Origin of the sequence: Acinetobacter sp. 826659 (assembly GCF_000588515.1) — a bacterium.
GTDB classification, from domain to species: Bacteria; Pseudomonadota; Gammaproteobacteria; order Pseudomonadales; family Moraxellaceae; genus Acinetobacter; species Acinetobacter pittii.
Genome location: NZ_JFYD01000005.1, coordinates 288357 through 403699, shown reverse-complemented (window position 1 = coordinate 403699; position 115343 = coordinate 288357). Strand labels below are relative to the sequence as shown.

The 115343-nt window shown below is 37.2% G+C and carries 107 protein-coding genes (2 of these 107 cut by a window edge); 57 read left to right on the top strand and 50 right to left on the bottom strand.

Features of this window, described 5'->3' with window-relative positions; all coding sequences use genetic code 11:
• Positions 1 to 400, top strand: partial view of an amino acid permease gene (locus J663_RS12925; RefSeq protein WP_033850146.1) — the end only. Its footprint begins 992 nt before the window's first position; only the last 400 of its 1392 coding nucleotides appear in the window; its start codon lies off the left edge, out of view; the stop codon is at positions 398 to 400.
• A 58-nt stretch (positions 401 to 458) separates the two neighbouring features.
• On the opposite strand, the gene J663_RS12920 is transcribed toward J663_RS12925, so the two are convergent.
• Entirely contained in the window at positions 459 to 1544 is a 1086-nt protein-coding gene (locus J663_RS12920) for an HlyD family secretion protein (protein WP_033850144.1), read from the bottom strand.
• Positions 1541 to 3118, bottom strand: coding sequence for an MFS transporter (locus J663_RS12915; RefSeq protein WP_033850142.1), 1578 nt, complete (start codon positions 3116 to 3118; stop codon positions 1541 to 1543). Before J663_RS12915 ends, J663_RS12920 begins: the two co-directional genes overlap by 4 nt.
• Before the next feature lie 166 nt (positions 3119 to 3284).
• Between J663_RS12915 and J663_RS12910 the strand changes: the two genes are divergently transcribed.
• On the top strand, positions 3285 to 3905 hold the full coding sequence (locus tag J663_RS12910) for a TetR/AcrR family transcriptional regulator (protein ID WP_033850140.1): 621 nt from the start codon (positions 3285 to 3287) through the stop codon (positions 3903 to 3905).
• A gap of 81 nt (positions 3906 to 3986) precedes the next feature.
• Here J663_RS12910 and J663_RS12905 read toward each other — a convergent pair whose 3' ends face one another.
• The 3 genes from J663_RS12905 to J663_RS12895 form a co-directional block, all read right to left on the bottom strand.
• Complete coding sequence (locus J663_RS12905; RefSeq protein ID WP_033850137.1) at positions 3987 to 5564, bottom strand: aldehyde dehydrogenase (NADP(+)); 1578 nt, start codon at positions 5562 to 5564, stop codon at positions 3987 to 3989.
• Positions 5565 to 5579: 15 nt separating this feature from the next.
• The gene (locus J663_RS12900; RefSeq protein WP_033850135.1) at positions 5580 to 7367 is read right to left on the bottom strand and encodes an IlvD/Edd family dehydratase; all 1788 of its coding nucleotides are present in this window, start codon (positions 7365 to 7367) and stop codon (positions 5580 to 5582) included.
• An 87-nt stretch (positions 7368 to 7454) separates the two neighbouring features.
• On the bottom strand, positions 7455 to 8630 hold the full coding sequence (locus J663_RS12895) for a fumarylacetoacetate hydrolase family protein (protein ID WP_033850133.1): 1176 nt from the start codon (positions 8628 to 8630) through the stop codon (positions 7455 to 7457).
• 111 nt (positions 8631 to 8741) lie between these two features.
• On the opposite strand from J663_RS12895, the gene J663_RS19325 reads away from it, so the two are divergent.
• The 4 genes from J663_RS19325 to J663_RS12875 all read left to right on the top strand — a co-directional run bounded on the left by J663_RS19325 (position 8742) and on the right by J663_RS12875 (position 13146).
• A complete protein-coding gene (locus tag J663_RS19325; protein WP_032006223.1) occupies positions 8742 to 9677 on the top strand; it encodes a LysR family transcriptional regulator in 936 nt (311 codons plus the stop codon).
• A 215-nt stretch (positions 9678 to 9892) separates the two neighbouring features.
• Positions 9893 to 10864 carry a D-erythronate dehydrogenase gene (denD, locus tag J663_RS12885; protein WP_032006222.1) on the top strand — a complete coding sequence of 324 codons (972 nt, stop codon included), beginning with the start codon at positions 9893 to 9895 and terminating at the stop codon, positions 10862 to 10864.
• Between the two features lie 33 nt (positions 10865 to 10897).
• Positions 10898 to 12274: an MFS transporter gene (locus J663_RS12880; protein WP_033850130.1), complete on the top strand. Its 1377-nt coding sequence runs from the start codon at positions 10898 to 10900 to the stop codon at positions 12272 to 12274.
• Positions 12274 to 13146 carry an NAD(P)-dependent oxidoreductase gene (locus J663_RS12875; protein ID WP_032006220.1) on the top strand — a complete coding sequence of 291 codons (873 nt, stop codon included), beginning with the start codon at positions 12274 to 12276 and terminating at the stop codon, positions 13144 to 13146. The genes J663_RS12880 and J663_RS12875 overlap by 1 nt, the downstream gene beginning before the upstream one ends.
• Positions 13147 to 13262: 116 nt before the next feature.
• Here the strand turns inward: J663_RS12875 and J663_RS12870 are convergent, their stop codons facing one another.
• Positions 13263 to 14606 (bottom strand): PepSY-associated TM helix domain-containing protein, encoded by a 1344-nt coding sequence (locus tag J663_RS12870; protein ID WP_033850128.1) that lies wholly within the window; start codon positions 14604 to 14606, stop codon positions 13263 to 13265.
• A 323-nt stretch (positions 14607 to 14929) separates the two neighbouring features.
• Between J663_RS12870 and J663_RS12865 the strand changes: the two genes are divergently transcribed.
• From J663_RS12865 to J663_RS12850, 4 genes are read left to right on the top strand one after another with little or no spacing between them, the layout of a single operon-like run.
• Positions 14930 to 15949: an ABC transporter substrate-binding protein gene (locus tag J663_RS12865; RefSeq protein WP_033850125.1), complete on the top strand. Its 1020-nt coding sequence runs from the start codon at positions 14930 to 14932 to the stop codon at positions 15947 to 15949.
• A gap of 2 nt (positions 15950 to 15951) precedes the next feature.
• The gene (locus tag J663_RS12860; protein WP_080973424.1) at positions 15952 to 16962 is read left to right on the top strand and encodes a FecCD family ABC transporter permease; all 1011 of its coding nucleotides are present in this window, start codon (positions 15952 to 15954) and stop codon (positions 16960 to 16962) included.
• On the top strand, positions 16959 to 17723 hold the full coding sequence (locus J663_RS12855; RefSeq protein ID WP_031983229.1) for an ABC transporter ATP-binding protein: 765 nt from the start codon (positions 16959 to 16961) through the stop codon (positions 17721 to 17723). Before J663_RS12860 ends, J663_RS12855 begins: the two co-directional genes overlap by 4 nt.
• Positions 17720 to 18211 carry a GNAT family N-acetyltransferase gene (locus J663_RS12850; protein WP_033850123.1) on the top strand — a complete coding sequence of 164 codons (492 nt, stop codon included), beginning with the start codon at positions 17720 to 17722 and terminating at the stop codon, positions 18209 to 18211. Before J663_RS12855 ends, J663_RS12850 begins: the two co-directional genes overlap by 4 nt.
• Here the strand turns inward: J663_RS12850 and J663_RS12845 are convergent.
• The gene (locus J663_RS12845) at positions 18206 to 18994 is read right to left on the bottom strand and encodes an AraC family transcriptional regulator (protein WP_016685105.1); all 789 of its coding nucleotides are present in this window, start codon (positions 18992 to 18994) and stop codon (positions 18206 to 18208) included. The two genes, J663_RS12850 and J663_RS12845, sit on opposite strands and share 6 nt — an antisense overlap.
• Positions 18995 to 19092: 98 nt before the next feature.
• On the opposite strand from J663_RS12845, the gene J663_RS12840 reads away from it, so the two are divergent.
• The 17 genes from J663_RS12840 (at position 19093) to J663_RS12765 (ending at position 37999) form a co-directional block, all read left to right on the top strand.
• Positions 19093 to 19896, top strand: a complete 804-nt coding sequence (locus J663_RS12840) for a sulfite exporter TauE/SafE family protein (RefSeq protein WP_033850121.1) — start codon at positions 19093 to 19095, stop codon at positions 19894 to 19896.
• Between the two features lie 181 nt (positions 19897 to 20077).
• Entirely contained in the window at positions 20078 to 20962 is an 885-nt protein-coding gene (locus J663_RS12835) for a phosphoribosyltransferase family protein (protein WP_033850118.1), read from the top strand.
• Between the two features lie 11 nt (positions 20963 to 20973).
• Complete coding sequence (locus J663_RS12830; protein ID WP_033850117.1) at positions 20974 to 22467, top strand: nicotinate phosphoribosyltransferase; 1494 nt, start codon at positions 20974 to 20976, stop codon at positions 22465 to 22467.
• Positions 22468 to 22527: 60 nt separating this feature from the next.
• Entirely contained in the window at positions 22528 to 23295 is a 768-nt protein-coding gene (locus J663_RS12825; protein ID WP_033850115.1) for an NUDIX hydrolase, read from the top strand.
• Between the two features lie 72 nt (positions 23296 to 23367).
• The gene (locus tag J663_RS12820; RefSeq protein WP_033850114.1) at positions 23368 to 24762 is read left to right on the top strand and encodes a methylenetetrahydrofolate reductase C-terminal domain-containing protein; all 1395 of its coding nucleotides are present in this window, start codon (positions 23368 to 23370) and stop codon (positions 24760 to 24762) included.
• Positions 24763 to 24930: 168 nt separating this feature from the next.
• A complete protein-coding gene (locus J663_RS19695) occupies positions 24931 to 25053 on the top strand; it encodes a hypothetical protein (RefSeq protein ID WP_000737387.1) in 123 nt (40 codons plus the stop codon).
• A 375-nt stretch (positions 25054 to 25428) separates the two neighbouring features.
• Entirely contained in the window at positions 25429 to 25890 is a 462-nt protein-coding gene (locus tag J663_RS12815; RefSeq protein ID WP_032062979.1) for a hypothetical protein, read from the top strand.
• Positions 25891 to 26012: 122 nt separating this feature from the next.
• Positions 26013 to 26207, top strand: a complete 195-nt coding sequence (locus J663_RS12810) for a hypothetical protein (protein WP_033850110.1) — start codon at positions 26013 to 26015, stop codon at positions 26205 to 26207.
• A gap of 92 nt (positions 26208 to 26299) precedes the next feature.
• A complete protein-coding gene (gene iaaH / locus J663_RS12805) occupies positions 26300 to 27760 on the top strand; it encodes an indoleacetamide hydrolase (RefSeq protein ID WP_033850109.1) in 1461 nt (486 codons plus the stop codon).
• Positions 27761 to 28454: 694 nt separating this feature from the next.
• Entirely contained in the window at positions 28455 to 29516 is a 1062-nt protein-coding gene (locus tag J663_RS12800) for an HlyD family secretion protein (protein ID WP_033850107.1), read from the top strand.
• A gap of 24 nt (positions 29517 to 29540) precedes the next feature.
• On the top strand, positions 29541 to 31088 hold the full coding sequence (locus J663_RS12795; RefSeq protein ID WP_033850105.1) for a DHA2 family efflux MFS transporter permease subunit: 1548 nt from the start codon (positions 29541 to 29543) through the stop codon (positions 31086 to 31088).
• 189 nt (positions 31089 to 31277) lie between these two features.
• Entirely contained in the window at positions 31278 to 32066 is a 789-nt protein-coding gene (locus J663_RS12790) for a hypothetical protein (protein WP_170248859.1), read from the top strand.
• Positions 32063 to 33649 carry a GH3 family domain-containing protein gene (locus J663_RS12785; RefSeq protein WP_033850103.1) on the top strand — a complete coding sequence of 529 codons (1587 nt, stop codon included), beginning with the start codon at positions 32063 to 32065 and terminating at the stop codon, positions 33647 to 33649. The genes J663_RS12790 and J663_RS12785 overlap by 4 nt, the downstream gene beginning before the upstream one ends.
• The gene (locus J663_RS12780) at positions 33646 to 34974 is read left to right on the top strand and encodes a TolC family protein (protein ID WP_033850101.1); all 1329 of its coding nucleotides are present in this window, start codon (positions 33646 to 33648) and stop codon (positions 34972 to 34974) included. Before J663_RS12785 ends, J663_RS12780 begins: the two co-directional genes overlap by 4 nt.
• A complete protein-coding gene (locus tag J663_RS12775; protein ID WP_033850099.1) occupies positions 34967 to 36130 on the top strand; it encodes a hypothetical protein in 1164 nt (387 codons plus the stop codon). The genes J663_RS12780 and J663_RS12775 overlap by 8 nt, the downstream gene beginning before the upstream one ends.
• Before the next feature lie 240 nt (positions 36131 to 36370).
• Positions 36371 to 37342, top strand: a complete 972-nt coding sequence (gene surE, locus J663_RS12770) for a 5'/3'-nucleotidase SurE (RefSeq protein WP_081404732.1) — start codon at positions 36371 to 36373, stop codon at positions 37340 to 37342.
• 12 nt (positions 37343 to 37354) lie between these two features.
• Entirely contained in the window at positions 37355 to 37999 is a 645-nt protein-coding gene (locus tag J663_RS12765) for a hypothetical protein (protein ID WP_033850097.1), read from the top strand.
• Positions 38000 to 38034: 35 nt separating this feature from the next.
• Here J663_RS12765 and J663_RS12760 read toward each other — a convergent pair whose 3' ends face one another.
• Positions 38035 to 38475, bottom strand: coding sequence for an HD domain-containing protein (locus tag J663_RS12760; protein WP_033850096.1), 441 nt, complete (start codon positions 38473 to 38475; stop codon positions 38035 to 38037).
• A 795-nt stretch (positions 38476 to 39270) separates the two neighbouring features.
• Between J663_RS12760 and J663_RS12755 the strand changes: the two genes are divergently transcribed.
• From J663_RS12755 to J663_RS12735, 5 genes are all read left to right on the top strand, one after another.
• A complete protein-coding gene (locus tag J663_RS12755) occupies positions 39271 to 39819 on the top strand; it encodes a TetR/AcrR family transcriptional regulator (protein WP_033850095.1) in 549 nt (182 codons plus the stop codon).
• Positions 39820 to 40045: 226 nt separating this feature from the next.
• On the top strand, positions 40046 to 41407 hold the full coding sequence (locus tag J663_RS12750) for a DUF262 domain-containing protein (protein WP_068972720.1): 1362 nt from the start codon (positions 40046 to 40048) through the stop codon (positions 41405 to 41407).
• A gap of 1 nt (position 41408) precedes the next feature.
• Positions 41409 to 42500, top strand: coding sequence for an AAA family ATPase (locus J663_RS18610; RefSeq protein WP_033850094.1), 1092 nt, complete (start codon positions 41409 to 41411; stop codon positions 42498 to 42500).
• 5 nt (positions 42501 to 42505) lie between these two features.
• Positions 42506 to 43459 (top strand): hypothetical protein, encoded by a 954-nt coding sequence (locus J663_RS12740; RefSeq protein ID WP_155762406.1) that lies wholly within the window; start codon positions 42506 to 42508, stop codon positions 43457 to 43459.
• 119 nt (positions 43460 to 43578) lie between these two features.
• A complete protein-coding gene (locus J663_RS12735; RefSeq protein WP_050598817.1) occupies positions 43579 to 44073 on the top strand; it encodes a GNAT family N-acetyltransferase in 495 nt (164 codons plus the stop codon).
• A 62-nt stretch (positions 44074 to 44135) separates the two neighbouring features.
• Here J663_RS12735 and J663_RS12730 read toward each other — a convergent pair whose 3' ends face one another.
• On the bottom strand, positions 44136 to 45059 hold the full coding sequence (locus J663_RS12730) for an alpha/beta hydrolase (protein WP_171073666.1): 924 nt from the start codon (positions 45057 to 45059) through the stop codon (positions 44136 to 44138).
• Positions 45060 to 45169: 110 nt separating this feature from the next.
• Here J663_RS12730 and J663_RS12725 point away from each other — a divergent pair, with 110 nt between their 5' ends.
• A complete protein-coding gene (locus J663_RS12725; RefSeq protein WP_033850090.1) occupies positions 45170 to 46069 on the top strand; it encodes a LysR family transcriptional regulator in 900 nt (299 codons plus the stop codon).
• 87 nt (positions 46070 to 46156) lie between these two features.
• On the opposite strand, the gene adeT1 is transcribed toward J663_RS12725, so the two are convergent.
• Positions 46157 to 47152, bottom strand: coding sequence for a putative multidrug efflux protein AdeT1 (gene adeT1, locus J663_RS12720; protein ID WP_033850088.1), 996 nt, complete (start codon positions 47150 to 47152; stop codon positions 46157 to 46159).
• Positions 47153 to 48612: 1460 nt separating this feature from the next.
• Here adeT1 and J663_RS12715 point away from each other — a divergent pair.
• From J663_RS12715 to J663_RS12690, 6 genes are all read left to right on the top strand, one after another.
• Positions 48613 to 48903, top strand: a complete 291-nt coding sequence (locus J663_RS12715) for a hypothetical protein (RefSeq protein ID WP_005069200.1) — start codon at positions 48613 to 48615, stop codon at positions 48901 to 48903.
• A gap of 477 nt (positions 48904 to 49380) precedes the next feature.
• Positions 49381 to 49914, top strand: coding sequence for a fimbrial protein (locus J663_RS12710; protein ID WP_002113678.1), 534 nt, complete (start codon positions 49381 to 49383; stop codon positions 49912 to 49914).
• An 87-nt stretch (positions 49915 to 50001) separates the two neighbouring features.
• The gene (locus J663_RS12705) at positions 50002 to 50736 is read left to right on the top strand and encodes a molecular chaperone (protein ID WP_017398844.1); all 735 of its coding nucleotides are present in this window, start codon (positions 50002 to 50004) and stop codon (positions 50734 to 50736) included.
• A gap of 55 nt (positions 50737 to 50791) precedes the next feature.
• Positions 50792 to 53353: a fimbria/pilus outer membrane usher protein gene (locus J663_RS12700; protein WP_033850086.1), complete on the top strand. Its 2562-nt coding sequence runs from the start codon at positions 50792 to 50794 to the stop codon at positions 53351 to 53353.
• On the top strand, positions 53350 to 54363 hold the full coding sequence (locus tag J663_RS12695; RefSeq protein ID WP_033850084.1) for a fimbrial protein: 1014 nt from the start codon (positions 53350 to 53352) through the stop codon (positions 54361 to 54363). Before J663_RS12700 ends, J663_RS12695 begins: the two co-directional genes overlap by 4 nt.
• 104 nt (positions 54364 to 54467) lie before the next feature.
• Positions 54468 to 55445, top strand: a complete 978-nt coding sequence (locus tag J663_RS12690) for a DUF4882 family protein (RefSeq protein WP_033850081.1) — start codon at positions 54468 to 54470, stop codon at positions 55443 to 55445.
• A gap of 57 nt (positions 55446 to 55502) precedes the next feature.
• Here the strand turns inward: J663_RS12690 and J663_RS12685 are convergent, their stop codons facing one another.
• Positions 55503 to 56612 (bottom strand): S-(hydroxymethyl)glutathione dehydrogenase/class III alcohol dehydrogenase, encoded by a 1110-nt coding sequence (locus tag J663_RS12685; RefSeq protein WP_033850079.1) that lies wholly within the window; start codon positions 56610 to 56612, stop codon positions 55503 to 55505.
• A 228-nt stretch (positions 56613 to 56840) separates the two neighbouring features.
• Positions 56841 to 58712, bottom strand: a complete 1872-nt coding sequence (locus J663_RS12680; protein ID WP_033850078.1) for a hypothetical protein — start codon at positions 58710 to 58712, stop codon at positions 56841 to 56843.
• Positions 58713 to 58895: 183 nt separating this feature from the next.
• Here J663_RS12680 and J663_RS12675 point away from each other — a divergent pair, with 183 nt between their 5' ends.
• Positions 58896 to 60053, top strand: coding sequence for a catalase family protein (locus J663_RS12675; RefSeq protein WP_033850077.1), 1158 nt, complete (start codon positions 58896 to 58898; stop codon positions 60051 to 60053).
• Between the two features lie 65 nt (positions 60054 to 60118).
• Here J663_RS12675 and J663_RS12670 read toward each other — a convergent pair whose 3' ends face one another.
• The 3 genes from J663_RS12670 to J663_RS12660 form a co-directional block, all read right to left on the bottom strand.
• Complete coding sequence (locus tag J663_RS12670) at positions 60119 to 60424, bottom strand: hypothetical protein (protein ID WP_033850075.1); 306 nt, start codon at positions 60422 to 60424, stop codon at positions 60119 to 60121.
• Between the two features lie 832 nt (positions 60425 to 61256).
• On the bottom strand, positions 61257 to 61712 hold the full coding sequence (locus tag J663_RS12665; RefSeq protein ID WP_002113876.1) for a hypothetical protein: 456 nt from the start codon (positions 61710 to 61712) through the stop codon (positions 61257 to 61259).
• 188 nt (positions 61713 to 61900) lie between these two features.
• Complete coding sequence (locus J663_RS12660) at positions 61901 to 62335, bottom strand: GFA family protein (RefSeq protein ID WP_081404730.1); 435 nt, start codon at positions 62333 to 62335, stop codon at positions 61901 to 61903.
• Between the two features lie 200 nt (positions 62336 to 62535).
• Between J663_RS12660 and J663_RS12655 the strand changes: the two genes are divergently transcribed.
• Complete coding sequence (locus tag J663_RS12655) at positions 62536 to 64125, top strand: phospholipase D family protein (protein ID WP_081404745.1); 1590 nt, start codon at positions 62536 to 62538, stop codon at positions 64123 to 64125.
• Positions 64126 to 64142: 17 nt separating this feature from the next.
• On the opposite strand, the gene J663_RS12650 is transcribed toward J663_RS12655, so the two are convergent.
• The 3 genes from J663_RS12650 to adeR all read right to left on the bottom strand — a co-directional run bounded on the left by J663_RS12650 (position 64143) and on the right by adeR (position 66635).
• The gene (locus J663_RS12650; protein WP_033850071.1) at positions 64143 to 64730 is read right to left on the bottom strand and encodes a uracil-DNA glycosylase family protein; all 588 of its coding nucleotides are present in this window, start codon (positions 64728 to 64730) and stop codon (positions 64143 to 64145) included.
• A gap of 119 nt (positions 64731 to 64849) precedes the next feature.
• Positions 64850 to 65914 (bottom strand): two-component sensor histidine kinase AdeS, encoded by a 1065-nt coding sequence (gene adeS / locus J663_RS12645; RefSeq protein WP_033850069.1) that lies wholly within the window; start codon positions 65912 to 65914, stop codon positions 64850 to 64852.
• Positions 65904 to 66635 (bottom strand): efflux system response regulator transcription factor AdeR, encoded by a 732-nt coding sequence (gene adeR / locus J663_RS12640; RefSeq protein ID WP_033850067.1) that lies wholly within the window; start codon positions 66633 to 66635, stop codon positions 65904 to 65906. Before adeR ends, adeS begins: the two co-directional genes overlap by 11 nt.
• A 143-nt stretch (positions 66636 to 66778) precedes the next feature.
• Between adeR and J663_RS12635 the strand changes: the two genes are divergently transcribed.
• Together J663_RS12635 and J663_RS12630 are read left to right on the top strand one after the other, a co-directional pair.
• Complete coding sequence (locus J663_RS12635; RefSeq protein ID WP_033850065.1) at positions 66779 to 67945, top strand: efflux RND transporter periplasmic adaptor subunit; 1167 nt, start codon at positions 66779 to 66781, stop codon at positions 67943 to 67945.
• A complete protein-coding gene (locus J663_RS12630) occupies positions 67942 to 71049 on the top strand; it encodes an efflux RND transporter permease subunit (protein WP_033850062.1) in 3108 nt (1035 codons plus the stop codon). The genes J663_RS12635 and J663_RS12630 overlap by 4 nt, the downstream gene beginning before the upstream one ends.
• Before the next feature lie 80 nt (positions 71050 to 71129).
• Here the strand turns inward: J663_RS12630 and J663_RS12625 are convergent, their stop codons facing one another.
• The 8 genes from J663_RS12625 to pqqA all read right to left on the bottom strand — a co-directional run bounded on the left by J663_RS12625 (position 71130) and on the right by pqqA (position 76705).
• A complete protein-coding gene (locus J663_RS12625) occupies positions 71130 to 71366 on the bottom strand; it encodes a hypothetical protein (protein ID WP_016806236.1) in 237 nt (78 codons plus the stop codon).
• 252 nt (positions 71367 to 71618) lie between these two features.
• Positions 71619 to 71795, bottom strand: coding sequence for a hypothetical protein (locus J663_RS18995; protein WP_002113575.1), 177 nt, complete (start codon positions 71793 to 71795; stop codon positions 71619 to 71621).
• Positions 71796 to 72374: 579 nt separating this feature from the next.
• Positions 72375 to 73427, bottom strand: a complete 1053-nt coding sequence (locus J663_RS12615; protein WP_033850060.1) for a dipeptidase — start codon at positions 73425 to 73427, stop codon at positions 72375 to 72377.
• 18 nt (positions 73428 to 73445) lie between these two features.
• The gene (gene pqqE, locus J663_RS12610; RefSeq protein ID WP_033850058.1) at positions 73446 to 74600 is read right to left on the bottom strand and encodes a pyrroloquinoline quinone biosynthesis protein PqqE; all 1155 of its coding nucleotides are present in this window, start codon (positions 74598 to 74600) and stop codon (positions 73446 to 73448) included.
• Positions 74597 to 74881 (bottom strand): pyrroloquinoline quinone biosynthesis peptide chaperone PqqD, encoded by a 285-nt coding sequence (gene pqqD / locus J663_RS12605; protein WP_004792407.1) that lies wholly within the window; start codon positions 74879 to 74881, stop codon positions 74597 to 74599. The genes pqqE and pqqD overlap by 4 nt, the downstream gene beginning before the upstream one ends.
• Positions 74878 to 75636: a pyrroloquinoline-quinone synthase PqqC gene (pqqC, locus tag J663_RS12600; RefSeq protein ID WP_002113690.1), complete on the bottom strand. Its 759-nt coding sequence runs from the start codon at positions 75634 to 75636 to the stop codon at positions 74878 to 74880. Before pqqC ends, pqqD begins: the two co-directional genes overlap by 4 nt.
• Before the next feature lie 8 nt (positions 75637 to 75644).
• Positions 75645 to 76556 carry a pyrroloquinoline quinone biosynthesis protein PqqB gene (gene pqqB / locus J663_RS12595; protein WP_033850055.1) on the bottom strand — a complete coding sequence of 304 codons (912 nt, stop codon included), beginning with the start codon at positions 76554 to 76556 and terminating at the stop codon, positions 75645 to 75647.
• 74 nt (positions 76557 to 76630) lie between these two features.
• On the bottom strand, positions 76631 to 76705 hold the full coding sequence (gene pqqA / locus J663_RS18990; protein WP_001982218.1) for a pyrroloquinoline quinone precursor peptide PqqA: 75 nt from the start codon (positions 76703 to 76705) through the stop codon (positions 76631 to 76633).
• Between the two features lie 249 nt (positions 76706 to 76954).
• Here pqqA and J663_RS12590 point away from each other — a divergent pair, with 249 nt between their 5' ends.
• Entirely contained in the window at positions 76955 to 78745 is a 1791-nt protein-coding gene (locus J663_RS12590; protein WP_033850053.1) for a bifunctional metallophosphatase/5'-nucleotidase, read from the top strand.
• Between the two features lie 66 nt (positions 78746 to 78811).
• On the opposite strand, the gene J663_RS12585 is transcribed toward J663_RS12590, so the two are convergent.
• The 7 genes from J663_RS12585 to J663_RS12555 all read right to left on the bottom strand — a co-directional run bounded on the left by J663_RS12585 (position 78812) and on the right by J663_RS12555 (position 84213).
• A complete protein-coding gene (locus tag J663_RS12585; protein ID WP_005069251.1) occupies positions 78812 to 79213 on the bottom strand; it encodes a transcriptional repressor in 402 nt (133 codons plus the stop codon).
• Positions 79214 to 79716: 503 nt separating this feature from the next.
• Positions 79717 to 80379: an isochorismatase family protein gene (locus J663_RS12580; RefSeq protein ID WP_033850051.1), complete on the bottom strand. Its 663-nt coding sequence runs from the start codon at positions 80377 to 80379 to the stop codon at positions 79717 to 79719.
• 67 nt (positions 80380 to 80446) lie between these two features.
• Complete coding sequence (locus J663_RS12575; RefSeq protein ID WP_033850050.1) at positions 80447 to 81217, bottom strand: SDR family oxidoreductase; 771 nt, start codon at positions 81215 to 81217, stop codon at positions 80447 to 80449.
• Between the two features lie 358 nt (positions 81218 to 81575).
• Positions 81576 to 82196 carry an ATP-binding cassette domain-containing protein gene (locus J663_RS12570; RefSeq protein WP_002113565.1) on the bottom strand — a complete coding sequence of 207 codons (621 nt, stop codon included), beginning with the start codon at positions 82194 to 82196 and terminating at the stop codon, positions 81576 to 81578.
• A gap of 4 nt (positions 82197 to 82200) precedes the next feature.
• Positions 82201 to 82893: a molybdate ABC transporter permease subunit gene (gene modB / locus J663_RS12565; protein WP_033850048.1), complete on the bottom strand. Its 693-nt coding sequence runs from the start codon at positions 82891 to 82893 to the stop codon at positions 82201 to 82203.
• Complete coding sequence (gene modA / locus J663_RS12560) at positions 82890 to 83675, bottom strand: molybdate ABC transporter substrate-binding protein (RefSeq protein WP_033850046.1); 786 nt, start codon at positions 83673 to 83675, stop codon at positions 82890 to 82892. The genes modB and modA overlap by 4 nt, the downstream gene beginning before the upstream one ends.
• 187 nt (positions 83676 to 83862) lie before the next feature.
• On the bottom strand, positions 83863 to 84213 hold the full coding sequence (locus J663_RS12555; RefSeq protein WP_000664122.1) for a winged helix-turn-helix domain-containing protein: 351 nt from the start codon (positions 84211 to 84213) through the stop codon (positions 83863 to 83865).
• Positions 84214 to 84433: 220 nt separating this feature from the next.
• Here J663_RS12555 and antA point away from each other — a divergent pair, with 220 nt between their 5' ends.
• The 4 genes from antA (at position 84434) to J663_RS12535 (ending at position 88888) form a co-directional block, all read left to right on the top strand.
• On the top strand, positions 84434 to 85849 hold the full coding sequence (antA, locus tag J663_RS12550; RefSeq protein WP_033850044.1) for an anthranilate 1,2-dioxygenase large subunit: 1416 nt from the start codon (positions 84434 to 84436) through the stop codon (positions 85847 to 85849).
• Between the two features lie 2 nt (positions 85850 to 85851).
• Positions 85852 to 86343, top strand: a complete 492-nt coding sequence (gene antB, locus J663_RS12545; RefSeq protein ID WP_033850042.1) for an anthranilate 1,2-dioxygenase small subunit — start codon at positions 85852 to 85854, stop codon at positions 86341 to 86343.
• A gap of 5 nt (positions 86344 to 86348) precedes the next feature.
• Entirely contained in the window at positions 86349 to 87383 is a 1035-nt protein-coding gene (gene antC, locus J663_RS12540; RefSeq protein ID WP_078225326.1) for an anthranilate 1,2-dioxygenase electron transfer component AntC, read from the top strand.
• A 446-nt stretch (positions 87384 to 87829) separates the two neighbouring features.
• Complete coding sequence (locus tag J663_RS12535; RefSeq protein WP_033850040.1) at positions 87830 to 88888, top strand: AraC family transcriptional regulator; 1059 nt, start codon at positions 87830 to 87832, stop codon at positions 88886 to 88888.
• Between the two features lie 57 nt (positions 88889 to 88945).
• On the opposite strand, the gene J663_RS12530 is transcribed toward J663_RS12535, so the two are convergent.
• From J663_RS12530 to J663_RS12510, 5 genes are read right to left on the bottom strand one after another with little or no spacing between them, the layout of a single operon-like run.
• Positions 88946 to 89893 carry a SphA family protein gene (locus J663_RS12530; RefSeq protein WP_033850038.1) on the bottom strand — a complete coding sequence of 316 codons (948 nt, stop codon included), beginning with the start codon at positions 89891 to 89893 and terminating at the stop codon, positions 88946 to 88948.
• 52 nt (positions 89894 to 89945) lie between these two features.
• Positions 89946 to 90476, bottom strand: a complete 531-nt coding sequence (locus J663_RS12525) for a flavin reductase family protein (RefSeq protein WP_033850036.1) — start codon at positions 90474 to 90476, stop codon at positions 89946 to 89948.
• Between the two features lie 28 nt (positions 90477 to 90504).
• Entirely contained in the window at positions 90505 to 91743 is a 1239-nt protein-coding gene (locus J663_RS12520; protein ID WP_033850035.1) for a styrene monooxygenase/indole monooxygenase family protein, read from the bottom strand.
• Positions 91744 to 91786: 43 nt separating this feature from the next.
• Positions 91787 to 92572 (bottom strand): SDR family oxidoreductase, encoded by a 786-nt coding sequence (locus tag J663_RS12515; RefSeq protein WP_033850033.1) that lies wholly within the window; start codon positions 92570 to 92572, stop codon positions 91787 to 91789.
• A 12-nt stretch (positions 92573 to 92584) separates the two neighbouring features.
• Complete coding sequence (locus J663_RS12510; protein WP_033850031.1) at positions 92585 to 93835, bottom strand: dienelactone hydrolase family protein; 1251 nt, start codon at positions 93833 to 93835, stop codon at positions 92585 to 92587.
• Between the two features lie 367 nt (positions 93836 to 94202).
• Between J663_RS12510 and J663_RS12505 the strand changes: the two genes are divergently transcribed.
• Both J663_RS12505 and J663_RS12500 read left to right on the top strand, forming a co-directional pair.
• Positions 94203 to 95414: an OprD family outer membrane porin gene (locus J663_RS12505; RefSeq protein WP_416202334.1), complete on the top strand. Its 1212-nt coding sequence runs from the start codon at positions 94203 to 94205 to the stop codon at positions 95412 to 95414.
• A 16-nt stretch (positions 95415 to 95430) separates the two neighbouring features.
• Positions 95431 to 96774, top strand: a complete 1344-nt coding sequence (locus J663_RS12500) for an MFS transporter (RefSeq protein ID WP_033850029.1) — start codon at positions 95431 to 95433, stop codon at positions 96772 to 96774.
• 65 nt (positions 96775 to 96839) lie between these two features.
• Here the strand turns inward: J663_RS12500 and J663_RS12495 are convergent, their stop codons facing one another.
• The 4 genes from J663_RS12495 to J663_RS12480 form a co-directional block, all read right to left on the bottom strand.
• On the bottom strand, positions 96840 to 97826 hold the full coding sequence (locus J663_RS12495; RefSeq protein ID WP_005076090.1) for an AraC family transcriptional regulator: 987 nt from the start codon (positions 97824 to 97826) through the stop codon (positions 96840 to 96842).
• 323 nt (positions 97827 to 98149) lie between these two features.
• Entirely contained in the window at positions 98150 to 98935 is a 786-nt protein-coding gene (locus J663_RS12490) for a 3-hydroxybutyrate dehydrogenase (protein WP_033850027.1), read from the bottom strand.
• A gap of 33 nt (positions 98936 to 98968) precedes the next feature.
• Positions 98969 to 100390: a GntP family permease gene (locus tag J663_RS12485; RefSeq protein ID WP_033850025.1), complete on the bottom strand. Its 1422-nt coding sequence runs from the start codon at positions 100388 to 100390 to the stop codon at positions 98969 to 98971.
• Positions 100391 to 100856: 466 nt separating this feature from the next.
• The gene (locus tag J663_RS12480) at positions 100857 to 101273 is read right to left on the bottom strand and encodes a hypothetical protein (protein ID WP_031987701.1); all 417 of its coding nucleotides are present in this window, start codon (positions 101271 to 101273) and stop codon (positions 100857 to 100859) included.
• A 150-nt stretch (positions 101274 to 101423) separates the two neighbouring features.
• Between J663_RS12480 and J663_RS19485 the strand changes: the two genes are divergently transcribed.
• A complete protein-coding gene (locus tag J663_RS19485) occupies positions 101424 to 101813 on the top strand; it encodes a hypothetical protein (protein WP_033850022.1) in 390 nt (129 codons plus the stop codon).
• Between the two features lie 153 nt (positions 101814 to 101966).
• On the opposite strand, the gene J663_RS12470 is transcribed toward J663_RS19485, so the two are convergent.
• The 4 genes from J663_RS12470 to J663_RS19755 form a co-directional block, all read right to left on the bottom strand.
• The gene (locus J663_RS12470; RefSeq protein WP_033850020.1) at positions 101967 to 102305 is read right to left on the bottom strand and encodes a hypothetical protein; all 339 of its coding nucleotides are present in this window, start codon (positions 102303 to 102305) and stop codon (positions 101967 to 101969) included.
• A 437-nt stretch (positions 102306 to 102742) separates the two neighbouring features.
• The gene (locus tag J663_RS12465; RefSeq protein ID WP_033850019.1) at positions 102743 to 103402 is read right to left on the bottom strand and encodes a flagellar biosynthesis protein; all 660 of its coding nucleotides are present in this window, start codon (positions 103400 to 103402) and stop codon (positions 102743 to 102745) included.
• A gap of 178 nt (positions 103403 to 103580) precedes the next feature.
• On the bottom strand, positions 103581 to 104513 hold the full coding sequence (locus tag J663_RS19320; RefSeq protein WP_050598815.1) for a TonB family protein: 933 nt from the start codon (positions 104511 to 104513) through the stop codon (positions 103581 to 103583).
• A 663-nt stretch (positions 104514 to 105176) separates the two neighbouring features.
• Entirely contained in the window at positions 105177 to 105578 is a 402-nt protein-coding gene (locus J663_RS19755; protein WP_033850015.1) for a J517_1871 family lipoprotein, read from the bottom strand.
• Between the two features lie 276 nt (positions 105579 to 105854).
• Here J663_RS19755 and J663_RS12445 point away from each other — a divergent pair, with 276 nt between their 5' ends.
• From J663_RS12445 to J663_RS12425, 5 genes are all read left to right on the top strand, one after another.
• Positions 105855 to 106736: a LysR family transcriptional regulator gene (locus tag J663_RS12445; RefSeq protein WP_033850013.1), complete on the top strand. Its 882-nt coding sequence runs from the start codon at positions 105855 to 105857 to the stop codon at positions 106734 to 106736.
• A gap of 243 nt (positions 106737 to 106979) precedes the next feature.
• Positions 106980 to 107684: a CoA transferase subunit A gene (locus tag J663_RS12440; RefSeq protein ID WP_033850011.1), complete on the top strand. Its 705-nt coding sequence runs from the start codon at positions 106980 to 106982 to the stop codon at positions 107682 to 107684.
• A gap of 1 nt (position 107685) precedes the next feature.
• A complete protein-coding gene (locus tag J663_RS12435) occupies positions 107686 to 108327 on the top strand; it encodes a 3-oxoacid CoA-transferase subunit B (RefSeq protein WP_014206696.1) in 642 nt (213 codons plus the stop codon).
• Between the two features lie 116 nt (positions 108328 to 108443).
• Positions 108444 to 109853 (top strand): short-chain fatty acid transporter, encoded by a 1410-nt coding sequence (locus J663_RS12430; protein ID WP_032052144.1) that lies wholly within the window; start codon positions 108444 to 108446, stop codon positions 109851 to 109853.
• A gap of 65 nt (positions 109854 to 109918) precedes the next feature.
• Positions 109919 to 111091 carry a thiolase family protein gene (locus tag J663_RS12425; protein ID WP_033850008.1) on the top strand — a complete coding sequence of 391 codons (1173 nt, stop codon included), beginning with the start codon at positions 109919 to 109921 and terminating at the stop codon, positions 111089 to 111091.
• Positions 111092 to 111140: 49 nt separating this feature from the next.
• Here J663_RS12425 and J663_RS12420 read toward each other — a convergent pair whose 3' ends face one another.
• The 4 genes from J663_RS12420 to J663_RS12405 form a co-directional block, all read right to left on the bottom strand.
• Positions 111141 to 112034 (bottom strand): LysR family transcriptional regulator, encoded by an 894-nt coding sequence (locus J663_RS12420; protein WP_003651675.1) that lies wholly within the window; start codon positions 112032 to 112034, stop codon positions 111141 to 111143.
• 233 nt (positions 112035 to 112267) lie between these two features.
• A complete protein-coding gene (locus J663_RS12415) occupies positions 112268 to 113161 on the bottom strand; it encodes a LysR substrate-binding domain-containing protein (protein WP_002113716.1) in 894 nt (297 codons plus the stop codon).
• Between the two features lie 546 nt (positions 113162 to 113707).
• Entirely contained in the window at positions 113708 to 113929 is a 222-nt protein-coding gene (locus J663_RS12410) for a hypothetical protein (RefSeq protein ID WP_014206692.1), read from the bottom strand.
• 110 nt (positions 113930 to 114039) lie between these two features.
• Positions 114040 to 114222 carry a hypothetical protein gene (locus J663_RS12405; protein WP_002113649.1) on the bottom strand — a complete coding sequence of 61 codons (183 nt, stop codon included), beginning with the start codon at positions 114220 to 114222 and terminating at the stop codon, positions 114040 to 114042.
• A gap of 404 nt (positions 114223 to 114626) precedes the next feature.
• Here J663_RS12405 and J663_RS12400 point away from each other — a divergent pair, with 404 nt between their 5' ends.
• A protein-coding gene (locus J663_RS12400) for an aspartate ammonia-lyase (protein ID WP_032013041.1) crosses the window boundary here: on the top strand, positions 114627 to 115343 show its 5' portion. Its footprint extends 702 nt past the window's final position; only the first 717 of its 1419 coding nucleotides appear in the window; it begins with the start codon at positions 114627 to 114629; its stop codon lies beyond the right edge, outside the window.

The following is a 115343-nucleotide window of genomic DNA, read 5'->3' as shown; positions in this document are numbered from 1 at the left end:
GGGTGTACCTGCAATAGCTGTGTTTTCTTCAACTTTTATTGGTTTAGTATGTTGTGTTATTAACTATGTATTCCCTGGAAAAGTATTTGGCTTATTGCTTTCAAGCACAGGGTCAATTGCTTTACTAGTGTACTTGGTTATTGCTTTCTCCCAATTGCGTTTAAGACATAAACTAGAAACAGCTGGAGCGGAAATTCCATTTAAAATGTGGTTATTCCCATGGCTTACTTGGTTTGTGATTATTATTATTTTAAGTGTGTTGGCTTATATGTTCTTATCGCCAGCATATAGTTATGAAACCACTTTATCTTTAGGTGTAACTTCGCTTGTGGTGGTTTGTGGATTGTTCGTCACGCGAAAGCGTAAAGCAACCAGATCGGTTGCCATGAATTTAGATTAATTAAAAAAGAGACCGTAAAAGGTCTCTTTTTTCTCTCATATTCCAAGGTTTAGACTAATTATTTAGTCGTATCAATAGAGACTAAAACCGATAAACCAGGACGTAATAATTTAACATCTTTTTGATTTTCAACGAGCTTGATCCGTAAAGGAAGACGCTGAACAATCTTGGTAAAGTTACCTGTTGCATTGGTCGCCGAGATCGGAGAGAAAAATGCGCCAGTAGATGGAGAGAAGCTGTCTACCACACCTTTTAGCTCAACGTTATAAGCATCTACATAGACATTAACTGGTTGTCCGATCTTGATCTTTTTTAACTCAATTTCACGGAAGTTAGCTTCTACATAAACCTGATCTAAAGGAACAACCACCATGAGTGGATTACCAGCGCTCACAAAGTTACCTACGTTAGCTGACTTTTGACCAATCATACCATCAATAGGTGCACGTACTTCTGTATAGCTCAAATTCAGTTTTGCTTTATCAAGTGCCGCTTGTGCTTGTTTAAGGGCAGCTTGTTTGGCTTGTACCTGAATCTTGTATTGGTTGAGCTGATACTGTGCATCAATCACTTTTTCTTTACTGCTGTCTAAGTCAGCATATTGTTCAGTCAATGTAGTCTTAGACTGCTGGGTAATTAATCTAGACTCGGCCCCAAGTGCTTGTAGTTGCTCATAACGCGCCGTATTGTCTTTTGTGAGCTTAATTCCAGCTTCTACTTTTCTCAGCTGTGCTTCAGTTTCTCGAATAACAGTGGGTTGTCTATCCACTGCGAGCATTGCTTCACTCAGGTCAGCTTGCGCTTTGGCATAATTAGATTCAGCTTCAGCCAAAGCAGCTTGATAATCACGTGCATCAATCCGCGCTAAAAGTTGGCCTTTTTTTACGGTCTGGTGATCTTTAATATAGATTTCCTCAATATTGCCAGATACCTTAGGGGCAATCGTTGAGTACTCTACATCTACACGTGCATCGTCTGTTTCAACAACCGAAGAGGGTAAAAATATAAGTTTTAAAACCCACAAAATAGATGCTAAGACAATAATAAACGCAATAGCCATAACCCAATGCTTTTTGAGAAATTGCACCTTGGTTAACTTGGGTGGTTCGGTACGGGTGGTGTCTTGGGCTTCGAGAGTACTCATAAAGATTTTCCTGAGTTATGACTATTCATTAACTTAATGAGAGCAATACGTGGCGGATAAGTTCGAACTGGCAAAATCAACATCACAATAAACAAAATAGCGGTAAGGCCAGCTAAGATGAGATATTGATCGCTAATAACTAAAACAGATTGTTGTGCTTGAATCGCAGAATTTAGGGCAGACAAACCACCTGAAACACGATCTACACCATTTGCGTTCAGAACAGGGGGAGTAAGTGGATTAATGACAGGGCCTTGAATATTTTGGAAAACATGTTGGGCGGTATTTTCAATCAGCCGTGTTGAATGGTATTCACCGCGCACTCGATTGATCCAATCCAAAATACAAACACCCAGTACACCGCTAATAGCACGCGGGGTATTAATCATAGGGGATGCATAAATTGCCATAGTTGGGTGAACACTGTTTGTTCCCATCATTAAGAGCGAGAGCACGACACAGGTTTGCCCCAGACATGAGATTGCATGCCAAAAATAAAATTGGTCTTGATTCCATGTGGTATCAAGTTGACTTGCACCTATGCAACCCGCAATGACCAGAAGTAAACCAAACCCGTGTACGTATCGGCTATCCACCCAAGCTTGATTTAAAAGCTTCACAACAATAGGAATATAGATAAATTGCAATGCCGCAATTTGTAAGCCAATCCACATGGTCTGAGTGGGTTTATAGCCATGAACAGCACTTAAGTAATTGAGTGGTAATGTGCTTGTAGACATACCAATAATGACAAAGCAAAAGAGTGCGAAAACAGCATAAGCAAAATTTCGGATTTCTAGCATTTGCGGTTTAATTAATGGGCTTGGATGGCGCCATTCATGTATGAAAAACCAAGGTAAAGTAATCGCACTGATTAAGGCCAATATACAAATTAATTGGGAATGGAACCAATCTAAATGATTGCCATGCAACAACATGGTGCTCAGGCTCGCTAAGCTAATAATCGCTAAAATGGCGCCCATCCAATCGTAAGTTTTTATTCTTGAATAATTAAGAGGATCTTGGGGAATACCAAAATACACCAGTGCAGCACTTAGCGCACAAAAAGGAATGGTTTGGAAAAATATCATTTTCCAGCCAATTACATCTAAATAAAAAGCTGAGAGTGCAGCACTTAAGTTGGGAAAGAACGTCGCAGTTAATGCATAGCAGGCTAAGCCCCATAGTCGAATATCAGGTCCTAAAAATCTAAGCGCACAGGCCATGAGCAAAGGAATGGTTAAACCATTGGCGAGCCCTTGTAAGCCACGTAATAGATAAAAGATTTCGATATTTGGGCTAAAAGGGATTAAAACACTAGAAACAAGGCAAAGTCCTATGGCAAAAAGAAGAACTCTGCGCATTGAAAAAATAACTGCCCAACTCGTAGACAGGATCATTCCAATAATCATTGCACTTGCGTAAATACTGTTAACCCAATAACCCGAGTCGACACTAATGCCCATTGCACCTCTAATGTCGACTAAAGTAATGCTGGTAATTCGGTTATTAAATTCAACAGTCATTGCAGCAAATATTGCACCTGCTAAACCGATGAGTGGCTTTGTATTCATCTTTTACCTTAAATCTTAAACATCAATTCATTGCACGGAGTAGATATTTACTGTACTGTACCGATCGGTACTCTACTCTTTAATTAAATTTCCGTCAATTCTCGATTTTGAACTTTTCGATGAGTTACACTTAGAACGAAATCGCTAAAATTTTTATAAGGTCAATATGTCTGGTTTAACGAAAGCTCATGAAAAAGATCAAAAAATTCTGGATGCAGCAACAAAGTTTTTTTTGGTCCACGGCTTTAGTGGAACAACGACCGACATGATTCAAAAGGAAGCGGGGGTTTCAAAAGCAACCATGTATGGTTGCTATAAGAATAAAGAAGCGATGTTTGCAGCGGTGATTGAACGTCAATGTACCAACATGCAAAAACAAATTATTTTAGTTGAGACAAAAGCCGATAATTTACGCTCAGCACTAACTGAAATTGGGAAGACCTATCTGTGTTTTATATTATCGCATTCAGGCTTGGCTTTTTTTAGGGTTTGTATTGCAGAAGCGGTAAGGTTCCCAGAGTTATCTGAAAAATTCTTTGAGTTGGGTCCACAGCGTCTAGCAAATATCATTGCAGGATATCTAGAAAAATCCGTTAAACAGGGCGAAATTGAATTAAGTTCTTCTTCAGAAGTTGCTGCGAATATATTTTTATCGTTATTAAGAAGTGATGCTCATCTAAAATGTTTGACGCATCCTGATTATTTAATATCAGAGAATGAAATTAGTACTTGGGTTGAATACGCGGTTGATTTGTTTTTAAAAAATATCAATTACAAACCAAATTAATTTAGGAAATTTTATTCTATCTATAAGCTCTGGATGTAGAAATAAAAAAGAGACCCGTTTGTGGCCTCTTTTTTAAATTGATTAGATCGCTTCTCTGGTCATCTCACCATTCACCAATCTTAAAATCTGCAATGGATTGCTGTCTTTTAAAGCCTCTGGCAATAAGCTTTGCGGATAGTTCTGGTAACACACAGGTCTTAAGTAACGGTCAATTGCCAAGGTTCCAACTGAAGTACCTCGGGCATCTGAAGTTGCTGGGTATGGTCCACCATGAACCATGGCATCACACACTTCAACTCCTGTTGGGTAGCCGTTTATGAGTAATCGACCGGCTTTTTCCTCTAGCACAGGAACCACATCTGCAAACTCGGTTAAGTCTGCCTCATCGGCAATTAAAGTCGCAGTCAGTTGCCCATTCATGCTTTGTAAGGCCTGAATGAGTTGGGCTTTATCTTCAACTTCAATGATGACTGTGGTTGGCCCAAAGATTTCTTCTTGCAGAAGTTGGTCCCCTGCCAGTAACAACTCAACATCTGCTTTAAACAGTTGTGGCTGTGCCTGATTGCCTTGCTGGGTTTGACCCGCCAAGTGTTCAATGCCTTGATGCTCGGTTAAGTGCTCAAGACCTGCGGTATAACTTTTTAATGTTCCGGCATTCAGCATAGTCTGTGCAGGTTTGCCACCCATAATTTCGGTTAGGTTGTTAATGAGCTGAGTAAATTCGGCTGATTTAAAACCTAAAATTAAACCCGGATTGGTACAGAACTGACCACAGCCTAAAACAACCGAATCTGCTAAGTCTTGTGCAATTTTTTCACCACGGTTTTTTAATGCTTCTGGCAACAACAACATCGGGTTAATGCTGCTCATTTCAGCAAAGACTGGAATCGGTTGTGGGCGGGCTGCGGCCATGTCACATAAAGCGCGACCACCACGAAGTGAACCTGTAAAACCTACAGCCTGTATTAAAGGGTGCTTCACTAAAGGTTCACCCACGCCATTACCATAGATCATGTTAAATACGCCTTTAGGCATATTTAATTTTTCTACTGCACGTTCGATTGCCTGCGCTACAAAATCTGCTGTCGCCATATGTCCACTATGCGCTTTGACTACCACCGAACAACCAGCCGCTAGTGCCGAAGCAGTGTCACCACCCGCAGTTGAGAATGCTAAAGGAAAGTTACTTGCCCCAAAGACTGCCACAGGACCAACACCGATTTTAATCTGTCGCAAGTCTGGGCGCGGTAAAGGCTGACGCTCAGGTAAAGCTGTATCAATACGCGCCCCTAAGAAGTCACCACGACGCAACACTTTAGCAAACAGACGCATTTGCCCACTGGTACGACCACGTTCGCCTTGTAAACGTGCAAGTGGCAAAGCGGTTTCTTGCGAAATAGTCTCTAGAAAATCTGTACTTAAAGCATCGAGTTCATCGGCAATATTTTCTAAAAAGGTAGCACGCTGTTCAGGTGATGTATGACGGTAAGTCTTAAAAGCTTGGCTGGCTGCTTCACAGGCCTGATTGACTTCTTGTTCGGTTGCATGGTGAAATTCATAAGGCAAAGTTTCACCAGTCGTTGCATTTAAACTTTTTAGTAAAGTGGAACTTTGTGCACTACGTGAACCGCCAATAAAGTTGTGTCCGATAATGGTCATAATAGAATCCTGAAATTAATGAGAATGCCGTGGCAGGTTATTTTGATTGATCACACGCATATATAACGTTGCAGGCTCTAAACAACCGCCAGTAGATAATTGACCTACCATGTTGCGATACATTTCTTGCCAAGGCGTTTGAGATGTAGAGACAGTGGGTTTCCATTCCTGACGGCGTTTTTCTAACTCTTCGTCTGAAATGAGGACATTTACGGAGCGTTTATTTAGATCGATGCGCAAACGATCATTGGTTTTTAATAAAGCAATGCCGCCCCCTACCGCAGCTTCAGGTGACATATTTAGGATAGAAGGGCTAGCAGATGTTCCACTTTGACGGCCGTCGCCTAGGCAAGGCAGAGAGTCAATTCCTTTTTTAATTAATTCTGCGGGTGGGGCCATATTTACAACTTCCGCACTACCCGGATAGCCAACTGTTCCAGCGCCTCGAATGACCAAAATACAATGCTCATCAATGTTTAAAGCAGGGTCATTAATTCGGGTATGGTAGTCTTCGGGACCTTCAAAAACGATTGCACGTGCTTCAAAGCTATTTTCACTACTTGGGTCAGATAAATAGGTTTTCTTAAATGCTTCACCCACTACAGACATTTTCATAATGGCGCTGTCAAAGAAGTTGCCACTGAGCACAATAAAACCAGCGCCATGTTTCAAAGGTTGTTCATAAGGAAAAATGACATCGGCATTTGAGGTTTTTGCATTTTTAGCAATTTCACCTATTGTTTTACCGCTGACTGATGCACAGTCTTCGTGTAATACACCCGCTTTTTGTAATTCATGCAAAACAGCAGGAACACCACCGGCACGGTGGAAACCTTCACCCAAATATTTGCCCGCTGGCATGCAGTTCACAATGAGCGGGATGCTTTCTCCAACACGTTGCCAGTCTTCTAAACTCAGCTCAATCCCCATATGACGAGCAATTGCAATTAAATGAGGAGGGCAGTTACTTGATGCGCCTAATGCTGAGGCTACCGCAATGGCATTTTCAAATGATTGTTTGTTCATGATTTTAGAAGGGCGTAAATCTTCTAGAACCATTTCACAAATTCTTTTGCCTGTCATATAGGCCATTTGCCCACGTTCACGATACGGCGCCGGAATACTTGCACATGTCGGTAAAGACATACCCAACGCTTCTGCCAAAGCATTCATAGAAAGTGCAGTGCCCATGGTGTTGCAATGCCCGACCGAAGGCGATGCTGAAGTGGTCATTTCCATGAAGCCTTCATAGTCGATTTCACCTGTGGCAAGTAAATTTCTTGCATGCCAAAGTACCGTGCCTGAGCCAATTAACTCACCTTTAAAATGACCATCTAACATTGGCCCACCAGATAACACGATTGCCGGTATATCTGTTGTTGCGGCTGCCATTAAACATGCAGGTGTCGTTTTATCGCAGCCCGTTGTTAGTACCACACCATCAAGTGGATAGCCATGTAAGATTTCAACTAGACCTAAGTAAGCTAAATTTCTATCGAGTGCAGCAGTAGGGCGTCGAGACTGTTCAGCAATTGGGTGAACGGGAAATTCCATAGGAATACCGCCCGCATCTCGAATGCCTGCTTTCACACGTTCAGCAAGCTCTTTGTGATGACGATTACATGGAGTTAAATCACTACCTGTTTGTGCGATACCAATAATAGGGCGGCCTGATTGTAGCTCGGCACGGGTCAGGCCATAATTCATGTAACGCTCGACATAGAGTGCTGTCATGTCGGCATGTTCAGGATCATCAAACCATTCTTGGCTACGTAAAAAAATCCGTTTATCTTGATCATTCATTTTTAGATCCTTCTACTGATCTCGCTCAGCAATTTAATTTTTTAAGTGATGAATATTACGATTGAACCAGTCGATAATACTTGAAAATTATAGTAATTCGCGTTGTTTTAAATTGTGCATCAAAGCATTTATGCCAAAATTCCACGGCATCGCTTTATCACTGGTCATGACCGTGTTGTATAGAGTGCCGAGCTTTGGTGAATGGATACGAACTATATCTCCCACTTTATGGGTAAAGCCTGCACCAGCTTGTTCACGGTCTTGAGTAGGCGCAAATAAAGTACCCAAAAACAAAACAAAACCGTCTGGATATTGGTGATTTTCATTCAGCGTTTGTTGAATTAAATCTTCGGGATCACGGCTAATTTGAGACATAGAGCTAATCCCATTGAGCACAAAGTTATCTGTACCTTGAATTTGCAGTTCAACATCACAAGCGCGAATATCATTTAAAGTAAAAGTATGATCAAAAAGGCGAATAAACGGGCCGATTGCACAAGATGCATTATTATCTTTTGCTTTGCTTAACAAGAGGGCACTACGACCTTCAAAGTCCCTTAAATTCACATCGTTACCTAAAGTCGCACCTAAAATCTTACCTTGGCTATTGGCAACTAATACGACTTCTGGTTCTGGATTATTCCACTCAGACTTTGGGTGAATACCAATATTTTGACCCGTTCCTACGGCTGCTAAGACAGGTGCTTTAGTAAAAATTTCAGCGTCGGTACCAATACCCACCTCAAGATATTGAGACCACATTTTTTGTTCAATTAAATATTCTTTGAGTTGCAGCGCTTTTTCAGAACCGGGTTCAATTGTTTTTAAATTATCGCCGATTACCCCTTGTACCACTTCACGGATTGATTGAGCTTTTTGTGCATCGCCGCCCGCTTGTTCTTCAATCACGCGCTCTAACATACTTGCTGCAAAGGTAACACCAGCTGCTTTAATCACTTGCAGGTCAATAGGGGCTAAAAAATATGCCTTGTTTGTATCTGGCTCGGCGACTGTATTGGCAAACAACTCATCAATTGAGCCAACTAATTTTCCTTCAATTTCAGCTAAAGCTTTTAAAGGATCTGAACTCTCAAGTAACTGGGAAATAGTGTGGAACTTTTCAGAAATATCAAAAACCTGATCGCCTTTTAAAAGAATCGGAGATGGACCGGAAATTTGATTTGGAATCCACGCGCGACCAATTAGACATCCTTGGGTAGCGTCGTCTGGTAATGAGTTCTGGGAATTTAACGTAAAGTTCATTTAAAGCATCCTTCTTTTATTTGAAATCATGATATGTTTCTTATTTAATAAACACCAATCGTAATAATTTAATTATTAATAACGAAAAGTTATCGAAAGGGATTTTTGAAAATGGCTGATTTGACTTACACAAGCTTAAATAATTGGTTGAAATTTAAACATTTAGTGCTATTAGAAACTTTGGCTAGAACCAATAACATGCATTTGGCCGCCGAGCAGATGAACCTAAGTCAGCCTGCGGTGAGTAAAATGCTAAAGGAAATAGAAGGATTACTGGGCTTTCCTGTTTTTGAACGGTTACCCCGAAATATGCCAGTAACAGCCTTGGGTGAACATGTAATTCGATATGCGCAGCGTGTGTTAAATGATGCAAAGCATTTTGTCGAAGACATTGAAATTTTACGATTAGGTGGTCACGGTTTTTTAAAAGTTGGTGGTATCTTTGCCGCAACCGCAGTGGTGATTCCAAACTCAATTATTGAGATTAAAAAACAATGGCCCTTACTTTCTATCGATGTTGTTGAGCAAACCAGTGACCATTTAATGGAAATGCTAAGTGAGCATACTTTAGATTTAGCCATAGGTCGTTTTACCGATGTGACGCAAAGCCAGTTTTTTGATTTCCAACCTTTAGGCCCAGAGCCGTTTTGTATTGTTGTTAATAATGCTCATCCATGTGCTAAGAAGAGGTTTTGTACATTAGAAGAATTATTAAATTGGCCGTGGGTACTCTATCCTAAAGGCACGCCAATTCGACAACGGATGGAAGGCGCATTTGCCCGAGCAAAAGTCAAAATCCCCTTAAATACGGTAAATACCATGTCGATGCAGACCTTTTTGCAGATACTAAAAGGTGCGCCTATGGTAGGAATGTTGCCCGAAGCTATGGTGATCGATCAGGTAAAAGAAGGGCAACTACAGATTTTAGAAACAGATCTAATTTTAGATGCACAGGATTATGGAATTTTGACGCGTAAAGATGAACCAGTGTCTGATATTGCATCAGCATTTATTAATATCTTACTTAAAAATGCAAAACGTAAATAAACAATTCAGCCTCAAACTATGACTACGTCTGAGGCTTTAAAATAAAAAGAAAAAACCTGTTTTGTTTTATAAATTTATAAATATAAAACTGATATTAAAAAGTTATCAATATTTAGAAATTATTCATTGGAAATTATTGAAAGGAGTCCTTATCGTTTAATTCACGACAATTACAAAAGTTTTTAAGTGAATAAAAACTAGGAAAGGACCTCTGTATGAATGTACTAATCACCGGTGGAACTGGTTTTATTGGAAAACAAATTGCTAAAGAGATCTTAAAGGCTGGCAGTTTGACTTTAGATGACAATAAACCGCAGTCCATCGATAAAATTATTCTGTTTGATGCATTTGCTGGCGATGATGTGCCACAAGATCCAAGAGTTGAAGTGATTGTCGGTGATATTACCGATAAAACTACAGTTGCTCATATTACAGAAAATATTGATGTCGTTTGGCACTTGGCTGCTGTGGTGAGCTCAGCAGCGGAGGCTGATTTTGATTTAGGTATGGATGTTAATCTGTATGGGCTCTTAAATTTATTAGAAGAATTAAGAAAGAAACAAACCACGCCTCGAGTCATTTTTGCCAGCGGCTGTGCTGTATTTGGTGGCCAATTACCAGAGGTTGTGACAGATGAGACAGTTGTTACACCAAAGTCTTCTTACGGTATGCAAAAAGCAGTAGGAGAATTGCTGGTCTCGGATTACTCAAGAAAAGGTTTTATTGATGGCCGTATTTTAAGACTACCGACTATTGTGGTTCGTCCCGGTAAACCTAATAAAGCGGCATCGACATTTTTTAGTTCAATCATTCGCGAACCGTTAAAAGGTGAAACGGCCGTTTGCCCAGTCCAGTCAGATACTCCAGTTTTTATTACTTCACCGCGACGTTGTGTTGAATCAATGATTAAAGCTGCGTCAATTTCTTCAGATGTACTTCAAGATAACCGAATTATTCCTCTACCGGGATTAACAGTCACCGTTAACGAAATGCTTGAGGCTCTTGAAAAAGTTGCGGGCAAACAAGCAACTGAATTGGTGCAATGGCAAGAAGATAAAACCATTCAACGTATTGTCCAAAGTTGGCCTGTTCAGGTGAAAGCTGAATATGCCGAATCTTTAGGTTTCCAAGCAGACGAAAATTTTGAAAGCGTGATTCAGGCACATATAGAAGATACCCAAAATTAATGGCAGTGATCGCCAGTTGATGTGAGAGTTATTATGGAAGATATCAAAAATGTAACTGCTCTCGAAGAGCAGACAATTAAACGTATTTCAAACAGAATTATCCCGTTTCTCATTATTTTATTCATTATGGCATTCCTAGACAGGACCAATATTGGTTTTGCCGCGTTACATATGAATGATGCACTTGGAATTACTCAAACCATTTTTGGTTTAGGTGCAGGTGTATTTTTTCTAGGTTATTTTATTGCAGAAGTGCCGAGTAATATCTTGCTTCATCGGTTTGGAGCGCGAATCTGGATTGCCCGAATCATGATTACTTGGGGAATCATTGCAGCACTCATGGGTTTTATTCATAGCGGTACGCAGTTTATTGTTTTACGTTTTTTACTGGGTATTGCTGAAGCAGGTTTCTTTCCCGGTGTGATCTTTTATTTAACCTTATGGTTTCCTGCAAAATATCGTGCCCGTGTTTTTGCCACGTTTTATCTTGGATTGCCAATTGCTCAAATTATTGGAGCACCAATTTCAGTCGGACTCATGCAATGGGGCAATACCATTGGCTATGAAGGCTGGCGTTTGATGTATGTGCTGGAAGGGATCCCATCCATTATTTTAGGACTAATTTGCCTTAAATATTTAACCAATAACCCAAAAGAAGCAGAGTGGTTAACAGCTGAGCAGCGTCAATGGTTAATGACCACATTAGAGCGTGAAGAAAGAGAAAAAGAGCAATCTGCCGATGCTGCTTTAACTAAAGGTGAACTCATTAAACAAGTGTTTAAAAATCCTTTGGTTTGGATTATGGCGGTTGTTTATTTTGGAATTACCTCTGGTTCAAATGCGATGTTCTTCTTCTTACCAAGTGTTTTAGAGTCATTCCGTAACACATTTGGTATGCAAATTAGCCTTATTCAAAATGGCTTACTCACCGCAATTCCATATGCATTTGCAGCTGTTGGGATGGTTTTATGGAGCCGCCGTTCTGACCGTAAACAAGAACGTTATAAACACGGTGCTTGTGCTGCACTTATGGCGGCGTTAGCTATTGCGATTGCACTGATTGTGAATCATCCTTGGGCAATTATTGTGGGCTTTATTCTTCTTGCGATTGGTGTATTTAGCGCAATTAACATTTTCTGGACCATTCCTGGGCAAACTCTAACGGGTGTGGGTGCCGCAGCTGGAATTGGGTTAATTAACTCGGTAGGTAATTTAAGTGGTTTTACTGGTCCATATTTAACAGGCTATTTATATACCACCACAGGCACCTATACAGTGGCATTCCTTGCTATTGCTGGCTTTGTAGCAATGGGTGGTTTGGGCTTGTTGTTATTAGCAAAGTTAAAATCGAATAGCTTAAAAGTAGAACAGCAGCAACTTAAAGTTCGGACTGCTACGGAGATGAAATAATGGCGACCATCGGATTTGTGGGGACAGGCATTATGGGACTGCCGATGGCTATGCATTTACTCAAAGAAGGCCATCAAATTAAGGTTTGGAATAGAACTTTATCTAAAGCAGATAGTTTAAAAGAAGCTGGTGCCCAAGTTTGCTCTGAACTTAAACAAGTCGGAAAAGATGTAGAATTTCTGATCTGTATGCTTAGCGATGGAAAAACCTGCGATGAAATCCTGTTTAAAGAACACGGCGCGATTTCACAGCTAAAACCTGAAAGTACGGTTATTGTCATGAGTTCGATACCCGTTGATGTTGCAAAAGCACAAAGTGAAAAATGCAGAGAAAGAGGATTTAAATATTTAGATGCTCCAGTCTCTGGAGGCGAAAAAGGTGCCCAAAATGCAAGTCTTGCTATTATGGTAGGTGGTGAAGCTAAAACATTTTCACAAGCTGAAACTATTTTAAGTGCAATGGGCCGACCAATTTTAGTAGGTGGGGTTGGCTGCGGAATGCTCGCAAAACTTGTGAATCAAATGATTGTAGCAACTACCATTGCAACTGTAAGCGAGGGCTTATTACTGGCCAGTAAAGCTGGAGCTGATCCTATTAAGCTCAAACAAGCGCTCACAGGCGGTTTTGCAGATTCTCCAATTTTACAGCAACATGGCGAGCGTATGCTAAGTCGAAATTTTAAACCGGGAGGTACAGCTCGAAACCAGCATAAAGACATTCATACAGCCGTTAGCTATGCTAAATCCTTAGAGTTAAATTTACCTGTTGCCCAACAAGTGAGTCAGTTATTTGAAAATATGCTTGCTGCTGGAGACGGTGAACTTGACCATTCTGGTTTAATTCGTGAACTTGAGCGAATGAATCCAGTGTAATATTGCTTTAAATTTAGCGGTACTTGATGAATAGACATAATCAAGTACCGCTTTTTTTATGGTTGATGCTTAGATATTGTAATAAGAAAAATAATTAGTGGTTATTGAAATTTTATTTACGATTTAGACGAAATATATTTACGCATAGCAAAGATAAACAGCGTAAATAAAATACTAAAACCAAAAACAGGTAAGCTGAGACCTAACACGAGTCCCCCCAATATTAACCATGTTTTTTGTGAGCCAGTTGCGCGGTTCCAAATTAATAGACTTTGACCAATGAAGTGAGTTGTCATGAGTTTTAAATTCGAGTTTTTAAACGCAGCCCTATATGCATAAATAATCATAATACACAGTAGAAAGGCATAAAGTGCCAGTACCAATTGATTTATCCAGCCAAATAAAACCCCAATATGCGCATCAACTCCCCAACGAGTGAGTTTTGCCACTAACGAGTAGTCTTTAAACGCAAGTTGATCGATGACTTTGTGTTGTTCCATATCAATGGCGATACTGTCTGCTTGAGTTGGCCATTTACGCTGAATTTCGGCTACAGTCCAAGCTTGATTTCCACTAGTCGGTGGTTTGATTTGTATCTGTGCTGCATCAATACCATGTGCTCTGGCGATTGAAAGAGCAGTATCGTACTCACTTGAGACAATATTTAAATTAAGATTTTCACTATGAGGCATTTCGTGATGTTCATGGTGCATCACTGTAGGTAAATTATCTGTTTGAAGGGAAGTTGCTAATGTTGGTGTTTGCCAGTTAAACCACTGACGAGCAACTCGAATATTATCTCCAGCCCACTCAGACCATGTAAGACCCGTAATGGCAATTAATAATAAAAGTGGAAATAAAGTTAAACCCAACGTGCTATGCCATCTTAATAATCTATTTTTTTGTGTTTGCCTGATTTTAAGATTTTGACGGCGCTTCCACCAATTATAAAGTCCGGTTAAAATCAAAATTGCTAACCAGCTTGCAGCAAGTTCACTATAAAAGCGCCCCCATTTTCCTAGTAATAAATTGCTATGTAACTGGTCGAGCGTCGTTCGAAATGGCAGAACCCCACTGGTACCATAAACCGCTAGATGGCCTTTGGCTTTAAGTGTAAAAGGATCAATAAAAACGGCTTCACTTGTAAAATCGTGGATAGGGTCTGAAAAAATTACACGTGTTGTCTGATCAGAGCTAGGAGTTGGCCTAACTTCAATTACCTGTGCAGACTTAGGCATTACTTGCTTTGCAGCCTCAATTTGCTGGCTCAGCTTATGTGGTGTTTGATTCAGTGGCTCAACATATAGAACATCTTTGTAAATTGCTTGTTCAAGTTGTGGCGTGATGGCATAGAGTAAACCAGTGATTGCTGCGAACAAGATAAATGGTGCAATAAAAATACCGGCATAAATATGAATTAAGCGGTAAAGACTACGCCAGAAAGATGATTGGGTCAGCATCGGAAGATAATGTCTATCAGATTTTGGGCTGGATTATAACGAGTTATTTATTTTAATGTTGATTGAGTGGTAACCACTATTAAATTATTTGATTAGCCACCTTGTAAACTTTTTGGCCTAATAATTAAATAGTTTTTATTACTTGGTAAATTTGGCGTTTTTTTTGCTTACTCTTTAATATCTTAGCTATCTCATTTAATTTGACAGCTGTATTACCCATGATTCAAACCGTCTTGCTCACTTATGGTGTTTTTTCACATGAAAAATGCACCAAATAGGCACATCTTCTTATTATGCACTGTATTTGTGCAAGGCATGCCGTAATGAAGTTATTCACTTCATTACTCACTTTACTAATTCTATGTGGATGTTCTTCATCTGAACAAAGTGGTAAAGCGCAAGAAAAGTTAGCAGCCCATTCGATATGTGTCTTTGATAGTACAAATACAAAAGTCTGTGTAGCCAAACCCGCCCAAAGAATTGTTTCTTTGTTTGAGTCGGGTTTAGATGGCTTATATATGCTAGGGCAAGGTCATAAAGTGATTGGCATACCAGCCGAAGTATACATCCAGCCTTTATTATTTAATGCCTATTCAAAAATAGATAAGCGTATCGCCAATAAGCAGCTTGCGACGCCTTCACAAGGGGCAAATGCAACCAATATTGAAAGTCTTGTGTTGTTAAAACCTGATCTGCTGATTGTAGGGAGCGGGCAGACTCAAACAATTGAACTATTACGGCAGTTCGGCATTGCTGTATATGTGATGGAGTCCAGTACCTACCAGCAAGTAAAAGAAGAACTTTCTGAAATTGCTATTCTGAGCGGTGCCCAAAAGCGAGCTCAAGAAATTTTAAATTTCTCTGATGAAATTGTGGCGGAGGTCGCAGCCAAAACTGCACGTCAACCAAATAAACAATCGATTTACTATGCTTGGTCTGGTGGCCGAATTTTTTCTACCTCGGGACGTCAGTCGATTACCAATGATTTTATTGAGCTGGCGGGGGCGTACAACATTGTTCAGACCAATACGAATCAACCCAATGTAAATCCCGAGACTTTAATTGAATGGAACCCCGACAATATTGTGCTTTGGAACACCAACCCCCAACTAATTTATGAACGAAAAGAATTACAGGGTTTAAGCGCTGTACAAAACCGAAAGGTATTTAATTTGAGTCCTGCATTTATATATAACCCGCACACCATCAAAATTATTATTACGGCGATTTATTTGAATCATAGTATTTATCCTGAACAGTCTGATTTACCTGTAAGTGCTTTACAACAGCGTATTTTAACTAAGTTGTATGGTGAGCAGCTTGCCAAAGCGTTGGTGCAATAAATATGGAAAAACTGAAATATTATTGGTTTTACCCTTTACCTTTCCTCATGATTTTTATCTCGCTGCTTATTGGGCCAACTCAAACATTGAGTGCATGGGATTATTTGCGGTGGGGTGTGCAAGCGGTGTTTGGTACGCCATATTTTGATGCTGAGCAATTTAGACTGATGCAAAACATTCTCGTAAATGTGAGATTACCCAGAATTTTACTGACCTTTATGGTGGGAGCTGCGTTAGCAACTGCGGGAAATGGTTTACAGGCCTTGTTTCGTAATCCCTTGGTTGATTCTTATGTACTTGGTATTTCATCTGGCGCTGCGTTCGGTGCAGCCTTGGCACTTTCTTTAAGTTGGCTTTCACCAAACCTATCAGCCTTTATTTTTGGTGTTTGTGCTGTTGGCTTAACATATTTGTTTGCGCATCAAAAACATGAAAGCCAGACGTCTTTAGTCATGGTAATTTTATCGGGCATGATTGTTTCGGGGCTGTTTTTAGCAGGTCTCACGATTATTCAATATTTAAGTGATCCATTTAAATTACAAGCGATCGTGCAATGGACGATGGGCAACTTACATCAGGCGTCTTGGCAAAAGGTTCAATATGCCGTGCTGCCTATTTGTATTGGCCTTGCCGGATTATTTGCGATGCGTTGGCGCTTAAACTTAATGGCACTTGGTGCTGAAGAAGCGCAGGCAGTGGGTGTTAACCCAAGGTGGGAACAGCTTCTTTTAATTGTACTAGTGACTGTATGTACCTCAACTTCTGTGGCTGCGGCAGGCATTATTAGTTTATATGGGCTGTTTATGCCGCATATTGTGAGAATGTTAGTTGGGCCAGATCACCGCTACAGTATTCCTGCCAATATGGTGTTGGGCGGTAGTTTTCTACTCATGATTGATAACTTTTCTCGGGTTTTACTGACGTTTGAAATACCGATTGGTATTTTTACCATGCTACTTGGCGCACCATTTTTCTTATTATTAATGAAAACACAGAGGACTCATTGGGCATGATTCAAATTGATCAGTTAAATTATGCCTATGGGCACAAACAGGTTCTCAAAAACATTCATCTGGAGTTTCCTGAAAATCAGTTTTCCGTCATTTTAGGGCGTAATGGTTGCGGAAAATCGACACTTTTTAAATTGATGGCTGGCCTAGAACCTGTAAAAGATGGCTTGATTCGTTACTCTGGAAAACTACTATCGGACTTTAAAGGGAAAGATCGGGCTGCATTGCTCGGCTTTTTACCGCAGTTTCATAAAACTGTATTCCCATTTTTGGTTAAAGATGTAGTGATTACCGGACGTGCTGCTTTTAGCCGATATCGTCCTTCAAAATCAGACTGGGAATGTGTAGACCAAGCTTTGCTTGATTTAGATATTGAGCATTTGCGTGATCGTCCTTATACCGAGCTATCGGGTGGCGAAAGACAATTGGTCATGATTGCCCGTATTTTAGTGCAAGCACCGAAAGTCATTTTGCTTGATGAACCAACCAACCATCTCGATGTTTATTATCAGTCTTATTTAATGAAAAAATTGCGTCAGTTGTCGCGGCAAAATTTTACGGTGATTGCGATTATGCATGATCCCAATTTGGCCTTTTTATTTGCCGATCATTTGTTTTTTATGCGCCAACATGAGGTGGTTAAGCCTGAGTCTAAAACACGAATCACCGATCCTAAGTTTTTAAAAAGTGTCTATGATGTTGAGTTCCATGAAGCCATGATTCAAGACAAAACCATTGTGATTCCTGATCATTCTTGGCTATGAATATGTTGAATTATCAGCTAGTGGGCAAATCAGACTATGTGTCTGCGGTAGAATTCGCGCTTTATACAAGACAGCTCTTATTCCCAGAAATTTATCATGGGCAAGTCCCCAAAGATTTACAAAATTTTGAACAATATTATGTCCATGACCCATTGGGCTGTTTTATTACGGTAAAAGACCAAAATCGTATTATTGGTACGATTGCATATCGGGCTTATGACCATCGTTTTGATTTAAATTTACCGTCTAATACGGTTGAGGTGGTTAAGTTATTTGTATTGCCTGAATACCGCCGTAAGGGCATCGCGACCCAGCTATGTGACATGTTGTTTAGCCATGCCAAAAACAGTGAAATTACGACTTTGTATTTGCATACCCATCCATTTTTACCGGCGGCTGAAGAGTTTTGGACTCTACAAGGTTTTGAGGTTATTCAACGCGAATGGATCGAGACCTATGACACCATTCATATGAGTAAATCTTTATAGCGCTTTATCATACGCATGGAATCTTTTTTGAAAATGGGTAGGTGGATAACCCATAATTTTACTGAACATTGCGGTAAAAGCTGCCGAGTGTTCATAGCCCAAACTAAAAGCAATTTCCGTAATCGAGATATTTTCTTTTAAGGCATTTAAAGCATAGATGATGCAGACTCGATTACGCCAAGCTTGAAAGGACAAGCCAGTTTCAGACTTAAACCAACGATGAAAAGTTCGTTCACTTTTATTGTGGTCATGTGCCCAATCTTTAGGGCTACTATGAATATCAGGATGCTCCATAAACTCAGCACACTGTTTAGATAGTAATGTGTTGTGAGGCAATGGAATAAACAGAGGCAGGGCTGGTGCAACTTCTAACTCATATAACAATAAATCGATAAGAGCACCATCACGGCCTGCACGTTGGTAGTCAATAGGCAGTTGATTTGCCTGAATGAGCAATTGATGTAACAAAGGCGAGACTTGTATAACCTCGCAATATGTTGCCTGTCTTGGTGCACTATTCGCTTCTATGTACAAACTATAAGTACTGACTTTAGATAGCCATACCCGATGTGGTTTACCTGCGGGTATCCATACACCGCTGTACGGTAACACGAGCCATTGTCCATCTTCAGTTTCAACTTTCATCAAGCCTTCGGGTGCATATAAGAACTGTGCACGGCGATGGCTATGCGTATCTAATAAGGTATCAGCAGGATAATCTGACCCTAACGCTAGAACTGCTTGTGGTAGATGGTCTACCTCGTTAATTGAAATATTACGCATATATTTTTGGCTGAAACAAATAAAAAAATGGCTTTTCTACGTTAGTTTGCCATAGAGCTATTTTATATCATGCCTCTATAAACGTGAGGAAGATGATGATGCTATATGAGCTATTTTTATTTGGACTACTTTCAGGAGTCACCACTTGGTTATTTGGTTTTGGCGGCGGTTTTGTGGCTGTACCTTTGCTTTATACAGTCATTATTCAAAAGTGGAGTAATGAAAGTAATATCGGCATACATGCCATGCAAATCGCCGTAGCTACATCAGCTTTTGTCATGCTCTGCTCGGCAAGTTTTGCAACCATTCGGCACTATCGTTCTGGACATATAGATTGGCAAAAAATCCGCTTTTTAGGGGGTGGTATTGCACTTGGTGGAATTGTCGGTGCGGTAATGGCCTCATTGTTTAATGGAAATTGGCTTCGCTGGATATTTATGGGCTATGTGTTCATAACCATTCTAGATTGTTATTACCGACCAGGGTTTATAGTGACCTCAAGGCAAAAGCAACACTATGGTCAAAACAGTGAACTCATTAAAGGGGGCATTATTGGTTGGGTTGCAGCACTTTTAGGTGTTGGAGGAAGTGTAATGACGGTTCCTTTATTACGGCGGCGGGGCAGTTCTATGGCAGAGGCTGCCGCTATTGCAAATATTCTCACGCTGCCTTTGTCTTTAACTGCAACGCTGACCTATTGCGTATTGTCACTTTGGCAATCTACACCCAACGGATTTATCGGTCTAATCTGGTTTGAAGCTGCTTTATTCTTGGTTGCTGGAACATGGATCGGACTATATTTTTCAGAAAAATTTATTTCAAAACTACCTGATTTATGGCGGGCAAAGTTATATCCGCTACTTTTAATAATAGTTCTACTCGTCATGTTTTTTGTAAATTAACTTTTTATTTCAATTAATTGAAGAATCATCTCTCTTAAATATCGAATTTCTAAATGCTCTAAAACTGCAAATTTTATGTCTTAAAGGGCGTTGAAAAAAGTTTAAAAATTAGACTTGAAATATATAGTGGCTTTGTGCCACTATATATTCATCGAAGGTCATCAGACAAAAAGAGGATGATATGGCTATCCAGCTTTTAGATGCGGCAAGAAATGAAATTCCAGTGAAGTTCACGCAGTTTTCTGGTGGCGAGCGTCATGTTCAAATTGATGAGAAAACATTGAATTCACTATCTGGCAACGTATTGGTCCGCGCACAAATGACCTCAAGTCATGATGTGATGGACTATTTGTTACTTGAAAATATATTGCTGACTCAAGGCTTAATCGTTGACCTAGAAATTCCGTATTTTCCATATGCACGTCAGGACCGTATTTGTGCAGTAGGCCAAGCATTTTCACTCGATGTGATGACTAAATTACTTAACATCAATGCTGACAAAAAAGCGGGCAAACAAGGCAAGGTGACTGTTTGGGACTGCCATAGTGAAGTAACAACAGCCTTGCTCGCTGCAAATACTTCTTTTAGTGAAGTTGTAAACATCAGTTCAGTCGACATCATCGAAAAGAGTGCAGCGCTAAGCACATTGTTAAAAGATGAAAAAACAGTACTGATTTGCCCAGATAAAGGCGCAAAAGCACGTACACAAATGGTTGCAGACGCTTTTAATCTTGAGCGTAAACAACCAATCACTATTGTTCAGTGTGATAAAAAACGTGATCCAGTAACTGGCAAAATTTTAGGGACACATGTGCATGCGACTGACTTATCAGGTTTAACAGCGGTCATTACCGATGACATTTGCGACGGCGGTGCAACCTTTATTGGTATTGCCAAAGAACTGCGTCGTCTCAATTGCCATAAGGTCGTTCTATATGTGACCCACGGTATTTTTAGTAAAGGAATAGAGGTTTTTGATGGACTGCTTGACCAACTGTTTACCTCAGACAGCTTTCCACAACAACCATCAGACAAAATTTCAGTAATTGCTTTTGCAGCAAAATAAAGAGAACAAAGATGACGATTAAACTTAATCCATTAAATGCTATCGATTTTTATAAAGCTGATCACAGACGTCAGTATCCAGCAGGCACAGAGTACGTGTACGCAAACTTTACGCCGCGTTCATCTCGACTCGCAAAAATGTTGCCTGACTTCGACGATAAAGTTGTGTTCTTTGGGCTACAAGGTTTTATCAAACACTTTTTAATCGATACGTGGAATGAAGGCTTTTTCAAGCAACCTAAAGACAAAGTGGTGGCTGCTTATAAACGCCGTATGGATAGTTCATTAGGTGAAGGTGCTGTGCCGGTTGATCACATTGAAGCACTACACGACTTGGGCTATTTACCATTACGCATTAAAGCATTGCCAGAAGGTAGCCGTGTCAATATGCGTGTACCCGTGCTTACTGTAATTAATACCGATTCACGTTTCTTTTGGCTAACGAATTATATTGAAACTGTGTTAAGTGCTGAACTTTGGAAAAGCTGTACTACGGCCACAATTGCCTATGAGTACAAACGTTTATTAACGCAATATGCTGTAAAAACTGGCGCACCGCTTGATTTTGTACCTGTACAAGGACACGATTTTAGTAGCCGTGGTATGAGTGGAATTTATGATGCTGCACAATCTGGCGTTGGCCACTTAACCAGTTTTATTGGAACAGACTCGGTTGCTTCAATTGACTATGCAGAAGAATATTACAATGCCACAGGGGTGATTGGAGTATCTGTACCAGCGACCGAACACAGTGTGATGTGTATGGGCACAGAAGACAGTGAGCTAGAAACATTTAAGCGTTTAATTTGTGAGCTTTATCCGTCGGGTGTTGTCAGTGTCGTGTCTGATACGTGGGACTTTTGGCGAGTCATTACAGAATTTACGGTGGCTTTAAAACCTGAAATTCTGGCAAGACAACCTAATGCTTTAGGCTTGGCTAAATTGGTTTTCCGACCAGACTCTGGTGATCCGGTTAAAATTATTTGCGGTGACCCAGAAGCCGAAGTCGGCAGCCCAGCATATAAAGGAGCAGTTGAATGTTTATGGGAAATATTTGGCGGTATAACAACTGAGCAAGGCTATAAAGTACTCAATGAACGTGTTGGTTTAATTTACGGCGACTCGATTACCCTAGACCGTGCACAGCGTATTTTAGAAGGCCTTGAAGTTAAAGGCTTTGCTTCAAACAACTTGGTGTTTGGGATTGGCAGCTTTACCTATAACTACTTAACTCGCGATACTTTTGGATTTGCTGTGAAAGCGACTTGGGGACAAGTGAATGGTGTAGGCCGTGAGTTGTTTAAAGACCCAATTACTGACTCAGGTGTGAAAAAATCTGCGAAAGGTCTGTTACGCATCGAAGAAAGTGAAAATGGTTTTACCTTGTTTGATGAGCAAACAGCCGAACAAGAACAAGGTGGAGCACTTAAAACAGTCTTTGAAAATGGTAAACTTCAATATGAGTGTACTTTGGATCAAATACGTGAGCGTTTATCCATCGCATAACTGAGTTTAGATGAGTCGTTGCATGAATATCGGCTCATCATTTTCATTGAGAGACTGAACGTGACTATTCAAACTGAACAAGAATTCCTTGCCAGTTATGATCGCCGAGATTATGACGCACCTTTACTCACGGTCGATATGGCTATTTTCTCGGTATTTAATGGTCAGTTGCAGGTACTACTCATTAAGCGACCCAACTTTCCAGCCAAAGACCAGTGGGCTTTACCCGGCGGTTTTGCCGATTTAACCCAGGACCAAGACTTGATGGCCACGGCTTATCGTAAGCTAGTGGAAAAAACAGGAATTAGTTCACCTTATTTGGAACAAGTTGCCTCTGTGGGTAATGCTAAACGTGACCCGCGTGGTTGGGCCGTAACCATTTTGTATTTTGCATTAATTGATTTTAATGCATATCAACATCAAGCATTAGCTGAATACAGCGAATGGGTGCCTGTAGCAAAAGCAAAAGATTTAGCATTGGCGTTTGATCATAATGAATTGCTTAACTTGGCATTAGAGCGTTTAACTAATAAAACCCGCTATACCGCATTGCCAGCTAGTCTAATGCCCGAGTTATTTACGCTAACCGAGCTACAAACTAGTTATGAAATTATTCTTGGGCAATCTTTAGATAAAAAAGCATTCAGGCGCCGTATGATAGAAGCAGGCGCAGTTGAAGAAACTAGTCAAAGTAAAATTGTAGGCAAACGACCAGCTCAGCTTTACCGTTATGCACTCGATTCTTTTGATTTTATATTCCCACGTTCACTCGAATTACCCAGAAATAAAGAGAGTGAAGACAAGCAAAACAATGAGCTTTCTGACTAGCGCATCTTGATGCACTTTGATTTATAATGCCGCGCTTATGATTGATGTCATGTTTTGATAAGCGCTTTGCCTATGTCACACGTTTCTCCCTGCTTCCAGCAAAACCAGTTTTTTGTGTTGGTGGAGTACCTCACTTCACTACATGAAATTTATCCTGTAAGACATGAGTTTGCAGGGTATCCGGCTGCAATGACATTGGCAGATCGCGTACATTCAGATCATGATATTGCGCCGCTTGAAGCCAGCAAAAGTTATCCTGACTCAATTGATAAAGTCTTACACTTTTCAGGTAAGGCCCGAGACATACAAGACTTTGAGCATTTTTTAGAGCAAGCTCAAACAGCCAATATTCAAAACTTGTTATTGCTTACAGGCGATAAACTCAAAGAACACCATAATGGTCGAGATGGACAGCCTCGTAGTCGTTACTTAGAGTCTGTAAACGCCGTAATGGCTGCCAAGCAACATGGTGGGTTTCGTATTGGGGTTGCTTTTAATCCATTTAAATATGTCGAAGCTGAGCGTGATGCACAGTATTTAAAACTGCATAAGAAAATTAAAGCAGGTGCTGACTTTATCATTACCCAATTGGGCTATGACATTGAAGCCTTAAAGCAAGCCAAATCATTTTTAACAAAGCATGCTTATTCGCAGCAAATACTGGCTTGTGTCATGCCGCTGACTTTGGGCCGTGCCAATTTTATGGTGAAGCATAAAGTCGCGGGTATTGTGATTACTCCACACATGTTAAAAGTCTTGGCAGACGAAAAACAGGCAGGACATACAGACCGAGTTTATTTGCGCTGTGCTTTACAGATTTTGATATGTAAAAAGTTAGGGTTTGTAGGAATTCATTTATCTGCTTGCCATAAGCCAGAAGAGCAAATGCTGCTTGAAAGCTACATTGAGCAATACAGACATCTGGAGCTTGAGGCCTTAAAAGAGCTTTGGAATTCACTTTGGCAAGTCACGACGGGCAAAGAGTTTTCACCTGAAATTTCTCATTTTTCGCGTCAGCCATCATCTAAACAATTAATTAAATATCGCCAGCTACATGTTATGCATGAAGCAATGTTTGGATCAAAAATTGCCAAGGGGCTTGGACGCTTTATTTTTAAAGCATCTTTTTGGGAAAATACTTTGGTTGCCAAACTCCTACTTAAAACAGAAGTGCTCAGTAAACATAGCTTAGTGGGCTGTGAAAGCTGTGGTCAGTGCCGTTTAAGTGACACTTTATATATTTGCCCTGAAACATGTCCAAAAGGTTTAGCCAATGGGCCTTGTGGCGGTACAACTTTAGACCGCTGTGAATTTGGTGACCGTGAATGTATTCACTCAGTAAAAGCAAGACTTGCCAAAGCGGTTGAACAAACCGAAATATTAAAAGAAAAACTGATTCCAACTGTGCCTATTGAAACGAGAGGAACCAGTTCTTGGAAAAATTGGTATTTAGCGACTGAGGCTTAAGTTCTGTACTAACCTGTGATTTGATCTTGCTAAAAAAATCAAATGATAGGCTAAAGCACGGCAATAATTTAAAAATAACAATTGTTTGCCTTAATTATGTCCAATCAAAATGGCTATCGAGGAGTATACTTAAAGCAAATCTTTTGCGTTAAAGGAAAGGCTGTCTCAATGAAAAAATTGGTTGCTGTACTTACTGTAATTGTTGTTTTAACTGGATGCGTTTACGACCCTGTTAATTACAACAAAATACACGACCAAGAGTTCCAAGATCACCTCAGGCAAAACGGTTAGTAATAAAAAAGCCCACTCAATGAGTGGGTTTCATTTTTATTTTTAATTTACATTCTTCATTAGCGCTTTTATTGTTGAGAACGAACTCTCTTGCTGCAACTTGGGAAAAAGTTGGGGAAAATAATGCATCAGCATATTATTTTGATTCAGACTGATAGTTTTGGATGGGAATTAATCCAAGCAATATGCGAAGCACACTACGGTGTTTTTCTTGAGATGTATTCATTTCGAGTATTATTTAATAATAAGTGCTAGATTGGATGTTGATAATTCTTCTAGCGACTTCGATTAAAATAGAACCGCTAGAGATAGCAGTTTTATATTGAATCATAATTAATCACTTGTTAAATTACCCTTAAATAAGAGGGTGTTTAAGTGCTTAGACTTTTAATTGCTTTACTATTATTAGCTATTAGCCATAGTACGTTAGCAAATAATAATTTTGATGCAGATGGCAGACTTATAAAACTTGGGATTATTGGACAAGACTTTAAATATAGAGATCTTGATAAAGCAATTGAATTTTTTAAAATTGGAAATGAAGGAGCAAAAAGTACTTTTCCTTATAAAGCCAATGATTCTATTGAAATTATAGAAGGATCAACAAGTCCATTTTATACATCAATTACACTCAAGGTACTTGTGAAACCACCAATTGAAGATGAAAATGAAGTGATCGATTTTATTAAAACTGATGAAGGTATTCAGATTTGGTGCGATGGAGTATTTTATCCTAAATATATGAAAGTGAATAATCATCAATATGAACTATTTTATATAAATAAACTTGGGAAAAAAGAAAAGCTTATTTTGTTGAATAATGAAAAATGCAAATAGTACATTTCATGCTTTCAAATGAGTTAACTAATAGTCTTTATTAATAAAAATTACTACTTCAAAGGTGGTTTTTAACCTTCTGAACTGGTAAATTTTACTCATTAATAATGATGGGTAATTAAATGAATAAAGTAACTATATTTCTATTAATAATTGGAATGACAAAATCCGTATTTGCTGGAACAGTTCCAAGAATAACTGAGGAAGAGCATGAGAAAAAATGCATCCAAATTGCCCAATTGGCTCAGCTTTTCAACTCTATGAGAAAAATAGGCTGTAATAATCGCACTGAAATGGCTTTACTCATTCAACATTAAAACAAAAACAATCCTCAATTTTGAGGATGCGAATGAATGAGCAATTTGTACTAAGTTCTTAAGATCACAACTTAAATGGATTTTAAGTCATCATGTCAAATGCAGTTGAAAAAAATAATTGGATTGAATTACAGGGTTTAGCAAATGCTTCAGTAGATGCCATCACTAAACTGATTCATGAAAGAAAAGTATCCTGTGAAGAACTCGTGCATCATTACTTCGACACTATTGAAAAACAACAGTCTTTAAATGCTTTTATTAGCACCGATAAAGCTTCAGCAATTCAACAAGCTCAATATTGGGATAAATACCTGCTTAGTGGAAAACCATGTCCAGCTTTGATGGGTATTTTAATTGCAGTTAAAGATAATATTCATGTTGCAGGTTTCCCGAATAGTGCAGGCACACCAGCTTTAGCTGATTTTAAACCTCAAAGCTCCGCACCGATTATTCAAAAACTTATTGATCACGGCGCGATCATTGTTGGTAAAACCAATATGCATGAATTGGCCTTTGGAGTCACAGGCTATAATACTGCCATGCATATTGAAGGTGTCGTGGGTACACGAAATGCTGTAAACCCATTGCACATTGCTGGTGGGTCTTCTTCTGGTAGTGCTGTGGCTGTTGCAGCGGGCATGGTTCCAATTGCGATTGGTACAGATACGGGTGCTTCGATTCGTTTGCCAAGTGCATTAAATGGTTGTGTCGGCTTTCGTCCAACGGTAGGAAGATACTCACAAGACAGTATTACCCCAATTTCACATACTCGCGATACCACTGGCCCTATTGCACACACAGTATCTGACATTATCTTAATTGATCAGCTTATTACTCAAGAACCAAAGAAAGAACCATTACAGTCACATCAAATTAGGCTCGGTATCCATCCATATTTTTGGAATCATTTAGATGAAGACGTTCATAAACAGGCGCATATTGCACTTGAGCTTTTAAAAGATGCGGGAGTCGAAATTATTCCTATCGAGATGCCAAATTTAGAACAACTCAATCACGCTATTTCATTTCCTGTGGTTGTCTATGAAGGCAAATATGACCTTATTCAATATTTGAAAGATCATCATGTAAATTTGACTATTGAGAATGTAGTCGATCAGATCTCAAGCCCAGATGTTCAGGCAATTTTTAAACAGAATATTCTTCCCCAATTAATTCAAGATCACACGGGTCAACTTGTTCCAGTTTTACCTTTCTATGAAAAGGCTATCAGGGAAGCTCGTCCACAATTGCTTGAACTCTACCAAAACACATTTAAAGCGCATAACTTACATGCTTTATTATTCCCGACGTCACCGATTGTTGCACCACTAGCAAACGAACAAGTCAGTTCAATTGAGAATTTCCAAACACTAATTCGAAATACAGACCCCGGCAGTAATATCGGATTACCAGGGCTGAGTTTACCCATTGGAAAGGGAGTGAAATCGAAACTACCAATTGGGTTGGAAATCGATGGTTTACCTCATCAGGATAGTGAAATACTTGCAATTGGAGTAACTCTAGAAGAAATTTTTAATGATTTAAATCAGTAAAAAATAATCCGTAAATTCACTAATTTCTGAATAAAAAAGAGTTAAAAAGTAACTCTTTTTTAACATTAATTTTGTTTTTTAATAATATTGGGGTTCTTAGGTGTATGTTGGGTTGGGGCTGGGAGATTCTATATTATTTTACTTAATATAATTAATCAAAAGTTGTCGGAATAGTCTTTTGATAAGTGCTTTTTACTATTTTGAATAAACCAGAATATTTATATTTTATCCTTATATTAATATTAGAAAATTTCTCTATAACTATTTGGCGGTTACATAGATCTTTAAATAATTCTACTTAATTAATACAAATAGAAAGTTAATCTTTAATATTAGTGAAATAAACATCTTTATATGTAAGATTTTTTTAAATAAATCCAACTATAGTAATTATTTGAATTTTAATGATAATTTTTATTTATTTAAGCTGTTTTTATAAGTGGTTATTTGAAAAAATATAAAATTACATAATTTTTAAACATAGTTTATATAACTTGCTTTATTGACATAAATAGAAAAAATATCTGGCAAAGAGGTCAATGATATTTAATTCACTTAAGAACCATAATTTGCACCAAATTTTACGATGTCACGATTCATTGAATAAAACCAAGTGAAAAGTTACGTAAAAAAGAAATCAATAGTTTTATTGACTTAAATAAAAAATCGAATATTACAAATAAGCGGAATGAATATGGATAACGTAGCTCAGCTAGAAACTGATACTAATTTCCAAAGTCGAAAGAAAATAACTTGGGGTGTTTTTAGTGTCCTGCTGTTATTTTTAGTTGCTGGCATCTTATATTATTTTTTTGTATATCGATTCTATCAATCTACGGATAATGCTTATGTGCAAGCCGATGTCACTTGGGTGATGCCAAAGATTTCAGGCGAAGTGATGGAGTTATTAATTAACGATAATCAGGTAGTAAAAAAAGGGGAAACTTTAGCAGTATTAGATCATCGCGATTATAAAGCTCGTTATGATCAAGCTCGTTCAGTAGTCAGCTTGAAAGAAGCTGCACTAGGTGTACAACAACAAAATGAAAAATCTGCCAAGTCTTCAATTATTGAAGCTCATAGTAGCGTAGTGGCAGCACAAGCTGATTTAACTCGTTTAAGAAAAGAGTTTGAGCGTTATCAAGATTTATTAAAAGATGGGGTGATTACCCGACAAAACTTTGAAGGGGTTCAGTCTCAATATTTAACGGCCCAAGCTCAACTCAGCAAAGCGCAAGCCGCCGTAAATGCGGCAGAAGCTCAGTTGGGGAGTTTACAAGCGAGTCGAGCGCAGCTTCTAGCAGATATTCAAAGTGCCAATGCAAACTTAAACCTGTATCAGGTCGATTTGGCTTCATCCAAAGTGGTCAGTCCTGTAAACGGTAAGGTCGGTAGCCTTGCAATCCAGAAAGGTTCACGTGTTTCTCCGCAAACCCGCTTAATGGCGATCATTCCTGAAAATAGTTTGTATGTACAAGCGAACTTCAAAGAAACCCAAATTGAAAAAATGCATATTGGTCAGAAAGTTAAATTAAAACTTGATGCCTACCCAAGCCTGACCTATACCGGAAAAATTGAAAGCTTTTCACCTGCTTCAGGCGCAACTTTTTCACTCATGCCACCAGACAATGCCACAGGCAACTTTAACAAGGTTGTTCAGCGTATTCCTGTGCGTATTGCCATAGATTCAAGCCCACATATTGATTTGATAAAACCTGGAATGTCGGTGAGTGCCACCGTTGACCTAAGAACTTAATAATAAAATTTTAGGTAATAACCAATGAATAAGCACCTTGAGGCCGAGTGGAGATTCCCAGCAAAAACTGCATGGGCAATTTTTGGTGCCATGATTTTTGGCAACTTCATGGCGATTCTTGATATTCAGATTGTGGCGAGTTCTCTAAACGAAGTTCAAGCTGGTATGAGTGCAAGCCGTTACGAAGTCACTTGGGTGCAAACGGTTTATTTAATTGCCGAGATTATTGCAATTCCCATGTCGAGTATTGTCTCGCGGGTGCTTTCAACACGAGTGTATTATACCATCTGTGCAATTGGTTTTACGGTGAGTTCTTTACTTTGTGCCTTGGCATGGAACTTAGAAAGTTTATTAGTGTTCCGTGGCATTCAAGGTTTTATGGGCGGCGGCATGATTCCGACTTCCATGACGGCGTTGTACTTACTTTTTCCAGAACCAAAACGTTCATTGCCTTTGGTGATGTTTGGAATGATCAGCACTTTGGGTCCGGCCATTGGCCCCACCATTGGCGGCTGGCTCACCAATAATTTCTCATGGCACTGGATGTTCCTGATCAATATTATTCCGGGCATCATCATTGCTACGGTTATTTACTCAGGCCCCAATATCGACCGTGCCAACTATTCACTCATCAAAAGCATGGACTGGTTTAGCCTGATTGGTATGGCGATGTTTTTGGGTGGGCTTGAATATTTCCTTGATGAAGGCGCACGGCATGACTGGCTTGCAGACACAGGCGTTCGGATTGCGTTTATGATCTGCGTTGTGGGCGGCATGATTTTCTTCTCTAGAAGTTTTACTCAGCCTAAACCTTTGCTCGATTTATCTGTATTTAAAAATAAAAACTTTACCTTAAGTGCCATCACAACGTTTGTGATCGGCATGGCGCTCTATGGCTTGGGTTACATGATTCCCGTGTTTCTTGGGCAAGTCCGTGAAATGAACAGTAGCCAAATTGGTCATGTCATGATGGTGACAGGTATTGTCATGTTCTGCTTCGCGCCGTTTCTTGCATGGCTGATTCCTAATTTTGATACCCGAAAAACCGTATTTGTCGGAATGATTTTGGCAGGGTTTGGTGTCTGGCTCAATTCACACCTCAGCATTCATAGCGATTACGACTTTATGTTTTGGCCGCAAATTTACCGTGGTATTGGTCTCATGATCTGCCTGATTGTGGTTTCGCATTTAGCCATGAGCACTTTGCCGCTGAGTAAAGTGGCTGATGCCAGCGGTATTTATAACCTGATGCGTAATATTGGCGGCGCGGTTGGACTAGCTCTCATTAACTCATCTTTAGATTGGCTCACTGCGCTTCATGTCACCCAGATTAATCAGGGGATGACACCACAAAACTGGATTTTTACAGAAAGACTCGATCAACTCACGGCGCAATATCAAGAAGCCGGCTCAAATGCACAGCAAATCGCGCTCAGTGTGATTTATCGTGACATTCATTTTCAGGCACTGACATCTAGCTTTAATGATCTATTACGCATGCTCGCAATCATTATGTTTGTGACCGCATTTTTAACTATCTTTATGGATCGGGGGAAGAAAATGAATATGTAGATATTTAAAAATAAAGGGCAGCTTTCAAAGAATGAAAAACAATAGGGCATATCAAAACGTATCCCTTCATAGAAAAAGAACATTGATCTGAGTTTTCTAAAAATCGGTTGATGAGATCGGGGAACTCACAAATTAGAGGTGGAAGGTTAAAGGATTATGATTAATACAACGTATAAACTAATTTCAAAATTGAACCTGAAAAACACGACTTATGGTCAATATTTTGAAAAAGAGCAAATCGATACTGAACGATTAAAAGTGATGTATTCCATTTACGAACAGTATTATGAAAATACCAGATTTTCTATTTTCGTAGATGATTTCCAAAATAAAAGCGGTGCGATCTTAATTTTTGACTCTGAAACAGATGAGATTGTCGGTTTCTCGACTGTGGTGGTGCAGCATTTCTATTTAAACGGTAAAGACTACACCGTGTTATTTAGCGGTGATACGGTTATTTTGAAGAAGTTTTGGGGCACGCGTAGTCTGCAAAGTACCATGCTCAAGCTCATGATTAAGCTTCGAATCAAATATCCATTTAACGAACTTTATTGGCTCCTCATTTCTAAAGGTTATAAAACCTACTTATTGCTCGCCAATAATTACTATGTCTATTACCCAAATATTAAAGATGAAAACCAGCATCTCTCGGAAGTTGTCGAGCACTACTGCGAGAAGTTTTTTGGGGAGTACTACGACCGTGAAGCAGGCCTTTTAAATTTTGGTGATGACTATCAACCATTAAAAGGTGAAGTTGCACCAATTACTGCCGAAATGAGAGAAAAGAACCCAAATATTCATTTCTTTGAACAAAAAAATCCGACATGGAAAGCAGGCACAGAACTACCGTGTATTGGTCGTCTTGGTTGGAAAGACATAGCCCGTTTCCCTGTGAAGCTGATGACTAAACCGACCAGTAAAGGAAAGTTTGAAGCATGCGTAACCCATAAAACAAAACGTAGAGAGGCCATCCAATGAAATCTAATGAATGGCTAACTCTTGGTTCGCATCTGATTTTAAAAAAATGGTGTGATGCATCTGACCGTAATTTTCAAAAACAGTTTAATGCATTAGAGACCACGCAACGTCAAATTTTGCATTCGATATTACAGACCTCTACGTTTGCTAAAGATAAGAAAGTTCAAAATTATGAGCAGTTTGTAAAATCATTTCCTGCAACACGTTATGGCGCATGGCGAGAAGATATTCAGCGTTATCGTGAACAAAAAATGTTACTCTCTAGCAGTAAGCTAGTTCGTTTCCAGCCAACCAGTGGTTCAAGTGAACAAATCAAGTTTATTCCATACACCAAGCTGTTTTTAGATGAACTTGATCATGCGATTGCGCCGTGGATGGCAAGTTTATACCGTAAATGCCCACAGCTGAGTTTAGGTACGCATTATTGGTCGGTGTCGTGGTTACCTGAAAGCCAACGTGAAGTTTTAAAAGACAAAAACCTAAATGACGATAGTGCGCTACTTGGTGTAGGTAAGCGAATTTTATCTAAATTTACCCAAGCGGTTCCAAGTAACGTTGCCTTTGCCGCCAATGCCGATGATGCACTGTTTGCCACCATTTGCTATTTGGTCGCAAACCGTAACTTAGCCATGATTTCGGTGTGGAGTCCGACTTTTGCGCTGCAATTGCTTGAGCGTTTGGAGTCACTACAACAAGACGTGATTGAGGTTTTACAAAGTGGTTCATGGGGTAACCGTCAGGCTTCATTAAAAGAAGTGACTGCACCGCGTAGCTCTGAAAGTGCTCAAGCCTTAATTGCAAGTTCAAACGGTGCACAGATCGAATTTAAAAAGCTCTGGCCAAAGTTAAGTTTAGTGTCGAGTTGGGACACTGCAGGTTCAAAAGCTTGGGCGGAGAAATTAAAAGAGAAATTACCCAGTGTTCAGTTTGAAGGTAAAGGACTATGGGCGACGGAAGGTGTAGTGACTATTCCCTATAATGACCAATACCCACTCGCATACCAAAGTCATTTCTATGAATTTGAATATTTAGAAGGCGATAAACAAGGTCAAATTATTCCATCGTGGCAACTTAAACAAGGTGATGTGGTCAGCCCGCTCATTACTTCGGGCAATGGCTTACTTCGCTACTGTTTGGATGATTGCTTACGGGTAACAGGCTTTATAGAGCAAATTCCGTGTTTTGAGTTCCAAGGCCGCCGTTTTGGGGTCGATCTGGTCGGTGAAAAACTCGCGCCTGAAACAGCTCAACAGTTGTTGTCTCAGTTAAATGAAACCGAGTCAAAAGCGATTTCTTTACTGGCGATTGATACCCAACAACAGGTTAAACCATTTTATTGCGTGCTTTTTGAAGGCGACATTCATCACAGCATTAGCAATGAATATATCGATAGTATTTTGCGTCAAAACTTCCATTATGAACTTGCGCGAAACTTAGGGCAGCTCGCCCAGCCTCAAATTCGCCAAGCCAATAATGGCTGGAATGCCTATAAAAAACTGGTCATGTTTGATGGCATTATCGAAGGCAATATCAAGCCTGAGCCACTCAAAAAAGTCACCCTCAATAGTTTGGAACAACTATGAAAGGGATGAAGCCATTTAACTCTCGTTTTTTAACACTTCGACACGCCTTGTATCTAGGCGTGTTGTTGGTGTCGAACACACACGCCATGACTTTAGATGAGGCTTTATCTGCCAGTTTAAGACATGAAAGTCAGCTTGAAGTCAGCCGTTTAAGCGTGAACCAGTCCACCGCTGTGCTTGAACAGGCCAAGCAACGTGATGGACTCAAAGTCAATTTAGTTGGTCAACTGGACTATGAAAGAATAAATACGCCTTCACACGTCCTATTTCCAACCGAAGGAAACCGTAAAGGGCGAAGTTTGCAGTTGCAGGCAGATTATCCGATTTATACGTCTGGACGACACCGTTTAGGAATTGATGTTGCCGAAAGTCAGCTTTCTGCACAAAACCAAGGTTTATCAGATCAAAGATCGGAAACCATTTTAAATACTGTGATGGTCTATACCGATGTATTAAAGAAGAAAGCCATTTTAGAGCTTAGACAAAAGACTATGGCAAACCTGCAACGGTCTTTATATGAGTCAAAGCGCCGTTTTGATGTAGGAATGATTACCCGTGCAGACTTGGCTCAGGTTTTGGCGCAAGTTGCTCAAGGCCAAGCCGATATCACACAGGCCCAATCTAACTTAACCGTAAGTGAGGCACAGTTTTATCAAGTAACGGGTACAACACCTGACAACCTTGTTGCCATTAAACAGCTACCCGCTATTCCCGCGAGCTTGGATGAAATCTTGGCGCAAACCAAAAACCATCCAGCTTTAATGCGTAGCAAATACGAAAAGCAGGCCGCAGAAAAGCAATATGCTCTCACTAAACGGGAACTGTGGCCAACGGTTATGCTCACCAGTCGTGCCGGAAAGCAAGATGAAGCGAGCTATATTGGCTCTGAAAGTAATAACTATATGGTTGGGGTGCAGTTGAATGTACCGCTCTATGACGACGGCTTAAATCGCGCTAACGTCAAAAAAGCACAGGCCGATATTGATTTGGCTCACCAGAAAATACGAAGTCTTGAACTAGACTTAAATAAGCGTACCCGTACAACCTATGCGCAGCTTCAAACCATTCGACAAAATAAAGAAGCACTGGCAAATGCCATTGAGGCCGCGTCTATTGCCTTTGTCTACACACGTAAAGAGTTTGATGTGGGCACCAAAACGACATTTGATTTGCTCAATACCGAGCAAAAGCTACTCGATGTACAAACCCAAAAAACCGTGAATGACCAAGACGAAGTGGTGTTTGTCTATCAGCTACTCGACCAAATGGGCCGTTTAAATAACTTGGTTCCTACACAGGCCGTACAACAGGTGAATAATGAATAAAACAAATCCACCACTTACTGACAATACGCTGATTACCCGTGAAGCAACTTTGGCTGATGATCAGGCTTTAAGAGACTTAATCGCCGTACCCATGACCACCAAAGGCATACAAATTAGCTTTCAGCGCGAACCGAGTTATTTTAGAGCGTCTGACATTGTCTATCGGCATAAACTGCATGTTGTAATTGAAGATACTGAAAGCCAAAAGAATGTCGCTTGTTATAGCAATGGTTACCGTCCGTGTTATGTCGATCGGAACATTCAAAACTTACGCTATGCGGGTGATTTACGTGTAGATCATAGTTATCGGGGTAAATCACTGGTGAAGGTATTAGCCAAGCATGTAAAACAGACCATGCACGCACCGAACTTTAGCCAAATGATTATTTTTGATGATAACCATGCCGCACGCGCTGCCATCCAAACGGGCAAAACGGGAATGCCTGATTATTATGACGAAGGGCTTATAGAGACATTAAGCCTGACCAGTACTGGCGCAAAACGGAAAATCACGGCTTTTTTAAAGCAAGTTGATAAACAGAGTGATATTCAAGAGATCCGTACATGTGTTGCTGAAGCTCAACATGTGCAAGCCATGAATCAGTTTATTAGCGACATGGCAGAACACTATAACTTTATTCCTGCCTATAACTTTGAAGAGCTGGCTCAAGGACATCAGTACTTTTCAGGGATAAAACTCTCGGACTTTTCACTTTACTTTAAGGGTGAAAAACTGGTGGGTATGTTTGGCTTGTGGGATCAGCATAGTATTAAGCAAACCAAAATTTTAAATTACAGCTCTGCCATAGGCCTGCTTAGACCTATTTATAACTTATTGACGCCAATGACTAAGGGCATGCGTTTGCCTAAACTCGGTGATTCTATTCAATACCACGTGCTACATACGCTTATGTGCCATCCCGAAGATTTGGCTTTGCATCATAAAATGCTCGAAGATGCCTATAACAAGTCAAAACAGCAGGGTATTGGCGTGGTGAGTTTTACGCTTTCACATAAAGACCCGCGCTATCAGTTAAACCAGTTTTATAAAGGTGAACGCTTAACGGGTATGCATGGTTTTATTAGTTATGAGGGCGACCCAAGACCACATTTTGATAAAAACTTAATTCCATATTTAGAAGTTGGACGTATTTGATTTTTTGATTTAAAGCTTGAAAAGACATTTTGAATGAAGCCCACGGAAGTGGGTTTTGTCATTTTGAATTTGAACGTTTAAGTTGAAGATCAGTTTATAAAAGAAAATATAGCAATAATTTATAATATAATTATTTAATTTTTAATGGAAAAGTATTTTAATTTTTATTGATGCGTAGTCACTAAACGTACATATAGCGCAACTACTATACAAATCGAAATTTAAGAACATGGTAGTTAAGTGATGAAAAAAAGTTTATTGGGCGGCCTTATTCTGTCTTTGTGTACAACTCCAGCTTTTGCACTAAATATTCTATTGGTTAACGATGACGGTCTAACCAGCAATGTCAAAGCGCTTTATGATGAATTAAAAGCAAATGGTCATAACGTGCTTGTGTCTGTACCGTGTTCACCACAAAGTGGTCGCGGTGGTGCAATCGTGATGTATAGCTCGACAACGATTTCTGCGGATAATGATAAGCAAATTGCGGCTGAAAATGGTTGTCACAATGGTGCAGCACCAATTGGCGCACCTGCGGCTGGAACCTTTACCAAAGCGGGTTATACCAATGGCGACTGGAACTACACGCATGGCACACCAGTGATGGCAACAGTTTATGGACTAGACGTGGTTGCGCCAAAGCGTTGGGGTAAAGCACCAGACTTAGTTTTATCTGGCCCGAATGAAGGACAAAATGTCGGAAAAGTCGTTGTGCACTCTGGCACGATTGGCAATGTACAGTTTTCGGCAGGACGCGGTATTCCATCTATTGCCTTAAGCGCCGATACCAACACGGTAGATGACAAAACTTTAAACAACCCTAACTCTGCGATTGTGGCAAAACAAACCGTAGTGTTATTAAAAGAATTACAAGCTAAGGCAGGTAAGGGCCAATTGTTGCCAAAAGGCATTACCTTAAATGTGAATTTTCCTAAAAATTTAACAACCAGCACACCTTTTGCTTTTTCAAAAATTGGGACGTATGACTTATATAAATTGAAGTTCCAAGTGACTAAAGACAATAAAGGCAACAACCAATTTGGTCTAGGAATAGATGCGGCACCATCGGCTCCAACAGCCGCGCAAATGTCGGATGAAAGCGCTGTAATGCAAAGCAAAATTGCTGTAACTGCAATGCAAGTTGCTTATGACCAGCGACCAGCAGCTCAAGAATGGCTCAAAATTCGTTTAAAAAGCCTATTTAACAAGTAAGGGAGAAAGACCATGAAACGTTGTTTGTTGGTTTTACTTCTTGGGCTTGGATTGGCGGCTTGTAATGACAATGATCATGATGACCAAGTCTCGACTGAAAAACCTGCCTTAGCTCCGAGCTTAGATGTCGGTACTTATATTATTAGTACCGAAACTGATCAAGAGTTACCGATGGCGGGTAAATACTATTCTGGCGCAGATGGTTCTAAATTATTGGTTTTAGATGATGATGAAAATCGTGCCAAGATTGTGATGAGCTATGACGCAAAAACCAAAGCTTGGCAGAGCAATCAGTCTAATCAATCAATGACCGTTGAATTGGCACATTATGAAAAAATTGATGATCAGAAAATTACGCTGAATCAATTGGTCGGCAATTACGATTTATCTTTTCCAGATGGAACAACGGTAAATGCCGAGGTCAATGCACAAGGCAAAATTGTCTCGAAAGACCCAAATTGTGTATTTACAGGTGTTATTACTGAAAGTGCTTTAGCGAACACTGCAAATTATCAACTGACCGATAACAAGTGTGATGCGCTAAAAAATAACTCGAAAGGCTATGTTGTGGTAGATGAAGACTTAGAACCTATGAGTTTTAGACTTGTATCTGACACGGTTGCCTCAAAAGATATTTGGGCATTTGCACAATCTTAAAAATAAAAAGGCAACGGATTCATTTCGTTGTCTTTTCATTCCAACCTATCTTGCGCCGTTGAAACGGCTAACATGGTTTGAAGATAATAATCTACACGTGATTGATTATTTTCTTTATGTGAGTTATGCGCATTAAATGCTGCATCATGAAGTTTCACAACTCGAGCAATTGGATTTAAACCACAACGCATTAGATATTCTTCGCGTGTTTCATCTTCGCGTTTAGTTAATGCATCAACGGCATCACGGACTTCTTTGCCGAATAAACTTTCGATTTTGGCTAGGGTAAGAGGTGTGTCTTCAACGCTATCGTGGAGAAGGGCTGTAATAATATAGACTTGTGAAAATCGATGCTCAATTAATGAATTGACCACACCTTTAATATGGTAATCAAAGTAATCATGAGGACCATACTTTTGACCTTGATGCGATTCTTTTGATAATTTCTCTGCTAATTCAACTTTATTTTGAGTCATTTTTTGCTCTTATCACTTTAAGTATATGACACGGCCTAATTTGTGAGATTGGTCGCTTAAGTCATAATTTTATACTGGATAGCGACTCTTAAAAACATCCCTTAATAACAGTAGTGTCTCTTTTTATTTATTCATTCTTGTTTGATAAGAACAAGACCCAACCTTAAATTTTTTTCAACTTTAAAATTTAACTTAATGATATAAAAGCAGATTGTAAATATTACTTAAGAATATCCTTAATTATGTAATTAAATGAAAAACAATAATTATTTAAATAATTTCTAGCCAATTTCACATTGACACCTTAAATATTGAAGATTAACATTTGGCTTCTGGCCTACATTGCCAGGCAGTTTTGACAGACTGCTATAGGACCGCATCGGGATTATTCCTTCCGAGGAATAGTTTTGTGTGTACTTCTCGTTCCCTCCCGTAGCGGTAGGACGGGAGAGGGACACCTTTGTGTGTGCTGGAGTCCTACCAGTCTGTCAACCCTCTTTCGTTCTGCCACCATAATTCTAATGTCTTGGCAGAACTCCATATATAAGGAGTTGGCTTTGTACATTCATCATTTCTTGGCAACCATTGCCAAAAGCTATAACAACACAGCTTAAAACATTTAACGCAGCTTGATCGCCGTAAGGCTTTAGCTCGTTATTACTTAAAACTTAGACAATTAAACCTTGAGATGTGCTGCGCACAGTCTTTACGGCTTTGCTATGCCTTTTTTCTCCCAAAAGGAAGCGGTTTTTATATCTCATCTATTTACAACAATAATTTTATAACGGTAAAAATATGCCAAAAATAGTTCTCCCAACACGTGCAGTACAAGTCGTAAATAAATCAATTGAGTTATTTCACTACAACGGGTTTCATCTGGTCGGCATCGACAGACTTGTGAAAGAGTGTGAAGTGACCAAAGCGACTTTTTATAACTACTTTCACTCAAAAGAACGGTTGATTGAAATCTGCCTGATTGTGCAAAAAGAGCGCTTAAAAGAAAAAGTGGTTTCAGTGGTTGAATATGACCACAGCACAAACGCAACAGATAAACTCAAAAAGCTCTATCTTTTGCATGCAGACCTAGATGGACTGTATTACCTATTATTTAAAGCTATTTTTGAAACAAAACTAACTCATCCAAAAGCGTATATAACCGCCGTGCGATATAGAACATGGCTCACCAACGAAATATATAGTTTGCTTAGAGCACTTAACTCTGATGTTTCTTTTACTGATGCCAAACTGTTTTTATATATGATCGAAGGCGCCGTTATTCAGCGTTTAAGTTTGGGTGAAGTTGATGAAAGGATGGTTGAGGTGTTTTTGAGGGGGATGGGGTGAGTTCCATCTAAGACCAAAGTCAAGTAGCTGTCTTATTTGTTATTGAATTATATTATGTTTATTAATTACAAATACTTGCAGCAAAATTTCATAATTAACATTGTTTATTCTACATGAGTTATAAAAAATCAAGATTGCAATAGCTTTAAAAGCAACTTAAATTTAATATAATCATTACTTAATGAATAAATCTTTACTTAACTAATTTTGAAGAGAAATTTTTTTAATGACGAATCTAGATTTAGAGTATCAAGCTGAAGTAGAAGGATTGGATGAAGGTAATTCTGAATCTTGGGCTGACTATCCTCTAGATACAGTTTTTGTCCGCAAGGATCAACGTACTGTTGGTGAAATTATTACTAGAATCAAAAAGGGACGTTATAAATTAGATCCAGAGTTTCAAAGAGATTATGTATGGAATATTAATCAGCAAGTTCGATTAATTGAATCTAGTCTAATGAGAATTCCATTACCTGTTTTATACGTAGCTGAGGATGTTGATGGGCGCATTATTGTTGTAGATGGACTACAAAGATTGACTACATTTTTTAAATATATTAACGATGAATTTTCTCTAAAAAATATTGGTAGCAATGATCCAGATGACCTCATAAGAGATAAAAAATTTAGTCAGTTACCAATACATTTACAGGAACGAATAGAGGATACGCAACTTACATTATATATTTTAGATTCAAAAGCTCCTGAACGAGCAAGATTAGATATCTTTGAACGGGTTAATAGTGGTGTTCCATTAACACGTCAACAAATGCGTAACTGCTTATACTCTGGACCAGCAACAAAGTTTTTAAAAGATGCTTCCAACTCTTTACCTTTTATACAAGCTGTTACTCCAGCTCAAAGTATGAAGAAGACTATGCGTGATAGGGAAATTATAAATCGCTTTTGTGCTTTTTATATAAATTCTATCGATGACTATAAAGGAGAAATGGAAGATTATTTAGCAGAAGCACTATTAAAAATTAATGTAATGCCACAGCATGATATTGATACAATGATGATTGATTTTATAAAATCAATGAGTCTTAATTTTAAAATATTTGGTAAAAACTCTTTTAGAAAATCAATTGCTAGAAATCCTAATCAAAGAACTGTCTTAAATGTTTCTTTGTTTGATACAATTTCAACTTGTTTTGCATTAAATTGGAGTAAATTAGAGAAATTAGATCATATTATGTTAAAGGATAAACTTATTTTTCTTCTCCAGTATCCTCCATTTTATGATTCTATTACTTTGTCAACAAATAATACTTATAATATTAGATATAGACATCAATTAGTAAATAAAGTATTTGGACATGATTTGGATAAAACATGTGTTCAAAATATTATTGAGTTTGAGTTGTCACATTTTAATACCTCTATTGATAATGAAATGGTCAAATCGTTAGTAAAGTGTTATGAAAATATAGCTATGTCTAGTGCTCCATTTAATGAGAGATATTCATTGTTTAATAATGAGTTTGAAAATATTTTTATGAAATATAATTTTAAATATTATCCAAGGAATATTTTTTTATTGTTTGAATGTATGTTTGGTGAGTATAAAAGTTCTGTGGATATTTGAAATGATTAGAAGAATTCATCTTAAAAATTTTAAGTGCTTTAATAATAATATTTTTCCTTTAAAGAAATTAAATCTTTTTACAGGGTTTAATGCTTCTGGTAAATCTACAGTATTACAAGCCCTAATCCTACCAACACAATTGAAGACAAAGAGTAATAACAGTTTTCTTCAATTAAATGGTTGTCATCTTAAGTTAGGTTCAACTGGTGATGTTCTAAGCCGTAATGCTAATAATAGAAATATAGAATTTATTTATGAGATAGAAAATATAGAGAAGAAAATAATTCTTGATGCTAGCAAGCGTGGTACAAATACCTTAGATATTTTATCTGATAAAAGCGATGCCCAATATCTTGCTGATTATCTCACTAATTTAATTTATATAAGTGCGGTAAGATTAGGTTGCCAAGATGTTTTTCCTATACCAGAAGATTCAAATAATATAAATGTTGGAGAGTGTGGCCAGTATGCTCCATGGTTTTTTAACCAATTTTCAGACTCTGATGTTTGTTCTCAAAAATTACACTCCAATGAACCTTCATTAAATTTTAGAAAGCAATTTAACGCATGGATAAATGATATATTTCCTGATGCGGAGGCAAATACTGAAATTATTGAGAAAACCCCTCTTGTTCGGCTTGAGTTAAAAAAAAATAGGTATGAGGATTGGGTTAGCCCTGCCAATATTGGATATGGTTATTCATATGCGTTCCCAATACTTGTTGCAGGATTACTTGCAAAAAAAAATGATATTTTAATAATTGATAGCCCGGAAGCACATTTGCATCCACGTGGACAATCTCAAATGGCTCAATTCCTTGCAAAGATTGCTTCTGCTGGTGTACAAGTTATTATTGAAACCCATAGTGACCATATTTTGAATGGTATAAGGATTGCCGTAAGGAAAGAAATTTTAGCTTCTGAAGATAGTAATGTTTTATTTTTTTCAACAAAATATGAAAATGATAAAACTCAATTTATAAATCATATTTCAAATCCAATTATTGATCCTAATGGTAATTTAAGTGATTGGCCTGAAGGTTTTTTTGATCAATATGAACAAGATTTATCAGTTCTTAATGGATGGGTTTAACTTACATGTCATTTATTGCTAACGATCTATCAATCACATTTGGATTTGATAATCATCAGGAACTTGTGAAAGCATTTGATGATTTAATAAAAGTTCTAATTTCTAATCAAAAATATAGATCATCCTTTTATATAACTAATACTTTTTCCTATAATAAAGTTGATGAAGAAAATACTGTTCGAGACGTAATACTTAAACTTAATAAATCCAATACAAAATCACTTATTTTATCTTGGCTAGATAAATCAAGATTATTTTGGAATGATAGTAGAGTAGCTAATCAAGATGATTATTTTGAGTTTAATAAAGTGGATGTTACAAATCAAGGTATAGGAGAGTGCTCTCGTAGAAGTTTAATTAAGATTCCAATTTTTTCATTTAGTTTTGGAAGTAATTTTTGTGAAAATAAAATTCGTGTTCAGCATGGTTTGGCTGAGGAAATTTTAAATATTATTGAATTAGATAATATTTGGAGGTTAGAGGATTTTAAAGAAACAGTTCAAAAATCTAGAGGAGAACCTAAAAATTGGAATGATGTAATTACTTTTGCAAAAGATGACTTTAAAAATTTAAGGTTTAGTGAGAAACTTATCGAGCAGATCAGTATTCAACCATTTCATTTAGGTATAGCTCGTCGTTTTTTTGATCTTTCTAGGGCTCTAGACGAAATTATTATTAGTAGAGATGTTCAAAAGAATTTTACTGATAAAACTATAGAATTAATAACTAAATACTTTCACGGAGATAAAGCATGGTTTACTGATGAAACAGAAAACGATAAAAGAGATTTTAAAAATGAACTGAAGTTCTATCCCCCTAGTTCTGATTCATTGAAGTCTTATTCTTTTCATGGGAAAATTAAAATTGAGCAAATTAGAATATATATCGAATGGCCTCTTAAACCTGAGCATGAATTTATTGATATAGTTTATTTTGGACCTAAAATTACCAAAAAATAGAATTTTTTGGTAGAAATATTTAAGAATTAGCTATACGTATACGTTATATGATTGATCATAAATTATAAAAGGGCTCATACATTTAGTGCTTAATTTTATATTAAAATTATTCTCCAGAAATAAAAGAAATTAGTGACCATGAAGAAGGCTTATCTCTATTGTTAGAAGATTCTATCAATAGCGGAGCTTCAATAGGTTTTTTAGCTCCTATAGAAAAGAACGAGGTCTTAAATTATTGGCGTGAGGTCAACCATAAATTAGCCCAAGGTAATAGCCGTTTATGGATTGCCATACAACAAGGCAGAGTTGTAGGTAGTGTTCAGTTGTCCTTAGTGAGTAAAAAGAACGGCGTTCATAGGGCAGAAGTTGAAAAACTCACGGTGCTTACATCGCTAAGAAAACAAGGAATAGCAACATTACTAATGAATGAACTAGAAAATTTTGCACGAGAAAAAGGTCTGCGTTTACTTGTTTTAGATACACGTGAAGGCGATGTGTCCGAACTTTTATATACCAAAATTGGATTTGTTCGAGTGGGGGTAATTCCAATTTTCGCTTTAAGTTCAAATGGGAACTATGACGGCACAGCTATTTATTATAAAAGGCTTGTTTAATTACCATTAAAAGGTTTCTATTTGGAAAGTTCCCCCAATTGAGAAACTTTCCAATATTTGGCTTAAAGATGCTTTTGAAAAAATGGAATAATTTTTTCTAAGGCTTGAGCAACAGGTTCAGGTTGGTCATATAAGTCATAATGGCTTGCATCTTTAACCACAAAGAGGTTTTTATCTTTAGAAGCCGCTTTGCTATATAGCTCATAACCATCGCGATAAGAACCGAATCCACCCACTATATCACCAATCACAATTTGCAAGGGTTGAGTGAGTAGGTGATCTGCCAAATGAAAGGCATCAAACCCAACAGCAGCCGCTAAACCTGAAAAGCGAAGTTTATTTGGTGAACCTTCTGCCTGACCGCGCGGGGTTTTGTAGTAATCAATCGCTTCTTTGATATCAATATCATTGATACCAGCTTGCTCACGCTCTTGTTGTGAGTTTGGAATGTACTGGGTAATAAATGGTTCCGCACCACGCGCTTCGGCTGTTCGCTGCGCAGCAATTGCTTCTAAAGTTTTAATAGCTGCTTCAGGCGTTTGGTCACCTTCACGCATTAAACGGCCATAGTTTGCTGCTACAACAGTTGCGACTGCTTTAAAACGGCGTTCAGTCATAGCCGCATTGACAGCATAACCGCCACCACCACACACACCTAATACACCAATACGGTTTTCATCAACATAAGCAAGCGTTGTTAAATAGTCGGCTGCACAGCGGAAATCTTCTACACGTGTTGCAGGGTCTTCAATAAAGCGAGGTTCGCCACCGCTAGCACCTTGATACGATGCATCAAACGCTAAAGTAATAAAACCAGCTTCAGTCAGTTTTTCACCATAGATTGCGCCTGCAGTTTGCTCTTTACAACTACTAATTGGATGCGCACATACAATTGCTGCATATGTTTTGTTTTCATCGAAATCTTTTGGAAAACGAATAGTTGCAGAAACATCGATATTTTTATTTTTGAAAGTTACAGTTTTCATCATCTTCTCTCCGAAAGAAGAACTAGGTCGATGAAATTAATATAACCGTAGTGATTTATTATGATAATCCACTATAATCAGATAGTACTTATATTGAATACTTATAAATAATGAAAGAAAATTTAAATGATTTGCATACTTTTATGGTTGTTGCTCAAGAGCGAAGCTTTACCCGTGCAGCCGCAAAACTCAGAACGTCACAGTCAGCCATTAGCCAAACACTCCGTAATTTAGAAGACCGAATTGGCATAAAACTATTATCAAGAACTACCAGAAGTGTCGCACCGACAGAAGCAGGTGAATATCTACTGAATTTGCTTCAACCTGCAATAGAAGAAATAGAAAATGGCATAAATCAAATTAGTGCTTTAAAAAATGATCCAGCAGGAACATTACGTATTAGTGCAGATGAATATGGAATACAAAGTGTTTTATGGCCAGCAGTTGAAAAAGTCATACAACAATTTCCAAAAATTTCAGTAGAGATCATATCTGATTATGGTCTTGTTGATATTGTAGAAGGGCGTTTTGATGCAGGACTTAGAAGAGGTGGTTTGGTTTCTAAAGATATGATCGCTTTACAGGTGAGTGAGCCAATACAAATGCTAACAGTTGCAACCAAAGAGTTTTTAGCTCGTTATGGTCACCCAAAGCATCCAAAAGATTTAGTGGAATACCACTGTATTAATTTAAGATTACCAACACATGGTGAACTCTATCGTTGGCAATTTACCAAACAAGGTAAAACACAAATAATTACTGTTAATGCTAAAATCGTTTTTACAACCCTATCTCCAGTGCTTCAAGCAGTAAGGAGCGGTGTAGGAATCGCTTATTTACCTATTGACATGGTTCAGCCTTATATTGAAAGTGGTGAACTGGAAGAAACGCTAAAGGACTGGCGACATAGCTATGAACCTTATCATCTGTATTATCCCCACAGACGTGAGCAAGCACCTTTATTAAATATCTTAATCGATGCGTTAAAAGAAAATTTTAATAAAAAATAGCTGCTCATTAAATAAACATGGGTATTTCAGAACATCCGTGTAAGAAAATTGGTTTAAGCTAATGATGAAAGAAGAAGTTTGCTTAATTTATTCATCATTTAACGCACATTCAAAATTACTTGGATTTTCTTTACATCTTACCTTTTTCAAAAAATTCATCATTTTAGGGTCGTAAATACCTGCTTTGGTTAGCTGTATACGTGCTTCACGCATCATTTTCATATAGTTTAATTGTTCATTTTTAGGAATATCCATCCAGTACTTTGAAGGAATATCACTTTCATATTTAGCAATAACGCCAAACGTTCTGTTTAGTTGGCTGGCTACCCAAGTTCGAGACTTTTGCCCAAAACCTGCTGGAAATTGGTCTTTACGAATAATGAAGTTGGCTGAAATTTGAGTCAAAGGAAAACGAACGATAGCTCCTTTTTCACCTAAACCTTTGTATAGCTCAAAAGGTTTAAATGCCACAACAGGAGCGGGCACAATATCAATTTCATGGTTATTAAACTTCGCACCGGCATTGGTGACATCTACAGATACAGCCTGACCACCGACATGTTGAACAAGCTTTGGTTGGGCTTCATCATATTTGAATACCCCAATTTTTTTACCGGCAGCTTTAGCGAGTGTATTGATACTTCTATCATTTACAAACAAATATGCAGGGCCAATTGTGCCTAAACCTGCAATTTCGTAAGGACCGACCACCATGTTTTTTGCGGCCATTGGTGAGGACAACAGCTTATAGGCATTAATTGCCGTTTTCATATTTGTTAATGCGCCAACTGCATCTAAAGATCCTGTGTATTTATTAAATTGACGGCCACGTAAACCACTAATAATAGCGCCATCACACTTACCGACTTTTAAATCTTCAGCCGCAATGCGTTCATCTACATATGCTTTTAAAGATAGATCAGCACCCCAGTTTTTAGCTTCAAGTGCATAGTCTTTGGCTAAAGCGAAAGCATCTCCCGATTTACCAATGGGGTCATACACACAAACGACTTGTTGTTTGGCATAAATAGTTGTTGTTAAAAATGTGCTTGCAATAAGTAAAATAGTTTTAAAACGATCCATATTTAATTATCCATTATTTAAATTATAAAAATTATTTTATGAATCTTGCTTAGATTAGATATGACATTTAAATAAGAATTTAAAGAGAAAAGGTCAAAAGAGAGCTTTGGATCAGCATCTTATTTTTTTTAATTGTATGGCTATATTGTATATGAATTGAGATCTACCATTGAGCTAAATTTAAAGAACAGCTGTATACACGTACTATATCTTTTTTTTCAAGCATGTAAAAGAATTTTTTTAAATATTTTATTTAAATTTCAATAGCATACAGAATGATTTGAGTTTTAGTTTTTAATTTAATAGGCTAAAAATTTTGAGGATTAGAAGGAGATTTAGAAAAAGAAATCTCTATAGCAGCCAGTAGTTGCAAATACAGCTTGTGAATTTAGTAGGTAGCTCAGCTCACTAGGGTAAATATAAAAGTGTAATGACAACTTACAGAAAGTTGTCTAGAAAATTTTATTCTGGTTAAGATTAGAAATAGGGTTTAATACATAAGCATCCAATAGAACCAGCTTAGGCGTTTAGTAATTTGCTAGAACAACACATACAGTTAACCAAGCTAAGTATTCATCACAGTAAAGAATTAGTAGTGAAGCAACAACATAGAGAAGCGAAGCCTTATATATGGTAGGTTTCCAAATCTTTTATTTAACATAATATACATTATACGAACAGTTGTATAATTTAATATTGACCCATAGCTTGGTAGCTATCCTTCATTTGTTTGTAGCGCTTATTTTCTTCTAGTTATTGCTGTACGTTTTAGCTATGTGGAATGAATTTTTATTCTAATTAAATTCAGCACTAGCATCTTCTGACGTTGCTATTGATGGATAATAAATAGGATTCATAAAATCTAATTAAATAGAAATTATGATTAGGTTTAGCTAATAATCGCTTGTTTGATTTTTATTGAACTTCTTCCTACCTAAATCCAAAGGAATCTACGAATTATATTTCGTTAGTTCATTTTCCTAAAATATTTAAAGTGTATGCTAAATTCTAATTCATTAGGTCTTATATGCTCAGGTCAGAAATATAAAGCAAATTTAATTACACATTAGCTTAATAATGTATATTCAATCACATTTTTATTAAAATCTATATTTTATTTCTCAGTAGTAATTTTGAAACATAAATTATAAATAAAATAAATAAATTATATTTTTATTAAATATTTTAATGTATATCATATTGTTTTAATTTTTAGTTTGTTTTTTTATTAATCATTATTTTTTTAATTTATATAAATAACAATAACTTAATGTAATTTTTGTGGTTTTGTTATTAATAAGGTTTTAGAAATTTTAACTATTACATTATTTAAAGTGTTTAATGTGATTTATATCACGTACAAATTAATAATTTTTTATTATTTAAAGCTTAATGATTGTTTTTAAATTAAAAATAAGGTATCAAATATATATAAACTATTTTATAAATAGGTATATAAAATGAAAAATAATATATTTAAACTTCTTGTTTTGATGGTGCTTTCCTCTTCCCCACTATTTTGTTATGCAAGTAACACAATAATGATAAGAGGAAATATTGTTGAAGATACATGTTCAAGAGAACATAGCGAGATAGAATGTGTTGAGGTAAATAATTTAAATATTAAACTTGATAGTGAATATTTAAATAAAGATAGTCTTTTTAAATTAGCTCAACATACTGAGAAAATGGACACAAGCATTGAGAGCATAAGTTCTAACCACAAAGTCGTGCTTATTAATTACCATTAATATCCAAACTTATTTTTGTAGTAAGTTTAATGAAAGAGTGATTTGTCGAATTGATCGCATGTTTTGATCAATTGATTGATGAGTCACTCTTTTTTCATAAAAATGACTATTTGTATATTTTTCTGTATACATATGCACAATTTATTCTATATAATTGTATTCTATGAATTTAAGCTTATTTTTCACATAATTTGTTTAATTCTTTTTTATTTACATCGTGTTCTTATGTAATTTTCTTCTCTTTATAGCTTTTCTTTTTTATAAAATAAAAAAACTTTCATAAACAATGGTATAGGCTACTGATAGCGGCTCTACATCTCAAATAATAAATGTGATTGAATTAAAATTATGAAAAAATAATGTGATCTAGTTTGCATTTTGTTTAATAAGTGTTAAGATCGCCGCATTACTTTTCAAGATGTCAAACACTGGAAAAGTAAGGAAATAAACTTTTATCCAGACTTTTGAGAAAACACTATGAAAAAACTTGCTTTGATCGCTGCTCTTTCGGTTGTAGGGATTGCTAATGCTCAAGCTGCTGATGGTACAATTACAATTAATGGTTTAGTTACAGACAAAACTTGTGACATCGTTACCCCTGCTGGTAAAGACTTCACAGTTACTCTTCCAACTGTTTCTAAACAAACTTTAGCTGTTGCTGGGGATGTTGCTGGTCGTACTCCTTTCCAAATCAACTTAGCTAACTGTTCACAAGGTAAAGTAGCTACTTACTTCGAACCAGGTGCAACTGTTGACTTTAATACTGGTCGCTTACTTAACCAAGACGCTACTGGTGCTAAAAACGTTAACGTTCAACTTTTAGGTAGCAACAACAACTTCATCCCAGTACTTGCAGCGGGTGCAAACGGTGCTCAAGCTAACTCTCAATGGGTTGACGTAGCTGATGGCGCAGGTGCTGACCTTAACTACTACGCTGAATACTATGCAACTGGCGCTTCTACTGCTGGTAAAGTAACTACTTCTGTTCAATACACAATTATCTATCAATAATTAATTGATAGCGGGGTTTCTATGTCCGCATGGAAACCCTGTTTTGTGTAACGCTTTCCTGAATCTTTCTTGGTTGAGAACTCGAAAATGAAATTGAACAGTTATAATTTTTTGTTAGGTTTAGCATTTGCTTCAGCAGTTATTGCACCTGCTACTCAAGCAGAAATTGTAATTCATGGCACTCGTGTAATTTACCCGTCAGATGCTAGAGAAGTTACGCTACAAGTTAGCAATAACGGTTCAAAGCCAGCACTTGTCCAAGCTTGGATTGACGAAGGTGACCCAAAAAGTACACCGGACCAATCAAAAGTTCCTTTTATGATTGCTCCTCCTATTTCTCGTGTTGAAGCAACGAAAAGTCAGACTCTTCGTATTACAGCTTTACCAAATGCTTCTCAGTTAAATCAGAAGCAAGAAACAGTTCTGTGGTTGAATATTTTAGATATTCCACCAAGACCTACTTCAAAAAGTGAAGATACGACGCCTGATAATTTCTTACAACTTGCAATTCGTTCACGTATTAAATTCTTCTATCGTCCTTCATCGATTAAAGAAGATGCGAATTTAGCATCAGATAAGCTTCAATGGATTAAATCTGGTCAAAATTTAACTGTAAAAAATCCTACCCCTTTTCATATCACAATGACTTCTGTTTACCAAAAGGCAGGTGATAAAAAGGTTGATTTATTACCTCAGGGGCTAATGATTAAGCCTTTCTCTGAAGCGTCAGTTCAGCTTAAGAATGGCAACCTTCAAGATATGAGTTTTATTAACGTCAATGACTATGGTGGTCGCGTTGAGCACCCGATAAAACTTCAGTAATCAGATTTATCTTTTTAATAAATTTAAGCACCTATATGTGTAGGCGGACTTAGCTATGCCAAAAAAAAGGCAAGAATCTTATAAATTATTAAAACGCCATATTTGTTACTACTTGGCTTCTGGTGTTGTCACAATGACAATGCCCGTATTCGTGCATGCTGAAGAAACAACTACGAGTGCTCCAGTAGAGGCTGAATTTGATTCTGCTTTTTTAATTGGGGATGCTCAAAAAGTTGATATTTCTCGTTTTAAATATGGAAACCCTGTTTTACCAGGCGAATATAACGTTGACGTTTATGTAAATGGTCAATGGTTTGGCAAACGTCGTATGGTCTTTAAAGCATTAGACCCTAATAAAAATGCAGTAACGTGTTTCACAGGAACAAACCTGCTTGAGTACGGCGTTAAACAAGACATTTTGTCTAAACACACTGCCCTTCAAAAAGAAAATAATAGCTGTTATAAAATTGAAGAGTGGGTTGAAAATGCATTCTATGAATTTGATACCTCTCGTTTACGTGTAGATATTTCTATTCCGCAAGTTGCTTTGCAAAAAAATGCGCAAGGTTATGTCGACCCAAGCGTATGGGATCGCGGTATTAATGCTGGTTTTCTGTCTTATAGTGGTAGTGCATATAAAACATTTAATCAGTCTAATGATCAAAGCGAGACAACAAATGCGTTTATGGGCATTACAGCTGGTTTAAATATTGCTGGTTGGCAATTACGTCATAATGGCCAGTGGCAGTGGCAAGATACGCCTGCTGAAAATCAATCTAAATCAGATTATCAAGAAACAAGTACATACTTACAAAGAGCCTTCCCTAAATATCGTGGTGTTTTAACGCTAGGTGATAGTTTTACCAACGGCGAAGTATTTGACTCTATTGGTTATCGCGGTATTGATTTTTCAAGCGATGACCGCATGCTACCAAATAGTATGTTGGGCTATGCTCCTCGTATTCGTGGTAACGCAAAAACCAATGCAAAAGTTGAAGTTCGTCAACAAGGCCAACTTATCTATCAAACAACTGTTGCACCAGGTAACTTTGAGATTAATGACCTTTACCCTACTGGTTTTGGTGGGGAAATTGAAGTTTCTATTATTGAAGCAAATGGTCAAGTACAAAAATTTTCGGTTCCATATGCTTCAGTTGTACAAATGTTGCGTCCAGGTGTAAACCGTTATTCTTTAACTGTAGGTCAGTTCCGAGATCAAGATATTGACCTTAATCCTTGGGTAGTTCAGGGTAAATACCAACAAGGTATTAACAACTATCTAACAGGTTATACAGGCATACAAGCTACAGAAAATTATGCTGCTGTATTGTTAGGTGCTGCTTTTGCTACACCAATTGGTGCTGTTGCATTAGATATGACCCACTCTGAAGCTGACTTTGAAAAACAGTCATCACAATCTGGGCAAAGTTTCCGTTTAAGCTATAGTAAGTTAATTTCTCCGACTAACACAAACTTAACTCTTGCTGCATATCGTTACTCGACAGAAAACTTCTATAAATTACGTGATGCTCTACTTATTCGCGATTTAGAAGAAAAAGGCGTAAACACTTATGCAGCTGCTGGTCACCAGCGTAGTGAATTCCAAATTACTTTAAACCAAGGCCTTCCTGAAGGTTGGGGTAACTTCTATGTAGTGGGTTCGTGGGTTGACTATTGGAACCGTAGCGAAAGTACTAAGCAGTACCAAATTGGTTATAGCAATAACTACCATGGTTTAACTTATGGTTTATCTGCCATTAACCGTAAGGTTGAGTACGGTTCAAATGATGCGACGCATGATACTGAATATTTAATGACGCTTTCATTCCCAATTAACTTTAAGAAGAATTCAGTCAACGTCAACGTTACTGCTTCTGAAGACAGCCGTACTGTTGGCGCAAGCGGAATGGTTGGCGATCGCTTTAGTTATGGTGCCTCTGTTTCACATCAAGACTATGCAAACCCAACATTTAACGCTAATGGTCGTTATCGTACGAACTATGCAACTGTTGGTGGTTCTTATAGTATTGCTGACTCTTACCAACAAGCAATGGTTAGCTTAAGTGGTAGTGTGGTTGCACATTCAGATGGTATTTTATTTGGACCTGAGCAAGGCCAAACAATGGTACTTGTGCATGCACCTGATGCAGCTGGGGCAAAAGTGAATAATACCGTTGGTTTAAGCGTAAATACGGCTGGTTATGCGGTTATCCCGTATGTAACACCTTATCGCCTAAACGATATTACGCTTGACCCACAAGAAATGTCGAGCCAAGTAGAGCTTGAAGAAACAAGTCAACGTATCGCACCTTTTGCTGGTGCAATTGCGAAAGTAGATTTTGCGACTAAGACAGGTTATGCAGTCTACATTAATAGTAAAACTGCTGATGGCAACAGTTTACCGTTTGGCGCTCAAGTCTTTAATCAAAAAGATGAAGCTGTAGGTATTGTTGCACAAGGTAGTATGATTTACTTACGTACCCCACTTGCTCAAGATCGTCTCTATGTAAAATGGGGCGACGAAAGCAATGAACGTTGTTCGGTTGAGTACAACATTAGTAATCAGTTGCAAAATAAGCAACAAAGCATGGTAATGACTGAGGCTGTCTGCAAATGAAAAAATTACTCTTAAACAGTGCATTAGTTGCAGTAGGTTTTTGTATTAATACGGCGACTCAAGCTGCGTGTTCAACTAGTTCGGGCTTCAAAACAATTGATGTTCCTATGAGGGTTGGACGAGTTGTAGTTCGACCAAGCGACCCTGTGGGTAAAGTTTTAGTTAAATCACTTTTTGAGATCAGACCAGATTCTTATACCTACTATACCTGTAGTCTTTCCGATATGTTGACGGCACAGTTATTACAAAATTACCCAATTAGTTCACTTGGGGATAGCATCTATTCAACAAATATCCCAGGAATTGGTATTCGTCTCTATCGTGAAGCATTTAATGCTGGAAATTTCTCTGGTTACTACCCTTATACTCGTCGTGTCCCAAGCAGTCGCTTTTATCTTGCAGAAGGTTATTTCGTTGTAGAAATTGTGAAAACAGCTGAAAGTACTGGAGCTGGAACTTTAGTTCCTGGTGTTTATAGTAGTTATTATGCTGGAAACCGAAGTGATCGTCCATTCTTAACCAGTACCGTATATGGCAACGCAATTACTATCGCTTCGTCTTCTTGTGAATGGCGTGGTGCTATTAATAAACAGGTACAACTGCCAACGGTTACAAAGGCAGGGTTTAAAGGTGTTGGTTCAACTCAAGGAGATCAACCCTTCGAACTCAATATTCTGTGTAATGGCGGTATAAACCCAACGGGTTATGAAGAAAAAAACCTTATTAGCTTGAGTTTTGATTATCAACAAGACGGCACTAATACTCAAGTTTTAAAAAATCTTGAACCAAATGCAACTAAAGCAAATGGTGTTGGAGTTCAACTTGTATGGAATTATCAAAATAAGAATCAGGTTATTGGTGTAGGTAATAAACTAGAATTGGGAACCGTACAATCAAATCAAACCATTCAATATGATGTTCCTTTAACAGCTCGATACTATCAAACTGCAGCAAATGTTACGCCTGGTAAAGTTCGTGCAATGGCCACTGTAACTATTGAATATGATTAATCATATTCAATAGTTTATAAACATAATAATTTTAAATATTAATAATAAATTTTACTTTATCAATACTTTATAAAAAGTTAATACTTAATTTGATAGGAATATTTATGAAAAAAATAGGTATAGTTACTCTTAGTGCAATTACATTATGTTGGGCTATATATGATGTATATCCTGATAATACCAATACAGTAACACATAATGATTCAAGCAAAAAAGCCGGATCTAAAAACTTTTCATCAACTGCAAAGAATGAAAAATTAGCGTCTCAAACCCTCTTGGCCCAAACTACCTCCCTTAATTCTTCTGCCCCAGTCTGCCAATACAATTTTGATGCAACTCAAGAAGATTATGATCTTTGGAATAATGAACACTCTGATTATTGGTCTATGAAAAAATTCCCATTGATAATTGGCCAAAAATTTAGTCTTAAAGTGGATCAGCCTATACCAGAAAATGAATATGGTATTGTAGAGTATGTAGCTAAAAGTAAAGCTAGTCTTTATTCATCCAATAACATTGGAGATTTCATATTACCTCACACAGGTATTATTGCATTTGAAATAGAGCTTAAGCTTCCAATCTCAGCTATTGGAAACTCATCATTTGGTAATTCTGCTTATTACTTCTCTGCCATTGGTTTTAATGGCGTAACAAATAATGGCTATACAGTTAGATCCAACTATTGGTTTGATATGGGCACTTATGATCCAGATTTTGGTGAGAATCCTGCTAAATTAAGCTATAATATAGCTTACCGGCTTAGAGATAATAGCGGACCCGACCATCCATACTATAAAGGCCAGAAGCTGACAAATAATGCAAATGGATACCAAAGATTAGGTATCTATATTAATCAGAACATTAAGCAAGTTGGCTTTATTATAAATGGTGTTGATCAGGGATATAAATCTACTTTACCCGCTCCACTTGAGAATATAAGCTTTTCTGCTTCAAGTGCTATATCAATAGATGCTGAACAATTATTTGGGCAAGAGTTGTCTAGTGAACTTATTACTGACCGTAATGCGCTACAGTTTAGTTACCCTCAAGGCACAACAGATATGTGTGGTAATGCCATTTAAGATATAAAACTATAAGTGGTAAAAAAGGGCTGAATCACAGCCCTTTTTTTCTTTTATTTAGAAATGAATGACAGTACGAATTGATTTACCTTCATGCATTAAATCAAAAGCAGTATTAATGTCTTGTAGAGGCATAGTATGAGTCACAAAAGGTTCAAGTTGAATCTCACCTTTCATAGCATCTTCGACCATTTTAGGAAGTTGTGAACGGCCTTTTACTCCACCAAAAGCAGTACCCAACCATTTACGGCCCGTCACTAACTGGAATGGGCGTGTCGAAATTTCTTGACCAGCACCAGCAACACCAATAATGACGGATTGTCCCCAACCACGATGTGCACACTCTAAAGCTGAGCGCATAACATTGACGTTACCAATACATTCAAATGAATGATCTACGCCCCAGCCTGTCATTTCTACAATGACTTGTTGAATTGGTTTATCGTAATCTTTGGGGTTTAAGAAATCTGTAGCGCCAAATTGCTTAGCAAGTTCAAATTTATCTGGGTTGGTGTCTACTACAATAATTTGCCCAGCTTTCGCTTGACGTGCGCCTTGTACAACAGCTAAACCAATACCGCCTAAACCAAATACGGCAACAGAATCACCTTCTTGTACTTTTGCTGTGTTATGCACGGCGCCAATACCAGTAGTCACCCCACATCCCAGTAAACAAACTTGTTCGTGATTCGCTTCAGGATTGATTTTTGCTAATGATACCTCTGCAACTACCGTATATTCACTAAAGGTTGAACAACCCATGTAGTGATAAATTGGTTCGCCGTTATATGAAAAACGTGTGGTTCCATCCGGCATTACACCTTTACCTTGAGTAGCACGTACCGCAACACATAAGTTAGTTTTTCCAGATTTACAGAATAAGCATTCTTTACATTCAGCTGTATAAAGTGGAATCACATGGTCACCAGGTTTAACGCTTGTTACGCCCTCACCCACTTCAACCACAACACCTGCGCCTTCATGACCTAAGATGGCAGGAAAAACACCCTCTGGGTCATCGCCAGATAATGTAAAAGCATCGGTATGACATACCCCTGTATGGGTAATTTTTATTAAAACTTCACCCGCTTGAGGTGGTGCAACATCAACTTCAACAATCTCTAAAGGTTTTCCTGGGGCAAAGGCGACAGCTGCACGAGATTTCATCTTTGGGTTTCCTTTAAATCATTCGGTATTTATAGTCGAGCAAAATAGATTATATATTGATAATATAAGAGCTTAATTTTGCTTAAATTAAAATTGGCTTTCATGACAATCTATCACAGCATAGCCAGTCAAATACATCTAAGCAAGCCTACATTTAAAAAAGAGGAAAACCTCTTAGTTGAAGAGGTTTCTTATCAAATCATTAGCTTATAAGCAGCTTGTTTTTACTTAGAGGTAAATATCTGGTGGATATGGTGTGTTATCACTAATTGGAGAATAAAGCGTATTTTCAACAAAGAAGCCATTTGGGGCTTGAGTGGTATCAATCGTAATTGAATCAAACATAACTTGTGGATATGCCCAGATAAATTGCTTCATTAACCCTAAAGAAACATTGTTTTTCATGTCACCAAAAATTCGTTGCCAAATGGGTGTTCGATATGGCTTGGTTTTTTCAAAACCATAGATATAAGCAATAGAGGCATCGGGAACAAAACCAGACAAATAAATGACTTTATTGGCAGGATAGCCTAGCCCTTGTATAGGTATTTGGGAAACTGCCTGATGTGCCAAGTCTAAGCGAGCTTCTAGCAACCAGTCATAAGCTTCTGTCATCATGTAATCAAAATTAGGATATGAGTAGTGCTGGCTTGGATAGTTAATATAAGTAGCTAAAGTCTGAATTGGGGACTGAATGGAAGGAAAGAAAATGAGCGGACTAACTTTGGCACTGGAATATTTTGCTTTGATCACGGTACGAATATTTTGACAGGTTTGACCTAATTTATTTCTAAGCCATGTTTTAAACTCATCATATGGCGTTCCTGTTTTATTCATTGCCTCATAAATAGTACCTAAATCTGGTGCATATAATCCTGTATCTGCATTAAAAGCCAATTTTGTTGGGTAGTCATACACACAAGGTAGATTGGTGTCAGTGTTATACCACCACCAAGGTTCACCGATCTGCATATTTACATCGCATCCACCCACTACCATTGCATCAGCAAACTCAATAAAGACTTTATGTAGATATGCCAAAGCATTCTGATGACTTAAACTAAAAAAATAGCTCGGTGGTTGGTAGCCTGTTTTACCTAAATTACTGTTCCAGTCACGCTGTGCCCAATATTCATTGGCCCCCAAGGAATACATTTCAAAACTGACCCCAAAAATGGGTTGTAAACTGACGTTATGTAAAGCCTGGGCATATTTCTCATGCCATTTACGAGTGCATGAGTTAACGACCGCCTCGCCTGTCACCAACGTATCAGATATTTGCCATTTATTAATATCGCTTTTCCATGTCATTTCTGGATAATGCGACATTCCACAATAGTGGTTAACGAAACCCTGGTATCCTAAAGCGACCATATTGTTGACTAGGCGCTGCGGGTTTAAGTCATAATGGTCGTCATAGCTGGTGCAGATGCCATAATTGTGCTGTGGCACAACTACACGGCTCAAATTTAACTTTGCATTTGTTCCAGTTACAACTGAGTTAGTGAGGCGAATGTAGCCATCTTTTGGTTGACTTAAAGGTATAGCGGTTTGACCATTATAGTCACTGGTAAAGCCAGAAAATGAGATTCGCTGAATATTGGTTACCGGAAAGCTATCTGTAGCAGAGAAGCCTGCTTTTACTGTATCCCAATTAATACGAATATGCGCCGTTCGCGAGGAAGGATTATTTGCGTAATTAAATAGAACAATATATGCAATTTTATTTACGCCATTTTCATTATAGTACACCGTTAAAGTGGGCGTTAAACTTGGATTGTTAAGCACTGGCATCGTGGCAGATAGCTCAATATCGAAGTCCCAAACCACCCCTGCGTAGCTATATTTGGTTTGATACGCTAAAAATTTATGATCTTTATTGTCATAAGAATCCCAAGTAATTCCTACCAAATCATTTGTCATACGTGATCTAAAAGATGCTTCAAAACCATTTCCATAGTTCGTAATGGCGAAAGACATCGTTTGCGGGCCGTCTATTCTCCAATAAATAGGGCTAAACCGATCAATAAGTGTATTCTGAGTGATTGGGCGAGGTGATGTATTAGTATTATTTTGTACATTCTGTGAGTTATTTATCATGTCTACATTCTCTTAATGTATTAAGAGGTTTTATATTAAATAATAATTCCTATTTTATTGTTCAGATAAGTAACAATGACGTTTAAATTATTTACAGTTTATATTTTTCATAAAGTTCAAAATAAAATTAAACATGAAATCTTAATATTATCCTAAAATATTTTTACACTGAGGAGTTAATAAATGGAAACTTTTATACAGCCTATAAATTTTAAGGGTTTGTTTTTATTTACTCCTCTTGTATTTGCATTATCAGGTTGTACAGAAACTTTATATTCCAACACAACTTCGACCACAAAGATCTCTTCGGAAAGTAACGTTTATCCAGAGATCGACGCAGTATTAGGAGAAAAGTTACAGCCTAACGAAGAGTTGCTCGCTCAAAACATAGCTCAAGTTATTGAAAAATCGATTCGGGAACAGTATACGGCAGGAAATGCTTTACGTGATGCACATCCTAAGGCGCATGGATGTGTTCGTGCCGATTTTCATGTGTCAAAAAATATACCTGTCCAGTTTGCTAAAGGGATGTTTATTCCAGATCGAAGTTATCAAGCCTGGATTCGTTTTTCTAATGCTTCAAATGATGCCTCTAATGCCGACATTAAAAAAGATGCACGTGGCATCGCAATAAAAATTTTAGGTGTGTCTGGACAGAAAATTTTAGAAAGTGAAAAGCAAGCAACCACTCAAGATTTTATTATGATTAATCATCCAGTCTTTTTTGCGAATGATGCTAAACGATATCTTTCTTTTATGAATGACGTGAATAGCCATAATATGGTCAGAAAACTTCACATTCCATTTGCGTTAGGTTTTAAAGGAACAATGAATGCTCTGGGAGCACGTAATTCACAAATTGCAAATCCATTATACGCACGTTATTGGTCTATGGTTCCCTATCAGTTAGGGCTTGGCAATGATCGACAAGCAGTTAAATATTCAGTACGTGCTTGTTCAATGCAGCCAAACAATCTACCCAAGAATCCTAGTCATGATTTTTTAAGAGAAGCTTTAAAGAAAACTTTGCAAAGTACAGATGCTTGTATGGAATTTCTTATTCAACCACGAACTTCAAATCAAATGTTGGTAGAGGACTCAATGACAGAATGGGATGAAAAAGCAGCTCCTTTCTATCAAGTAGCAACTATTCATATTCCCAAGCAGAACTTTGACACACCAGAACAAAATAAGTTTTGTGAGAATCTGTCTTTTACACCGTGGCATGCCCTACCTGAGCATAAACCATTAGGCGCAGTAAACCGAATGCGCAAAGTCATTTATGAAAACATCAGCAGAGTTCGACATGATATGAATTCAGCTCTTAGACAAGAACCTTAAATACCTTATCCATTGTGGTTTGGTGTAAAAATTTTTCTAAAGATAAGAGTTTGCAATTGTTTCTTTTAAGGGAGATTTTTGCTTGTATCGATAGTGATTCGATCAATAAAATCTGCCAACCATAAAATGAAGTCATCTTCGCTTTTATGCTTTGGAATCAAACTCATATCTAACTTAATAGGAAGTTCATTTTTTACACTAATAACAACACCTTCGAAGTTCACAAAGTTATATAAAAACTTTAGTTCAGTGCCTGCAATAGCTTTTTTTATTTCTACAATAAGATTATTTAAATTTCTAAAATGATTGTTTGAATAAGAATTTTTAATATTTTTATTAATTTTTTCTGCTAATAGTAAGTATTTTGGCATTTCTACCTCCTTATTAATTATTTGTAAAATATAAGTATAAGTTGAAAGCTATAAAAATAAGTTTTTAATTTTTATTAAATTGTTTCTGTATTTTTAATTTTAATTGATAAATTATGTGCAATATAACTGTTTTATAGATTTAAAATGTGATTTGTTTGGGATTTTATTCTGATTAAATTGGTAGGTATTCTTTAATCTTATTTAAGGGTAATTAATTAAGTTTTATATTAAATAGGCTCAATATTTAAAATTTTGAGCCTATTTAATTTTTAATATTCACTTAAGACTGAAAGTAAAAAGCTACATCTTAAGTCAATTTTGGGAAATTCTTGATTTTATGAATTTTCCCACATTTTCTGCATTCTTTAATTTCGTCATGAGTAATATCAAAGTCATATTCCCAGACATGAATACAGAAAAGCTGTCTAAGGTTGTGGAGCATAGACACCTCCTTATAAAAAACCAACTCATTAGTAAGTTCTTTATGAATGTAGTTCGCTTATTTTGATGAGTTCTCCTCTTTAGCTTTATCCTCCTTGTGTTTACAGCAATAACCGAAAACAGCCCCAGCACCAAAGAAAAACATAGCTTTGAACATACTTATCTCCAAACGATAGTTAAGTAAATTTAAAATTAACATTGAAGGTTGTATCTGTTTTTAGGCCAATGAGACTGATTATGTGCGTTATGCAAACTTTTGTGAAAAGTTATAACAATATATTTTTTATGAATAAGGTGGGTAAAATTAAAAAACCGCCCCAGTAGGCGGTTGCTGAATTTACAGCGAGATATAGAAGTGTAGTGGACGATCACTTCTATATTTTTTATGTACTTATTTTTCTTGGCTTATAATTTTATTAAAGGCATCTGATTTGAAATAATTAATGATCATCTCTCCATCATCTTGTGTAGAAGATGATACTTTGGGTGGTTCCTCATAATTAAACTTAAAGTCTGGAGGAATAAATTTTGAGATCGGAGGAAGCTTCGCCTCCCCTCCTGTCGTAATTCTTTCAATAAAACCCGCAAGCCAAAGTATATATTCGTCTTTATTTTTATATTTAGGCATAAGGCTCATGTCTAACTTAATGGCACACTCCTCTAAGGGCTTGGTTAGGCATTCCTCAAAATCTATAAAATTGTATTTAAGTTTAAATTTGGTGCCTTTAATTTCATTACGAATTACACCAACTAATTGATTTAAGTTTTCTGCCGAGCTTTCTGAAAATAAATTTTTGTCCTCAATCTTTTTATATACATTCTCAGCGATGATTAAATATTGTGGCATCTCTATTTTCTCCCTTTTATTATTAAGCTACTCACTCAGCCCTTTAAGGAAGTATGATAGATATCATGTTTTCTAATGTAATTGTTGTACTGTCAATTGTAATTAGTGTGTTTTTGTGAAACCTGCAAGCATAACTATCCGAAAAAATTAAATTTAATGCAAACTAAGTCTCATTTTTAAAAAATTCTTTAGTCAAACAATATGTTTAGTTCATTCAGAGTTGGAAGTTCATCGTAAGATTCATCTGCATCTACTGTGTTTACCCAATTCGACTTTGAAACGATACAAAAATTAAGCTTTTTTAGCACAACAATATCTTTGTCTAATAAACCTAATGGAATCCATATAAAATCAGTAGTGCCTACTAAGTTAGGTACTGGTGATCCACATTGACTGCAAAATGAAGATGTGAAGCCTGTTTCTTTTTTATAGGTGCGGACAAGTTCTAAACCTGATAACCATTCAAATTTATCCTTATTTACTAATGTTGCTGCATTTGCCCCCGTTCCAGTTTGTTTGCGGCAGAGACTACAGTGGCAATGATAGACCGTGTTTATTTCGTTAGTAACTGAAAATTTGACTTCATTGCATAGACAAGAACCCACGTGACTCATCTCAAGCATCCTTAAAAAATAATATTGAATATAGCATTAGGCATAAAAACGTTAAATTTTACTTTATATTTTTTAATGGATATATTTTCTAAGAAGTGCCAATAAATATAAGGAATTGCTAGCGTTGAGGCTTGGCAGAATGTATTTATAACGTTTAATATGAATTTTGACATATAAATTGAATATAAAAATGCTGAGATGTGTTTATCTTGGATGCGACTTTAAAAGCTTACATGATTAATCAAATCTATCAGCAGTATAGTAGTATGGCATTAAATGCTTGGGGCTTTACACATACACCTTCGTATAACGGTACATACGACCCTGATGAGAATGATATAGTGACGAATAGCTTTAATTGGTTGAATGATGAGCAAGCTACAAATAAAACAGAACAAGGACTGACTGCTTTTGTGGCATTAGATGATGCCTTTATCAGTATCGCTTCTCGTATGTATCTGATTAGAAATGCAAAAGAAAAAATCGATTTACAATATTATATTTGGACAAATGATTTTGTTGGAAACTTAATGCTGCACGAGTTACTAACGGCGGCAGATCGTGGCGTAAAAATCCGCTTACTTATTGATGATCAAAATGGAGTAAAGCTGGATGGAGTTCTTAGAAGCCTTCTCCACCACCCCAATTTTGAAATTCGATTGTTTAATCCATACAAGTTTAGATATTTAAGAATTTTAGACTATATTTTTCGGTTCAAAAAAGTAAACCATCGCATGCATAATAAGTTAATTATTGCGGATGGCGTGATTGCGGTAACAGGCGGTCGAAATATTAGTAGTGAATATTTTGACGCAAGTAGTAAATTTCAGTTTACAGATCTAGATATTTTATTTTATGGACATACCGTACAACATGCACAGTCTGTCTTTAATGATTTTTGGCAAAGTGATTTAAGTCAAAATGCTACTGAGCTGGTGGGAACATGTGCTGTTCACCATTTGCAAACGCTAAGGCAGCACTACCATGATTTAATTCATGAAAGTGAAAATCATACTCAAACCGAAGATAAGCTTTACGATGCTCAAAGCTATTTAAAAGAACTTTTAGAGCACTATCCAATCCAGTGGTCAAAAGCATATTTTGTTGCTGATTCACCTAAAAAAATCTTAAGAATGGCCTCTCAAGAAGAGATGCTTTATGGGCAAGTCTTAAAGATTATGGGTGAACCAAAGCAGCATATCGAATTAGCTTCTGCTTATTTTGTTCCTACCCAACAAGGCACTTACTATTTAAAACAACTCAAGGTACAAGGTGTTAAAGTCAGGGTTTTAACCAACTCATTTGCTGCAAATGATGTGGCAATTGTGCATGCCTTTTATAGTCAATATCGAGTTGAGATGCTCAAAAGTGGTGTAGAACTATTTGAGTTTAAGCCCTTTTTAGAACGCAGACGCAGAACTTGGTATGAAGTGGTGACTGGAAGTGTGATTCCTGCTAAAGGTAAAAATAAATCGAGCTTACATGCCAAGTTTTTTGATGTAGACGGTAAAGTATTTATTGGTTCGTTTAACTTTGATCCTCGTTCGACTTACTTAAATACTGAGGTCGGTCTGGTTATTGAGTCGAGTCAATTACAAGCGCAAATTTCGGTCATGCTCGATCAGCACTTACCTCAAGTTGCTTACCAGCTTAAGTTAAATAGTGAAGGCAAAATTGTTTGGTTAGATTATCAGTCGGATGGAAAGATTGTTGAATATGAAAAAGACCCAGATACGAGCCTTTTCCAACGTACCATGATTAAAGCTGTTTCATATTTACCAGTTGAATGGATGATGTAACAGCATTTCAAGTTTACTTATAAAATGCCTATCTCTTTAAAGAATTTTTGATAAGCCTCTGCTTTCTTCTCTAGCGCTAATGGATATGCTCTAGAAGAAGATGGTAGACGATATAAATTAATATTTCGTCCAGCAAAGTAAGTCGAGGTAGACATTCCTATAAGCGGTTTTTCGGTGTGCTCTGGTAAAACTGAAATTAAAGTATCAGTCGCTTTATCGCCTGTGGTCATAATGGTTTGACATAGAGGAATATGCTGAAGTAAAACTGCAAGATCTGTTGGTGTTACTATTTCAAGAAATTTATCTGCGGCATTCCCTTTCAACCGCTTAATTTGATAAGCGGTATCAAAGATTGCAATACCAGTTTCAATCAAGAAGTTTCGAATACGTTCTTCATTAAAATTTTTTTGGCTTTCACTTAAAAAGTAAGTTTTGTCTTGAAAAAAGATCAAACCGAAAATACGCCACATATCATTTTGGAAATTGGGATAGTAAAAATCCATCTTCCATTTATTACGTGGCGGTGGAAAACTGCCTAACATTAATAAACGGGCATTTTCAGGTAAAAATGGCTCAAGTGGATGGGTTTCTATCTCAATTATCATAAAAAATCAGTATTTACTTAAAAATTTTATAAACAAATTAACCTATTTTTTAGTTAATCACGAGTCATGAAATGCAATTTCTCTTAATTAAAGCGTTAAAGGTTGTACAAAAGCGATCATTATTGAGGAATGCTTATTTTAAAAATACTATGTGAATATTGATTTAAATAATCGACTTGACCTTTATGGGCAATGACAAGAGCTTGTACAACCGAAAGACCTAACCCAGTGCCACCTAACTCTTTATTTCTTGATTGTTCTAACCTGAAAAAAGGGTTAAATAAATCTTTGCGATGCTCAGCTGAAATGCCAGGTCCTTCATCTTCTATTTCAAGAATCCAGTTAGTTTGTTCTTGTCTCGTTGAAACAACTAACTTTCCCGGATTTGCATAACGTGTAGCGTTATCTAGTAAAGCAATTAAAATCTGTTCAATTCGCCGTTGATCACACTCAACTTTTGGCGCTTCAATATCGAAAATGACTTTAAGCTGAGCTTTTTCTAATTTTTCTTCAAACATGTGCACGACTTTGTGAGCAGTTTCATTAAAACAAATCGTTTCGAGGTTAAGTCTAAGCTGTTGGTTTTCAAAAAGACTCAATGTACGTAAATCTTCGACTAGGTTTGAAAGACCTTCTACTTGATTCAGTAAGTTTTTAAATAAAATAGGGTCAGCTTCAAAAACACCATCAATAATTCCCTGCAACCTACCTTGCAAAATGGTGACTGGCGTTCTTAACTCATGTGCAATTGCGGCATTCCAGACATGAGCATTTTCAACTGAGGTCTCTAGTTTTTGAGCCATATCATTAAAATTATCCATAAGCTCACCAATTTCAGAAGAATGATGCATTGGTTTTTCAACTCGTGCGCTTAAATCCCCATGACTAATTTTCTTAGCTGCATCGGCTAATAGATTAATAGGCACAATAAAACGTTGAGCAAGCTTGATGCCTAAAATAATTGATAATGCTGTGCCAAACAAAAGCACGGCGAATAACCATATACCATCTAGATAGTGGAAAAACTCATCACTTTCTTTCAGCTTTTCGAGAGATATAAGCCCTACTTCAATTGCAACATAGTAGGTGCCATAACCTAAAATTAGCGAACTCAGCGTAACACTTAGGCTGGTAAAGCTCAGTGCAATAATCAGTTGTTTACTAATGCCCGTTTTATTTTTCATGTGGATGATCCAACCTGTAGCCTACACCGCGAACATTAATGAGCATATTTCGTAAACCAAGATCTTCTATTTTCTTTCGTAGCTTACTGACGTGACTATCGACCGTACGTTCTAATGCATCTCGATCTGGTAGACACTGATTCATGAGTTCTGAACGGGTAAAGACTTTATGAGGATGAGGCAACATCAGTAATAAAATTTTGTACTCAGTTAGAGTTAAATTGAGTGCTTGTTTTTGATCGCCCGAATGGATATAAGCAGTATGAATTTCGGTATTCACCTCAATATTTTTATAAATCAGATTTCGGTTGGGAGTTTGCTGGTTTTGTTGAGTACGTCTTAGTACTGCTTGTACACGTGCAACCACTTCATTTGGGTTAAAGGGTTTTACGACAAAGTCGTCTGCTCCAATTCTTAAAGCCATGACTTTATCGATTTCTTGATCTAAAGCCGTAAGCATAATGACTGGTGTCGCTGCTTTTTGCCGAATTTTATTCAGTACTTCCCACCCGCTCAGTTCCGGCATTTTTATATCGAGAATCACCAGATCAATAGGTTGCGCTGCGTGTATTTCAATTGCCTGCTTACCATTCATGGCCCGTACAACACGCATACCCTCACGCTTAAGATAATGTTCAATAATATCGCCAATATCATATTCATCTTCTACAACAAGAATAAGCTTATCCTGAGAATTAAACGTAAAGGTTGACTCGAACATAGCAATAAGACGCGGGAAAAATTTGATTTATCATACGCGTATTTTTTGATAGATCTCCACACTTTTTCCACATATTCGTGATTTTGGTTACACACACATCAAAAATAATGCCAGCATCTAGAAGTCCATTAGGTGTTATAAAAGTGCAAAAGCATTTTTTAGTTCCATTCGTTTTATCTTTCGGTCTTGTATTACATGGCTGTGGCAATGAACAAGTAAGTGATCAAACACAAGTATCTACGGCTAAGGTTACCGTTATTTCAATTCAACCGCAGTCTATTAACTTTAGTGAAAATCTACCAGCGCGCGTTCAAGCTTTCCGAACTGCCGAAATTCGTCCTCAAGTTGGCGGTATTATCGAAAAAGTTTTATTCGCTCAAGGTAGTGAAGTTAAAGCTGGGCAACCTCTATACAAAATAAACTCAGAAACATTTGAGGCTGATGTAAATAGTAATCGAGCTGGTCTAAATAAAGCTGAAGCAGAAGTAAACCGACTAAAAATACAACTTGAACGCTACCAGCAACTTTTACCAAGTAATGCGATTAGTAAGCAAGAAGTAAGTAATGTCGAAGCGCAATATCGACAAGCGATTGCAGATGTTGCTCAAATGAAAGCATTATTAGCTCGACAAAATCTTAATTTACAGTATGCGACAGTGCGAGCACCAATTTCCGGACGTATTGGTAAATCATTCGTAACGGAAGGCGCTTTGGTTAGTCAGGCTGATAGCAATACTATGGCGACTATTCAACAAATTGACCGCGTTTATGTCGATGTAAAGCAGTCTATTGGAGAATATGAACGCCTACAGGCGGCTCTACAAAGTGGTGAGTTATCAGCCAACAATCAAAAAGCTGTACAGATTTTGAATAGTTTGGGACAGCCCTATAACGTTACAGCAAAAATGCTGTTTGAAGATATAAATGTGGACCCTGAAACTGGGGATGTCACCATCCGTATTGAAGTGAACAATCCTGAAAGAAAATTACTGCCGGGTATGTATGTCCGCGTTAATATTGAGCGTGCTTCGGTTCCTCAGGCCTTACTCGTGCCAGAACAAGCTATTCAGCGTAATATGAATGGCGATCCTCAAGTTTATGTAGTGAATGCCAAAGGTGGCGCAGATGTTCGCTCAGTAGAGTTAGGGCAACAATATGAGCAGTTTTATCTCATCAATAAAGGGCTGAAAGCAGGCGAAAAAGTTGTCGTTGAAGGTATAGAGCGTATCCAGCCCAACCAAAAACTAGCAATTTCAGCATGGAAAGCGGCCTCAACAGAAAATACGGTGAAGCAAGGAGATGCTAAATGATGTCTCAATTCTTTATTCGCCGTCCTGTTTTTGCATGGGTAATTGCAATTTTTATTATTCTATTTGGTGTGCTGAGTATTCCAAAGTTACCCATTGCACGCTTTCCGAGTGTCGCTCCACCCGAAGTGAACATTACAGCAAGTTATCCTGGCGCTACTCCCAAAACGATTAATGATAGTGTAATTACCCTCATTGAACGGGAAATGTCAGGAGTAAAAAACTTACTCTACTATAGTGCTACAACGGATTCGTCAGGAACCGCTGAAATTACCGCGACATTTAAACCCGGTACCGATGTGGATATGGCGCAAGTCGACGTACAAAACAAAATTAAAGCGGTTGAAGCACGCTTACCCCAAGTCGTCCGCCAACAAGGCTTAGCTGTAGAGGCATCTTCCTCAGGCTTTTTAATGCTTGTCGGTTTAAACTCACCTAACCATCGTTATTCAGAAGTCGATTTGAGTGATTATCTGGTACGTAATGTGGTCGAAGAGCTTAAACGTGTTGAAGGTGTCGGAAAAATTCAGTCTTTTGGTGCCGAAAAAGCGATGCGAATTTGGGTAGACCCAAATAAATTAGTTTCTTATGGTCTATCGATTAGCGATGTAAATAATGCAATTCGTAACAATAATATCGATATTGCACCAGGTAGACTTGGTGATCGTCCTCTAGTTAATGGTCAATTAATTACTATACCTTTATCCGCTCAAGGACAGCTTGAAAATGTAGAGCAGTTCAAAAATATTAGTCTAAAGAGCAATATTAGTGGCGCCAATATTAAGTTGTCGGATGTAGCCGACGTAGAAATGGGTGCTCAGTCATATAATTTTGCGATTTTAGAAAATGGTAAACCTGCAACAGCTGCGGCTATTCAGCTGAGCCCTGGTGCGAATGCAGTAAAAACAGCAGATGCGGTAAAACAGAAACTCGAAGAGCTAAAAGTAAATTTACCTGAAGGCATGCAATTTAGCATTCCTTATGATACTGCGCCTTTTGTTAAAATTTCGATAGAAAAAGTTGTTCATACATTAATTGAAGCCATGGTTTTGGTCTTCATTGTGATGTATTTATTTCTTCATAATGTTCGCTATACCTTAATTCCTGCGATTGTTGCTCCAATTGCTCTGCTTGGTACGTTTACCATCATGCTTTTAACAGGTTACTCAATTAATGTGTTAACCATGTTCGGCATGGTGCTTGCGATCGGGATTATTGTCGATGACGCGATTGTAGTCGTTGAGAATGTAGAACGAATTATGGCAACCGAAGGTCTATCGCCTAAAGAAGCGACTTCAAAAGCCATGACAGAGATTACCAGCCCGATTATTGGTATTACTTTGGTACTGGCAGCCGTATTTTTACCAATGGCTTTAGCAAGTGGTTCGGTCGGTATTATTTACCGCCAATTTACCATTACGATGTCAGTCTCAATTTTATTCTCGGCATTTTTAGCTTTAACGCTCACCCCTGCACTTTGTGCAACCTTATTAAAACCAGTTGATGCAAATCATCAAAAGAAAGGTTTTTATGCATGCTTTGATCGTAGCTTTGATAAAGTCACAAAAAAATATGAAGCGATTTTACTTAAAATCGTTAAACATACTATTCCGACTCTAATTATTTTTGTGGTGATTACAGGTTTAACTTTTGCAGGCATGAAATATTGGCCCACTGCTTTTATGCCAGAGGAAGATCAAGGCTGGTTTTTAACGTCGTTCCAATTACCTTCAGATGCGACTGCTGAACGTACAACAAAAATTGTGAAAGATTTTGAAGGCCATTTAAATGAGCAGTCGGATGTTAAAAGCAATATTTCAATTATGGGTTGGGGATTTAGTGGCGCTGGCCAAAACGTTGCACTCGCTTTTACAACCTTAAAAGATTTTGGCGAGCGTGATAAATCTACTACTGACTATACCAACTTCATAAATGCAGAAATGGCAAACAGTAAAGAAGGTACAACTATGTCTGTACTTCCTCCGGCCATTGATGAATTGGGTACATCTTCAGGCTTTAGTTTGCGTTTACAAGACAAAGCAAATTTAGGAATGCCTGCTTTAATTTCGGCCCAAGAAAAGCTCATTGAAATGGCGGCACAAAACAAAAAGTTTTATATGGTTTACCCAGAAGGTCTACCTCAAGGTGACAATATTAGCTTGAAAATCGACCGCGAAAAACTAAACACTCTAGGAGTAAGCTTTGCTTCTGTTTCGGATATTATTTCGACCTCAATGGGATCGATGTATATCAATGATTTTCCAAATCAAGGCAGAATGCAGCAAGTTATTGTTCAAGCCAATGCAAAATCACGAATGCATTTAAAAGATATCTTGAGTTTGAAGGTTGCAGGCGCAAACGGACAACTGGTGTCTTTATCTGAGGTCGTGATTCCTCAGTGGAATAAGTTGCCACAGCAATATAACCGCTACAATGGCCGACCATCATTAAGTATAGCTGGAGTGCCTAACATAGGGGTATCTTCAGGTGATGCGATGCGAGAAATGGAAAAGCTGATTGCCAAACTTCCTCAAGGTATTGGTTATGAGTGGACAGGTATTTCATTACAAGAAAAGCAATCTGAATCTCAAATGGTATTCCTTATTGCTTTATCAATGTTAGTCGTGTTTTTAGTTTTAGCTGCACTTTATGAAAGTTGGTCAATTCCATTATCTGTCATGCTTGTTGTTCCCTTAGGAATCTTTGGTGCAGTATTAGCCATTATGTTAAGAGAAATGCCAAACGATATTTTCTTCAAAATTGGTCTCATCACTATTATTGGTTTATCTGCCAAGAATGCGATCTTAATTGTTGAGTTCGCAAAGATGCTCAAAGAAGAAGGCATGACTTTAATTGAAGCAGCCGTTGCAGCAGCAAAGTTACGCCTACGCCCAATTTTGATGACTTCCCTTGCCTTTACTTGTGGTGTTATCCCATTGGTCATTGCAACTGGAGCAAGTTCGGAAACTCAGCATGCATTAGGTACAGGGGTATTTGGAGGTATGATATCTGCCACCATCTTGGCCATCTTTTTTGTTCCCGTGTTCTTTATTTTTGTGTTGGGAGCTGCAGAGAAACTATTTTCCAAAAAGAAAATTAATTCTTAGTTAAATACATTGAGGCGAAACGTATCTATGTTTCGCCTCAATGACTTAGAAATATGAAAAATGTACTTACAGAAAAACGATTAAGAATTAAGGACTTTAAAGACTTTACCTGTTCTAGGATGAGCAAAGCTATTATCTGGATCTAAATTGATGACTTTATCCGAAATCACAATTTTAGAAAGTGGTAACCAGCTCTGTTCCAGTTCAACGTCTATAAAGTTTTTTTCATTGATATTTTCATAAATTTGTTCGACAACGATTTCCATACCACACATACTTTTAGCATTCACTTCTTTTAAGATATGGCGTTTTGACATACTAGTCTCCATTTTTTTATTATCCGCATCGACAATAATAAAGATTGCACTGATACAATATGTAAATTTTAATAATGAAAGTGTTTTCTTTGTTCTAATCATATTTTTGTAATAATTAAATGAATAGTTGAGTGATTATTTAATTTAAATATTATTTTTAAGTTAATCTATTCAATGTAAATATTACTTATTAAAAAATTTACTTTTAATCAAAATTAAAGGGTTCATTAACTGAACCCTTTTTATTTAATTCTAAACTTGTACTGCGTTATCCAGCGAACCATCATCTTTATTTTTAGCAGTGTCTTTACTAATCAATGAGTCTGTATCACTATCTGTGGTAAAGCTTTTGCTATTTTTTTGCTTTTTCTTGTACATACACATCCCAATCGCGATACCTGTTCCCAATACTATAATTGACTTTAACATTTTGCACCTCTTCGATTAACGGAGTAACTTTTGAGAAATTAGCTTAAATTAATAGCATAAAATTTGTTATTTAACGGCTTTCATTTGCTCCGCTTTTGTAAGGTGTTTATTTTTTATGTTAATTGAAGAGTAAAATAATCCCGAAAAATAAATTTTGATACAAAGCAAAAAGCCTATTCTAAAAAAGAATAGGCTTTTCACTGTATTTCAGGATTAAGCAGTATTATGAATCGCTTTATGCAATCTTATTATCTTTAAACATACATTACAAATGTATTTAATGCTGAACTTTTAGTCAAGATGGGATTGAGGGTTTTTACCAATAATTAGCGATTATTGTGATGAATGTCACGTTTATATAATTAGGATAAGAAAAAACCCATTTCTACTTCTCATAAAGAAATGGGTGATGTGAAAACCACAAAAGACCTGAAATACCAAATGTTCTTACATTCAGTAAGGTTGAGTGTAGTGAATATACCGAATGGTTGACAATTAAACTATTTGTATTTTTTTTAGTCATTTCGGCCAATAAAAAAATAGTTATGATTCTGTAGATTAACTCTGTTTAGTCATTCATTATTGACCAAAAACTCTATAAAGCACCCTAACCCAATTATTAAGACATATATTTTCAATCAGTGTTTTTGAATAACCACGCTGTTGCATACGTTCAATTAAGTGATGTAGGCCTGTCACATCTTCAAGTTCAGTACCTATAAGTGCACCATCGAAGTCTGAACCAAAGCCCACATGTTCTTCGCCCAAATGATCCATTAAATATTCTAAATGTTCCAAAATTACATCAATCGATGTATCTGCATTGCGTTGTCCATCCGACCGTAAAAAAGCGACATCGAAATTTACGCCTACCATCCCTTTACTTTCCCTTATTGCTTTGAGTTGTGGGTCAGTTAAGTTGCGAGCTTGAGGACATAAAGCATGTGAATTAGAGTGGGTTGCTACAATTGGCTGCTGCAATATATCTACAGTATTCCAAAAAGCTTTCTCATTCATATGTGAAACATCAATCACCATCTTTTTATTGGCACAGCGTTTTATAAAGTCTTTGCCATCACTCGTGAGACCTGCTCCAGTGTCAGGTGAGTGCGGAAACTTAGCATTTAAACCATGTCCAAAGCGGCTAGGTCTATTCCACAGGGGGCCAATACTACGCAAGCCTCTTTCATAAAATACATCGAGTAAATCAGGATTTTGTTGTAAAGCTTCTGCACCTTCCATATGCAATACAATTGCTAGCTTTTTCTCAGCTCTGCAATCTTGAATATTTTGAACCGAGGTGCAAATTTTAATATTTTTAGAATACTGAGCAAGTTGGTGAGCTAAATCAAGTTGTTCCAAGCAAATTTGTTCAATTTGCTGTTGCGTAAAATCAGAAGCATTCTGATCAAATAATTTATTGGAATGATGCTGTTGCACATAGCTATATGGCGGTAAAAAAATTGCAAACATTCCACCAATAAAACCAGCTTCTTGACAGCGTTTTAAATCAAGATGGCCCACTAAACGTTCATGAACAAAAGCATGTACAGGATCTGGATAGTCACTTAGCCATAAGCGTGTTAATGCGTCATTATGTCCATCAAAAACTGGAATATGGCTAGGCTTCATGAGTATTCCTGTTAATTGCTATATGTCTGTAATTGTGTGGACTGGAATATTTTGGGTGGCGCTTAAAGATTTAGAGTTTCTACTATTACGGAAGACTAAATTTTGTAGAGGTGCAACCAACTGACTTTCTGCCCGTGCTTGTTCAATCATTTGATGATACGGCGATTTCCCACATACAGGATCGGCATTAGCCGCATCTCCAGTCAACATATAGGCCTGACAACGACATCCGCCAAAGTCACGATCTTTATCGGGACAGCTACGGCACCCTTCTGGCATCCATGCATCGCCACGGAAATGATTGAATCCGGTTGATTTGTACCAAATATCTGACAATTTATGTTCGCGGACATTTGGAAACGAAATGGGCAGTTGTCGTGCTGCATGGCAAGGTAGCGCCATACCATCTGGAGCAACCGTAAAGAAGATTTTACCCCAGCCATTCATACAGGCTTTTGGTCGTTCTTCATAATAATCAGGCACTACAAAAATGAGTTTGCAAGGGTGATTTTGCGCTTTTAATTTTTCTCGATATTCATTGGTAATCCGTTCTGCACGTGTCAGTTGCTCTTGTGTTGGTAATAAACCTTGGCGGTTTAAAAAAGCCCAGCCATAAAACTGACAAATTGCCAACTCGACTGTATCTGCATTGAGTTCAAGGCAAAGTTCAATGATTTGTTCAATCTGGTCAATGTTATGTCGATGAATAACAAAGTTAAGGACCATCGGATAATCGTATTTCTTAACCAATCGGCACATTTCATATTTTTGTTCAAAAGCATGCTTTGAACCTGCCAAGGCATCGTTTACCACAGGATCGCTAGCTTGGAAGCTCACTTGAATGTGGTCTAAACCCGCTTGTTTTAGATCGGCAATACGTTGTTCGGTAAGACCCATGCCTGAGGTAATTAAGTTGGTATAAAACCCTTGCTGATGAGCATGTGCAATGAGTTGTTCTAAATCTTGACGTACCAGTGGTTCACCGCCAGAAAAGCCGAGTTGAACAGCACCCATCTGACGTGCCTGATCAAAAACGCCAAACCACTCTTGGGTGGTTAGTTCATTTTTATGCTGAGCGTAGTCTAATGGGTTTGAGCAATATGGGCATTGTAGCGGACAACGATAAGTTAACTCCGCTAATAACCATAAAGGCAGGCCAACACCTTCTGTCATACTAAATCAATCCAGTGTTGCTGCTTTGCGACCAGCATGTAATCCACTACATCTTGATCAATCTCAGCAATATCACCAAATTTTTGCTTTAACTGAGCAATAATTGCAGAAACATTTTGCTGCCCATCAATATATTGTCCAATTGCCCCTGCACTTTCATTTAATTTGATCATGCCTTCAGGATATAAAATCACAAAACCATTTTGAGCTGGCTCGAACTGAAAACGGTAACCTTGTCGCCATGTTGGCACAAGGTTTAAATCAAACTGCTCTTTATTCATTTAAATAGTCCTTTGTGCCAAACTCGTTTGCTTGTCACGCTGTGATATGGTGCTTCATTGTGAACATATGCCAAAGTTAAAGCATCTAAAATGCTCCATAAAATATCCAGCTTAAACTGTAATATTTCCAGCATTCGTTCTTGTTGCTCAAAAGTTGTAAATGAATCAAGCGTAATTGTTAAACCATGTTCAACATCACGGCGTGCCTGACTTAAACGAGAACGAAAATACTCATAGCCTTTATCATCAATCCATGGATAATGCTGCGGCCATGAATCAAGTCGTGACTGATGAATTTGAGGAGCAAAAAGTTCTGTTAAAGAACTGCTTGCTGCTTCACGCCATGAAGCACGACGTGCAAAGTTCACATATGCATCTACTGCGAAACGTACACCCGGCAAAACTAATTCTTCGGAAATAACTTGTTCACGACTCAAGCCAACAGCTTCGGCTAAGCGTAACCATGCTTCTCGACCACCACCATCTGGATATTCACCATCTTGATCGATCATACGTTGAATCCATTCTTGACGAACTCGTTGATCAGGGCAATTTGCCATAATCGCCGCATCTTTAAGCGGAATATTAATTTGATAGTAATATCGGTTTGCAACCCAAGCCTGAATTTGTTGCTGGGTGGCTTTACCTTCATACATCATCACGTGAAATGGATGATAAATATGATAATACTGGCCTTTATCGATAATGGCTTGTTTGAATTGTTCAGTCGTTAAAGCTTCAGGTGTTTGAGTCATGTTTCACCTTAGAGTTCAATCTGCATGCCATCATAGGCAACTTCTACACCATTTGCTTTAAGCTCAGCAAACTGGCTAGAGTTTTCATTTAAAATTGGATTGGTATTGTTAATATGAATTAGCACTTTTTTAGGTGTACTCAACTGGTTTAAATAAGACAATGAACCACCTTCGCCACTAATATATAAATGCCCCATTTCACGGCCAGTTTTAGTTCCAACCCCTGTTTGTTGCATTTCATCGTCTGTCCAAAGCGTACCATCAATCATGACACAGTCTGAACTCTGCATAATCTGCATGATTTGTTCGTCAATTTTTCCAAGACCTGGCGCATAGAACAACTGCTTCTGTGTTTTATGATCTTTAATAATTAAAGCAATATTGTCGCCGTCATGTGGATCATTTCGATGCGGTGAATATGGTGGCGCAGCACTTTTAATAATTAAAGGCAAAAATTCTAAATTTTCGAAATTATCAATTTTAAAGGCTTGTTTAGGATTAATTTCATGGTATTGAAGACCACCATTCCAGTGTTTGAGCATATTAAAAACTGGAAAGCCGCTCGTTAAATCTTGGTGGACCATTTCTGTACACCATACATTCATTGGGCAACCTTCACGTAAGGTTAAAAGCCCAGTCGTATGGTCTAACTGACTGTCCATTAAAATAACGCTTGTTATTCCTGTATCACGTAATTTACGCGCTGGTTGCGCTGCTTTAAATTCGAAAAGTTGCTGACGGATATCAGGTGATGCGTTTAATAAAACCCAGTCTGTCCCATTTTCAGAAACAGCAATTGATGATTGAGTACGAGCTTTGGCTTGGATTGTACCTGTGCGTACACCATGACAGTTCGGGCAATTACAATTCCACTGCGGGAACCCGCCTCCGGCAGCTGAACCTAAAACATAAATATACATAAAATTAATATCTTATTAGAAAGAGATAAGCCCTAGAACAAGACTAGGGCTTATGACATATTTGATGAAACTGATTAACGTGCTTCAAAGTACATTGTAACTTCAAAACCAATACGTAAATCAGTAAAAGCTGGTTTAGTCCATTGCATAAATTATCTCCGGTTCATATTAATCTTATGAAATGAATCACTTGATTAAGATTTATAAGGCAATTAAAAATTTATTCTAAATAAAAAAATTGGGTTTGTAGACCACCCCTAGCTAAGATATTGTTCGATAATTGTGTTTTTTGTCCAAATTTTAATATTTCGAACATATTTACTTATTGGGTCTTTCATCAAACATTCATACTAAAAGCGTATTTTTTTATCCGTCTTAATTGATCAAACGATAAAAAAATGAAAAATTTAACAATACTTTTTAAAGTAACAACACTTTCTCTGGCTGTAGCATTATTGGCGGGATGTAATGACGATGATGATAATGACACAGCACCACCTGCCCAAAGAAGCAATCAAACCGTAAATATTTTAGCTTTTAATGACTTTCACGGAAATCTTGAGCCACCTAAGCGTTATGTCGAGGCACCAAATCCAAATGATGCTGCTCAATCTGTTCGTATTCCTGTAGGAGGAGTGAGTTACTTTGCCGATGCAATTAAAAAACTTAAAGCAGAAAATCCAAATAATGCTGTGGTTTCGGCAGGCGACTTAATTAGCGCCTCTCCTCTCACCTCTTCTTTATTTTTAGATGAACCAACCATTGAAGTCATGAATGATATTCAAATTGACTTTAATGCTGTAGGTAACCATGAATTTGATCGGGGTACAGACGAATTACGCCGTTTAAAAAATGGTGGATGTCAGCAATATACCAGCACTGCACCTTGTCAAATTAATAAAAATTTTAGTGGTGCAAAATTTGATTTCCTTGCTGCTAACGTCGCAATGAAAAATGACGCTAGTAAAACAATCTTCCCAGCCTATAAAGTTAAAACTTATGGTGGAATTCCAGTCGCATTTATTGGTTTAACTCTTAAAGCGACGCCAAGTATTGTTTCTGCGGCAGGTATTAAAGACGTTGAGTTCCGTGATGAAGCAGATACAGTAAATGCGTTGATTCCTGAATTAAAAAAACAAGGAATTGAAGCGATTGTAGTCGTTGTCCATGAAGGTGCGGCGCCAAGTACGAAGCTCAATCAAAAAACATGTGATGGTTTAAGTGGTCCGATTTTAGGAATTTTGGATAAGCTTAATCCAGCAGTTGATATTGTTGTTTCAGGTCACACACATCAATCTTATATTTGTGACTATGCAACAAAAAATCCGGCTAAACCATTCTTACTTACTTCAGCTGGACAATATGGCACGCTCATTACTGACATCAAGATTGAATTAGATGGTAAAACTGGTGATATCATTAAAAAAGATGCGAAACAGGTTCCTGTACAAAGTGAAGCATATACGTCTGGTACAACCACAGTAAGTCTTACAGATCTCTATCAAAAATTTAGTAAAACCCCAAGCATTGAAGCGATTTTAGATAAATACCGCCAAGCTGTGACCACCATTTCAAGTCGTGTGGTTGGTACATCTACTGCCGTTGTGAGCCGTACTCAAGTCGAAAGTGGTGAAAGTCCGCTAGGTATTATGATTGCCGATGCTCAGCAAGCGGCTGCCTTAAAAGCAAGTAATCAAGGCTCAGACTTTACGCTAATGAATCCAGGTGGTGTGCGTGCGGATCTACTCATTAATAGTAGTAACCAGATTACCTTTGGCGATGTTTTTGCAGTTCAACCTTTCGGTAACTCTATTGTGACTTTGAGCTTAACCGGTAAACAGATTAGAGATGTGCTTGAACAGCAATGGTCTGGTGCAAATGCAAATTCGCCTAGAATTTTACAACCGTCTAAGGAGTTGAGTTATCAATATGCGGCAAATACATCTGTTTCACCACGAGCAAGTAATATTATGATTGCAGGTTCGCCGTTGGTTGACACTAAAGTGTATCGCGTGACGGTAAATAGCTTCTTGGCAGATGGTGGTGACAACTTTACGGTATTAAAAGAAGGCCAAAACCGTGTCGGTGGTGGTCAAGATATTGATGCGCTTGAAAACTATGTTGCTGAAAACTCTAAAGATTCACCCTTAACTATTCCAGCTACGACTCGAATTAAAGTTATCAAGTAACTGATTTAATGAGAATAAAGGACAGTATGATGCTGTCCTTTATTTTTATGGCAGTTTAAAAGATTTTTATTCGGTATATAGATTGAGCTCAACACTACTGATATCGACTCCGGTATTTGCAAAAATAATATCAGTAACCTCATGAAGTAATTCTTTAACTTTGTCATGTTCAAAGTTCAAGGCTTCAGAGGTTTTGAGCGAAATGAGGTTACAACTCATCTTGTCTTTTCTAAGCTTATAAATACTTTTACTTTTTCCTAAAAACACCCTTTTGATGAGTTTACGGTTTTCAAATTCCGACAAGATTCGATAAATCGTTCCTAGCGTTATTTTATGTTCATTTTTAATTTGCGTATAAATACTCACAGCACTTAAGCCTTGTGGATTTTGATTTAAAATTTCAAAAACCTGTATTCTTGATTTTTTTATTGGTAGTCCATTTAATAATGATTTTGAAGTTGCTGTCATGATTAATTAACCTTAATGTTGAAAAAATATAGAAATTTTTTAAATTATTTTGTCTATACTTACTTGAAAATTATGGAAATGATTTGATGTATAAATCAGAGCTTATTACCCTATAAATAAGCTTTGAGCTGATTATAAGATTCTGAATAATTTAATATTATTCCTAATTCACTATCTACATGTACGCACTTGGCGAATAAAAGAATTCTTGAGCTGAACCATATTGCGACCCTCTTCATTAAGTCATTTTTCGACCTTATTCTATATAATGATTAACACATGATAAATATTATCATTTATGTTTAGCGGTGTATCATATACATATAAGTTTTAATATTCAATATTAAGTAATTATCAAATACATAATGATAACCATTATATATTACTGATTAAATGATGATGAGTTGCATCAATTCTCTATTATAAGTATTCATTTCCACCCATATAAAAAGCAGATCGATGATCTGCTTTTTATATTTTAAATAGAATAAGTTAAATGACTATTATGCTAAGGATGGTACATCTTGTTCTTGCATCCATGCATGAATCACTTGTTGTGTTGTCATGACTTGAGCACATCGTGTACTAGCATATTTTAACGCCATATCGTGCTCTTCTCGGCTAAAGTCAGCTAGTGCATCACCACATAAGAATGGTTGGATGTTTAGCATAAAAGCTTCAGCAGCACTCATAAGACAACCAATATGTGCATATACCCCGCAGATAATCAGTTGATCGCGACCAGATTCCCGCATGAGTTGTTCGAGAGGTGAAAATTTAAAAACACTATATCTCCACTTGGTAAGAACCGTATCATTTTTTTGAGGTGAAATTTTTGGCAAAATCTGTGTAAAGCTCGGCTCGTTCTTTAAACCAGGTCCCCAAAAATCAGTTAATAACTGTCGATGTTCAGGTGATTGATTGCCGGGTTGTGCTGTATAAACAACGGGAATATTAGATTGGCGAGCAGCATCAATTAATGCTTTGGTGTTTTTAATTAACTCTGGAATAGGTTCTTGAGTTAAGTCATAGAAATCTAAAAAATATTGCTGCATATCATGAATCAATAAAACAGCTCGATTGGTATTCAATAACCAATTTGTTTTGTTGGGAGTAAATTCATGGGCTTGGGGCATACTATAACTTGCAATCTTTGGAATACTCATTAGTATTTTCCTTTTCTATCTTTCAAAATATTTTTAATTTCAGATGGTTGTTGTGCTGAAGTAATCTTTAGACTCCAAGTGTAGCTCCCCCATCTACCACTATTTCTTGCATCGTAATTTGGGCGGCTTGGTCCGAGAGTAAAAAGATCACGGTATTGGCAATATCATCTGGTTGCGCGAGTTTTCTTAAGGGAATACCTGTTCGGTACTGGCTCAAATCACCATCAATTACTGCAGGTGGAGGTGCATTATCTGTCCAGAGTTGTTGCTGCATTTGAGTGAGAGTAGATCCAGGTGAAACAATATTCAGCCTGACTTGATAAGGCGCGATTTCAAGTGCCAGATTGCGACAAAAATGACTCAGTGCGGCCTTAGTGGTGGCGTACATACCAAGTTGCATACGCGGCATACGCGCACTATTTGAACTAATAGTGACAATGCTACCCCGCCTTTTTGCACAAAAATGTTTAGCAACTTGTTGGCTGATCGCGATAGGTGCCATGACATTGACCGCAAAAAGTGTTTCCCAATCTTCCGTTTTGGCTTCAAGCATGGAGCGCATAATTAATACTCCTGCTGCATTTACTAACCCCGTAATTTCGTATCTTTCTAAAAGCTCTGAAATTAAAGTTTGTGTTTCTTGTTGATGGGTAATGTCTTGTGAGATGCCTTGCCATTGTGAAGTTTGATCTGGCGTTATTGTTTTGCTGATATCCCATTGTTTAGGATTTTCTTGTCGGTCAATACCAATAACATGATAGCCCTGATCTAGTAGTTGCTTGGCAATAGCCGCTCCTATCCCTCTTGCAGCACCTGTGACCACGATGGTAGAGCGCATGTGGATACTCCAATTTATATTATAAAGAAATCTATAAATATAATTGCAAATAATTATCATTCTTATCAAGAGTAAATTAAAATAAAAGATTAATTTATGATCTTAGGCAAATGAGCTTTAGCTTAAAATTTTAAATTAAATTGTTGTTTTATATTATTTTTATTAAATTAGAAGGTCAGAAATATTTTATTGTTAATAATCATTTTCAATAAGGCAGGTTTTGATTTATTCGGCTAAAATCTGATTTATGGTTTATCAAACCTAGTAACTTTTAGGGTTCAATCTCCAGCAGGCTAAGAATGAGTTCTCGATAATCCTGAATCTTGTAAGTTTGGAAATGCGTATAAAAAATGAAAAATTATAGAATCCACATTGTTTCGGTCAGTTGTTTAATCTCTTGAATATCATGACTCACATAAATCATTGGAATTTTTATTTCCTCTTTTACTTTCTGAAAAAAAGGAATAATTTCAGCTTTATGATTCGCATCTAATGCTGATAAAGGCTCATCTAGAAGTAACAGTTTAGGTGAATATAACAATGCTCGACCTAGTGCCACGCGCTGTTTTTCCCCTCCTGAGAGTTTAATGGGCATACGTTGTAATAAGTGCCCTAACTTTAATAACTCAATAATATAATCTGCTTCAAAGTGACGTTCTTGTTGGGAAAGATGCTTAAGACCAAATAATAAGTTTTGCTTTACCGTTTTATGCGGAAAAAGCTGAGCATCTTGAAAAACCAATCCAACATGTCGCTTTTGGGTGCTCAAATTAATGTTTTGATCTGAATCAAACCATGTTTGATCCTGTATTTTAATGAGTCCATTACGCGGAGTATTCAGGCCTGCAATGGCATGTAAAATCGATGTTTTACCTGAACCCGATGCACCGAATAGTCCAATAACAGCAGCATCTGACTGGAAACTAGGTTCAATATGAAATTGGCCCATTTGTAGCTCAAAACGGCAATCAATCAACATAATTTTACCGCCCTAAGCGCTTCTTTTGATAACGATGAAACCACTGTGCAAACCATAGCGCTAAAAAAGCCACACTCAACGATAAAACAATAAGCCGTTGAATAGCGGCCTCGGTATCGGGTTGTTGCATTAAGCTATACATGGCTAGAGGCAAAGTCCGTGTTTCATTTGCAATATTACCTACAAAGGTAATGGTGGCCCCAAACTCACCTAAACTACGGCAAAAACATAAAATAGCACCAACTAAAATGCCACTGCTGGCAAGAGGTAAAGTGACATGAAAAAATGCCCCTAAAGATGAAGCTCCTAATGTCTTTGCTGCCATTTCTAAACGCTGATCGACCAATTCAATTGCTAGTCGAATAGATTGCACCAGTAGCGGGAAACCCATCACTGCCGAAGCAAGAACAGCGCCTTTCCAGTTAAATGCAAAATCAATTCCGAGCGGTGCCAAATATTGCCCAATAATGCCGCGACTGCCAAAAACTTGCAAAAGTAAATAACCAGGTACAACTGGTGGAAGTACCAAAGGTAAAAATACCAATGTTTCAATGAATGATTTACCCCAAAACTCTTTACGTGCTAGAAACCATCCCACACAAATCGCAGGAATAATACTAACTACAAGACAACTCGCTGCCACCTTACAAGAAAGTTGTAGCACGCTGAGCTCTTCTGGGGTTAAAGAAAACATCATGGTTTTACTGGAGCCAACACGCTAAAGCCATATTTTTTAAAAACAGCTTTGGCTTGATTGCTTTGTAAAAATTGATAGAACTTTGCTGAGTTTGAATTCTTTTTAACTATCCCTACAGGATAAATAATTGGTGAATGCGTATTTTCCGGAAATACACCAGCTACATTCACATCTTTACTAATTGCAGCGTCGGTTGCATAAACAATCCCAACCTGACATTCACCACGTGCAACAAAGTTTAATGCAGCTCGAACATCTTCTGTTTCGACTAGTTTTGGCTCAATACGACTCCACCAACCTAAATTAGTAAAAGCTTGTTTAGCATATTTTCCTACAGGCACACTTTTGGTATCCCCTGTACAAACCTTTCCTGTAAACACTTTATTTGGATCAGTCGTTTTATCTAGTTTTATGTTTAATGACTGCCCTTTTGGGGTAATTAACACCAAACGATTACCTAATAAATTTATACGGTCATTTGCTGCAACTCGTTTTTTATTTTGCAGATAATCCATCCACTGGGTATCTGCTGAAATAAAAATATCAGCTGGTGCTCCAGCTTCAATTTGTTTAGCTAAGGTTGATGAACCAGCATACGAAGTTTTAACTTCTACTTTATTTTGTTTTTCATAAATTTTTTCTAAATCATTAATTGCATTGGTTAAGCTCGCTGCTGCATAAACGGTAACCGATTCAGCCTTGGCTGAGACATTAAAGACCAATCCGATGCTGAGGACTGAACAGGCTAAAGCCAATTTTTTTATCTTCGTATCACTTACCATTATTTTTACCTTTTGTCGTTTTTGCAGCGATATATACCCAAGAATATAGCGCTACATGAAGATTATGAAAAGCATAATTCATTAACTATAGATGTCTGGAATGCAGCAGTGCTTTTTCAGCACGTAATTTGAATTAAGCAAAAGCTATACCAAATTAAAAGATTTCATGCCTAAACAACCTTTTATCTTAACCTTTTAAATAGCTACTCATAATTTGATAATCATGTTCTAAGGCTTGTCGAGCATTGATTTCCATTTGGCGGTAATGTTGTAAGACTTTCTGGCCCAAAGCTGTGACAGCTGCCCCACCACCATGTGTTCCGCCTGTTTGCGTTTCCACTAAAGCTGTTTCAAAGCATTGATTCATGGTGTCGACTAACTGCCATGCACGGCGGTAGCTCATATTCATAGATTTTGCGGCTTGTGAGATCGAACCAGTTCTCTCAATTGCTTCAAGTAAGTCTGCTTTACCCGGACCAAATGCAATATTTTGCTCTAAAAGAATTCTAATTTGTAATTTTAAGTTTTGTTCTTTCATAGACTTAGTTCACAAAATTTCATTTTATGCTTCTTAACATTATAGGGAACTTTGATAGGTTAAAACACATACAAATTTAAGTCTCTACTCTTTCATAAAAAGAGTTCATTTAAAAAATCAAAACTGCACAAAGTGGATAAAGATCTGGAAAAAACGGATAGAGGCTAAGGCCTAATCGCGGTTCAATCAGTTAAAAGCTGATTGATTAGAGGATTGAGCAATGACCTCATCTAATTTAAAACAATGGAATGATTTTGTAGATGGATGTATCGACTTCCGTCCTAATGATGGCGTGTTTCGTATTGCACGCAATATGTTTACCGAGCCTGAACTATTTGACTTGGAAATGGAACTTATTTTTGAAAAGGTTTGGATTTATGCATGTCACGAAAGTGAGATTCCAAACAATCATGATTTCCTAACAGTTCAAATTGGTCGTCAACCGATTATTGTGAGCCGTGATGGTAAAGGCGAATTACACGCGATGGTCAATGCTTGTGAACACCGCGGTGCGACCTTAACACGCGTTGCTAAAGGCAACCAATCTACATTTACTTGTCCGTTCCACGCATGGTGCTACAAGTCAGATGGTCGTTTGGTGAAAGTCAAAGCACCTAGTGAATATTGTGAAGATTTTGATAAATCAAGCCGTGGTTTAAAACAAGGCCGTATTGCCAGCTATCGTGGCTTTGTATTTGTAAGCCTTGATACTCAAGCAACAGATTCTCTAGAAGACTTTTTGGGCGATGCAAAACTGTTTCTTGATTTGATGGTTAATCAGTCGCCAACAGGTGAACTAGAAGTACTTCAAGGCAAGTCATCTTATACCTTTGCAGGTAACTGGAAACTACAAAATGAAAATGGCCTAGATGGTTACCATGTCAGCACTGTTCACTATAACTATGTCTCTACAGTTCAACATCGTCAGCAAGTCAATGCATCAAAAGGTGAAGAACTTGATACGCTTGACTATAGCAAGTTAGGTGCCGGTGACTCAGAAACTGACGATGGCTGGTTTAGCTTTAAAAATGGCCATAGTGTTTTATTCAGTGATATGCCAAATCCGACAGTTCGTCCGGGCTACAGTACAGTTATGCCATATATGGTTGAAAAATACGGTGAAAAATATGCTGAATGGGCAATGCATCGTTTAAGAAACTTAAACTTGTACCCTAGCCTATTCTTTATGGACCAAATTAGTTCACAGCTTCGTATCGTTCGTCCTGTGGCATGGAATAAAACCGAAGTCATCAGTCAATGCATTGGTGTTAAAGGTGAATCTGCTGAAGCACGCCGTAACCGTATTCGCCAGTTTGAAGATTTCTTTAACGTATCGGGCCTTGGTACACCAGACGATTTAGTTGAATTCCGTGAACAGCAAAAAGGTTTTCAGGCACGTCTTGAACGTTGGAGCGATATTTCTCGTGGTTGTCAGTCTTGGGAATATGGCGCGACCAAAAACTCGCAAGACTTAGGCATTCAACCCGTCATTACTGGCCGTGAATTTACCCATGAAGGACTCTATGTAAACCAACATGGGCACTGGCAACGTCTAATGCTCGACGGCTTAAACAAGAAAGCCTTGAAAATGCAGGATATTACTTTTGAAAATAATGCCGTAATGGATGAGGTGTAACCATGTCACAAGAACTACATTTTGCTGTATCTCAGTTTTTGTACAAAAAGGCAGAGCTTTGCGATGCTTATGACTGGGATGCCTACCTAGATCTTTACGATGAAGATAGTGAATATCATATTCCACAGTGGATTGATGACCATAACTATGTTCAAGATCCAAATCAGGGCTTGTCTTATATTTATTATGCGGACCGTACTGGACTCGAAGACCGTGTATTCCGTATTCGTACAGGTAAAGCAGCATCTGCAACGCCGTTACCACGTACTTTGCACAGCATGAATAACATTCGAGTTAAAACACTGGAAGATGGATTAATTGAAGCAAAAGTTGCATGGCAAACGCTTTATAACCGTCAAGGTTTAGAAGGCTGTTTTTACGGACATGCTACTTATCTTTTACGTCAAACAGCAGATGGTTTCCGCATTCGTCGTCAGCACAGCATTTTGCTGAATGACAAAATTGATTCCGTTTTAGACTTCTATCACGTTTAAGGGGAATGAAAATGGGACATTCAGTTGCACTTAACTTTGCCGATGGCAAAACCTTTTTCATTTCGGTAAATAACGACGAATTGTTGCTTGATGCAGCAGTTCGCCAAGGAATTAACCTACCGCTAGACTGTCGTGAAGGTGTTTGTGGTACCTGTCAGGGTCAGTGTGAAACTGGTATTTATGAACAAGAATATGTTGATGAAGATGCATTAAGTGAACGTGATTTGGCTGAGCGTAAAATGTTAGCTTGCCAGACGCGTGTGAAATCAGATGCAGCTTTTTATTTCGATCATGATTCTGCTATCTGTAACGCGGGTGATACTTTAAAAATTGAAACCAAAGTGACTGCGGTTGAGCTGGTTTCTGAAACAACAGCAATCTTACATCTTGATGCAAGCAGTCACGCTGAACAACTTCAGTTTTTGCCGGGTCAATATGCTCGTTTGCAAATACCGGATACTGAAGATTGGCGTTCTTATTCTTTTGCAAATAGACCAAATACAACCAATCAATTGCAATTTCTCATTCGTCTCTTACCAGACGGTATTATGAGTAATTACTTGCGTGATCGTTGTCAGGTTGGACAAAGCCTACTTATTGAAGCGCCGCTTGGTAGTTTCTACTTACGTGAAGTAGAACGACCACTGGTTTTTGTGGCGGGTGGAACAGGTTTATCAGCTTTCTTGGGAATGCTAGATAACTTGGTGGATCAACCGAACTCCCCTGCCGTTCAGTTGTATTACGGCGTAAATAATGAAACTGACTTGTGTGAACAACAGCGTTTACATGCGTATGCTGAACAGCTACCAAACTTTAGTTATCACCCGATTGTAACTAAAGCAACTGAAACATGGCAAGGTAAAGCAGGCTATATTCATGAGCACTTGAATAAAGATCAATTGGCCGAGCAGGCTTTTGATATGTATTTATGTGGTCCACCGCCAATGATTGAAGCTGTTAAAAATTGGTTAGATGAACAATCTTTGCAAAACTATCGTATTTACAGCGAGAAGTTTTTACAGAGTAATACATCACGTTGAAGTATAAATAATTTAAAAACCACTAAACCTGAAATCATTCAATATACTCTTATAAGGGGTATATTGAATTTTTGCATTTAAATTAAAAGTTTTTATATATCAATAATATAAAATAATAAATTCCGACAAAATAAATTGACCAGCTCACTCGGATTTGCTATAAATTTTGATAGATCTTAAGGAATAAGATCATGATGAGATTAACTTATAGCACCTTTTATATCCCCCTATTCTATTTCTCGAATGTATTAAATTGATGGACAAAATCCGAAGTAAAAATTTGAGAAAATCACATTAATTAGCGGATAAATTGGTCTGTATTTTGCTTATATCTCATTGTAATTTGCGAGTAACTTAATTTTTTTAAGTGCCGTATTTACTGTTGCAAAGCTAAGGTTTCACATATTTTGCACAGTAAATACAGGAGTGAGCCAAAAGGGATAAATATGAACCAAGCCAACTCCCCAGAACTCAGTGGGCGTCATTTTCAAAATGAGTCTATCTTTACCAATCATAATCTGGTGTTTGATCACCACGATTTAAGCGAAACCTGCCGAAATGTAGGCCAAATTTTTAAACCACATGATCTTAAAATCTCTCAGCAGAAGCGAGATTTCAGTGCAACCATGCACCATGTTAAAACAGGCGCATTGTCTATTAGTCGCTTGGAATATGGCGCGGATGTCATTATTGAACCAGATCATCTGGATAACTTTTACCTAATTCAAATTCCAACTCAAGGCTACGCAGAAATCGAGTTTGGTTCACAAAGGTTTATTTCTTATTCTCAAGTTGCATCTCTTATTTCTCCTCAGCAATCGTTACGTATGCGCTGGCACGCGAACTCACCGCAGCTCATTCTAAAAGTGTCAAAGAATGATTTTACTTACCATTGCCGTCAGCACATTGCCGATTCAGAGAACAACTTACTCGTTTTTGATCCAAAATTGGACTTTTCTACACAAAGTGGAGCCTACTTTTTACAGCTCGTTAGAACATTAATGGATGCTTTAGCATGTGAGCAACATCCACTCCATCATCCTTTAGCTTTTAAACAGTTTGAGTCAAATTTGTTTAATGCACTTATTTATGGTCAACCCAATAACGCATTACATAAGTTTGATCATTATAAAGAAAAAACCGTCTCTCCTTATTTCGTGAAGCGTACAGAAGCCTATATTAAAGAACATTTACATGAGCCGCTTAATGTTGAAATTTTAGCTGAACATGCTGGCGTGAGCGTAAGAACACTATTTACTGGTTTTAAAAATTATTTGGGGACGACCCCAATGTCTTATTTAAAAGAATTACGCTTTGAACAAGCTCATCTAGAGCTGATGCATAATGAAAATCTATCGGTCACAGACGTTGCATTTAAATGGGGATTTACTCACTTAGGCCGTTTTTCTCAAGAATATAAACGCCGCTATGGTGAGTTACCTTCGTCTACTCGCCGTTCTGGTCACAATGAAGGTTCAGGCTTAATTACTTCAATTTTTTCTTAAGTTTAAAATAGACGAAAGCCTTTTATATTTGTTGATATAAAAGGCTTTTTTTATGACTTAGAAATGGTGAACATAGCGAACTTGTAGTCGTGTTCCCTCTGGTCGGTTTTCAGCATCTTGCTCAAAATAAGCATTTGCAACCAAATGATCATTTTTAGAAAAACTATACATCGCCCCCGGACCAATCGCCCAGACTTGCTCACGTCTACCTTTAACTTTTTCACCATCCACTTCGGTATCGGTGATTTGTTTTAGCCAATAACCATTTAGTCCTAAACGGAACTGTTCAGTAATAGCATAGTCTGTTGCGAAGTTTGCATGAATTGCTTGCCCAGCTTGCATATCATTAGCTCCAGCAAACGCATAGCTCGGGTCATCATTTTTAAAGTTGTAGAGATAATGGATACGCGTTGAAGCTGTCCATTTTGGACTAAACCAATATGTGGCAGCCCAATAAGGGTCAAATGAAACAGCGTTATTACCTGGATTAATATCTTTTTGCTGGTCGTATTCCCCAGTAGGTAAATTCACCTGAAACTCAAAACGATGTACAAATTTCGGCCCTTGTGCACCCATGATTGGATCGAACTGAATAAAAGGTCCAATCATAATGTCTCCAAAGCCACTTTGGGCCTTAATGGCAGCATTATTCAAGCCATCATCCATGTCCATTTTGTTGACAAAAGGAATTAAAAAATTCATACCTAGGCTGGCTTTATCTTTTACTCGGACATTCGATAAATAACTAATCTGCTCAACCAGTACTTGATAATTTAAATCTGTTTTAGGTAAACCTATTTTTTGTCCATTGGAATCGACCAGTTTATTGCTATCGTAATTTTGAAAATAGGTTTGAGCATACCAGCCAGGCCCTGCGGGTAATCCGCCATCGAGAAAGCTGGTCATGCCTAAATTTACGGTCGGTAAATCATAGGCATGTGTAACCAATGGCAAACCCAACAATGTCCCTGCTAAAAATCCATGTTTAATTAAAGTGCTTTTCATCTTCTTATTTCCTATAAAAAATCACGACCGGATTGATCGTGATTGTGGTGAATTAACCTGCTAATTCTGGATGCTCAGCGGCAATCCGATACTTTCCTGCGTGGAATACCAATGGTTCACCTTGGCGCTGTTGGTATTGTTCAATTTGACCAATAAAAATCAGGTGATCTCCGCCCTCATACTGATTTACATTACGGCAAACCAAGGTTGCGAGTGCATCGGACAAAATTGGAACGCCTGCATTGCATTGTTGATGTGCAATGCCTGCAAATTTGTCTTCAGCACCTCGAGCGAAATGTCCCGAAAGCTGATGATGCTCCTGCGCCAACATGTGAATGGCAAAATATTCTGCTTCAACAAAATCAGACAAACTTGGCGCTGTTTTTGAAAGGCTCCACAAAATTAATGGTGGGTCTAAAGACAGCGACGAAAATGAATTGGCGGTCATACCTATTTTCCGACCATCTTTACCACGAGTTGTAATCACGGTAACGCCAGTTGCGAATTGCCCAAGTAAATTACGGATTTCTCTTGGATTTTCAGCATTAATGCTTTGTAAACCTTGAGTTTCAATTGTGTCCATTTTTAATTCTCCCTTTGATATTTTGACCTTAAGCCACTTTTGCTGCGGTTTTTGAGGCCATGAATGCCTGAGCCTGATCTGCATCAAACCACCAAGGGGCAAAAGAGCGCGGGTCATCAAAGTTATTGGCCATAATTGAAGCAATGCTTTGGTTTTGGCTTGCAGCTGCTAATAGTTCAACAACATGAGGCTGCGGTGGTGCTAACAGGCTATTGGTCCAAGCTACGACTTTTTCTGCATAAGCCCAATAACGTTCAAAAGTTTGAACCATCCATTGTTCGCTAAAGTTTTGATTATCATTGGCTAAAATGGCATCGAAATAAATTTTGCTACACTTAGCAGCATTGTTTGAGCCCTGACCTGTAATCGGATCATTCACCACTAAGGCATCTGCCATCCCAAAAATTTTCTTGCCAGACGGTAATGTCAAAACGGGTTTACGTATGGTCGGTGGGAAACATCCAGCCAAATATCCGCCTGCATCGGTCAACTCAACATTTGTGCAACGTTCATATTCCCAAGGCACAAATTTCTTGAGTAAATTCAAACTGCATTGCAGATGTTGTTCGGGTGTTTTGACATCTTGCCAGCAGTCCATTGGACCGTTTGGAATACCTTCAAACACCATGATGTCGCAAGGACCATTAACGGTAAGTGCTGGAAATGAAAAGTATTCGCCGACTTCAGGAATAATGTTAAAAGTCACACGTGAATAAGGTGAAATTGGCTTCATGTTTTTGACGTAGGTCAAAGCCAAAGCGCGTTGAGGCTTATCAAAAACACTGCGCACATCATCACGTTCAAACTGTTTAACGACTTCACCTTTACCAGCCGCGAGTAATACAAGCTCGTAGTCGTTTGCGAGTTGTTCTAACTCTTCTACTCCAACATCCTGAATTACCAATCGACCGCCACGGCGTTCAAATTCTTCCATCCAATATGGCATTTTGACGCGTTGATCGACCGATTGAGCGTAACGCTCAAGACGAGCACTCCATTCAAATGCTTTACCACCATTTTCAGGATTGACTAAAGCTAGCCCAATGCCTTCTACTGCTGGGCATTGTTCTTCCCAAAAATTCAGTCCCAAGTCACGTTCAGTTTGTAAAGCGGTATGAAACATACACTGGCTTGACATGACTTTACCTTGGCGGATTTCATTGGCAGTTCGGTTGGTGATCATTGTCACGTCATAGCCTGTATCTAATAAGCCTAAACCAAGTTGTAAACCAGACTGTCCTGCTCCAACAATTGCGATACGGCGCATAATCTTCTCCATAATTTTCTAAATGTGCTTTTAAAACGCTGTGCTATTCGGCTAAACGTGGAATGGCGGGCTGTGATCCTTCAGGGCCCATCACTGAATAGCCACCATCGACCGCATAATCTGCTCCGGTAACAAAGCTCGCAGCAGGTGACAATAAAAACAAAACAACATTGGCAACTTCTTCGGGATGACCCAATCGGCCTAGCAAGTGATAATCGGCTGCCACGCTATCGGCTTTTTCACGGTTATTACCGCTGACTTCTGCAATGACACGAGACCATGTCCAACCTGGTGAAACTGAGTTGACGCGAATACCATCGCCAGCAAAATCCATTGCCATGCTTTGTGTGAGTTGACGTATCGCGGCTTTAGAAACCGGATATAGCCAGCGCCCTGTTTGTGCCACTTTGGCCGAAATGGAAGTAAAATTAACGATTGAACCTTGCTGCTTTTTTAGGTCATGGTATAAAGCACGGCTCAGCTCAACTGTAGAGACCAAATTAATATCGAGTGCTTGTAACCAGTCCTGACGTGAAGATTTAAAACCATCATCTAAGTAGGTACATGCCAAATTCACCAAATAACTCACTTCACCTAAATGTTGGTGAATATCCGCCACGGCTTGTTGAATAGCCGCATCGCTGGTTAAATCGGTTTGAATAAACATCACGTCATGGTTAAAGCTTTCTGCAATCGCTTTGCCTTTGCCATCAATATCTAAAATAGCAACATGAGCACCCGCACTCACCAAAGCTTGTACAACAGCTTTACCAATGAGTGTTGCTCCGCCGCTCACCACAGCGACTTTTCCTTTTAAATCTATATTCATTGTAGATACTCCTTAATTTATTGGCTTGCCTTCGCTACTTGACCAAGATGGCATCAACGTATTGGAAGGAAGATCTTCATCAAGAAGTTTTCGTGCTGTCTCGACACCTGCAACTGGTAAGCCTGTTGGATCTAATAAACCAATTTGAACAAGTACAGATGCTTGGTCCCAGTAAATATGCTCATGGCACAACTTTGCCCCTCTAAACTGGATCACACCTAACATTGGAATCTCGACGTATTTACCGGTTGGTTTTACACCGGGTAATAACCAGTCAATTTCAGCGTTGTGGGTAAAGCTCATAATGAACTCGTCTACTACTTGCGTTGAGCCAACCGTACGAGAGATCGAGGTGATCTTCATATCTTTCGGGTTTTGGTGAACAAAATGATATTGATAAAAACGAGCAAGCTGGCTTTGGCCTACACCACCAGTTAACGTTGGAATATGGTTGACATAAGGTTCTGCAACCATCGTTGCCATGGTTGCTGGTACGTCACGTGTATCGAACTCATGAAGAATATGCTCTTCCCATAAGGCAACTAAGTCATATTTCGGCCCAATCGTGTCATGTAGAGCTGTTACCGTACGCTCATGCGCAAAGCGTGCTGAAGGTTTGTGATAATGATTGCTTTTTGGTCGTGCAAAAGCATGATCAACACCTTCATAAACATAGGCTTGTACATTTGAATATTGGTTGGCTGCATCAACAATCGCTTGTCTAGCATCTGGCGGTGTAAATTGGTCCAGTTCTGCAATATGTAAAACCAAACGTCCTTTTACGTTAGCTAACTCATCTAACGCTTTTTCAATGCCTACGCCGTAATAACCTACGGCACATGCCACTTCCGAAAGTCGACAACCCGCAAGATAAGCAAGCTTTCCACCTAAACAATAGCCAACCACGCCGAGACCTGTAGAGGTATCACATTCTGGTCGTGTCTTTAAAAAAGCTAAGCTGTCTTGAATATCTTCAACACCGAGGTTTTCGTCATATTGCTGATAAAGTTCAAAAGCTTTTTGAAAATCATCTGGTGTATAACCGAGCTCGATATTAGGTGCTACACGCCAAAATAGATCAGGAACTAAAACGGTATAGCCTTCTTCTGCAAGAAAATCTGCTTTTTCCCGCATTGCTGCATTCACCCCAAAGATTTCCTGACAAAGCACCACACCAGGTCCTTTTCCTGTTTCTGGCATCGCTAGATATGCATTGAACTGCTTTCCAGATGCAGTTTTAATTTGAATGGTTTGACCAGCCATAGTGTCAACTCCTGACATTGTTATGGCTTTATCTTCTATCCGAATTTTTTTTTAGACTGTCCAAAAGCTGCAAGCACTATCCAATCTCTGCGCAATTATCAAAATCAATCAAACTGGATAAAACCCTAAGAATAAGAAAACTAATAAATTTCATAACCTTAAATTAAAAAATTAAATTAATGCTTTTTATCTAATTTGGAAAAAATGGATGAAGATTAGGACTTATTGGATAGTGACGATTGACTAAAAATAGTTCAATCAAGTCATGTAATTCGTTTGATTACATAAAAAAGCCCAGTCATTTTCTAAATTAAGGCGTTTATTTATGCATCGACCATGGCCAATTTACGGACAACAAAAAACGTTAATGCTCATCAATATTTTATGTTGTAGTGCATTTTCTACTCAGGCTTATTCAGCGGATGAAGAATGGAAATTTACATCAAAAAATGCATATATAGACAGAAACTATGACAATCCAGATGTACAAGACACAGGTAGCTGGTCACAATCAGTTTCTCTATTTTACAACTCAAATATGCATGATACGCCGTTAGAAATTGGAGGAACCCCGATTCAAATTGGCGCAAATGCTTCAGCACAATATGCGGTTCGTTTAAGCCAAGATAAACATGTTGCAGATACGGTATTACCTTTCGATAAATCGACGCAGTCCCAAGCACCTGATTATCTAAAATATGGCGCAACCTTAAAGTTAGGCTATAACAAGACACTACTCAGCATTGGTGAATTATGGCTGGATTTACCCGTAACCACTGTAGATGCAAGTCGACAACTTCTAACGTCTTATTGGGGAACTAATCTTAAAAGTCAGCTAAACGATAAGCTTTTTGCAGAAATTGGCCGTATTGAAAAAGTATCACCACGAAATGAAGAAGATTTTCATCGATTTTCTTTTACTTCAAAAGGTGTGACTGGCTACTCTGATGGCCTTAACTACCTAGATCTTCGCTATCAATTTACGCCTACGTTGAAGGGTGAATATTACCTTGGGAATATGGAGGATTTATATAACAAACATTATGTCGGCGTTGACCATATATGGAAATATTCTAATTTTTCAGTTAATTCAAAATTCAAATATTTCAATGCTAAAGATAATGGAAATCTATTTGACATCGACGCACAAAATATAGGGTTATTAGAAACACTTAAAGTAAAAAATCACAGTTTTGGTTTGGGTTATCAGCAAATTATTGGTGAGTCTGCTTATCCGTTACCAGATGGTTTCTTGCCTGAAACTTATTTCATTAACTGGAATACGACTGGTTTCTTCAAACAAGATGAAAAGTCTTATCACTTCATCTATGGCTATGACTTTAAAGATCATGTACCGGGTCTAAATACCACTTTGAAGTATGTATACGGCGATCACTTCAAAACAGCAGATGGCTTAAAAAACAAAGAAAGTGAAGCAAACGTTATTGTCAATTATGCCCTTCAACAGCCATTCCTCAAAGGTTTAGCTCTTCAGTACATCTTCATCAATTACGACATTAAACATGGAAACGATTTCTCTGAAAACCGTTTCTTCGTCAATTACAGCAAAAAATTTTAATGAATAAGGAATACGTATGAAAACGATAGATGCAAACACGATTATCAATCGCGAAAAACTGTCTCCACTCCAGTGGATGGTTTTTATCCTGGGCTTTTTTGTCTTTTTCTGTGATGGTCTAGACACGGGAATTATTGGTTTTATTGCTCCAGCCTTACTGGATGATTGGGGTATTACCAAGCCGCAACTCGCTCCTGTTTTAAGTGCTGCTTTAGTCGGTATGTCAATTGGTGCAATCATTTCGGGGCCTCTGTCCGATAAATTTGGCCGTAAAGGTGTCATTGTTTTTACAAGTCTTTTGTTCTCAATATTTACGATTTTGTGTGGCTTTGCTAATTCAACTCAAGACTTGATGATTTATCGTTTTATTACAGGTGTTGGTTTAGGTGCAGCCATGCCAAACATCAGTACTATTGTCTCTGAATATATGCCTGTAAAACGTAAAGCATTCCTTACAGGTCTTGCTGGCTGTGGTTTTATGCTGGGTATTTCTTGTGGCGGTGTGTTGTCAGCTTATCTATTAGAAAGCTATGGCTGGGCTAAGGTTATTATTATTGGCGGAAGCATTCCTCTCATTTTAGTGGTTGCTTTATTGCTTAAATTACCTGAATCAACTCAATACTTAATTACACGTCATCAACAAGACAAAGCTCAGCGTATATTAGAAAATATTCAAGGCCATTCTTTTCAAGAGCCGGTAAAACTTGTTTTAACTCAAGCAGAAAATACCTCAGATGAAAATCCGGTTAAAGTGGTTTTAGGAAAATACCTGTGGGGTTCAAGCATGCTTTGGCTCTGCTGCTTTACTAGTCTGTTGGTGTTTTATCTTTTAACAAGCTGGATGCCAACGATTTTAAAAACAGCTGGTTTTAGTACCCAACAGTTTAGTTTAATTGCCGCGATTTTCCCTTTTGGTGGTGTGATTGGTGCAACCATTATGGGATGGTACATGGATAAACTGAACCCAACTACAGTCATTAAATATTCATATCTCATCGCTTTTGGACTATTCATTGTTGCAGGTCTAGTGAGCTCAAATATTTTCTTGTTAGGTCTTACTATCTTCTTAATTGGTGCATTACTGGCTGGTGCACAGTCTTCATTACTGCCACTTGCAGCTATGTTCTATCCAGCAGTGTGCCGTGCAGTTGGCGTTTCATGGATGCATGGTATTGGTCGTATCGGTGCAATTTTAGGCGCTTTCTTTGGCTCGCTCATTTTCACTTTCAACCTAAGCTTAAGCGGTATTTTCTTTATTCTTGCACTACCAACCTTCATCTCATTTATTGCACTTAGCCTGAAAGTGATTTATGAGAAATCTAAAAACAAACAAGTGTTAAAGCTCGAAGAAAGTCTATAAATATTAATCAATAAAAAAACTGATTTAAGTAATTAAATCAGTTTTTTTATTGGGAAAATTAAATATCAGAAAATTTTGCCTTTAGTCTCACTTGGATTTTCGCCAAATTCTTCGCGATATTCTTGAGAAAAACGACTTAAATGGTTAAAGCCCCAGTCATACGCAAGCTTTGAAATAGAAACCTTCCTATCTGCTCCTGTAGTGCTCAAAATCTTATAAATTTGTTGGAGACGATATTTTTTTAAATACGACATCGGGCTGGTGCCATAGTATTGTTGAAATTCATCATACAATTTTGATTTTGAAACCCCTGCAAGACGCTGCAAGTCTTCTGCACAGATTTCTTCATGCGCATGTTCAATAATAAAATTACGAACCTTACGGATATAAGCTGGCTCATCTTGATGTGAGAGTGACTTTAAGGCTTCAGAGTAGTTATTTTCTTGAGACAATAGTAAGGCTTTAATTACAAAATTTTCATAGTCTTCAGATAACATCTGCAAACCATAAAAATTACTATATTGCGATTTTAGCTGTAAAAAATTCTGAATATTTTTCCACCATGCACCAATCAGTTGCTCCGAGTCCAAATGCATTTCAGGATTAAAAATAATAGGCGTTTCTATAGGTTTATTCAGTAGATCTGCAAGGACAATCTGCATACTTCGCTCAGGAATAACCACCTGAAATTTTCTACAATCTTTATCAATAATCAAATCTTGCTGATCGTTATTAGAAACAATAAGGCCTCTGTTTTCATCAGACTGATAATGAGCGCCACGAATATTGAGAGCTTGTCGACCTTGTATCGGCAAACTAATGCTATATGCTTTTAAATTTGAGATGTTAATGGCAACATTTGCACCATAACTGATTGTTCCGATCGCCATTTTTTTATTGGGCAAACGCATTCCGTCATAGTGAAAATCGAGAGTGTCTTTGTAAATTGTATCTAGACGGTGTTCACCACAAATTGTGGACATCAAATTCTGCGCAAATTCAGCTTTGCGTGAATAATGATTGAGTTCCATCTGTTGGCTGAGTGATATCATATCCTTTTCACCTAGCTAAATAACTTATTGCTTAAAAAGCAACTTGTATGCCAATTAATATCCTTTAATTGACGAGTTTTCCTGAAAAATATCGAATCAAGAAAGAGAGTAAAGATTACTTTCTCACACTCTATTAAATTTTAAAAATGGAAATAAGTTAAATACCTTTAAAGTATAATTTCATACCTTAACAAACTTATTTTATTAGATTTTTATAAGTAAATAGAGTAGAGATAAATCATTCTTTTGAACAGTAGACTATCGTAAATTTTAACGAATAAAAAACCGCCTATTTAAAATAAGCGGCTTTTAAAACACTTAAATTATTGAGCGGTGTAGCCGCCATCCATAACGACAGCTTGGCCTGTTACTCCACCCGCTTTGCTACTCGCAAGGAAAATAGCATAGTCAGCAATTTCTTCAACAGACAATAAACGCTTTTGAGGAACCATTGCCAAAATTACATCTTCAAGTGCGCTGTCTAAACTTACATTACGGGTTTTAGCCAAATCTGCAATTTGCCCACGGACCAATGGTGTATCTACATAACCCGGACATAGCGCATTTACCGTAATACCATCACGTGCACATTCTAAAGCGGCAACTTTTGTTAGGCCAATCACGCCGTGTTTAGCACTGTTATAACCAGCCTTTCCAGCGAAACCAATCAAGCCATTAATTGAGGCCATATTAATAATACGGCCATATTTTTGAGCTTTCATAATTGGAAAAACATGTTTAATACCAATAAACGCCCCAGTTAACATGACCTGAACTAACTTTTGAAAAACAGCCGTTGGAAACTCTTCAATAGATGAAACGTGTTGGAAACCAGCATTATTAATTAAGATATCAACCGTACCAAAAGTCTTTTGGGTGAGCTCAATTGCTTGTTTATAAGCATCTTCATTGGTCACATCACATGGTGCAGATAATGCATCAAAACCTTGCTCTTTAAGTAAGTTCGCGGTTTCTTGGCACTTTTCAGCATTCATATCAGAAATAACAACTTTGGCACCTTCTTGAGCAAATTTCTTAGCAATCTCTAGACCGATACCACTTGCAGAACCTGTAATAAAAGCGACCTTACCGTCTAAAAGTTTTGTCATTTATTTACTCCTTACTACTTATAACGTGCTGATTTAAACAATACCCGTTACGGTAAAGACTGTAATCACCACAAATACCGCTAACGTTTTGATTACCGTGACTGCAAAAATATCTTTATACGACTGTTTATGAGTTAACCCAGTAACAGCGAGTAAAGTAATAACAGCACCATTATGCGGAAGTGTATCCATACCACCCGATGCCATCGCAACCACACGGTGCATGACTTCTGGTGGAATACCCGCAGCTAAAATCGCGGCGTTATATTGTTCAGCCATCGCACTTAAAGCGATACTCATACCACCTGAAGCTGAACCGGTAATACCCGCTAAAACGGTTGTGGTCACAGCCCCATTGACTAATGGATTTGTGAAGGTACTACTCATTGCATGGCTAATCAGTGCAAAGCCCGGTAATGACGCAATAATTGCACCGAAACCATACTCAGAAGCCGTATTCATCACTGCTAAAAGTGAGCCGCCAATACTGGCATTAATGCCCTCTTTGAAGTTCGTCACTACACGCTGATAATCAAACAAAATTGCAGAAATAATCCCGACAATAAGCGCAAGGCCCACCGCCCAGATCGCACCAGTTTTTGCAACATCTACGGTGTAATCCGCTAGACCAACAGTGGCAAAATCAAAACCATTTGGATACCACTCTTTGATTGCTTTAGACAAATATTTGTTCATTACTGCAACAAGAATAAGGGGTACAAACGCTAAAAACTGACGAGCGGCACTTCCATTCTTTTGCAAGTTCATATCGGCTTCAATTTCTTGAGGCTGCGTATTGTCTGCGCCAAAACCAGAGTACCCTTCGCCTGCTTTTGCAGCAGCTCGGCGACGCCATTCTAAGTAAGTCAAACCCATGCATAGAACAAAGATAGCACCGATAATTCCTAGAAATGGTGCAGCATAAATATTGGTGCCAAAGAATGTAGTTGGAATTACGTTTTGGATTTGTGGTGTACCCGGCAATGCATCCATAGTAAATGTAAATGCACCCAGCGCGATGGTTCCCGGAATTAAACGTTTTGGAATATTGGCTTTTCTAAATAGCTGGTTTGCAAAAGGATAAATGGCAAACACAGCAACAAATAAACTTACACCGCTATATGTTAAAATTGCACCTAACAATACAACGGTTAAAATTGCTTTTTTTGCTCCAATCCATCTCACAATGGTTCGTGCAATAGACTCAGCAATTCCTGACATTTCAACGACTTTACCGAAAATTGCCCCGAGTAAAAATACAAGAAAGTAATCTTTAATAAAGTTCACCATTTTGGGCATAAATACACCCGAATAAAACGGTAAGACATTTGCAGGGTTAATGAGTAGAACAGCAAGTAAGGCACAAATTGGTGCCATGAGAATGACAGAAAAGCCCTTGTAAGCTGTATACATTAACAGCCCAAGTGAAAATAGAATTACAAATAATTCCCACATATATTCCTTCTCCCTAAAGAATAGATATTAGGTTCAATAAAATTACCAAAAGATATTTAGGTTATCCCAAACCTATAATGATAAAAATCACAATATCCATGTGTGGTAATAGGTAAATGAGCTTAAAAATAAAATATCACTAAAATATTTAAAAACAATGTAATTTATTTAAATTTTAAAATATACATACAATACAAATGCTTAAGTTGGTTTGTTGGTAAAATTTTATTATTTAAAAGCTATTATTATTTGATAAAACTTATTGATTGTTGAGTAAATTAAATTAATACCCAACATATTATTTAATAAAGATAATTAAATAATATATTTTTTAAAATAATTTGATAAATATTTTCTTGGCTTAGATTAATGTCTATTAGTAAGTAAGAAAAACCCACTTAATGACGAGTGGGTTTAATTAAAATCTATTATTGCTTGTTTGCTTTAGATAAAAGATCTTACTTTCTTATTTCATTCGAGTTAGTCTTAAATTAAAGTCGGATGGAAGTAAAATGCGATATTCTATCTCTGCCCCTGATTTGACTTCTGTTTCTTGGGAAGTTGCAATATTTGGACACATTCCACCACCAGTTTCTAATCTAAAGATATAATATTTAGGCTCAAGATAAATGGTAGCTATTTCGTTTGAGCGAATTGAGAATGCTTTTTCGTTATTTACATAAATATCATGAGTACAGCCAGATCCTAGAAAACCTTTATCTCTTAAGAATGTAACTTTTGCTTGTTCAGGAGTCTGTTTCTTTAAGTAGTCCTGATTGTACACTCTCTCATTAGGTATTGGTTTCGCTGTATTCGAAACAACTGGAGCTGTTGAACACCCAAATAAACCAAGAACTAATCCTAAAAAAATAATCTTTTTCATGAAATTATCCATTTTAATAATGTGTAAAATTTAACAGCTCAGAAAGTTAAAAACCCCCTGCCAGTGCTTTAAATTTTTGAAAAATAGCATTTATTTAATTTAGATTATTCAATAGAATAACAATGTAAAATCTTGATAAGAAAACAAAATATGATGTGGATTAAATTTATAATATACCCTTTAGGGATGTTTGTACTGTGGCAAATTATTTTCATAATTACGCAACTCTCTTTAACATATCTAAATATGCCACAAATCCTTGTAGTTATACTTTCATTGATCATAAATTGCGGTATGCAAATTTTGATTGGTTATAAAATTCCTCAATTATCACCAAAATATAAATTTGTAGCGAGTACTACATACATCATCCTCTTTACCTTTTTGTTAACAATCTATTCAACAACTATTTTATTAGAAGGCTTAAAAGTTGCTCCTCAAGCAATTTGGCTAGGTTATTTGTTTTTCCATATAGTTGGAATGGCTCTATACTTTGCTAACAACACAGATGAGTTTTGTTGGGAAAATTTACTGAAGTAATTGCTGAGTTAACTAATATAAGGAAAAAATAGTGCTTAAATAACTAAAAGCTTTGAGTAGCTATATATACGCAAGTTTCACACAGCTTCAACTTTTATTCTAGGTAATAAGAAACCCACTTGATGAGTGGGTTAAGTCAATCAAAATTTGAGTTTAAATAGCTTCTATAACGATATACTTTCCTTCATAGAATAGGCCTTCGGTGCTTGTTTCTTTTAATTTGCAATAAATGGCAACCGACTGTATAAGTTTTTGATTTTCTTCACTAGGAATATGAGTAAATCCAGATAGAAAATTTGAATTATTATTTTCTAATTTCCAAGAAGTACCTTTGTTGTCATGCCATTTACTATTTGGATATTTAGAATCTAACCATTCAATGCACTGCTTCATTGTTGAAAAGTTTTTTGTTTCCTCTTTTTCAATTTTTGATGCGGCACTTACTGAGGCTCCAAATGTTAAGAATAAAGCTCCAATTAATGTTGTTCTCATGAAATTACCTTTATTATTAAAAATAAAATTTAAAGGTTCAAGATATAAAAAAACCACCCTTAGATGGATTAGTTTTTAGGAAGAGTTTTGTTAATTTTAGCACTTGTGTTTTGATCAAATTTTAATAATTTGAAACTTTCACAGTTAGCAAAAATACAAAAAAGAAGAGCAACTATCAAAATTCCGGCTATCTTATTCATTCAATTTTACCTTAGAGATTTTAATTATTTTTAATTCAGGTAATGGTATACGAAAATATTATCAAAAGCTTAATTATTAAAAATCTACCACAATTCATTACAAAAGTTATTTGTAATTCTTAGCTCACTTTTCTACCTCTCTCAATATTAATACCGCTTACGGGCTAAAATACCAAGATACAAAAAGCACCCTAAAGTGCTTTTTAATTTAAAGAAATATCAAATACCTAATGAAAGTTACTGAATTTGTTTAGAAAGCTCGACAATCAGTTTCTTTTCGTAGTCATTGAGCACGTTGTCAATATTCTCAACCCACTTTGACTCGTTCGCTACTTGAGCTGATCTAGTTACCTTACTATAGATTTTAAATGGTGGGCGATTAGGGTGTTTGGCATCTAAAATTTCGGTATCAATTTCAGAATTAATTTTGATTGAGGCAAATCCAGGCTGGAACCACGACCAAAATTTATTAATTTTAATATTAAGTATCAGATCAGCATTTGCTTCATTAGTGGGGTTATTGGTAAGAACTTTATATCCCGACTGCTGCAATGCATCAGAAACACGTTTATCAACCAAATGTGATACAGTCTCATCCTTTAAAAGTATATCCCCTAAAGCCTTTCCATATCCATTTCTTTTACGAGCAACGGCTCGGGCTTTTTCTTCTGCTGTTGCATTAGATTGCTCACCTTTTAAAGATGGAATATCAGCTAATGCAGGCTTATCTTGAAATTTTCGATCATCCTCAACCTTCACTATAATCGATTTGCCTTGTGCAACTATATTTTGGGATTGATTTAGTTTTTGACCTTGAGGTATTTCAATTAAGCCCCTTGATGTTGCGCACCCAACTAAACTTAAAGCAATTAAACTTGTAGCTAATATTTTCATCATGAGTTTTTAACCGTTTGTTATAAATTTCACATAACTTAACAAATTATTTACTAAATGTCACACAAAGAAATAATCAGCTATATAGTTTGAAAATTTATATAATTATTTAAATATATGTGAATAGCCTCTCCTTCTTATTTAAATAAATTATTTTCTATGAAAACTTATTAATATTAGACTAGTTCTTAAGACTGAATATTAGAGGTAGAGTTACATTGAAACGAACATGTTTTCCATTTATTTTATAAGGTTTCAATTTAGCTAATTTGACAGCATTCATAGATTTTTCATCAAGCTCTGCTAACCCACTGCTTCGAGTTAAAACAACCTCGGTAATTACTCCCCATTCATCAGCTTTAACATTTAAAAGCACAAGTCTATTTTTTCCTGCAAGCTCTGTTCCCGAAATAGTAAGCGATGGAGCTTTTAACCAATAAACTTTAAATGATTCAGGAAACTTTTTATATGTTTCAGCTTCACTTGAGGTACTAGATAAGGGAAAATTATAAGTAACTGTTTTACGAATAGGATAAGGTTCTCCATTAATATTTAGTGGATAGAATTTCGCATTTTTACGAAACTCATCAAGCACGAAATTATCTAATTTAATAAACCCACTACTTTTTTGAATTTCAACTCTAGTTATACTTCCGTTCACATCAGCTTCTGTAGAAAGAGATACTGATCTATTTTGACCATATAGATCTTCGTTATTTACTTTTATTTCTGGATAAACCTTGAATTCTGGTTCTCTAGATGCTTCTAATTGGAAAGGTTGTACAAATCGGACCGGATACAAAATTCCATTTTCTTGATAAGGTGAAAATCTTGCATTCCGCACTGCAGTTAGTAACTTTAAATCTATACTATTAATCCCACTACTTTGCATCAATTTAACTGCTGTAATTTTACCACTTATATTAGTTTCTGCTGCTATCACAACGTTTCTATCATATCCTTGTAGCTCATCATTACTGATGCTAATACTTGGAGGTTGAATCCACTTAACCTCTTGATATTGTAATTCTTTAAAATTTCTAGCTTCTTGTGCATAAGTATTTAGTGCAAAGCAGAATAAAAAGCTTAAGATAAATTTTATTAAAATTTTCATAATGAATTTCACTTAATCCTAATTAATAATGAGCTAATAGAGCTATTCCATACTAAACTCCCATCCATACATCCATAAATGCTTAGCCACACAGACCGCACTCAATTTGGGAAACAAGATGTAATTAATTACATCTTGAACCTTATGAAAGATGTTAAAAGTTAAACAACTTTTTTAGTACGGTGAATTAAATAATAAATAAGAGAACCCAATTGGAGTGTTATTACCAAAGCAATAAAACTAGAAAAGATGCTAGTAATATCGTTATTTTTCCTTACAGAAAATATCGTCAGTATAAGTGAAAGAATGATTGAAATATAAAGAGCATTTTTATACCTATTTTCAGTTGCTTTAGCAGTGAAAATATAACCTGAAGTAGTCAGTGCCACTATTCCAAACAACGCTATGAAAAAAGGATTCATTATATTAAGAATATGGCTTGCACTGAAAGCAATTATCATCCCTACGCTACATACTCCTAAGAGCATAGAGAAACAATAGAAAAAATATTTTAAGTTCATTTCTTATATTTTAAAGATATTAAAAAACAATTATATATCAATAATACTATCCAAATAAAGAGAACATTAAGATGATAGAGAGTTTAGATGAAGTCCATCTAAGAGATGGAGAAAATATAATTATAAATGTGGAAAGTAGTATCTATATTTCTTTAGGGCACTTTAATGAAGCTGCCTTTAAGTCATTATCAGCTTTGTAGATCATATTTGAACTAGAGGCACTTAAAATTGTTCTAGCTTCAATTATATCTTTGTTAAGAGTCTTAACGTCTAGAATCATACCATTTTCAATGTAAATCATATTATTTGCATACTTAACTTTGTTGAATACAACATGTCCATTAGTATCGTCACAAAGTATTCCATTGCCATCTGCTTCAAGTTTTATTGTTGATATGCTTGGGCCGATTGAAATCGTCCATATGCCTGACACTGAGGGTATTGAAGGCTGCATTTGGCTAAATTTATTATTGACCATTTGAGTAGTTGGGCTTTTACACCCACTTAATAAAAAAACTAAGCTTAATGCAATTATCTTTTGCATGATAATTATCCATTTTAATTATGAATAAAATTTAACAGTTCAGAAAATGAAAAACCACCCGAAGGTGGTTTAAGTAATGTATTTAATATTTATTAATCTTACATTTCAGTTTTTAATGTAGGTACTGGCGGTAAAAGTCCGGTTTTATGTTTTATGAGTTAATTTGTATCATTGTTCTCTACATCTTTTTCATATTTTTTGTCAAAAAACATCATATTAGACAAATTTTCGTATAAATTACCCTTCTAGGTGAGTTGGACAATCTAAAGGATAGAAATGACGCTTAAACAACTAAAAGCTTTTTTAGCCCTTGCGCGTACACTCAACTATGCCAATGCATCTTTAGAGCTACATCTAAGCCAATCTGCCTTAAGTCTTACCATCAAAAGCTTAGAGGAAGAATTAGGCGGTAAACTGTTTAACCGTAATACACGCCGAGTTGAGCTTACTCAAGAAGGCAAATCACTCATTCCATATGCAAAAAAATTACTCGCCAATTGGGATGAAATGGAAAACGATGTTAAACAACGTTTTAAGCTCAATCGTGGAACCTTAAGTATCGCTTCAATGCCCTTCGTGACTCATGCAATTCTGCCTGAAGTAATTCACCACTTTTTAGAACTTCATCCCAATCTTAACTTTTCAATTCACGATATTCCCAATGAAACCATTATAGAAAAAGTACAAGATGGTATTTTCGAGCTTGGCATCTGCTTCGAACCGGATCTCACCGAAGGCTTAGAGTTCAAACCACTATTTGAAGAAGATTTCTTAGCTCTATTACCAAAGACTCACCCACTCGCTCAATCATCTTCTATTACATGGCAAGAGCTTTGTTCAAATCCATTCGTGACATTGCAAAAACCTTCAATTGTTCGTTATTTAGTTGAGCAAAATTGTTTGCGAAATAATATAACGCTCGATTTAAAAGTCGAATGTCATCAAATTTCATCACTCTCAAGCTTTGTGGCTTATGGAATTGGGGTGAGTGCAATTCCAAGGCATTTTGCTAAACACATTGATAAAAAACATAACGTACTCATTGAGTTAAAGGATGAAACTATTCATAAGACTGTAGGAATTGTTTATAAAAAGAACTTTGAAATTTCAAATATTTCGACTCAATTTATTGAGGCTTTAGTTCAATATAAATTTTAAAAATTAAAGAGTGCATTTTAGGATGAGCTAAGCTCAATGCTAAGTTATTTTTTTAATTGTTATAATTTTCAATATCTTAATAAAAATTTTTAAAAGTTTAAACATTATATGTGTCTGATCTTTTGTAGGCAATTTGAAACCATTCATTGATTATACTTATTAATCCTTTAAAAAAATTAACTTCTATAACACAAAATGTGATGCTAAAACTAAGATTACTAAGGGATATAGGATAACAATAGAATGAATAAAGTTTATGTCAATGCAGAGGCAGCACTAAAAGACGTTATTGCAGATAATCAAACACTTGCCGTAGGCGGTTTTGGTCTATGTGGAATTCCGGAAAAACTGATTGTTGCAGTTAAGCAAAGTGGTGTGACTGGTCTCACATGTATTTCAAATAACGCTGGTATAGATGATTTTGGTTTAGGTATTTTGCTTCAAACCAAACAGATCAAAAAAATGATCTCTTCTTATGTTGGTGAGAACAAAGAATTTGAGCGCCAATATTTAAATGGTGAACTTGATGTAGAACTTACTCCGCAAGGTACTTTAGCTGAAAAGTTACGTGCTGGCGGTGCTGGAATTCCGGCGTTTTATACACAAACTGGCGTTGGTACACTCATTGCCGAAGGTAAAGAAGAACGTACCTTTAAGGGAAAAAACTACATTTTAGAAGAATCTTTAACAGCAGATGTAGCTCTTGTTAAGGCCTATAAGGCAGACAAGGCTGGTAACTTAGTATTCCGTAAAACTGCTCAGAATTTTAACCCTGAATGTGCGATGGCTGGAAAAATTACAATTGCCGAAGTTGAACAGGTTGTTGAAATTGGTGAATTAGATCCGGATGAGATCCATTTAGCGGGTATCTATGTAAACCGCATTGTACTTAATGTGTCACCTGAAAAACGTATTGAGCATAAAACTTTAAGCACGGAGGCAGTATAAAATGGCTTGGTCACGCAATGAAATGGCACAACGTGCTGCAAAAGAACTTGAAGACGGTTTTTATGTCAATTTAGGTATTGGCTTACCTACTCTAGTTGCTAACTATATTCCTGAAAATATCAATGTTTGGCTTCAATCTGAAAACGGTTTATTAGGCATTGGTGAGTTCCCAACTGAAGAAACTGTTGATGCTGATTTAATTAACGCCGGTAAACAAACAGTTACTGCTCGTCCTGGTGCTGCTTTTTTCTCAAGCTCAGAATCTTTTGCCATGATCCGTGGTGGCCACGTCAACATTGCAATTTTAGGAGCAATGGAAGTTTCTGAAAATGGTGACTTAGCGAACTGGATGATTCCTGGCAAGAAAGTCAAAGGTATGGGCGGTGCAATGGACTTGGTTGTTGGTGTCCAAAAAGTTGTAGTGCTTATGGAACACTGTGCCAAAGATGGTACACCAAAAATTGTAAAAAACTGTAGTTTACCTTTAACAGGTAAAGGCGTGGTTCATCGCGTCATTACTGACTTAGGTGTAATGGATATTACCCCACAAGGTGTAGAGCTGATTGAACTTGCCAAAGATGTCACGCTTGAACAGATTCAAGCTGCTACTGGCGTTGAGTTTTATAAAACCTTAGTCGCGTAAATTTTAATTTTTAGTAAGCTAGATAAGACTTAAGTTAGAAAGTGAGCTTGAGTCTTAGCCCTTTAAAGCACCGGATGTGCTGTCTATAAATAAGAATGAGAAGGATTTTTTCAGCTATGGAAAAACAGCAAGGAATTTTTGAAAGATTTGCTCTTCGGATTAGTGACTGGTCTGAAAAATGGTTTCCTGATTCATATATTTTTGCTCTACTTGGCGTCATTATCGTGTCAGTTGCCGCTTTAGGTATTGGTGCGCCTATTCACGATGTCGCGACTTCTTTCGGTAACGGTTTCTGGAGTCTTATTCCCTTTACTCTGCAAATGACGATGCTCATCATTGTAGGTTATGTCGTTTCTGTATCTAAGCCCGTAAAGTTCCTAATACAAAAAATGGCACGTATTCCAAATTCGGGACGTGGTGCTATTGTTTTAGTTGCAACTGTCAGCTTATTAATTTCTCTAGTCAACTGGGCAGTAAGCACGATTCTTACAGCACTTTTAGTGATTGCATTAGCGAAACGTAAAGAGCTGAATATGGATTACCGCGCTGCGGCTGCGGCTGCGATTATTGGTATGGGTGCAACATGGGCACTGGGAATTAGCTCTTCGGCAGCACAGCTTCAAGCGAATAAAACTAGTTTACCTGAGTCAATTTACAACCTAACTGGGGTTATTCCATTTACTGAAACGATTTTCCTTTGGCAATCAATTGCGATGACCATTATTTTGGTGATTGTTTCAATCGCAATCGCTTACTGGTCAGCTCCAAAAGGTAATAATGTTAAAACGATTGATAGTTTTGATGTTCAATTTGAAGAAGACAAACCCCATGATGAGAAATCTAATCGTCCAGGTGACTGGTTAGAAAACTCGCCTATCTTAACGATTATTGTGGTCGCATTAGGGTTAATCTGGATGTTTTTTGAGTTTTCAAAAAGTAATCCAATCATTGCCATTTCAAGCCTTAACACCTACAACTTTGTGTTTTTAATGCTTGGTTTAGCATTACATGGCACACCACGAAACTTCTTAAATGCTGTTTCAAAGGCAGTTCCGGCTGTCTCAGGAATCTTAATTCAGTTTCCACTTTATGGAAGCATCGCCTTTATTATGACGCAAGCTTTAAACAGTCAAGATTTATCGCTGTCGCATTATATAGCTGAGTTTTTCGTTTCAATCGCCTCAAAAGAAACCTTTGCAATTGTGATGGGAATTTACTCTGCCATCCTTGGGTTCTTTGTGCCATCTGGCGGTGGAAAATGGATTATTGAAGCCCCATATGTCATGCAGGCAGCAAATGATTTGAAAGTTCATTTAGGCTGGTCTGTACAAATTTATAATGCAGCCGAAGCTTTACCGAACTTAATCAATCCGTTCTTTATGCTTCCAATGTTAGGCATTCTAAAACTAAAAGCAAAAGATGTGATTGGTTTTACAGTCACTCAGCTCGTTGTGCATTTTCCGTTAGTTTTGTTTTTATTGTGGTTCTTTGGAAGAACACTTAGCTACACCCCACCTACTTTTTAATTTACTGGCGCCTTTAGTTTCGGCTAAAGGCAAATTTAGCAAATATATCAATAAGAGATATTAAGATGAGTTCAATTGTTATAGTTTCAGGTAGCCGTACTGCAATGGGCGGTTTTCAAGGCAGTCTATCGGCTTTAACTGCACCAGAACTTGGCGCTGCTGTTATCCGTGAATCGATCCAACGTGCTGGTGTTGCACCTGAACAAGTAGATGAAGTTATTTTTGGTTGTGTATTGAGTGCAGGTATAGGTCAAGGTCCTGCTCGTCAGGCGATGCGTAAAGCTGGTGTACCTGATCATGTCGGCGCAGTTACCATTAATAAACTATGTGGCTCTGCCATGAAAGCGGTGTTAATGGCATCTGATACTCTAAAAGCAGGCAGTGCCAATATTATTGTAGCTGGCGGTATGGAATCTATGACCAATGCACCTTATATTTTACCGAAAGCTCGCGGTGGTTACCGTATGGGTCATGGTGAAATTAAGGACCATATGTTTTTAGATGGTCTTGAAGATGCAGAAACAGGCCGCTTAATGGGTTCTTTTGCTCAAGACATGGCAAATACCAAAGGCTTTACCCGTGAGCAAATGGATGACTTTGCAATTTCTTCACTTAAAAAAGCGCAAACTGCGATTACGGAAGGTTACTTCAAAGAAGAGATTGTTCCTGTTGAAGTAAAAACACGTAAAGGTGTTGAAGTTATCGATCAAGATGAACAGCCATTAAAAGCGAATCTTGAGAAGATCCCAACATTACGTCCAGCTTTTAGTAAAGATGGGACAATTACAGCTGCTAACTCAAGCTCAATTTCTGATGGCGCTGCTGCTTTAGTACTCACCACTGAAGAATATGCTCAAAGTCATGGTTTAAATACTTTGGCAAAAATTGTTGCAACATCTACTCACTCACAACATCCAAGCGAATTTACCATTGCTCCGATTAGTGCAATTCAAAAAGTACTTGAGCGTGCTGGCTGGTCTGTTGATGAGGTAGATGCTTGGGAAATTAATGAAGCTTTTGCAATGGTAGCAATGGCGCCAATTCATGAACTCGGCATTGATGAAGCAAAAGTAAACGTCCATGGCGGTGCTTGTGCTTTAGGCCATCCAATTGGCGCAACTGGTTCAAGAATTATTCTTTCTCTTATCTATGCTTTAAAACGCCTTGGTAAAAAGAAAGGTGTTGCTGCATTATGTATAGGTGGTGGTGAAGCTACAGCTGTCGCGATTGAAATCTAAAAATCAAACTACCAAGAAGATGTAAGCATTTTTCTTACATCTTCTTTTTTTAGACTTTAAAAAGTTCATAGCAGGTTTGACGGAACCATTTATGACTACTTTTATGATGGCAAGACATATGCCAATGTTGTTTAACATCATAAGTTGGAAAGTCTAGAGGTGCAGGTAAAATCTGTAAATTTTCTCTCACCAATAAGACTTGGCTTAAATAATACGGTACCGTTGCGATCGCATCTGTTTCTTGTACGACTAATCCCACTCCAAGATAGCTCGGTAATCGAATTAAAATATTTCGATCCAATCCTTTATTCTGTAATTCATTTTTAATATGGTAATGCCCAATTCCCGCGTCAATATCGATATGATACTCGCGCATATAATCATCTAAAGTAAAATTATTTGGGTCTAAACGAGGATGGCTCTTAGAGCTAATCACAACATAATGTTGTTTAAAAAACTTTTGTTGATAAAAGCCTTCTTCTAATTGGGGTAAAAAACCAATTGCAAGATCAATCTCACCATTTGCCATTTGATAGCTGGTTTCTGGTGTAATCGGCCTAATATTCAAGCGAATTAAAGGGGCTTTTTCTTTTAAATAGTTTGTTAATTGCGGTAATAAAACCAGATGAGATACATCTGTCATGGCAATTGTAAAAAGCTGATCTGAAGTTAGCGGATCAAAATTCACGCTAAAATTATTAATGCTTTCTACTTTATCAATAACTTCACTAATGAGTGGAAAAATCTCTTTTGCTAATTCGGTTGGGATCATCTCATTCCCAACACGAATAAAAAGTGGATCATTAAAATGCTGACGGATTTTGTTCAGTCCATTACTAACACTCGGTTGTGTAAGGCCAATAGCATCAGCAGCCATTGAAACACTTTTAAACCGATAAATATGATAAAAAATATTTAGTAATCTACTATCTAGATCAAACAAAATTGTCTCCGTCTGGATCAAATAATCCATTCAAAAGGAATAAAATCAGGCACAGCATATCTAAAAATGCTCACTAGATTTCTGAATTATTGATATATGGTCTAAATTAACAAAGAATCTAGACCATGAGCAATGCTTTATAAAGCCTTTCATCATAAAGACAAAGGTATGAGCTCTTTAATTGATTACTTTGTATGTAAATATCTTGAGGACATCACATATCATTATAAATTTTAATCATGCTGAGTTTGGAAGCCCTTCCAGATTTGCTGAACTGATTTGTTATCACTCAAGTTATTTTTAAAAATATAAATATCTTGTGGCAGACAATATTCGTTATGGTCCAACATGACCAATTTTCCAGTAGCGAGATCTTCCTCTACATTAATTTTTGGAATCCATGCTACACCTAAACCTTGTAATACAAGCTCTTTCAAGTTGGTGGCATTGTCAGTTTCATATAAGGTTTTATAGATCAGTTTACCTTCAATCAATTGATCGACCAATTTGCGCAAATAAGCATGTTTACTATAAGCAAGTAATGAAAAATTACTCTGAATTGTATGCTTAGGCGTATGATCTGCTTCGGTAGCTGACACTGGAACAATCTCTGTTTCAGCGATCTTGATGCCACTTAAAATATCATCACCAACTCGATTAATATTAGATCGATCTGCATAACAAATCATAAAATCGCAGGCACCTTCTTTTAAAAGAGATAAGCCTTCACCACTATTCGTCGCGACAATTTCGATTTTTAAATCACGCATAAATGTTGGGAATTTTTTTAAAAAAGTGGTTAAAAAACCTGATGCTAATGAGTGGACAACACAGAAACGAATCGTAGATTCGGTTTCATTTTTGATGTTTTTAATCAGCTTTGCTGTTTCTTCTACCTGCTTCTCAATATTTTTAGACATCACCAGCATAATCCGCCCAATGTCTGTAAATTCAATATTATTTTTATTATTTCGAATAATAACTTCAGCTCCGATCATCTCTTCTATTTGCTGAATTCTACGCGTAAATGCGGATTGACTAATAAATCGTTTTTCGGCTGCTTTTGAAATAGAACGCTCACGCTCAAGTGTCAAAAGGTCTTCTACCCAACGTACTTCTAAGTTCATTTTATGCATTCCCTTTTTATATTTATGTCCTTAATCTGTCTGGTTGGGAAGCTGAATAAATAGCTGAATAGATGAATAAAAACTATAAAACATGGGAGTACCTGCAAAAATGCGATGGAGGGTTGGCAAAGCCAAACAATAAAAGTAAGTATTTAAATAATTCTGACATAGAAAAGAGCGTAAGAGAATAAAAGACTTTGATTTAACTCAACAACTCATACAAATATAAAATTATTATTCTAAAAATTATTTTAAATCAAAAAGTAAGGAGCATATAACGCAAGTAAATAAAAAGTTTTAAGTTAATAAAAAATAGAAATAATCCTATGCTTTACTCATGTTTTATTTTTTATAAAAAAAGTCCGCACCTTGGGGAAGAATACGGACTGTAAAACTGAAAATGACTATCTTGCTTATTTCAGGAATTAAGCTCTCTGACTCAATAAATTCATTTAAATCAGAAGATATGCTTGCAGTATAGCTCAGTCCACAAAACCTGACTATTCTACTAAAGTATTTAACTTAAGATTGAATTAAAAAGAATTCTTAATACTCACCAATGAGGTAATATAACTTTCTTGAAATTTCAACCATCATATTAGAAGTATATTGAGTAATTTCAAAAACTTGCTTTTTCTGGGGATTGAACACCATATTGTCATTTTCATCACTAAAAAAGATATAAGTGGTGTATTTATCCATATGGTGGATATGCTCTTTTAAGCTTAATTTTTCCCCAGAATTGGGATCATAGGCGATAAACTTCATTCTCATGAATTTTGTCTCTATACATACAGTCTTTTACCCAAATTTTAAGAAAATCTAGATAAAACAATATTTTGATGGATAATATGGAATGGTTAACCTAAGAACTAAGGCTACTTGTAAGATATGGGCACAATACTATTAGCCTTGTTTACCGAGGTTTCAGCAGAAGCGATTGATTGCTCTGCTTCTTTAAGCAGACGAGAAGTTTTAGACTCACTTTTCTCTTCACCGTGGAAAAGCACATAGTATGTAAAACTTCCCAAAATAATTAATGCGGCTGTGACTTTTAACATAAACTTAAAACTAAGATTTTTTCGTATTATAGTGTTTTTTATGTGAAATGCATCACATTTTTATATGAATTTGTTAGATGGGCTTCACTTTAAAAGCTAATAATAAAGATAATTAAGTTGATATTTCACTTAAATTAACTAGTCTTAATTTTTGCAATGGGTTGCTTTTAAAAATTAGATGACCATTCATTGTATCAAGCAAATTTTTAAATTAACTTCATCTAATTATTAAGTTATTAATTTATATAGTTAAATTAATATTTTAAAATGAACTCTCCTAGTTAGTTGACTATAAAATTAAAAAACTGATATGCAAAAAATGCATAATTAACTTGATAAATGCATTAGAAGTGAAGCATTTCGAAATCTAATATGAATTATCTTCTTTACTAATTCGAAGTTTAATGATGAACGCTGAAATTACCACCCGTATTGAGAAGGATCTTATTGGTTATAGAGAGATCAATAATAACGACTACTACGGAGTTCAAACATTACGTGCTCTAGAAAACTTTAATTTAACTCAAAGCAAGGTCGGAAATTTCCCTCACCTTATTAAAGCTTTAGCAATGGTAAAGCTTGCTTGTGCTGAAGCGAACTATAATCTTAAAAGCTTAGATCAGACTAAATTTGAAGCGATTGAATACAGCTGTAATCAACTTATTCGTGGTAATTTTCACGACCAGTTCCCAATTGATATGATGCAAGGCGGTGCTGGTACTTCAACCAATATGAATGCAAATGAAGTATTAGCAAACGTCGCTTTAGAATATATGGGACACGCAAAAGGCCAATATCAATATTTGCATCCTAATAATGACATTAACATGTCACAGTCAACAAATGACGTGTACCCTACTGCGATTCGCCTAGGTTTGTTATTAAGCTTAGATGAACTAAATCTTCCTTTTAACAACTTAATCTTAAGTTTCCGCAATAAATCTCAAGAATTTGCTCATATTCTAAAAATGGGCCGTACACAGTTACAAGACGCTGTGCCAATGACATTAGGTCAAGAGTTTGGTGCTTTTGCAGTAACTTTACAAAAAGACCTTGAGCAAATTAATACGCTTATTCCAAATATTTTAGCGTATATGAACCTTGGTGGCACGGCGATTGGT

Coding starts and splice junctions, on each gene's coding strand:
- modB (WP_033850048.1), bottom strand. CDS start 82,893: ATGATGTTTTCTTTAACCCCAGAAGAGCTCAGCGTGCTACAACTTTCT.
- J663_RS12740 (WP_155762406.1), top strand. CDS start 42,506: ATGTCATTTATTGCTAACGATCTATCAATCACATTTGGATTTGATAAT.
- J663_RS12840 (WP_033850121.1), top strand. CDS start 19,093: ATGCTATATGAGCTATTTTTATTTGGACTACTTTCAGGAGTCACCACT.
- J663_RS12660 (WP_081404730.1), bottom strand. CDS start 62,335: ATGCTTGAGATGAGTCACGTGGGTTCTTGTCTATGCAATGAAGTCAAA.
- modA (WP_033850046.1), bottom strand. CDS start 83,675: ATGGTAAGTGATACGAAGATAAAAAAATTGGCTTTAGCCTGTTCAGTC.
- pqqB (WP_033850055.1), bottom strand. CDS start 76,556: ATGTATATTTATGTTTTAGGTTCAGCTGCCGGAGGCGGGTTCCCGCAG.
- J663_RS12730 (WP_171073666.1), bottom strand. CDS start 45,059: ATGAAAACTGTAACTTTCAAAAATAAAAATATCGATGTTTCTGCAACT.
- J663_RS12800 (WP_033850107.1), top strand. CDS start 28,455: ATGGATAACGTAGCTCAGCTAGAAACTGATACTAATTTCCAAAGTCGA.
- J663_RS12650 (WP_033850071.1), bottom strand. CDS start 64,730: ATGATAATTGAGATAGAAACCCATCCACTTGAGCCATTTTTACCTGAA.
- J663_RS12715 (WP_005069200.1), top strand. CDS start 48,613: ATGAAAAATAATATATTTAAACTTCTTGTTTTGATGGTGCTTTCCTCT.
- J663_RS12695 (WP_033850084.1), top strand. CDS start 53,350: ATGAAAAAATTACTCTTAAACAGTGCATTAGTTGCAGTAGGTTTTTGT.
- J663_RS12725 (WP_033850090.1), top strand. CDS start 45,170: ATGAAAGAAAATTTAAATGATTTGCATACTTTTATGGTTGTTGCTCAA.
- J663_RS12860 (WP_080973424.1), top strand. CDS start 15,952: ATGGAAAAACTGAAATATTATTGGTTTTACCCTTTACCTTTCCTCATG.
- J663_RS12535 (WP_033850040.1), top strand. CDS start 87,830: ATGAACCAAGCCAACTCCCCAGAACTCAGTGGGCGTCATTTTCAAAAT.
- J663_RS19320 (WP_050598815.1), bottom strand. CDS start 104,513: ATGAAAATTTTAATAAAATTTATCTTAAGCTTTTTATTCTGCTTTGCA.
- J663_RS12515 (WP_033850033.1), bottom strand. CDS start 92,572: ATGAATATAGATTTAAAAGGAAAAGTCGCTGTGGTGAGCGGCGGAGCA.
- J663_RS12625 (WP_016806236.1), bottom strand. CDS start 71,366: ATGTCAAAACGCCATATCTTAAAAGAAGTGAATGCTAAAAGTATGTGT.
- J663_RS12750 (WP_068972720.1), top strand. CDS start 40,046: ATGACGAATCTAGATTTAGAGTATCAAGCTGAAGTAGAAGGATTGGAT.
- J663_RS12915 (WP_033850142.1), bottom strand. CDS start 3,118: ATGAATACAAAGCCACTCATCGGTTTAGCAGGTGCAATATTTGCTGCA.
- J663_RS19325 (WP_032006223.1), top strand. CDS start 8,742: ATGGCTGATTTGACTTACACAAGCTTAAATAATTGGTTGAAATTTAAA.
- J663_RS12875 (WP_032006220.1), top strand. CDS start 12,274: ATGGCGACCATCGGATTTGTGGGGACAGGCATTATGGGACTGCCGATG.
- J663_RS12445 (WP_033850013.1), top strand. CDS start 105,855: ATGACGCTTAAACAACTAAAAGCTTTTTTAGCCCTTGCGCGTACACTC.
- J663_RS19485 (WP_033850022.1), top strand. CDS start 101,424: ATGATGTGGATTAAATTTATAATATACCCTTTAGGGATGTTTGTACTG.
- J663_RS18610 (WP_033850094.1), top strand. CDS start 41,409: ATGATTAGAAGAATTCATCTTAAAAATTTTAAGTGCTTTAATAATAAT.
- J663_RS12685 (WP_033850079.1), bottom strand. CDS start 56,612: ATGAAATCTCGTGCAGCTGTCGCCTTTGCCCCAGGAAAACCTTTAGAG.
- J663_RS12755 (WP_033850095.1), top strand. CDS start 39,271: ATGCCAAAAATAGTTCTCCCAACACGTGCAGTACAAGTCGTAAATAAA.
- J663_RS12865 (WP_033850125.1), top strand. CDS start 14,930: ATGAAGTTATTCACTTCATTACTCACTTTACTAATTCTATGTGGATGT.
- J663_RS12820 (WP_033850114.1), top strand. CDS start 23,368: ATGTCACACGTTTCTCCCTGCTTCCAGCAAAACCAGTTTTTTGTGTTG.
- pqqE (WP_033850058.1), bottom strand. CDS start 74,600: ATGACAGAAGGTGTTGGCCTGCCTTTATGGTTATTAGCGGAGTTAACT.
- J663_RS12905 (WP_033850137.1), bottom strand. CDS start 5,564: ATGACCATTATCGGACACAACTTTATTGGCGGTTCACGTAGTGCACAA.
- J663_RS12785 (WP_033850103.1), top strand. CDS start 32,063: ATGAAATCTAATGAATGGCTAACTCTTGGTTCGCATCTGATTTTAAAA.
- J663_RS12440 (WP_033850011.1), top strand. CDS start 106,980: ATGAATAAAGTTTATGTCAATGCAGAGGCAGCACTAAAAGACGTTATT.
- antC (WP_078225326.1), top strand. CDS start 86,349: ATGAAAATGGGACATTCAGTTGCACTTAACTTTGCCGATGGCAAAACC.
- adeR (WP_033850067.1), bottom strand. CDS start 66,635: ATGTTCGAGTCAACCTTTACGTTTAATTCTCAGGATAAGCTTATTCTT.
- J663_RS12500 (WP_033850029.1), top strand. CDS start 95,431: ATGAAAACGATAGATGCAAACACGATTATCAATCGCGAAAAACTGTCT.
- J663_RS12555 (WP_000664122.1), bottom strand. CDS start 84,213: ATGAAAGAACAAAACTTAAAATTACAAATTAGAATTCTTTTAGAGCAA.
- J663_RS12835 (WP_033850118.1), top strand. CDS start 20,078: ATGGCTATCCAGCTTTTAGATGCGGCAAGAAATGAAATTCCAGTGAAG.
- J663_RS12470 (WP_033850020.1), bottom strand. CDS start 102,305: ATGAGAACAACATTAATTGGAGCTTTATTCTTAACATTTGGAGCCTCA.
- J663_RS12485 (WP_033850025.1), bottom strand. CDS start 100,390: ATGTGGGAATTATTTGTAATTCTATTTTCACTTGGGCTGTTAATGTAT.
- antB (WP_033850042.1), top strand. CDS start 85,852: ATGTCACAAGAACTACATTTTGCTGTATCTCAGTTTTTGTACAAAAAG.
- J663_RS12665 (WP_002113876.1), bottom strand. CDS start 61,712: ATGCCACAATATTTAATCATCGCTGAGAATGTATATAAAAAGATTGAG.
- J663_RS12525 (WP_033850036.1), bottom strand. CDS start 90,476: ATGGACACAATTGAAACTCAAGGTTTACAAAGCATTAATGCTGAAAAT.
- J663_RS12510 (WP_033850031.1), bottom strand. CDS start 93,835: ATGGCTGGTCAAACCATTCAAATTAAAACTGCATCTGGAAAGCAGTTC.
- J663_RS19755 (WP_033850015.1), bottom strand. CDS start 105,578: ATGCAAAAGATAATTGCATTAAGCTTAGTTTTTTTATTAAGTGGGTGT.
- J663_RS12780 (WP_033850101.1), top strand. CDS start 33,646: ATGAAAGGGATGAAGCCATTTAACTCTCGTTTTTTAACACTTCGACAC.
- J663_RS12810 (WP_033850110.1), top strand. CDS start 26,013: ATGAATAAAGTAACTATATTTCTATTAATAATTGGAATGACAAAATCC.
- J663_RS12630 (WP_033850062.1), top strand. CDS start 67,942: ATGATGTCTCAATTCTTTATTCGCCGTCCTGTTTTTGCATGGGTAATT.
- J663_RS12410 (WP_014206692.1), bottom strand. CDS start 113,929: ATGAAGTTTATCGCCTATGATCCCAATTCTGGGGAAAAATTAAGCTTA.
- J663_RS12590 (WP_033850053.1), top strand. CDS start 76,955: ATGAAAAATTTAACAATACTTTTTAAAGTAACAACACTTTCTCTGGCT.
- J663_RS12430 (WP_032052144.1), top strand. CDS start 108,444: ATGGAAAAACAGCAAGGAATTTTTGAAAGATTTGCTCTTCGGATTAGT.
- J663_RS12845 (WP_016685105.1), bottom strand. CDS start 18,994: ATGCGTAATATTTCAATTAACGAGGTAGACCATCTACCACAAGCAGTT.
- J663_RS12760 (WP_033850096.1), bottom strand. CDS start 38,475: ATGACTCAAAATAAAGTTGAATTAGCAGAGAAATTATCAAAAGAATCG.
- J663_RS12415 (WP_002113716.1), bottom strand. CDS start 113,161: ATGAACTTAGAAGTACGTTGGGTAGAAGACCTTTTGACACTTGAGCGT.
- J663_RS12690 (WP_033850081.1), top strand. CDS start 54,468: ATGAAAAAAATAGGTATAGTTACTCTTAGTGCAATTACATTATGTTGG.
- pqqC (WP_002113690.1), bottom strand. CDS start 75,636: ATGACTCAAACACCTGAAGCTTTAACGACTGAACAATTCAAACAAGCC.
- J663_RS12585 (WP_005069251.1), bottom strand. CDS start 79,213: ATGACAGCAACTTCAAAATCATTATTAAATGGACTACCAATAAAAAAA.
- J663_RS12880 (WP_033850130.1), top strand. CDS start 10,898: ATGGAAGATATCAAAAATGTAACTGCTCTCGAAGAGCAGACAATTAAA.
- J663_RS12520 (WP_033850035.1), bottom strand. CDS start 91,743: ATGCGCCGTATCGCAATTGTTGGAGCAGGACAGTCTGGTTTACAACTT.
- J663_RS12670 (WP_033850075.1), bottom strand. CDS start 60,424: ATGCCAAAATACTTACTATTAGCAGAAAAAATTAATAAAAATATTAAA.
- J663_RS12480 (WP_031987701.1), bottom strand. CDS start 101,273: ATGAAAAAGATTATTTTTTTAGGATTAGTTCTTGGTTTATTTGGGTGT.
- J663_RS12775 (WP_033850099.1), top strand. CDS start 34,967: ATGAATAAAACAAATCCACCACTTACTGACAATACGCTGATTACCCGT.
- J663_RS12505 (WP_416202334.1), top strand. CDS start 94,203: ATGCTCATCAATATTTTATGTTGTAGTGCATTTTCTACTCAGGCTTAT.
- J663_RS12490 (WP_033850027.1), bottom strand. CDS start 98,935: ATGACAAAACTTTTAGACGGTAAGGTCGCTTTTATTACAGGTTCTGCA.
- J663_RS12850 (WP_033850123.1), top strand. CDS start 17,720: ATGAATATGTTGAATTATCAGCTAGTGGGCAAATCAGACTATGTGTCT.
- J663_RS12425 (WP_033850008.1), top strand. CDS start 109,919: ATGAGTTCAATTGTTATAGTTTCAGGTAGCCGTACTGCAATGGGCGGT.
- J663_RS12710 (WP_002113678.1), top strand. CDS start 49,381: ATGAAAAAACTTGCTTTGATCGCTGCTCTTTCGGTTGTAGGGATTGCT.
- J663_RS12570 (WP_002113565.1), bottom strand. CDS start 82,196: ATGTTGATTGATTGCCGTTTTGAGCTACAAATGGGCCAATTTCATATT.
- J663_RS12680 (WP_033850078.1), bottom strand. CDS start 58,712: ATGATAAATAACTCACAGAATGTACAAAATAATACTAATACATCACCT.
- J663_RS12580 (WP_033850051.1), bottom strand. CDS start 80,379: ATGAGTATTCCAAAGATTGCAAGTTATAGTATGCCCCAAGCCCATGAA.
- J663_RS12495 (WP_005076090.1), bottom strand. CDS start 97,826: ATGATATCACTCAGCCAACAGATGGAACTCAATCATTATTCACGCAAA.
- J663_RS12675 (WP_033850077.1), top strand. CDS start 58,896: ATGGAAACTTTTATACAGCCTATAAATTTTAAGGGTTTGTTTTTATTT.
- J663_RS12405 (WP_002113649.1), bottom strand. CDS start 114,222: ATGTTAAAAGTCACAGCCGCATTAATTATTTTGGGAAGTTTTACATAC.
- antA (WP_033850044.1), top strand. CDS start 84,434: ATGACCTCATCTAATTTAAAACAATGGAATGATTTTGTAGATGGATGT.
- J663_RS12900 (WP_033850135.1), bottom strand. CDS start 7,367: ATGAATGATCAAGATAAACGGATTTTTTTACGTAGCCAAGAATGGTTT.
- J663_RS12705 (WP_017398844.1), top strand. CDS start 50,002: ATGAAATTGAACAGTTATAATTTTTTGTTAGGTTTAGCATTTGCTTCA.
- J663_RS12795 (WP_033850105.1), top strand. CDS start 29,541: ATGAATAAGCACCTTGAGGCCGAGTGGAGATTCCCAGCAAAAACTGCA.
- J663_RS19695 (WP_000737387.1), top strand. CDS start 24,931: ATGAAAAAATTGGTTGCTGTACTTACTGTAATTGTTGTTTTAACTGGA.
- J663_RS12435 (WP_014206696.1), top strand. CDS start 107,686: ATGGCTTGGTCACGCAATGAAATGGCACAACGTGCTGCAAAAGAACTT.
- adeS (WP_033850069.1), bottom strand. CDS start 65,914: ATGAAAAATAAAACGGGCATTAGTAAACAACTGATTATTGCACTGAGC.
- pqqD (WP_004792407.1), bottom strand. CDS start 74,881: ATGAATAAAGAGCAGTTTGATTTAAACCTTGTGCCAACATGGCGACAA.
- J663_RS18995 (WP_002113575.1), bottom strand. CDS start 71,795: ATGTTAAAGTCAATTATAGTATTGGGAACAGGTATCGCGATTGGGATG.
- J663_RS12465 (WP_033850019.1), bottom strand. CDS start 103,402: ATGATGAAAATATTAGCTACAAGTTTAATTGCTTTAAGTTTAGTTGGG.
- J663_RS12615 (WP_033850060.1), bottom strand. CDS start 73,427: ATGAAGCCTAGCCATATTCCAGTTTTTGATGGACATAATGACGCATTA.
- J663_RS12910 (WP_033850140.1), top strand. CDS start 3,285: ATGTCTGGTTTAACGAAAGCTCATGAAAAAGATCAAAAAATTCTGGAT.
- J663_RS12855 (WP_031983229.1), top strand. CDS start 16,959: ATGATTCAAATTGATCAGTTAAATTATGCCTATGGGCACAAACAGGTT.
- J663_RS12830 (WP_033850117.1), top strand. CDS start 20,974: ATGACGATTAAACTTAATCCATTAAATGCTATCGATTTTTATAAAGCT.
- denD (WP_032006222.1), top strand. CDS start 9,893: ATGAATGTACTAATCACCGGTGGAACTGGTTTTATTGGAAAACAAATT.
- adeT1 (WP_033850088.1), bottom strand. CDS start 47,152: ATGGATCGTTTTAAAACTATTTTACTTATTGCAAGCACATTTTTAACA.
- J663_RS12920 (WP_033850144.1), bottom strand. CDS start 1,544: ATGAGTACTCTCGAAGCCCAAGACACCACCCGTACCGAACCACCCAAG.
- J663_RS12765 (WP_033850097.1), top strand. CDS start 37,355: ATGAAACGTTGTTTGTTGGTTTTACTTCTTGGGCTTGGATTGGCGGCT.
- J663_RS12895 (WP_033850133.1), bottom strand. CDS start 8,630: ATGAACTTTACGTTAAATTCCCAGAACTCATTACCAGACGACGCTACC.
- J663_RS12575 (WP_033850050.1), bottom strand. CDS start 81,217: ATGCGCTCTACCATCGTGGTCACAGGTGCTGCAAGAGGGATAGGAGCG.
- J663_RS12870 (WP_033850128.1), bottom strand. CDS start 14,606: ATGCTGACCCAATCATCTTTCTGGCGTAGTCTTTACCGCTTAATTCAT.
- J663_RS12700 (WP_033850086.1), top strand. CDS start 50,792: ATGCCAAAAAAAAGGCAAGAATCTTATAAATTATTAAAACGCCATATT.
- iaaH (WP_033850109.1), top strand. CDS start 26,300: ATGTCAAATGCAGTTGAAAAAAATAATTGGATTGAATTACAGGGTTTA.
- J663_RS12530 (WP_033850038.1), bottom strand. CDS start 89,893: ATGAAAAGCACTTTAATTAAACATGGATTTTTAGCAGGGACATTGTTG.